The sequence below is a fragment of the Ruegeria sp. ABV3_008 genome (assembly GCF_056161185.1).
Map to the genome: position 1 here is coordinate 1 of NZ_JBSWYP010000012.1, position 111,154 is coordinate 111,154.

At 56.0% G+C, this 111,154-nt stretch carries 122 protein-coding genes, 2 pseudogenes and 1 riboswitch (1 of these 125 cut by a window edge); of the genes and pseudogenes, 77 read left to right on the forward strand and 47 right to left on the reverse strand.

Translation table 11 applies throughout. The features are described 5' to 3' along the window. The first annotated feature begins 174 nt into the window (after positions 1-174). Entirely contained in the window at positions 175-996 is an 822-nt protein-coding gene (locus tag ACXAH8_RS18300; RefSeq protein ID WP_475220170.1) for a type IV toxin-antitoxin system AbiEi family antitoxin domain-containing protein, read from the forward strand. Continuing rightward, a pseudogene (locus tag ACXAH8_RS18305) lies at positions 986-1,915 on the forward strand (nucleotidyl transferase AbiEii/AbiGii toxin family protein). Before ACXAH8_RS18300 ends, ACXAH8_RS18305 begins: the two are co-directional and overlap by 11 nt. 82 nt (positions 1,916-1,997) lie before the next feature. Here the strand turns inward: ACXAH8_RS18305 and ACXAH8_RS18310 are convergent. From ACXAH8_RS18310 to repA, 4 genes are all read right to left on the reverse strand, one after another. Further along, positions 1,998-3,107, reverse strand: coding sequence for a DUF4172 domain-containing protein (locus ACXAH8_RS18310; RefSeq protein WP_475220171.1), 1,110 nt, complete (start codon positions 3,105-3,107; stop codon positions 1,998-2,000). 153 nt (positions 3,108-3,260) lie between these two features. Further along, positions 3,261-4,316: a plasmid replication protein RepC gene (repC, locus tag ACXAH8_RS18315; RefSeq protein ID WP_475220172.1), complete on the reverse strand. Its 1,056-nt coding sequence runs from the start codon at positions 4,314-4,316 to the stop codon at positions 3,261-3,263. A gap of 177 nt (positions 4,317-4,493) precedes the next feature. Continuing rightward, entirely contained in the window at positions 4,494-5,462 is a 969-nt protein-coding gene (gene repB, locus ACXAH8_RS18320) for a plasmid partitioning protein RepB (protein WP_475220173.1), read from the reverse strand. Next, entirely contained in the window at positions 5,462-6,646 is a 1,185-nt protein-coding gene (gene repA, locus ACXAH8_RS18325) for a plasmid partitioning protein RepA (RefSeq protein WP_475220174.1), read from the reverse strand. Before repA ends, repB begins: the two co-directional genes overlap by 1 nt. 837 nt (positions 6,647-7,483) lie before the next feature. Between repA and ACXAH8_RS18330 the strand changes: the two genes are divergently transcribed. Continuing rightward, positions 7,484-7,741 (forward strand): type II toxin-antitoxin system ParD family antitoxin, encoded by a 258-nt coding sequence (locus tag ACXAH8_RS18330; protein WP_475220175.1) that lies wholly within the window; start codon positions 7,484-7,486, stop codon positions 7,739-7,741. Next, positions 7,738-8,082, forward strand: coding sequence for a type II toxin-antitoxin system RelE/ParE family toxin (locus tag ACXAH8_RS18335; RefSeq protein WP_475220176.1), 345 nt, complete (start codon positions 7,738-7,740; stop codon positions 8,080-8,082). Before ACXAH8_RS18330 ends, ACXAH8_RS18335 begins: the two co-directional genes overlap by 4 nt. Before the next feature lie 57 nt (positions 8,083-8,139). Here ACXAH8_RS18335 and ACXAH8_RS18340 read toward each other — a convergent pair whose 3' ends face one another. Next, on the reverse strand, positions 8,140-9,195 hold the full coding sequence (locus ACXAH8_RS18340) for a tyrosine-type recombinase/integrase (protein ID WP_475220177.1): 1,056 nt from the start codon (positions 9,193-9,195) through the stop codon (positions 8,140-8,142). 470 nt (positions 9,196-9,665) lie between these two features. On the opposite strand from ACXAH8_RS18340, the gene ACXAH8_RS18345 reads away from it, so the two are divergent. Continuing rightward, the gene (locus ACXAH8_RS18345) at positions 9,666-10,331 is read left to right on the forward strand and encodes a hypothetical protein (RefSeq protein WP_050605729.1); all 666 of its coding nucleotides are present in this window, start codon (positions 9,666-9,668) and stop codon (positions 10,329-10,331) included. A 4-nt stretch (positions 10,332-10,335) separates the two neighbouring features. On the opposite strand, the gene ACXAH8_RS18350 is transcribed toward ACXAH8_RS18345, so the two are convergent. After that, positions 10,336-11,445, reverse strand: coding sequence for a transporter (locus ACXAH8_RS18350; RefSeq protein WP_170417865.1), 1,110 nt, complete (start codon positions 11,443-11,445; stop codon positions 10,336-10,338). Between the two features lie 236 nt (positions 11,446-11,681). Here ACXAH8_RS18350 and ACXAH8_RS18355 point away from each other — a divergent pair, with 236 nt between their 5' ends. From ACXAH8_RS18355 to ACXAH8_RS18375, 5 genes are all read left to right on the forward strand, one after another. Further along, positions 11,682-13,676, forward strand: a complete 1,995-nt coding sequence (locus ACXAH8_RS18355) for a heme lyase CcmF/NrfE family subunit (protein ID WP_170417870.1) — start codon at positions 11,682-11,684, stop codon at positions 13,674-13,676. A 4-nt stretch (positions 13,677-13,680) separates the two neighbouring features. After that, entirely contained in the window at positions 13,681-14,250 is a 570-nt protein-coding gene (locus ACXAH8_RS18360) for a DsbE family thiol:disulfide interchange protein (protein WP_170417873.1), read from the forward strand. Further along, positions 14,247-14,735, forward strand: coding sequence for a cytochrome c-type biogenesis protein (locus ACXAH8_RS18365; protein ID WP_170417876.1), 489 nt, complete (start codon positions 14,247-14,249; stop codon positions 14,733-14,735). The genes ACXAH8_RS18360 and ACXAH8_RS18365 overlap by 4 nt, the downstream gene beginning before the upstream one ends. After that, a complete protein-coding gene (gene ccmI / locus ACXAH8_RS18370) occupies positions 14,732-15,880 on the forward strand; it encodes a c-type cytochrome biogenesis protein CcmI (protein WP_170417878.1) in 1,149 nt (382 codons plus the stop codon). Before ACXAH8_RS18365 ends, ccmI begins: the two co-directional genes overlap by 4 nt. A gap of 114 nt (positions 15,881-15,994) precedes the next feature. Beyond that, entirely contained in the window at positions 15,995-16,453 is a 459-nt protein-coding gene (locus tag ACXAH8_RS18375) for an ATPase (protein ID WP_170417881.1), read from the forward strand. Between the two features lie 9 nt (positions 16,454-16,462). On the opposite strand, the gene ACXAH8_RS18380 is transcribed toward ACXAH8_RS18375, so the two are convergent. The 3 genes from ACXAH8_RS18380 to ACXAH8_RS18390 form a co-directional block, all read right to left on the reverse strand. Beyond that, positions 16,463-18,559: a protein-disulfide reductase DsbD family protein gene (locus ACXAH8_RS18380; RefSeq protein ID WP_170418009.1), complete on the reverse strand. Its 2,097-nt coding sequence runs from the start codon at positions 18,557-18,559 to the stop codon at positions 16,463-16,465. Between the two features lie 117 nt (positions 18,560-18,676). Then, on the reverse strand, positions 18,677-18,880 hold the full coding sequence (locus ACXAH8_RS18385) for a hypothetical protein (RefSeq protein WP_170602093.1): 204 nt from the start codon (positions 18,878-18,880) through the stop codon (positions 18,677-18,679). Positions 18,881-18,889: 9 nt separating this feature from the next. Continuing rightward, a complete protein-coding gene (locus ACXAH8_RS18390; protein ID WP_255612174.1) occupies positions 18,890-19,201 on the reverse strand; it encodes a DUF2933 domain-containing protein in 312 nt (103 codons plus the stop codon). A gap of 374 nt (positions 19,202-19,575) precedes the next feature. Between ACXAH8_RS18390 and ACXAH8_RS18395 the strand changes: the two genes are divergently transcribed. From ACXAH8_RS18395 to ACXAH8_RS18425, 7 genes and pseudogenes are all read left to right on the forward strand, one after another. Beyond that, positions 19,576-20,229 carry a L,D-transpeptidase gene (locus ACXAH8_RS18395; protein ID WP_050605720.1) on the forward strand — a complete coding sequence of 218 codons (654 nt, stop codon included), beginning with the start codon at positions 19,576-19,578 and terminating at the stop codon, positions 20,227-20,229. Positions 20,230-20,863: 634 nt separating this feature from the next. Continuing rightward, the gene (locus ACXAH8_RS18400; RefSeq protein ID WP_475220178.1) at positions 20,864-21,454 is read left to right on the forward strand and encodes a L,D-transpeptidase; all 591 of its coding nucleotides are present in this window, start codon (positions 20,864-20,866) and stop codon (positions 21,452-21,454) included. 67 nt (positions 21,455-21,521) lie between these two features. Beyond that, positions 21,522-21,971: a c-type cytochrome gene (locus ACXAH8_RS18405; protein WP_170417891.1), complete on the forward strand. Its 450-nt coding sequence runs from the start codon at positions 21,522-21,524 to the stop codon at positions 21,969-21,971. Positions 21,972-22,124: 153 nt separating this feature from the next. Next, positions 22,125-22,307, forward strand: coding sequence for a hypothetical protein (locus ACXAH8_RS18410; protein WP_157054267.1), 183 nt, complete (start codon positions 22,125-22,127; stop codon positions 22,305-22,307). Positions 22,308-22,367: 60 nt separating this feature from the next. Then, on the forward strand, positions 22,368-22,937 hold the full coding sequence (locus ACXAH8_RS18415) for a c-type cytochrome (RefSeq protein WP_170417895.1): 570 nt from the start codon (positions 22,368-22,370) through the stop codon (positions 22,935-22,937). 9 nt (positions 22,938-22,946) lie between these two features. Then, positions 22,947-23,846, forward strand: a complete 900-nt coding sequence (locus ACXAH8_RS18420) for a c-type cytochrome (protein ID WP_170417899.1) — start codon at positions 22,947-22,949, stop codon at positions 23,844-23,846. A gap of 39 nt (positions 23,847-23,885) precedes the next feature. Beyond that, positions 23,886-24,269 (forward strand): annotated as a pseudogene (locus tag ACXAH8_RS18425) (multicopper oxidase domain-containing protein); the annotation flags it as partial. A 9-nt stretch (positions 24,270-24,278) separates the two neighbouring features. Here the strand turns inward: ACXAH8_RS18425 and ACXAH8_RS18430 are convergent. Further along, positions 24,279-24,428 (reverse strand): hypothetical protein, encoded by a 150-nt coding sequence (locus ACXAH8_RS18430; protein WP_475220231.1) that lies wholly within the window; start codon positions 24,426-24,428, stop codon positions 24,279-24,281. A gap of 54 nt (positions 24,429-24,482) precedes the next feature. Here ACXAH8_RS18430 and ACXAH8_RS18435 point away from each other — a divergent pair, with 54 nt between their 5' ends. The 3 genes from ACXAH8_RS18435 to ACXAH8_RS18445 are packed head-to-tail and all read left to right on the forward strand — an operon-like array spanning position 24,483 to position 26,459. Further along, positions 24,483-25,256: a multicopper oxidase domain-containing protein gene (locus ACXAH8_RS18435; RefSeq protein ID WP_475220230.1), complete on the forward strand. Its 774-nt coding sequence runs from the start codon at positions 24,483-24,485 to the stop codon at positions 25,254-25,256. Then, on the forward strand, positions 25,256-25,729 hold the full coding sequence (locus tag ACXAH8_RS18440) for a c-type cytochrome (protein ID WP_475220179.1): 474 nt from the start codon (positions 25,256-25,258) through the stop codon (positions 25,727-25,729). The genes ACXAH8_RS18435 and ACXAH8_RS18440 overlap by 1 nt, the downstream gene beginning before the upstream one ends. Position 25,730: 1 nt before the next feature. Continuing rightward, positions 25,731-26,459: a DsbA family protein gene (locus ACXAH8_RS18445; protein WP_414478956.1), complete on the forward strand. Its 729-nt coding sequence runs from the start codon at positions 25,731-25,733 to the stop codon at positions 26,457-26,459. 37 nt (positions 26,460-26,496) lie between these two features. On the opposite strand, the gene ACXAH8_RS18450 is transcribed toward ACXAH8_RS18445, so the two are convergent. Further along, the gene (locus ACXAH8_RS18450; protein WP_170417905.1) at positions 26,497-26,694 is read right to left on the reverse strand and encodes a heavy-metal-associated domain-containing protein; all 198 of its coding nucleotides are present in this window, start codon (positions 26,692-26,694) and stop codon (positions 26,497-26,499) included. A 173-nt stretch (positions 26,695-26,867) separates the two neighbouring features. On the opposite strand from ACXAH8_RS18450, the gene ACXAH8_RS18455 reads away from it, so the two are divergent. The 7 genes from ACXAH8_RS18455 (at position 26,868) to ACXAH8_RS18485 (ending at position 37,327) form a co-directional block, all read left to right on the forward strand. Continuing rightward, entirely contained in the window at positions 26,868-29,378 is a 2,511-nt protein-coding gene (locus ACXAH8_RS18455) for a heavy metal translocating P-type ATPase (RefSeq protein ID WP_475220180.1), read from the forward strand. Between the two features lie 15 nt (positions 29,379-29,393). Continuing rightward, positions 29,394-29,780, forward strand: a complete 387-nt coding sequence (gene cueR, locus ACXAH8_RS18460) for a Cu(I)-responsive transcriptional regulator (RefSeq protein ID WP_475220181.1) — start codon at positions 29,394-29,396, stop codon at positions 29,778-29,780. Between the two features lie 9 nt (positions 29,781-29,789). Then, positions 29,790-30,323: a hypothetical protein gene (locus ACXAH8_RS18465; protein ID WP_475220182.1), complete on the forward strand. Its 534-nt coding sequence runs from the start codon at positions 29,790-29,792 to the stop codon at positions 30,321-30,323. Between the two features lie 75 nt (positions 30,324-30,398). After that, on the forward strand, positions 30,399-32,594 hold the full coding sequence (locus ACXAH8_RS18470; protein WP_475220183.1) for an efflux RND transporter periplasmic adaptor subunit: 2,196 nt from the start codon (positions 30,399-30,401) through the stop codon (positions 32,592-32,594). After that, positions 32,591-35,770, forward strand: coding sequence for an efflux RND transporter permease subunit (locus ACXAH8_RS18475; protein ID WP_475220184.1), 3,180 nt, complete (start codon positions 32,591-32,593; stop codon positions 35,768-35,770). The genes ACXAH8_RS18470 and ACXAH8_RS18475 overlap by 4 nt, the downstream gene beginning before the upstream one ends. A 29-nt stretch (positions 35,771-35,799) precedes the next feature. Then, positions 35,800-36,141, forward strand: coding sequence for a copper-binding protein (locus ACXAH8_RS18480; protein WP_170417920.1), 342 nt, complete (start codon positions 35,800-35,802; stop codon positions 36,139-36,141). 565 nt (positions 36,142-36,706) lie between these two features. Beyond that, positions 36,707-37,327: a class I SAM-dependent methyltransferase gene (locus ACXAH8_RS18485; protein ID WP_170417923.1), complete on the forward strand. Its 621-nt coding sequence runs from the start codon at positions 36,707-36,709 to the stop codon at positions 37,325-37,327. Between the two features lie 73 nt (positions 37,328-37,400). On the opposite strand, the gene ACXAH8_RS18490 is transcribed toward ACXAH8_RS18485, so the two are convergent. Both ACXAH8_RS18490 and ACXAH8_RS18495 read right to left on the reverse strand, forming a co-directional pair. After that, the gene (locus ACXAH8_RS18490; RefSeq protein WP_237217564.1) at positions 37,401-38,831 is read right to left on the reverse strand and encodes an ATP-binding protein; all 1,431 of its coding nucleotides are present in this window, start codon (positions 38,829-38,831) and stop codon (positions 37,401-37,403) included. Further along, complete coding sequence (locus tag ACXAH8_RS18495) at positions 38,795-39,520, reverse strand: response regulator (RefSeq protein ID WP_475220185.1); 726 nt, start codon at positions 39,518-39,520, stop codon at positions 38,795-38,797. The genes ACXAH8_RS18490 and ACXAH8_RS18495 overlap by 37 nt, the downstream gene beginning before the upstream one ends. Before the next feature lie 172 nt (positions 39,521-39,692). Between ACXAH8_RS18495 and ACXAH8_RS18500 the strand changes: the two genes are divergently transcribed. From ACXAH8_RS18500 to petA, 10 genes are all read left to right on the forward strand, one after another. Further along, entirely contained in the window at positions 39,693-40,208 is a 516-nt protein-coding gene (locus ACXAH8_RS18500; RefSeq protein WP_170417928.1) for an EF-hand domain-containing protein, read from the forward strand. A 251-nt stretch (positions 40,209-40,459) separates the two neighbouring features. Beyond that, complete coding sequence (locus ACXAH8_RS18505; RefSeq protein WP_331252139.1) at positions 40,460-41,182, forward strand: TVP38/TMEM64 family protein; 723 nt, start codon at positions 40,460-40,462, stop codon at positions 41,180-41,182. Next, positions 41,179-41,547 carry a hypothetical protein gene (locus tag ACXAH8_RS18510; RefSeq protein ID WP_157054266.1) on the forward strand — a complete coding sequence of 123 codons (369 nt, stop codon included), beginning with the start codon at positions 41,179-41,181 and terminating at the stop codon, positions 41,545-41,547. Before ACXAH8_RS18505 ends, ACXAH8_RS18510 begins: the two co-directional genes overlap by 4 nt. 84 nt (positions 41,548-41,631) lie before the next feature. Next, positions 41,632-41,991, forward strand: a complete 360-nt coding sequence (locus ACXAH8_RS18515; protein ID WP_152460765.1) for a hypothetical protein — start codon at positions 41,632-41,634, stop codon at positions 41,989-41,991. Positions 41,992-42,123: 132 nt separating this feature from the next. Further along, entirely contained in the window at positions 42,124-42,474 is a 351-nt protein-coding gene (locus tag ACXAH8_RS18520; RefSeq protein ID WP_475220186.1) for a hypothetical protein, read from the forward strand. Further along, positions 42,422-43,174, forward strand: coding sequence for a YncE family protein (locus ACXAH8_RS18525; RefSeq protein ID WP_475220187.1), 753 nt, complete (start codon positions 42,422-42,424; stop codon positions 43,172-43,174). Before ACXAH8_RS18520 ends, ACXAH8_RS18525 begins: the two co-directional genes overlap by 53 nt. Positions 43,175-43,306: 132 nt before the next feature. After that, positions 43,307-45,592, forward strand: coding sequence for a copper-transporting P-type ATPase (locus tag ACXAH8_RS18530; protein ID WP_170418025.1), 2,286 nt, complete (start codon positions 43,307-43,309; stop codon positions 45,590-45,592). Further along, the gene (locus tag ACXAH8_RS18535) at positions 45,589-46,923 is read left to right on the forward strand and encodes an APC family permease (protein WP_255612171.1); all 1,335 of its coding nucleotides are present in this window, start codon (positions 45,589-45,591) and stop codon (positions 46,921-46,923) included. The genes ACXAH8_RS18530 and ACXAH8_RS18535 overlap by 4 nt, the downstream gene beginning before the upstream one ends. Next, positions 46,920-47,198 carry a DUF2933 domain-containing protein gene (locus ACXAH8_RS18540; protein ID WP_170417934.1) on the forward strand — a complete coding sequence of 93 codons (279 nt, stop codon included), beginning with the start codon at positions 46,920-46,922 and terminating at the stop codon, positions 47,196-47,198. Before ACXAH8_RS18535 ends, ACXAH8_RS18540 begins: the two co-directional genes overlap by 4 nt. Before the next feature lie 325 nt (positions 47,199-47,523). Then, on the forward strand, positions 47,524-48,072 hold the full coding sequence (gene petA / locus ACXAH8_RS18545; RefSeq protein WP_050605700.1) for a ubiquinol-cytochrome c reductase iron-sulfur subunit: 549 nt from the start codon (positions 47,524-47,526) through the stop codon (positions 48,070-48,072). A gap of 292 nt (positions 48,073-48,364) precedes the next feature. Here petA and ACXAH8_RS18550 read toward each other — a convergent pair whose 3' ends face one another. Next, complete coding sequence (locus tag ACXAH8_RS18550; protein ID WP_170417937.1) at positions 48,365-49,615, reverse strand: MFS transporter; 1,251 nt, start codon at positions 49,613-49,615, stop codon at positions 48,365-48,367. Next, on the reverse strand, positions 49,602-50,630 hold the full coding sequence (locus ACXAH8_RS18555) for a lysylphosphatidylglycerol synthase domain-containing protein (RefSeq protein WP_475220188.1): 1,029 nt from the start codon (positions 50,628-50,630) through the stop codon (positions 49,602-49,604). Before ACXAH8_RS18555 ends, ACXAH8_RS18550 begins: the two co-directional genes overlap by 14 nt. Before the next feature lie 89 nt (positions 50,631-50,719). Here ACXAH8_RS18555 and ACXAH8_RS18560 point away from each other — a divergent pair, with 89 nt between their 5' ends. Both ACXAH8_RS18560 and ACXAH8_RS18565 read left to right on the forward strand, forming a co-directional pair. After that, positions 50,720-51,133 (forward strand): heavy metal-responsive transcriptional regulator, encoded by a 414-nt coding sequence (locus ACXAH8_RS18560; protein WP_170417943.1) that lies wholly within the window; start codon positions 50,720-50,722, stop codon positions 51,131-51,133. 284 nt (positions 51,134-51,417) lie between these two features. Next, entirely contained in the window at positions 51,418-51,894 is a 477-nt protein-coding gene (locus tag ACXAH8_RS18565) for a DUF411 domain-containing protein (protein ID WP_170417950.1), read from the forward strand. A 211-nt stretch (positions 51,895-52,105) separates the two neighbouring features. Here ACXAH8_RS18565 and ACXAH8_RS18570 read toward each other — a convergent pair whose 3' ends face one another. Next, entirely contained in the window at positions 52,106-52,324 is a 219-nt protein-coding gene (locus ACXAH8_RS18570) for a GDCCVxC domain-containing (seleno)protein (RefSeq protein ID WP_237215937.1), read from the reverse strand. A 4-nt stretch (positions 52,325-52,328) separates the two neighbouring features. After that, positions 52,329-52,760, reverse strand: coding sequence for a hypothetical protein (locus ACXAH8_RS18575; protein ID WP_475220189.1), 432 nt, complete (start codon positions 52,758-52,760; stop codon positions 52,329-52,331). 37 nt (positions 52,761-52,797) lie between these two features. Between ACXAH8_RS18575 and ACXAH8_RS18580 the strand changes: the two genes are divergently transcribed. The 7 genes from ACXAH8_RS18580 (at position 52,798) to ACXAH8_RS18610 (ending at position 58,600) form a co-directional block, all read left to right on the forward strand. Beyond that, entirely contained in the window at positions 52,798-53,214 is a 417-nt protein-coding gene (locus tag ACXAH8_RS18580; RefSeq protein WP_170634682.1) for a MerR family transcriptional regulator, read from the forward strand. Between the two features lie 348 nt (positions 53,215-53,562). Beyond that, positions 53,563-54,186 (forward strand): transglutaminase-like cysteine peptidase, encoded by a 624-nt coding sequence (locus tag ACXAH8_RS18585; protein ID WP_247748073.1) that lies wholly within the window; start codon positions 53,563-53,565, stop codon positions 54,184-54,186. A gap of 1,145 nt (positions 54,187-55,331) precedes the next feature. Continuing rightward, a complete protein-coding gene (locus ACXAH8_RS18590) occupies positions 55,332-55,667 on the forward strand; it encodes a DUF1636 family protein (protein WP_170634680.1) in 336 nt (111 codons plus the stop codon). 181 nt (positions 55,668-55,848) lie between these two features. After that, a riboswitch (cobalamin riboswitch) is annotated at positions 55,849-56,064 on the forward strand. Positions 56,065-56,098: 34 nt separating this feature from the next. Then, the gene (locus ACXAH8_RS18595; RefSeq protein WP_170481539.1) at positions 56,099-56,269 is read left to right on the forward strand and encodes a CbtB domain-containing protein; all 171 of its coding nucleotides are present in this window, start codon (positions 56,099-56,101) and stop codon (positions 56,267-56,269) included. A gap of 4 nt (positions 56,270-56,273) precedes the next feature. Continuing rightward, positions 56,274-56,972, forward strand: a complete 699-nt coding sequence (locus tag ACXAH8_RS18600) for a CbtA family protein (protein ID WP_170634742.1) — start codon at positions 56,274-56,276, stop codon at positions 56,970-56,972. Positions 56,973-57,036: 64 nt separating this feature from the next. After that, the gene (locus ACXAH8_RS18605; RefSeq protein WP_170634678.1) at positions 57,037-57,540 is read left to right on the forward strand and encodes a hypothetical protein; all 504 of its coding nucleotides are present in this window, start codon (positions 57,037-57,039) and stop codon (positions 57,538-57,540) included. A 397-nt stretch (positions 57,541-57,937) separates the two neighbouring features. Beyond that, on the forward strand, positions 57,938-58,600 hold the full coding sequence (locus ACXAH8_RS18610) for a L,D-transpeptidase (protein WP_170634676.1): 663 nt from the start codon (positions 57,938-57,940) through the stop codon (positions 58,598-58,600). A gap of 41 nt (positions 58,601-58,641) precedes the next feature. Here ACXAH8_RS18610 and ACXAH8_RS18615 read toward each other — a convergent pair whose 3' ends face one another. Further along, positions 58,642-58,914: a hypothetical protein gene (locus ACXAH8_RS18615; RefSeq protein WP_209251491.1), complete on the reverse strand. Its 273-nt coding sequence runs from the start codon at positions 58,912-58,914 to the stop codon at positions 58,642-58,644. Positions 58,915-59,103: 189 nt separating this feature from the next. Here ACXAH8_RS18615 and ACXAH8_RS18620 point away from each other — a divergent pair, with 189 nt between their 5' ends. Beyond that, positions 59,104-61,437, forward strand: coding sequence for a heavy metal translocating P-type ATPase (locus ACXAH8_RS18620; protein ID WP_209251492.1), 2,334 nt, complete (start codon positions 59,104-59,106; stop codon positions 61,435-61,437). Between the two features lie 52 nt (positions 61,438-61,489). On the opposite strand, the gene ACXAH8_RS18625 is transcribed toward ACXAH8_RS18620, so the two are convergent. The 7 genes from ACXAH8_RS18625 to ACXAH8_RS18655 all read right to left on the reverse strand — a co-directional run bounded on the left by ACXAH8_RS18625 (position 61,490) and on the right by ACXAH8_RS18655 (position 65,889). Continuing rightward, a complete protein-coding gene (locus ACXAH8_RS18625) occupies positions 61,490-61,654 on the reverse strand; it encodes a hypothetical protein (RefSeq protein ID WP_170481525.1) in 165 nt (54 codons plus the stop codon). A gap of 99 nt (positions 61,655-61,753) precedes the next feature. Continuing rightward, complete coding sequence (locus ACXAH8_RS18630; protein ID WP_209251493.1) at positions 61,754-63,121, reverse strand: M23 family metallopeptidase; 1,368 nt, start codon at positions 63,119-63,121, stop codon at positions 61,754-61,756. Further along, positions 63,118-63,744 carry an SCO family protein gene (locus ACXAH8_RS18635; RefSeq protein WP_209251494.1) on the reverse strand — a complete coding sequence of 209 codons (627 nt, stop codon included), beginning with the start codon at positions 63,742-63,744 and terminating at the stop codon, positions 63,118-63,120. Before ACXAH8_RS18635 ends, ACXAH8_RS18630 begins: the two co-directional genes overlap by 4 nt. Further along, a complete protein-coding gene (locus ACXAH8_RS18640; protein WP_209251495.1) occupies positions 63,744-64,223 on the reverse strand; it encodes a copper chaperone PCu(A)C in 480 nt (159 codons plus the stop codon). Before ACXAH8_RS18640 ends, ACXAH8_RS18635 begins: the two co-directional genes overlap by 1 nt. 18 nt (positions 64,224-64,241) lie before the next feature. After that, on the reverse strand, positions 64,242-64,901 hold the full coding sequence (locus tag ACXAH8_RS18645; protein WP_209251496.1) for a DsbA family protein: 660 nt from the start codon (positions 64,899-64,901) through the stop codon (positions 64,242-64,244). Continuing rightward, positions 64,898-65,320, reverse strand: coding sequence for a disulfide bond formation protein B (locus tag ACXAH8_RS18650; protein WP_209251498.1), 423 nt, complete (start codon positions 65,318-65,320; stop codon positions 64,898-64,900). The genes ACXAH8_RS18645 and ACXAH8_RS18650 overlap by 4 nt, the downstream gene beginning before the upstream one ends. Positions 65,321-65,325: 5 nt before the next feature. Next, positions 65,326-65,889: an SCO family protein gene (locus ACXAH8_RS18655; RefSeq protein ID WP_209251500.1), complete on the reverse strand. Its 564-nt coding sequence runs from the start codon at positions 65,887-65,889 to the stop codon at positions 65,326-65,328. Between the two features lie 213 nt (positions 65,890-66,102). Here ACXAH8_RS18655 and ACXAH8_RS18660 point away from each other — a divergent pair, with 213 nt between their 5' ends. Both ACXAH8_RS18660 and ACXAH8_RS18665 read left to right on the forward strand, forming a co-directional pair. Continuing rightward, positions 66,103-66,531, forward strand: coding sequence for a MerR family transcriptional regulator (locus tag ACXAH8_RS18660; RefSeq protein ID WP_170634659.1), 429 nt, complete (start codon positions 66,103-66,105; stop codon positions 66,529-66,531). A 97-nt stretch (positions 66,532-66,628) separates the two neighbouring features. Further along, a complete protein-coding gene (locus ACXAH8_RS18665; protein WP_170634657.1) occupies positions 66,629-67,390 on the forward strand; it encodes a transglutaminase-like domain-containing protein in 762 nt (253 codons plus the stop codon). Between the two features lie 197 nt (positions 67,391-67,587). On the opposite strand, the gene phnE is transcribed toward ACXAH8_RS18665, so the two are convergent. Genes phnE through ACXAH8_RS18685 form a run of 4 tightly spaced genes read right to left on the reverse strand, consistent with a single transcriptional unit; the run spans position 67,588 to position 71,811 of the window. After that, the gene (phnE, locus tag ACXAH8_RS18670) at positions 67,588-68,331 is read right to left on the reverse strand and encodes a phosphonate ABC transporter, permease protein PhnE (protein WP_209251502.1); all 744 of its coding nucleotides are present in this window, start codon (positions 68,329-68,331) and stop codon (positions 67,588-67,590) included. After that, positions 68,331-69,101: a phosphonate ABC transporter ATP-binding protein gene (locus tag ACXAH8_RS18675; protein ID WP_209251504.1), complete on the reverse strand. Its 771-nt coding sequence runs from the start codon at positions 69,099-69,101 to the stop codon at positions 68,331-68,333. Before ACXAH8_RS18675 ends, phnE begins: the two co-directional genes overlap by 1 nt. Beyond that, positions 69,098-69,958 (reverse strand): phosphate/phosphite/phosphonate ABC transporter substrate-binding protein, encoded by an 861-nt coding sequence (locus tag ACXAH8_RS18680; RefSeq protein WP_170634651.1) that lies wholly within the window; start codon positions 69,956-69,958, stop codon positions 69,098-69,100. The genes ACXAH8_RS18675 and ACXAH8_RS18680 overlap by 4 nt, the downstream gene beginning before the upstream one ends. Then, the gene (locus ACXAH8_RS18685) at positions 69,958-71,811 is read right to left on the reverse strand and encodes a cytochrome c peroxidase (RefSeq protein ID WP_170634649.1); all 1,854 of its coding nucleotides are present in this window, start codon (positions 71,809-71,811) and stop codon (positions 69,958-69,960) included. The genes ACXAH8_RS18680 and ACXAH8_RS18685 overlap by 1 nt, the downstream gene beginning before the upstream one ends. A gap of 116 nt (positions 71,812-71,927) precedes the next feature. Here ACXAH8_RS18685 and mntR point away from each other — a divergent pair, with 116 nt between their 5' ends. Next, complete coding sequence (mntR, locus tag ACXAH8_RS18690) at positions 71,928-72,380, forward strand: manganese-binding transcriptional regulator MntR (RefSeq protein WP_170634647.1); 453 nt, start codon at positions 71,928-71,930, stop codon at positions 72,378-72,380. Between the two features lie 470 nt (positions 72,381-72,850). Continuing rightward, on the forward strand, positions 72,851-73,348 hold the full coding sequence (locus tag ACXAH8_RS18695) for a L,D-transpeptidase family protein (RefSeq protein ID WP_170634645.1): 498 nt from the start codon (positions 72,851-72,853) through the stop codon (positions 73,346-73,348). Between the two features lie 417 nt (positions 73,349-73,765). On the opposite strand, the gene ACXAH8_RS18700 is transcribed toward ACXAH8_RS18695, so the two are convergent. The 3 genes from ACXAH8_RS18700 to ACXAH8_RS18710 all read right to left on the reverse strand — a co-directional run bounded on the left by ACXAH8_RS18700 (position 73,766) and on the right by ACXAH8_RS18710 (position 77,286). Next, positions 73,766-74,719: a LuxR family transcriptional regulator gene (locus ACXAH8_RS18700; protein WP_170417956.1), complete on the reverse strand. Its 954-nt coding sequence runs from the start codon at positions 74,717-74,719 to the stop codon at positions 73,766-73,768. A 187-nt stretch (positions 74,720-74,906) separates the two neighbouring features. Beyond that, positions 74,907-76,196: a helix-turn-helix domain-containing protein gene (locus ACXAH8_RS18705; RefSeq protein ID WP_170417959.1), complete on the reverse strand. Its 1,290-nt coding sequence runs from the start codon at positions 76,194-76,196 to the stop codon at positions 74,907-74,909. Positions 76,197-76,563: 367 nt separating this feature from the next. Beyond that, positions 76,564-77,286 (reverse strand): hypothetical protein, encoded by a 723-nt coding sequence (locus tag ACXAH8_RS18710; protein WP_170602107.1) that lies wholly within the window; start codon positions 77,284-77,286, stop codon positions 76,564-76,566. Positions 77,287-77,441: 155 nt separating this feature from the next. On the opposite strand from ACXAH8_RS18710, the gene ACXAH8_RS18715 reads away from it, so the two are divergent. The 19 genes from ACXAH8_RS18715 to ACXAH8_RS18805 all read left to right on the forward strand — a co-directional run bounded on the left by ACXAH8_RS18715 (position 77,442) and on the right by ACXAH8_RS18805 (position 92,045). Further along, positions 77,442-77,798 carry a hypothetical protein gene (locus ACXAH8_RS18715; RefSeq protein WP_142638830.1) on the forward strand — a complete coding sequence of 119 codons (357 nt, stop codon included), beginning with the start codon at positions 77,442-77,444 and terminating at the stop codon, positions 77,796-77,798. A gap of 48 nt (positions 77,799-77,846) precedes the next feature. Continuing rightward, a complete protein-coding gene (locus ACXAH8_RS18720; protein WP_170417964.1) occupies positions 77,847-78,260 on the forward strand; it encodes a thermonuclease family protein in 414 nt (137 codons plus the stop codon). 464 nt (positions 78,261-78,724) lie between these two features. Beyond that, positions 78,725-79,357 (forward strand): hypothetical protein, encoded by a 633-nt coding sequence (locus tag ACXAH8_RS18725; RefSeq protein WP_170686497.1) that lies wholly within the window; start codon positions 78,725-78,727, stop codon positions 79,355-79,357. Then, the gene (locus ACXAH8_RS18730) at positions 79,354-79,779 is read left to right on the forward strand and encodes a TSCPD domain-containing protein (protein WP_152460687.1); all 426 of its coding nucleotides are present in this window, start codon (positions 79,354-79,356) and stop codon (positions 79,777-79,779) included. The genes ACXAH8_RS18725 and ACXAH8_RS18730 overlap by 4 nt, the downstream gene beginning before the upstream one ends. Next, complete coding sequence (locus tag ACXAH8_RS18735) at positions 79,776-80,420, forward strand: lytic transglycosylase domain-containing protein (RefSeq protein WP_152460686.1); 645 nt, start codon at positions 79,776-79,778, stop codon at positions 80,418-80,420. The genes ACXAH8_RS18730 and ACXAH8_RS18735 overlap by 4 nt, the downstream gene beginning before the upstream one ends. After that, positions 80,417-80,698, forward strand: a complete 282-nt coding sequence (locus ACXAH8_RS18740) for an HAD family hydrolase (protein WP_152460685.1) — start codon at positions 80,417-80,419, stop codon at positions 80,696-80,698. Before ACXAH8_RS18735 ends, ACXAH8_RS18740 begins: the two co-directional genes overlap by 4 nt. 3 nt (positions 80,699-80,701) lie before the next feature. Next, positions 80,702-80,980: a VirB3 family type IV secretion system protein gene (locus tag ACXAH8_RS18745; RefSeq protein ID WP_152460684.1), complete on the forward strand. Its 279-nt coding sequence runs from the start codon at positions 80,702-80,704 to the stop codon at positions 80,978-80,980. Then, a complete protein-coding gene (locus ACXAH8_RS18750; protein ID WP_170797136.1) occupies positions 80,973-83,339 on the forward strand; it encodes a VirB4 family type IV secretion/conjugal transfer ATPase in 2,367 nt (788 codons plus the stop codon). Before ACXAH8_RS18745 ends, ACXAH8_RS18750 begins: the two co-directional genes overlap by 8 nt. After that, complete coding sequence (locus tag ACXAH8_RS18755) at positions 83,336-83,473, forward strand: hypothetical protein (protein ID WP_170425207.1); 138 nt, start codon at positions 83,336-83,338, stop codon at positions 83,471-83,473. The genes ACXAH8_RS18750 and ACXAH8_RS18755 overlap by 4 nt, the downstream gene beginning before the upstream one ends. Next, complete coding sequence (locus ACXAH8_RS18760; protein WP_152460682.1) at positions 83,473-84,219, forward strand: type IV secretion system protein; 747 nt, start codon at positions 83,473-83,475, stop codon at positions 84,217-84,219. The genes ACXAH8_RS18755 and ACXAH8_RS18760 overlap by 1 nt, the downstream gene beginning before the upstream one ends. Further along, complete coding sequence (locus tag ACXAH8_RS18765) at positions 84,216-84,716, forward strand: hypothetical protein (RefSeq protein ID WP_152460681.1); 501 nt, start codon at positions 84,216-84,218, stop codon at positions 84,714-84,716. Before ACXAH8_RS18760 ends, ACXAH8_RS18765 begins: the two co-directional genes overlap by 4 nt. Beyond that, positions 84,713-85,768 carry a TrbL/VirB6 family protein gene (locus ACXAH8_RS18770; RefSeq protein ID WP_152460680.1) on the forward strand — a complete coding sequence of 352 codons (1,056 nt, stop codon included), beginning with the start codon at positions 84,713-84,715 and terminating at the stop codon, positions 85,766-85,768. The genes ACXAH8_RS18765 and ACXAH8_RS18770 overlap by 4 nt, the downstream gene beginning before the upstream one ends. A gap of 17 nt (positions 85,769-85,785) precedes the next feature. Continuing rightward, positions 85,786-86,430 carry a VirB8 family type IV secretion system protein gene (locus ACXAH8_RS18775; RefSeq protein ID WP_152460679.1) on the forward strand — a complete coding sequence of 215 codons (645 nt, stop codon included), beginning with the start codon at positions 85,786-85,788 and terminating at the stop codon, positions 86,428-86,430. Further along, positions 86,430-87,245, forward strand: a complete 816-nt coding sequence (locus ACXAH8_RS18780) for a TrbG/VirB9 family P-type conjugative transfer protein (RefSeq protein ID WP_152460678.1) — start codon at positions 86,430-86,432, stop codon at positions 87,243-87,245. Before ACXAH8_RS18775 ends, ACXAH8_RS18780 begins: the two co-directional genes overlap by 1 nt. Then, positions 87,245-87,925, forward strand: coding sequence for a hypothetical protein (locus ACXAH8_RS18785; protein ID WP_152460677.1), 681 nt, complete (start codon positions 87,245-87,247; stop codon positions 87,923-87,925). Before ACXAH8_RS18780 ends, ACXAH8_RS18785 begins: the two co-directional genes overlap by 1 nt. Positions 87,926-87,936: 11 nt before the next feature. Then, positions 87,937-88,770 (forward strand): TraB/TrbI/VirB10 family type IV secretion system protein, encoded by an 834-nt coding sequence (locus tag ACXAH8_RS18790; RefSeq protein WP_170575215.1) that lies wholly within the window; start codon positions 87,937-87,939, stop codon positions 88,768-88,770. Positions 88,771-88,975: 205 nt separating this feature from the next. After that, positions 88,976-89,989: an ATPase, T2SS/T4P/T4SS family gene (locus ACXAH8_RS18795; RefSeq protein WP_152460675.1), complete on the forward strand. Its 1,014-nt coding sequence runs from the start codon at positions 88,976-88,978 to the stop codon at positions 89,987-89,989. A 12-nt stretch (positions 89,990-90,001) separates the two neighbouring features. Further along, positions 90,002-90,160, forward strand: coding sequence for a DUF4177 domain-containing protein (locus ACXAH8_RS18800; RefSeq protein WP_152460674.1), 159 nt, complete (start codon positions 90,002-90,004; stop codon positions 90,158-90,160). Continuing rightward, the gene (locus ACXAH8_RS18805; RefSeq protein ID WP_475220190.1) at positions 90,153-92,045 is read left to right on the forward strand and encodes a type IV secretory system conjugative DNA transfer family protein; all 1,893 of its coding nucleotides are present in this window, start codon (positions 90,153-90,155) and stop codon (positions 92,043-92,045) included. Before ACXAH8_RS18800 ends, ACXAH8_RS18805 begins: the two co-directional genes overlap by 8 nt. A gap of 105 nt (positions 92,046-92,150) precedes the next feature. On the opposite strand, the gene ACXAH8_RS18810 is transcribed toward ACXAH8_RS18805, so the two are convergent. From ACXAH8_RS18810 to ACXAH8_RS18820, 3 genes are read right to left on the reverse strand one after another with little or no spacing between them, the layout of a single operon-like run. Continuing rightward, the gene (locus ACXAH8_RS18810) at positions 92,151-92,699 is read right to left on the reverse strand and encodes a methyltransferase family protein (protein WP_170574509.1); all 549 of its coding nucleotides are present in this window, start codon (positions 92,697-92,699) and stop codon (positions 92,151-92,153) included. Then, positions 92,699-93,334, reverse strand: a complete 636-nt coding sequence (locus tag ACXAH8_RS18815; RefSeq protein WP_209599655.1) for a cation efflux transmembrane domain-containing protein — start codon at positions 93,332-93,334, stop codon at positions 92,699-92,701. Before ACXAH8_RS18815 ends, ACXAH8_RS18810 begins: the two co-directional genes overlap by 1 nt. Beyond that, positions 93,334-94,104, reverse strand: a complete 771-nt coding sequence (locus ACXAH8_RS18820) for a transglutaminase-like domain-containing protein (RefSeq protein ID WP_209599654.1) — start codon at positions 94,102-94,104, stop codon at positions 93,334-93,336. The genes ACXAH8_RS18815 and ACXAH8_RS18820 overlap by 1 nt, the downstream gene beginning before the upstream one ends. Positions 94,105-94,174: 70 nt before the next feature. Between ACXAH8_RS18820 and ACXAH8_RS18825 the strand changes: the two genes are divergently transcribed. The 3 genes from ACXAH8_RS18825 to ACXAH8_RS18835 all read left to right on the forward strand — a co-directional run bounded on the left by ACXAH8_RS18825 (position 94,175) and on the right by ACXAH8_RS18835 (position 96,088). Beyond that, positions 94,175-94,591 carry a MerR family transcriptional regulator gene (locus ACXAH8_RS18825; protein ID WP_170574518.1) on the forward strand — a complete coding sequence of 139 codons (417 nt, stop codon included), beginning with the start codon at positions 94,175-94,177 and terminating at the stop codon, positions 94,589-94,591. Between the two features lie 309 nt (positions 94,592-94,900). Further along, a complete protein-coding gene (locus tag ACXAH8_RS18830) occupies positions 94,901-95,278 on the forward strand; it encodes a rhodanese-like domain-containing protein (RefSeq protein WP_475220191.1) in 378 nt (125 codons plus the stop codon). Positions 95,279-95,404: 126 nt separating this feature from the next. Beyond that, a complete protein-coding gene (locus tag ACXAH8_RS18835; protein ID WP_475220192.1) occupies positions 95,405-96,088 on the forward strand; it encodes a DsbA family oxidoreductase in 684 nt (227 codons plus the stop codon). Between the two features lie 188 nt (positions 96,089-96,276). On the opposite strand, the gene ACXAH8_RS18840 is transcribed toward ACXAH8_RS18835, so the two are convergent. The 9 genes from ACXAH8_RS18840 to ACXAH8_RS18880 form a co-directional block, all read right to left on the reverse strand. After that, complete coding sequence (locus ACXAH8_RS18840; RefSeq protein ID WP_152460672.1) at positions 96,277-97,314, reverse strand: hypothetical protein; 1,038 nt, start codon at positions 97,312-97,314, stop codon at positions 96,277-96,279. A gap of 87 nt (positions 97,315-97,401) precedes the next feature. Continuing rightward, a complete protein-coding gene (locus tag ACXAH8_RS18845; RefSeq protein WP_299900594.1) occupies positions 97,402-99,237 on the reverse strand; it encodes a relaxase/mobilization nuclease domain-containing protein in 1,836 nt (611 codons plus the stop codon). Further along, the gene (locus ACXAH8_RS18850) at positions 99,234-99,653 is read right to left on the reverse strand and encodes a hypothetical protein (protein ID WP_475220193.1); all 420 of its coding nucleotides are present in this window, start codon (positions 99,651-99,653) and stop codon (positions 99,234-99,236) included. The genes ACXAH8_RS18845 and ACXAH8_RS18850 overlap by 4 nt, the downstream gene beginning before the upstream one ends. Positions 99,654-100,126: 473 nt before the next feature. Then, on the reverse strand, positions 100,127-100,363 hold the full coding sequence (locus tag ACXAH8_RS18855) for a hypothetical protein (protein ID WP_475220194.1): 237 nt from the start codon (positions 100,361-100,363) through the stop codon (positions 100,127-100,129). A gap of 646 nt (positions 100,364-101,009) precedes the next feature. Next, positions 101,010-101,552 carry a hypothetical protein gene (locus ACXAH8_RS18860; protein WP_475220195.1) on the reverse strand — a complete coding sequence of 181 codons (543 nt, stop codon included), beginning with the start codon at positions 101,550-101,552 and terminating at the stop codon, positions 101,010-101,012. Between the two features lie 22 nt (positions 101,553-101,574). After that, entirely contained in the window at positions 101,575-101,865 is a 291-nt protein-coding gene (locus ACXAH8_RS18865) for an addiction module antidote protein (RefSeq protein ID WP_152460667.1), read from the reverse strand. Positions 101,866-101,870: 5 nt separating this feature from the next. Next, positions 101,871-102,164, reverse strand: a complete 294-nt coding sequence (locus ACXAH8_RS18870; protein ID WP_170417791.1) for a type II toxin-antitoxin system RelE/ParE family toxin — start codon at positions 102,162-102,164, stop codon at positions 101,871-101,873. 115 nt (positions 102,165-102,279) lie between these two features. After that, a complete protein-coding gene (locus tag ACXAH8_RS18875; RefSeq protein ID WP_475220196.1) occupies positions 102,280-104,145 on the reverse strand; it encodes a ParB/RepB/Spo0J family partition protein in 1,866 nt (621 codons plus the stop codon). Positions 104,146-104,363: 218 nt separating this feature from the next. After that, the gene (locus tag ACXAH8_RS18880) at positions 104,364-104,768 is read right to left on the reverse strand and encodes a DUF3768 domain-containing protein (protein WP_475220197.1); all 405 of its coding nucleotides are present in this window, start codon (positions 104,766-104,768) and stop codon (positions 104,364-104,366) included. Between the two features lie 325 nt (positions 104,769-105,093). Between ACXAH8_RS18880 and ACXAH8_RS18885 the strand changes: the two genes are divergently transcribed. After that, positions 105,094-105,234, forward strand: a complete 141-nt coding sequence (locus ACXAH8_RS18885) for a hypothetical protein (protein ID WP_475220198.1) — start codon at positions 105,094-105,096, stop codon at positions 105,232-105,234. Here ACXAH8_RS18885 and ACXAH8_RS18890 read toward each other — a convergent pair. Further along, complete coding sequence (locus ACXAH8_RS18890; protein WP_475220199.1) at positions 105,231-105,545, reverse strand: WGR domain-containing protein; 315 nt, start codon at positions 105,543-105,545, stop codon at positions 105,231-105,233. The genes ACXAH8_RS18885 and ACXAH8_RS18890 overlap by 4 nt on opposite strands. An 869-nt stretch (positions 105,546-106,414) precedes the next feature. Between ACXAH8_RS18890 and ACXAH8_RS18895 the strand changes: the two genes are divergently transcribed. Then, complete coding sequence (locus ACXAH8_RS18895) at positions 106,415-106,615, forward strand: DUF6429 family protein (protein ID WP_475220200.1); 201 nt, start codon at positions 106,415-106,417, stop codon at positions 106,613-106,615. Positions 106,616-106,750: 135 nt separating this feature from the next. Then, positions 106,751-108,091, forward strand: a complete 1,341-nt coding sequence (locus tag ACXAH8_RS18900) for a DUF7986 domain-containing protein (protein ID WP_475220201.1) — start codon at positions 106,751-106,753, stop codon at positions 108,089-108,091. Between the two features lie 138 nt (positions 108,092-108,229). Here ACXAH8_RS18900 and ACXAH8_RS18905 read toward each other — a convergent pair whose 3' ends face one another. Beyond that, positions 108,230-108,661 (reverse strand): bactofilin family protein, encoded by a 432-nt coding sequence (locus tag ACXAH8_RS18905; protein ID WP_475220202.1) that lies wholly within the window; start codon positions 108,659-108,661, stop codon positions 108,230-108,232. 159 nt (positions 108,662-108,820) lie between these two features. Here ACXAH8_RS18905 and ACXAH8_RS18910 point away from each other — a divergent pair, with 159 nt between their 5' ends. Then, positions 108,821-109,768: a DMT family transporter gene (locus tag ACXAH8_RS18910; protein ID WP_475220203.1), complete on the forward strand. Its 948-nt coding sequence runs from the start codon at positions 108,821-108,823 to the stop codon at positions 109,766-109,768. 31 nt (positions 109,769-109,799) lie between these two features. On the opposite strand, the gene ACXAH8_RS18915 is transcribed toward ACXAH8_RS18910, so the two are convergent. Beyond that, positions 109,800-111,154, reverse strand: the 3' portion of a protein-coding gene (locus tag ACXAH8_RS18915) for an AMP-binding protein (protein ID WP_475220204.1). 295 nt of this gene lie beyond the right edge of the window; 1,355 of the gene's 1,650 nt are visible here — the last part of the coding sequence; its start codon lies beyond the right edge, outside the window; the stop codon is at positions 109,800-109,802.

Genomic DNA, 111,154 nt, shown 5'->3' on the forward strand with positions numbered 1-111,154 from the left:
ATTTGGGAGCGCGTTTGCCAAGGCGTCGGCCACCCAAGCAATGGACGACTTTTGCTCCGCCCCGTGGCCGACTTTCTCACCGCCGTTGACATTTCAGCGCTATAGACGCTTTAAAGATGCACTTTTCGAAGAGATTTCTTGCCTTTTCTTTGAAATTATATGATTTAGGGCGTCATGAACGCTGGAAGATCGCAAAATCTGAAGAAAGTTCTCGACTCAGTGCCCGCGGGATATCTCGTCGATGCAAAATGGCTCACCGCCCATGGCATAGCCTACGAAACCTTTCGCGACTATGTGAAACGGGGCTGGCTCGAACGCGTTCACCGCGGCGTTTTCCGCCGACCTGTTCCCAATCCACCCGCATCAAACACCGTTGACTGGAAGGCCTGCCTGATCTCGATGCAACATATCATGGGCTATGATATTCACGTCGGTGGCAAAACCGCTCTCTCACAACTGGGCTACGACCACTACTTGCGTTTGGGCAACAACGCCCCCGTCTGGATCTATGGCTTCAAAATACCCAACTGGCTCACGAAGCTGCCACTCAATGCGCCTATAGAAACGCGCAATACGTCGCTGTTCGCTGACCAGGCACTTGGCGTTACAATTGACGACATAAAATCTGAAAACTCCCTCCCGTGGGACTGGCAACTGCGCATGTCGGCCCCCGAACGGGCGGTCATGGAAGCCATGGACGAATTGCCGGACCATGAGAGTTTTCACAACCTCGACATGGTGTTCGAGGGCTTGACGACGCTACGACCTAAGTTGCTCTCAGCGCTCTTGCTGAGCTGTAAGAAAATAAAGGTCAAGCGCCTCTTCTTTGTTTTTGCGGATCGCCACAATCACCCCTGGCGCAAACGACTTGATGCTGACGCCTTCAACCTCGGGACGGGGGATCGAGCATTGGTCGAAGGGGGTCGGATACATCCGCGATATCGCATCATGGTACCCGAAGAGTTCGTCACGACAGGGGCAGAAAATGGCGCGTAGGAATTATGAATCCCAGGTCGCCCTTCTCGTGCGTGTATTGCCTTACGTCGCGAAGGAAGAGATATTCGCGCTCAAGGGCGGGACAGCAATCAACCTCTTCTATCGCGATCTACCGCGACTCTCGGTTGATATCGACCTGACATATCTGCCGATCAAAGAGCGTGAACAGAGCCTCGCCGAGATCAACGAAGCCATGGATCGTATCGCTAATTCGATCGAAAAGGGTATCAGCGGGGCAAAGGCTCAAAGAATAAAAGGAGGTGGGGGCGGCGCCACCCGCGTGCTTGCGCGTCTGGAAGGTGCAGAAGTCAAAATCGAGACCTCGCCTGTCACACGCGGCGTTGTTCATGACCCCGAAACCCGGGCGGTCTCCGACGCCGTAGCAGACGCGTTTGGCTATGCAGAAATGCAGATTGTCTCATTCGAAGATTTGTTCGGCGGTAAGCTCCACGCAGCCGTGGATCGCCAGCATCCACGCGATCTTTATGATGTAAAGCTGCTCTACGAACACGAAGGACTGACGGATGATCTGTTCCGGACTTTCCTGATCTACATCGCCTGTTCGGCACGTCCGGCACACGAATTGTTGAATCCCAACCTGATCGCCCTAGATCAACCTTAGGTGCGTGAGTTCGAGGGCATGACTAAGTCAGCCGTCGGCCTGGATGACCTACTGACGACGCGCAACCAACTGATTGCGGATATCCAATCTCGCTTCGACAAACCCACCAGACAATTCTTGCTCAGTCTGCAGGATGGCGCGCCGGATTTCGCCGTAATAGATCGACCGCAAGCCGCCAATCTTCCCGCCGTGCGTTGGAAGCTTCTCAATCTGGAGCGCCTGATCCGGGACAACCCGGAAAAGCACGTCGAGCAAAGGGAAGAACTCGAGAAACTCCTCGGTCGCCTCTTCGACTGATTTAAATTCAGAGTTCGACCAATTGAAAGCGCGGGCACATTTCCACGCCGCTCACCCGCCCTTCGTGCCGTATTTCAGCCCCCTACCCGTCCCGATCTAGCTTTAACCAATAGCGAGTGTACCGGAGTTCACCTGTTCGGGTCAGAGCCCCCTTCTCTACCAGGTCCTGCAGATCCCGCGTCGCCGTGGCGCGCGATGTTCCCGTGATCGAGATATAGTTCTCAGCACTTAATCCGCCTTTGAACCCTACCGGTCCAGCTTTGAACAAACGTGCGATTACTTTGCTTTGCCGGGCGTTGAACTGATCACGATACCGGTCATAGAAATGCGTCTTGGATATAAAGAAGCCAACGCGCTCTAAGGTCACCTGCTGCGCTGTAAGGACTGTCTCGGCAAACCAAACGAGCCATGGCGCGACGTCCAGCGTTTTTTGATGACACTCAAGCTGATCGTAGTAAGCCTTCCGCTCTCGCTCGATCGTGAAAGCAAGAGCAATCAGACTTGGCTGACCGATACTCTGGGCCAGAGATTTTTCCGCCAGCGCTCTGCCCAACCGGCCATTGCCGTCTTCAAAGGGGTGAATGCTCTCAAAATACAGATGGCTCAATCCGGCCCGGATCAGCGCGCGCAATGGTTCGGGACCATCCGGTGCGGTCCGGTTGAACCAGGTTACGAACTGGTTCATTTCAGCCGGAACCTGATGTGAAGGTGGCGCTTCGAAATGCACCGTTGGGTGGTCGAGCCTGCCTGAGACGATTTGCATCGCATCCTCATGGCTCCGGTATGATCCAATCGTTTCCAGATGCCTGTCATGGGACAGAAGCATGTCATGCCACCGAAACAGTGTGTCGTGTGACAGTGGTTCCGAATAATTGGAATAAACATCCACCATCATTTCAGAAACGCCCTGTTCGCGCGGTTTGGATGGATAGCTGTCGGGAGCCAGTCCAAGATGTCGGCGCAAGGAAGATTGCACGCTGAGACGATCCAGCATCTCACCTTCGATCGCGCTGGTCTTCATCGCTTCTTCGCTTAGCAGGTCGATACGCAATTGATCTCGATCCGATATGTTCACATGATGAACCGCTCCAAGAACTTCCCCTGAGGACATCAGGAACTGCTGCTCGTATGGTTCGAGTCTTGCGGCGTCGTAACGAAAAGTCGGCCAGTCAGGGTTCTGCCAGTTCCACATCGTGAGGTATAAGCTTCCTTTCTATAGCTCATTATTTATGATTACGTGATTTATAGAGGTCAATCCTATTGCTCACCTTTTTCAAACTCTTCAATCCGATCATCGATTGGATGTGTAATCTGAAAACGGTAAACCTCATCCTCTTTCCCAAAGTTACGTAGCATTGGAGGTTCGCGAGAGCATTGCCTTTGGGGACAGCTCTCCCTTTTCGATCTTAGCCAGCAATGAAATTAGGTAAGCCCCTGGAGACTGTATGTTCTCAGCACGTTGGAAGATGTATCCGAGAACGATAAAGCGAATAGCGGGGCCAAACGTTGATTTCATTGCATACCAGGTTTTGCCAAGTCGTAGATACTCGGCGATATCATCCATAAGCTGATCACAGTGGTGCTGATCTTTTGCAAAGCGTAGTTCTGCGCATAGCCGTGGAAAACTGCGCTCCATTTGGTCTGGAGAAACCTGAATCTGAGAAAGTTTTTCTTTCTTAACTTCGGGATTCAAAGAGTCCTCTTTGTGCCCCTCAATTTCACTGTCACTGGCCCTCAAATTTTCTGTATCTGTCTGTGTTATCTCGGAGATTTCCACAGAGATTTCTGCCAGCAGCTCGCTGAGTACATTCGCATCTGGTTTGCGACGCAGAGCATTGCGTACGTTGGTCATCAAATCAGAGATCGCGGTGTCATTTGCTACGAGGTCCCTAAGGCGCACCAGAGCGGCGGAAACCTTGTCGCGGAGTACAGTGAACTCCAGAACTCGATCAGCATGCCTCTGGGCTTCCTGGATGAACTCAGCGTGCCGTTCAGACAAGGGCATCAAGGAGAGACCAGTTGCGGTGACCACCCTGCCCTGTCGATCCCGGCGTGCCCATCGCTTGCCGTTTGCGCTCATAACGCGGCGGATAAGTCCAAGCTCAACCAGCGCTGAGATATGACGCTCAACTGTCTGCACGCTGACGTGAGTTCGTTTGGCGATCGCCGCGTTGGAAGCGAAGCAGATGTGATGATCATCTTGGTCCGCAGCAATCTGATCACCGCCTAAAAAGGAAATCATCGCTCTCAGGACATTGAGAGTTGTGGACTTTAACCCAAGAGGTTCTCTCGCCTCTTCAACGGCGCGAAGAAGTATCCATTTTTTGGGCGTACTACTCCCCTGCCCTGCCGTTCCCGACAAGGTTGCTCCACTTGGAGCCAATGCTGTTAGTGTTTTCATGATTATCTATCGGCAGACAAAAATTACCCGTTCGCTCAAGAGCGTTTTTTCTTGTATGGCGATTCGGGTGCTGCTAGATTCTAGGTGTCTAATCTAAGAATTGCGCTTTGCGCAGCAGCCCTCGAAGCTCCGGTTTCGGGGGTTTTGTTTGTTTGCCTTCCTCCTTTCTGCTCGTCCTCAGTTCTTTTTCTTGGCGTTTACAGCTGTAAACTCAGCGTGTGAGCGCTTAATGATTTCAGCCATGTTTTCGTCCAACCAGCTAGCGAAGCCAGCGTTAGCTCCGGTCCTTTTGACCGATACAGTTAGTGATCCGTTGGTAGATTTGATTGTAACGCCTTCGATTGGGTTGAGTTCTGCTGCACCTTCTCTTTGTCTTGCACCGCGTTTGGCAGCTGCTTTTAGGAGCATTTCCAGCCGATCATCTGACGACATCGATGGCTCAATGGTTGCAAGAAGGTTTGCAGCTTCATCTTCCGCTAGCTTGCCTGCAACGAAGTGCTCTGCAAGCACGGTCCATTTTGGGCGGCCTGATTTTGGGGCTGCGCCGATCATGTCACCAATCTTTGCTGGAACATGTTGCGTAATTTTTGTCAGGTGAGACAGCCCTGATTTCGAAACGTTCAATACTTGCCGCACCGTTGTCGTGTCATGCCCGGAAGTCAGGATCGCCTCGGCGAAACGTGCTTTCTCGTAGAAGGAAAGATTGCGCCTCGCAGCATTCTCAAGCCCTTTGGCGAGAAGCGCTGAAGCATCGTCGATATCCTGAACATTGGCGCGGACTTTAATACCAAGTTCACGACAGGCTTTGAGCCTCCTCCGTCCATAAATTGCCTCGTATCGACCGTCGGATTTCGATCTTCTGACAAGAATGGGAACTTGTTGGCCACCGTCTTGTATACTCGACATCAAGCTTTCAAAACTATCGTCTTCTTCGTCAGTGTTTACAGCTGTAAACTCACCAAGCCTATCGGCTGGCCCCCAGTCGTCGATCAGAGCAGGGTCAATTTCCCTGATTGCGGCAAGAGAGCCCTGAAGCGCACCAAGAGCAGGGGCATTGGGTTTTGGAGTTTTATCGATGGCCTTGGGGCCAGAGCGCGCGATGGTGTTTGCGATCCCCGACATCTCCTGAAGCGACTTTCTAGCCATTAGCTGCGTCCCCATGCTTGATGGATCATTTGCTCTACCTCAGAGCCGATCGCATCCATTGAGTTCTTTGCCCGATCATAAGTTGCGCGTGTCATTTCTGACCGCACGACTTCGTAAATTGATTGTTTGAGCATTGTGGCGTCACTGACCGCGGTGCTTTTGAGGGCTGTAGCTGACATAACGCGATCCTGAAACAGTGCCCGCATGAACGAAGCCAGTTGTTGAGACGGTACGTCTGTTGGTTCGTCACGCGTTATCAGGAATTTGAAGTTGTCGTATTCGAGCGTAGCGCCGGCATCTTCAATGACTGCCATGTAAGCACCAGCGAGTTCGAGAAATTGAGCCGTCGAAGACACGTCCAGCATCGAAGGTGTAAGTGGCACAAGCAATGAACTGGCGGCCGCCATCCCAGCAATTGTCAAGAATCCTAGTTGAGGTGGGCTATCAATCAGAACAAGGTCAAAATCTCCTTCCACCTGGGCCAGGGCATTCCGTATTCTTGTAAAGAACGGATGGTCTGGATTGGAGTGAACGGCAGATTCTGTCTCAAATTCGGAAAGAACAAGCCGTGACGGAGCCACAGAGAGACCGGGGAAGTATGTCGGAAGCACGACGTCCGCCATATCTACCGGATCTTCATATCGAATAGCATCGTAAATCGTCAGCCCGTCAAACTCTATTTCCGGGCTTATGCCACACATGGATGTAAGAGAGCCTTGAGGATCCAGATCAACAGCCAGTACACGGTAACCGCGAAGCGCAAAATAGTGAGCCAAGTGAATTGTTGTGGTGCTCTTACTGCTGCCGCCTTTGAAGTTCATCAACTGCCAGACTTGGAGCTTTTCTCCTTCAGACCGGCGAGGGACATAGCGCCCTTTTTTGCGTGAGGTTTTCTCAAGCGTTTCGCGAGCCTCCCAAAGTTCTTGGGCAGTATAGTAACGCCTACCGCTGCGTACGTCATTCGGTTCAGGAATCGTTCCCTCTGCGTGGACTTTGCGCATGAATTGACCTGATACTCCTAGGAGTTCAGCAGCTTCTGGCGCTGCAAAATTTCGCAGTGATTTGGTGTTGTCGGGGGCAAATGCAGCAAGTAGATGTTCCCGGATAGCCGAGTTTAATCTCTCAGATATTTCCGTGGCGAGTGCCGATGGTCTTTCTGCCGCAAGTGGTGTCACGGGAATCATGTAGTTGCCTCAAATTAAAGAATGTGGTCATTTTTGCGCCACTTGAGATAAACAGCCGTGATTCATTGCACTAAGTCAAGGATTTTCGCCTATATTGTAGGTTTCCCAACGCGGAGGACTACATACGCTTTGTATCAGAGCAGGGTGGTTTACAGTTGTAAACTCGGTTGAGCGGGATCATGGGTTCTTTCAGTCGATGGAGTTCTAACGTAGGCATGCGAAGGTGTTCCTGTAAAACTCCTCCCTATGCTCCGCTTTGAGTAGAACGCCTCTAGCATGGGGTTGGAGTGAAGGCCGAACGGCTTTTGGCGCAAATCGCGCAATTGGGAAGGGCAGGGAGCTAGTTGAGCTGATTGGTAAAATTCTCTCGCCAACAATTTCGTTATCGAGTTTTCTGCGATACCAACTTCGTAACAATACTTCTGCGCCAGTACGGGAGTACGATGCGGTGAGAATGGCATGGCGATCTGGGTCAGATACACCGAGCTCAGCCTGTGCGCAGAGGCAAAACACGCGAACATTCCGGCTAGAGTCAGCCGCTCGCCAATTGCCCAAGAAATGGCATACCGTGAGGGCGGGGTTTCGGGAATTGTGCGCCTATAAGTTGCGACGGAACAGGGAACTGTCTTCGATCCAGTGCAGCTGTGCTTGCGCGGCGCGGCTTTTGGCGCAAGTCTCTACCGTCATTGGATTCATATGGGATCACAGACATGATCCGTGTGTTCACGTCCCATTAGCGTCCATAAAACCAGCTTGCTCGAATTAGTGATTTTGGGCTCCTCAATCGTTGAACCGACGGTCTCGTTGGCATATATTGCCAAAAAGGAGGCTTATGCCATGGTAACCCGCAATGTCGTACTTACAGAATCGCAGGATCAACTGGTGCAGAAGCTGGTTGCGTCCGGTCGATATCAGAACGCCAGTGAAGCGTTGCGTGCCGGCCTTCGGCTTTTGGAGCGGGAAGAAGCGGGCCTAGTGTCTCTCATATCAGGTCTGCAGGAGGGTGTGGCACAGGCTCAGGCTGGAGATCTGGCAGAAGGCAGCGGCCCGGATGCGATCCGTCGTGCCTTTGCGAAGGCACGAACCGAAACGTGACCAGACCCTTTCGACTGACACGCCGCGCTGAAGCCAGCCTGGTGGAAATTGCGCGATGGACCTTCGACAAGTTTGGGCCGCATCAGGCCGATCTTTATGAACAAGAACTAGTAGAGCGCTGCCAGGCCATCACAGAGGGCAGGGCGTCCAGCCGCAGTTGTTCTATATTGGTCGAGGAGGCGGTGGATCTCAGATATGTTCGGGCAGGAGAGCATTTCCTGGTTTACCTGGATCAGCCGGATACGGTGATCATCGTCGATATCCTGCATTCTCGTTGCGATCTGCCGCGACATGTTTCCGCGCTAGCCACGCTAACGGATGGGGTAGGGGACAAGACATAGGCATCGCGGCCATAAAACTCCCTCAAGCTTGGACTTCTTCGAACAATCCGTAAGCGTTCACCCCAATAAATCCGTTGCAGGGTTCTCTGCAATATCGACGTCGTCATAGTACTTTTGTGCCTGGGCCATGGAGCGGTGCAGCGAAAGGCGCATGGCAGCCTGGATTGGAGCGCCGTCCAGCGCGGCCTGGGTCAGGAACCCGGAGCGCAGCCCGTGGGGCGAGGCAAAGCCGTCGGGCAGCCCGGCCAGGGCCAGCCGGTGGCAGACAATCTGATAGATCGCATCCGGGCTGAGGCGGCGTTTCAGAACCCGGTCCGCCTTGGAGATCGGCCGGAACAGCGGCCCGTCGCTGACCTCACCCACCTCGATCCAATGCACCAGCGCCTGCGCCGCCCGGCCCTTGAGGACTAGGCGCGGCGTTTCACCTTTGGTTGTCGTCTTGGTCTGCAGCAGTGAGATCCACACCAGGCCTTTCTCGTCGAATTCCTTCAGTGACACATCCGCGCGCATCAGACCGGTGATCTCCGAGCGCCGTCTGCCACCAGAGGCCCAGCCCAGCATCAGAATTGCCCGGTCGCGGCAATCCCGGCGGCTGCCCCGACAGGTGGCCAGCAGCTGTTCCAGCACGTCACGGGTAATCGGGTGCTGAGACTTTGGGGCAGGGGGCCGGGCCGCAGCGCGACGCGCTTTGGACCGGGCCTGTTTCACCTGCGGCGCATCAAATGGGCTGGCGAGATTCTTCATCCGGTGGAACGCCAGCCAGGAGGCAATGCGCCTGTCCAGCGTTGACGGGGCCGGGCAGGCCAGCGATTTGCGCAGCCCTTGCGCGATCAGTGCCTCTGCCACCTGTCGTGCAGTGTCGTCTTCCGGGGCATCGTTCAAATCGCGGGCGTGATCGAGAATGAAGGCGAGGGCGGTGGCCTCGGATTCCGGCCAGTCCAACGCCGCACCGAACCGCGCAGACTTCCAGGCGGTGACATAGAGCAAGTCGCGCTCATAAGCGCGGAGCGTGTTTTCCGGCGTGCCGCGCACATAGAGATCGGTGAGCGCGTCCTGGTCTGTCTGTGACAGGGCAGGGGAGACAGTGGGGAGGTATGGGGCAGGGGGCTTCATGTGTCGATTTTCCCTAACCTGTAGACTGCTCATGCTTGTTTTCAAAATGTTCCATGGTTGGCCTTATGCTGTGTTGGTTTTTTACGAGTAGACTCGGACTGAATTTGTGCCGGTACATATTTACAAAATTGCAGGTTACGGTGCTGCATCGACAAAGGTTTGCTGCCGGTGCGGGGCAGAGGTCTACGGGTTACGGACCAATGCCGATGCGAGTCCAGTGGTTAAGGAAAACCGACACATGAACTGTATTCTGCGTCCATTTCCCCAGTAAATCAATCATATCTGATAAGGGATACTTATCGAGTGTAACTTGAAACTGATAGCGCAACAAAAGTAACGAGCAAAAGTAACAGATTTTGCGCGTAAAGTAGGTAGAGGGCTTGCGGAATAATAAAATCGGAGGTTCTGTCGCAGGTCTGTAAACCAATTGGCATCGACATTGCGCTGGAACCGTTGGCAAACTAAATGAAATGAACAGATATTTTGCCACTGAATTGCCTTTCTGGAAGTTTGCCAGAAACACGCTGATCGTCAGTTGCCTTGCGTTGTTTCCGCTGTTGGCCATCTTCGTTTTGCGCACGCCGGGCTTTGCGACGCACCTCCTGAACAGTGGTCCCGCGTTTGTTCGGTTTTTGCGTCAGGTGGTGACGAATGGGTTGCCGGTCGTTTTCCTTTTAAATTATCTCAGCTTTTTTCTTTTCGCCGTTGGGGTAAGGGCGCGGGGCAGGGGGGCCATCCCGGCCCGGTATCTGCTAATTGACCTGCTGCTACGGGCCGTCCTGTTCATCGCGCTGCACGCGCTGATCTACGCGCTTTCGGCAGACTGGTTCGGGTCTTTCGGCGGTGATCCCGTAGTGGCGTTGCGGGTAGTCGGTCCGACGCTGGTACGCTCCGCCTACTTCGAGAACATCTCAGGCGTTTACCTGTACGCCACGCTGGTCGGAGCGCTGCCGCTATACCTATCCGTCGTTCAGAGCCAGATCGCCCACGGTACTGGATTTGCAGCCCAACTGGCACGTCGCGTACCTGGGCGCGGCGGACCTGTGACATTGGCCCTGCTACTGATGGCGGTGTCAGTGGTCGTTCTGACCACCGCGGCGGCGCTGATTGTCCGTTTACAGTCGGTTTGGGGCTGAAGGGTCAGAACGCCCTGCGTATCGCGAAGGAGACTGCGTAATCGCGTTCAAGCTGGGGCCCATCCAGATCTTGATACACAGGGATCACGCCCTCGATACCCAGGCGCGTGCCCGCCAAAACGCCCGACCCCGGCACAAGGTAATTCACTCCGATTCCGATACTCAGAAACTGGCCGCCGCGCAGGGTCGGATCAGCGGTGGGCACCATGCCTGGGTTCAGGCGCGCATCCGACCCGTCAATGTTTTCCACGATGTCGCCGACCACCCGCAACGAGGAGCTGAACTGGTCATTCCAGCGCCGTGCACCCCAAACTGTTGCTGAATAGACGTCACCCAAGGTGTAACCGGCATCATTCTCACCCATCCGGATCACGGCGGCCAGCTGGGCGCCCCAAGACCAATCCGCGTTCTGGCCCGTATAGGTGACGCCCGGCAGCAGGTCGTAGGTGCCTGAACCCAGTTGCATGGGGTAGGGCAGCAGCTGGTCCGGCCCAGCTGGCGTGGTGTCGGTCTCGTCTATCGAGCCAGTCGGCAGACTGAGGCCAAGAGATAGTTCCAGCACCTGCCCGTCGGATTTGTAGATATCATATCCGCCGATGATCTTCAGATCGCCAAACCCCTGTGCCCTGGTCTTAAAGGTCTGGCCCATGCGGGTCTGGTGCTTCATCGTCTTGCGGGTATAGGGCAGCATCGCCATCACCGAGATCTCGTCGGTCACACCGTACATCAGGCCGACCATCGCCATGTTCATGCTCATGCTGAGCGGCGCGATCGGATACTGCGACAGAACGTTCGAGGTAGACAGCGACTGCGTTCCGGTACGATTTCCGTCCATCTCCATGTTCATGTAAGAGAACACAGGCATCAAAACACCCTCGGGTGGATGCATACCGCCAACGACACCCGTTGGCGGCACCGCGTCGGGGCGCATCATCCTGGACATGCTTCCCATACCTGACATGTTGCTGGAGGCTTGCGGGTTCATCGCCACGTTGTCAGCCGGACGGGTTTCCGGTTGGGCCATGGCAGTTGACCCAAGGCTCAGCCCCCCAGCCAGTATTACAGCCTGGAGGCGTTGCCAGACGCACGTAATCTTGCTGTTGCTCCGTGTCATGATGCCCTCGTGTTCGTTTGTTTCCTGAGTCCCTGCCCTGAAAACAAAGTGTTCGGTACGTCCATCGGTGAAGTCGAAATGGTGGGGGTCTCCAGCGCTGGAAGGTCAAGGCCGCCGGCCAGATTTGCGCTCGTCAAGCATGCATCAGCCGAAGGGGGTGCGGCAATAATGCGCTTGACCCTCCAGCGCTGGATTGTCGGACAAGGCCGCAAAACCGGAAATCCGGAGGGATTGGAATGATACCGGAAATCGGGCAGTTCGCCCTGGCGCTTGCCCTGGCCGTGTCCTTGGTGCAAAGCGTATTTCCCTTGATTGGAGCAGCACGGAACAATGTCATGTGGATGCGATCGGCATCTGCGACCTCGGTCCTACTGACAGCGCTGGTTGCTATCGCCTTCGCCGCTCTGATGTGGTCCTTCGTGGTCAGCGATTTCACTGTGCTAAATGTGGCCAGCAATTCTCATTCGCTGAAACCGATGCTTTTCAAGGTGGCTGCGACCTGGGGTAGCCACGAAGGGTCGCTGCTGTTGTGGATTCTGATATTGGTGATTTTCGGGCTGGGTGTGTCTCTGTTGGCTCGGAACATCCCACTGAAACTCAAGGCGCGCACTCTGGCAGTGCAGGCCTGGATCAGCGCGGGGTTCCTGTCATTCATGCTGTTCACCTCGAACCCGTTTGACCGGGTGTTTCCGGCACCGCTGGATGGTCAGGATTTAAATCCGCTGTTGCAGGATGTCGGCCTGGCTATGCACCCGCCGTTCCTATACCTGGGTTACGTCGGCTTCTCTATCGTATTTTCTTTCGCCGTGGCTGCCCTGATTGAGGGGCGGGTCGATCCGGCATGGGCGCGGTGGGTCCGACCCTGGACATTGGCGGCCTGGGTGTTTCTGACACTTGGTATCGTTCTGGGCAGCTGGTGGGCCTATTACGAACTGGGTTGGGGCGGCTGGTGGTTCTGGGATCCGGTCGAGAATGTCTCGTTTATGCCCTGGCTTGCTGGCACAGCGCTGTTCCATTCGGCCATTGTGACCGAAAAGCGCGGCAGCTTCAAAAGTTGGACGATCCTACTGGCCGTTTTGACCTTCTCGTTGTCCTTGTTGGGGACATTCATTGTCCGCTCAGGCTTGCTTACATCGGTCCATGCGTTTTCGGTCGATCCCGAACGCGGCATTTACATCTTGGCGCTGTTGGCTGTCGCGATCGGTGGTTCATTGACGCTGTTTGCCATACGCGCACCGGAGATGGAGGGCGGCGGTCTTTTTGCCCCGATCAGCCGCGAGGCCGGTTTGCTTATTAACAACCTGCTGCTGGCCACCGCAACGGCGACGGTTCTATTCGGTACGCTTTATCCGCTTTTGCTTGAGGCTGTGACAGGTGAAAAGATTTCGGTTGGACCACCTTATTACAACGCCAGTTTCGTGCCGATCATGCTGGTTCTAGTCGTTGTAATGGGGATTGGGCCGCTGTTGTCATGGAAGCGGGCGGATTTGCGCGGTGTTCTGTCCCGGCTCAAATGGGTGGCCGGGGTTAGCCTGCTCGTAGCGTTGCTTGTGTGGTATCTGGATACCGGCGGCCCAGCCTTGGCGGTAGTGTCGATCGGCCTTGCGGTTTGGTTGCTGGGCGCTGTGCTGACAGAGTGGGCCAGCCGAATTAAGCTGGGTGAGGCACCGTTGGCCGAGTCCCTGCGTCGGGCCCGCAGCCTACCGCGTTCTCATTACGGCATGGTCGTGGCCCATGCGGGGTTGGCTGTCTGTATGATCGGCTTTATCGGGTCCAGCGCTTGGAAATCCGAGGTCGTGACTTTTGCCGAGCCCGGAACACAGATTGAGATAGCAGGGTTCGACGTGCGTTTTGACGGTGTGGAACAGCTTCGCGGTCCGAACTATCTGTCTCGCGCGGCCACACTGACGGTATTTCGCGATGGCGCTTATGTCACCACGCTTCAACCCGAGCGCAGGGCCTATCTCGTGGCGGGTACCAGTACGACCGAGTCAGCAATTCGAACGACGTTGGCAGGGGACCTTTACGCCTCAATATCGGAACCGGCGGCGGAATCAGAACAGAGCAAATGGACCCTGCGTATCTTGTATGAGCCATTGGTGGTCTGGATCTGGATAGGTTCAGGATTGTTAGCATTTGGTGGTGTCTTGTCACTCTCCGATCGGCGTCTACGCGTCGGTGCACCACGAAAACGGACTGGGCAGAGCTCCGTTGCGGTGGCGGCGGAGTAGGGCAATGAAACGTCTATTTGCACTGTTCCCAATTACGATTGCCGGCATCCTGGGTGCCTTCCTGCTATGGGGACTGAATCCCGATCGCGATCCAAACGAAATCCCGTCTGTTTTGATCTCGCAGCCGGTGCCTGAGTTCGACTTGCCGCCGGTCGAAGGGCTGGATACCCACGGGCTGTCCAGTACCGATCTGGTGGAAAATGACGGGTCAGCTCCGATCGTGGTCAACGTGTTTGCGTCCTGGTGCGTGCCCTGCCGGGCCGAACATGCGGTGCTGACGCGTATGGTACGCGATGAGGGCATTCGCCTGATGGGCATTAACTACAAAGACAAGCCGCAGGACGCGCGGAAATGGCTCGACGATCTGGGCAACCCTTATGAGCGCATCGGTTCCGACCTGGACGGCCGAGCCGGGATCGAATGGGGGATTTCCGGCGTGCCGGAGACCTTTGTGATTGATGGCGCGGGCAAGGTCGTATTCCGTTTTGTCGGCCCGGTGCTGGGCGACGAGGCAATTTCAAAGATGCGCACCGCGCTGGATCAGGCGCGGGCGGCCGGAGGAGAGGCGTCATGATACGTCGCATTGTAATTACCGCGGTCACTCTGGCGATGCTGGTGTCGCAGCCGGCATTCGCGGTTGAGCCCGACGAGATACTTGCAGATCCGGTATTGGAAGAGCGGGCCCGGGCGATTTCGAAACAGGTGCGATGCGTGGTGTGCCAGAACCAAGACATCGACAGTTCTAACGCTGGCGTGGCGCGCGACCTTCGTCTGCTTGTGCGCGAACGGCTGGTGGCAGGCGACACGGACCAGCAGGTTATGGACTTTCTGGTTGCGCGTTATGGCGACTATGTTCTGTTCAACCCGCCATGGAAGCCATCAACTTACATTCTGTGGGTTGCGCCTATCGTCATCCTGGGGCTGGGTGGTATCGCGACTGCAGCGGTATTGACCCAAAATGCGCGCCGATATCGGAAGTCGCGAAAACAAGAGACGGAACGCGGCGCGAGCGAAGAACGGAATCCCGAAAACCATTCACTCACGGAGCCGCACGCATGATCTGGATTATCTTTTCATTCATGGCCGTGGCGGTGTTTCTGACGCTCGCCCTCTCCGGCCTGGGGCGCAAGACCTCGGACTTGTCGAGACGCGAAAGCGCCTCTGCCATCTTTTCCGACCAGATCGGCGAAGTGGAGAAGGACCTGGAACGAGGAATTATCTCAGCCGAAGAGGCCAAGGCCGCCAGAGCCGAGATAGAACGTCGCCTGAAGGCGATTGACCGGCAATCGGACGACAAAGCGATAATGGGCCATTCCGGGCGTGCGCTGATTTTACTTGCCGCGCTGGTAGTTCCAGCGCTCGGAGCCGGTCTTTATTGGCAACTGGGTAGTCCCTACATCCCCAGCCAGCCATTTGCCCAACGCGAGGGGGAGCAGGCCGAAGCCCGTGAAATCGCCGACCTTGCCGTGCGCCTGAAGTCGCGGCTTGAGGCGGATGAAACCGGCGGGCCAACCGAGGGATGGGTGTTGTTGGCTCAGACCTATATGCGTATGGGACGCTTTGGAGATGCCGCAGACGCGTTCGAGGGGTTGCTGGACCGACCCAATGCGAATTCAGCGCTGGTGTCGCAATATGGCGAGGCGTTGGTCTATGCCGATGACGGTGTCGTTACGCCCAAGGCCGATCGGGCGTTTGAACGAGCCTTGGAACTGGACCCATCGAACCCAGCAGCGACATTCTACAAAGCCATTGGTCTGGAGCAGGCTGGATCGCCTGATAAGGCCTATGACCTACTGAAGACGCGGATGGACGCCGAAGAGGAGTTCCGGCCATGGATGGAGAGTTTTGTGGCCCAGCTTAACCGCATCGCCCCGTCGATCGGACGGGCTCCGGTGAATCTGGCGGCTTTTGCCCCTTCCATGCCCGGCCCAACTGCCGATCAGGTGGCGGCGGCCGAGGAGATGTCAGACGAAGACCGGCAGGCCTTCATCCGCTCGATGGTCGAACGGCTTGCGAGCCGGATGCAGGAAAACCCAGGCGATCTGGACGGCTGGATGCGGCTGGGCAACGCCTATTCGGTGCTGGGCGAGACCGACGGCGCCCGGAACGCCTATGGCAGGGCAAGGGATCTGGCGGATGACCTGCCGCAGGGGGATCCGCGCAAGGTGGCAATCGACCGGGCATTGCTGGAACTGGGGGGTTGATTCCCGCAGCCCGGCGTGGATCGGGCCGGCGCCGACTTCGCGCTGATGCCCAGTGAGCCATCTGGAAAATTCCGGTTTAGGCTATCGCATGCCGATCTTTAGGAGGTTGAGACCATGAAAGTTGAAACGTTTTCTGATCTAATTGTCTGGACGCGGGAAATGCATCATTGGCTCGCCGAATGTTTGGCCCACTGTTCGACACAGTCAGAGCAGGAGCTGGCCAGGATGTTGCTTACCTACCTCGCCGATCATGAGGCTGCTCTGGAGAAAATCGTCGATGGTTTCGTGAAACGAGCCGATCCCAAAGCGCTCAACACCTGGGTATATGACTATTTGGGCAATGAGCCGATCGACCCACATCGCGCCTGCGACAGGCCGTTCGCACAGATGAGCGTCGATGAGATCTGCGAAGCGGTCTTCGATCTTCACAATCAGGTGATCGACTTATATCGGTATTTGCACGGGCGTGCCGAGATACCCGAGGCACGCGAACTCTTTCAGGCGATACTGGATATGGAAGAGCACGAGACCATGCGTTTAGCGCAGCAGAGCAACCGCGTCCGGGATATGTGAACTCCGGGGTCAGGATCCGCTTTCCACGGCTCCGCCCGCAATCGGCGCGGCCTGTTCCATCGCGTCGAGAATGGCGTTCGTGGTCAAGATCTCTGGCAGGGCGATGCCTTCGGGGGCCGACGGGCCGTAGACGATGTTGAAGGGGATCCCGAACCGTCCATTGTCCTCAAGGAAACGGGCGATCACATCGTCGGGGCGGGTCCAGTCGGCCTGCATCGGAATTGCTTTGTCCGATTGCAGTGTTGCCAGAACCTCGCCGCGTTCCAGCACCAGCGCTTTGTTGGCCTTGCAGGTCAGACACCAGTCGGCTGTGACATCGACGAAAACCACCTCGCCGCGCGACACAAGGCGGGCGATTTCGGGGCGGCTGAAGGTAATCCAAGGGATCTCTCCGGCTGGTTCAAGCAGCCTGGACCGGTCTTTGCCGGCAATCGCAACCGGTGCGGCAAACGCTGCGGTCAGCGTCAGCAACAGGGCTGTCCAGCGCAAAACGGGTGGCATCATCGTACTTTTCCAGATCAACAGGACCAGAACAGTTGCAGCCAGCACGGTAGCAGTTGCAGCAGTGTCTCCGGCCACCCCGACCATCACCCAGACCAACCAGCCGATCGTGGTCAGCAGTGCCGCCGACAGGGCCCATTTTAATCCCACCATCCAACGCCCCGGTTTAGGCAGAGCGGCGGTAAGTTTCGGGTGCACTGCAACCAGCAGGTAAGGAATGGCCAGCCCGACCCCCATTGCGGTGAAGATCGCCACGATATCCACCGGTCGGCCGGTCAGGGCAAAGGCCACCGCCGTGCCGAGGAAGGGGGCCGAGCAGGGCGTCGCCAGAACTGCTGAGAAGGCTCCGGTCAGGAAATCCCCGACCAGCGACACGCGGCCCTTTTCGACATGGGCAAGCCGGGTGTTCAGCGACTGCGGCAGCGTGATCTCGAACAAGCCCGCGAGGCTGGTTGCAAAAACCGCCAGCACCACGATCATCACCGCAAGGAAAAGCGGATTCTGGAACTGGATGCCCCAGCCGACGGAATAGCCCAGCGACCGCGCCGCAATGGTGATAGCCGCCAACAGCCACATGAATGTCAGGATTCCGGCTGCCGAAGCCAGGAACCCGGCGCGAATCTGAGCCGCAGAGCGGTCGCGAGCCTTTACCGCCGAGGAAAGCTTGATCGAAAGCACTGGCAGTACGCAGGGCATGACATTCAGAATCAACCCGCCGCCCACCGCCAGCAAAATGATCCAGACCAGCGCGCTGGCTGAAGTTTCGGCGGCCGCGATCTCATATGGTGGCGGGGTAGGGGGAGCGTCGGTACGGGGCGAAAACTCGGCCACGCGGTTGGTGTCGGTAACCGTGACGGACAAGGCGGGGGGGTCCTGTGCCAGAGCGAGGACCGGGAACTGCACCCATAGCTGACGCCTGTCGCCAGCGAGCCGGATGTCGGGTGCACCAAACGCGGTGTCACGTCCCATGTCGGGAAAGACATCAGGCGCATCAAAGGGCAGGTCGCTGGTGAAATTCAGCGTCAGCATCTCGGACTCGGTATCCAGGGTCGCGGCGTCGGACTTCATTCCGCTTGTGTTTCCCGTGGTTGGCACCCGCGACAGAAAGGCATTTATAAGCCGGGCCGAGTCCTGATCCCGACCCGTTCCCTGAGTCAGCGACAAGTCCAGCGAAAACTCGACCGGCACACAGATATCGGAACAGATCAGCGTTGTCACAGCGGCCTTCAAGTCAACTGGCGCTCCGGGGTTCTCGAGTGTGACGGTCAGCGGAAAGACCACTTCGTCCTTGTACCCGAAATTCTCGATCCCGAAGGCGCGAAAACGGATCGGCGCGGGCCAGTGAAACTGTACGTCGCTGACGTTTTGCGAGCCGTTCCAAGTGATCTTGGGCGGAATTCCCACCTCACCAGGCGACTTCCAGTAGGTTTTCCAATCTTCGCCCAGTTTCAGATGCAGTCCTGCAGTGATCGTCTTGACGTCAGGCGCGATCCCGTCCTGCGCGGTAATTATGTGTGCGACCAGGGGCTCTGATTCATACGCTTGGGATGTAGCTGCAAGGCTTGTCCCGGCGGAAGTCTGGCCAAAGATTAACCCCAAGATCATAATACATAAATTTAGGAGTGTTCTTGCCATTGCGCGTTGCCATCGGTTGTTTTGCACCCGTCTCTGCCAGATTCCAGCGCTGGAGGGTCAACGAGCCGGAATGTCACATCCCCACGATCAGCTCACGAAACCTTCGCGCCCGTCTTCGCAGATGAAATAGGCCCCGCCATCCGCGCCCTCCCATTGAACCCGGCAACCTTGGGGCAGGGCGTATTCAGGCTGCGGCGGTTGCAGCGGGCATAGTTTAGGGCGTGGTGCGCAAGCCGCCAGCGAAAGAGCGGCCAGCGACATGGCGGCCAACCTTGAGCACCAAAGCTTCATGATTGAAGATTATTGCCGGTGTACTGGGTTCGGTCCGACCGCGGCGTCTGTTGCCTTTGGTCTTTCCGATTCAGATTTGTTCGAATGACAGGATTTTTCCATCGCCTTGTGCATAAAGAAATGGGCTCCGAGGCACAGGATCAACGGTGCGAAAAGACCCAAGGAGTCAGAAAGCCCACCAACCGTCCCGCCGGCGATCAAGTAGAGAGCGATCGGCGTTATCATGGCAATGCAACATACCATCATGCCCCATTTCATTATCTTGCCGCCGCTAACCGGTACTGACGCCTGCGGCGCGTTTGCAGTCTGTTTTTCTTTCACATTCAACTCCAAAATTTGGATTGGAGACCTCTGCTAACGCCTTCCCACGATGGAAGGTCAAGCTGTTTTGGCGCGAAGCGAATTTGACGCTGTCAAACCAGTCCAGCATTTGCTTGGGCCTTACTTGGTGCATAGACACGGCCGGAACAGGGAAGTTTTTAGGGGTATGAACAGCAGGCATTGTCGTCCCGACGCCTGGTGAAGTTTCAGGTTAAACACGAAGCTGCCTAGGTCACTTTAAGCCTTGAAAACTCGCGGGTGGGTCGAAGCGATATCGAACGAATAATTGAATGGACAAATCTTCCCCCGTCGCGGATTGTCTAATCCCCTGGGTACTAACTCCAGACACCAACCAGCCAATAGGAGCGCTATCAATGCTGACCAGACGACATTTTGTTGCAGCCTCGCTCGCCATTTTCTCTCAGCCGGTTTTTGGAGTGACGTCGGCGGCGGCCTCGCAATGGTCGGAGTGGGATGCGCAAGTAACTCCAGCCAATTTTGATCCCGCAACATCCAATCCCTGGGGTTTACACCCACGTTTCCTGCCTCAGCGTGTGCAAACCAATCGACCACTTACTCCGGGTGACATTCATGTCGACGCGGTGGCACGATATCTGTATTTCATCGAAGACGGTGGCACAGCAATGCGTTACGGCGTAGCCATTGCCCGAGGCAATCTTTACGAGCCCGGAGTCTACACGATCAAGCGAAAGGCCAAATGGCCGCGTTGGACTCCTACAGCCGAAATGATTGAGCGCGACCCTGATGAATATGCGCAATTCGCAGATGGTGTGCCCGGTGGGCCGACAAACCCATTGGGATCAAGGGCGTTTTATCTGTTCGAAGGTGGTCGCGACACATACCTGCGAATTCACGGAACGCCTTATCCAAGATCTATCGGAGGTCGCGCAAGTTCTGGCTGCGTAAGGATGGCGATGCCACATATCATCGGGCTTTATGATCGTGTCAGGCCAGGGTCCACGGCTCATCTCTACCCTCCCGAGCGGCTTCTGACCGCGACCAGCTGACAGGCGCTTGTCAGGCGCGCGTACAGATTGGGCGCCCTTCAATAGTCCTAAGTGGTAGGTAGGTTGTTTCAACTGGCCCAACATAGCGATACCAATAGCAACCGTCCTCAGGCATGATTTTCACTGCGTTCAGGTCCTGGCCCGGAGCAGCAATCTGGGCTACGGCGTCAGGAACTTGGGAAAGCGTTCCGGGCTCGCTATCTGCAGATATTGACGTTGTTTCGGTACAAGCGCCGATGAACAAAAGTGCGGCCAGTGCTTGGAAAGCTTTCCTGAAGGACATGGTGTTTAGTCCACTGTGATTGTCATTTGTAGTGCCTGCTACCCTCGCATCGACGGGTGATCACATCAATTCACCAAGAACTAAGCAATTGTTAGCGTTGCTTTTTTGTGTTCGGTTGATTCAAGAAAGTCAGGTTTTGCTTAAAGCAGCCTGGAGTTACGTCCAAGAAAAATTGCTTTTCCACAATGACTTGATGATTTGGGTCCGCCTTCTAAGGAAATATCCCTGCGCCAACGGCAACGACAATTCAGACGAGACATCCCATATGAAATGTCATTTGCGTGTTGACCTTCCAGCGCAGGAACCGGGCATACGAGTTATTTGAGTCGGAAAAAAAGAATAAACTTTGGGATGGCAGGCATGAAACGGAGCAAAGAAGGAAAGGTTGTTACGCGACGTGGAGTGATTGCCGCGTTTGCTGCGACGACGCTTTTTCCAGCACCGGCCGTTTGGGCCCAATCAACGGCAACTGAGGGGACGCGCCGCAATGTTTCCTCATTCCGCGTTGCTAAATGGCAGGACCACTTTGATACGCTTAAGAATGGTGTGATCCTGTCCGATACACAGTCCAAGGTCCTGCAATATTGGTCAGAAGATGAAAGCGTCTACCGGATGTATCCGACCAGCGTACCGCTGACTGAAGATCTTACACGGCTGGGCTACACCACAGTTATTCGCAAGGTCGAAGGGCCGTCTTGGCGACCGACACCAGCAATGAAAAAGCGCAACCCCGCTTGGCCCGATTATGTGGGCCCGGGTCCGGAGAATCCTCTGGGGACACATGCACTTTATTTGAGCTGGCAATACTACCGGATCCACGGCACCAACGACACGCGCAAGATCGGGAGAAGATCCTCCAACGGCTGCATTGGCTTGTACAACGAGCAGATTGCGGAATTGTTCGAACTGGCCACTGTGGGCACTCAGGTAAAACTGATCTGACCTTGGTCAGGCCGATTTTTTTTGCGCGCGTTGAACCTAAGAACTGACAATCATGTGAAGAACAGAGATGGATAAACTTACACTCTTGATCGGCGGAGTAGTGATCGCAGGCGCCGCCGCGTTCGTCTACAACTTAAATCAGCAACCAACAGGTCACTCGATGACGCCGCCCGATACGTCAGCACTGGAGCAAGGAGACCCAATCGAAAACGTCACTCTGCCGGACCAGCTAAGCGAATTTGCGGCCGTCGGCAAAGTGGCATTCGACGCCAAATGCTCGGCGTGCCATGGCGCGAATGCAACAGGTCTGGAAGGCCTTGCACCACCTTTGGTGCATAAAATCTATGAACCAAGCCACCATTCGGACGAGTCATTTTATGTGGCAGTCCAGAATGGAGTTCGGGCACACCATTGGAAGTTCGGCAATATGCCGCCGGTCGATGGCTTGACCCGTGCGGATGTGAAGGGCATCGTGGCGTATATCAGAGAGCTGCAGCAGGAAAACGGGATTTTCTGAAGGTGACGAGCCGAATGGGCAGTGCAATTCGTTACATCATACTGTCAATGGTGCTGACCATTGGCGGGCTGCTTGTGACGGCCGATTCTGCTCATGCACATGGCAGTGGTTCTCAGCACGTGATTGACCAAACGGACTCCGCGGACGTTGAGCATGTCAAGCAGGGTCATCCCGGACATTGTCATGGCGGAACGATTTGCAACGCTGTTGGTCTATTTTCGATGGGTCCACCACCGCCTGGCCCCCAAGATACTGAACAAAGATACTCGATCCCTCGAGCCCAATACCGGGTTCTCGGTATCGCGGCGTTTGACCCACCACCGCCGCGTGTCCTGATCTGACCAGTCGAATTGCGCTCAACCTGGGCGCGTCGAAGCAGACGACAAGGACAAAACAATGAACATTCTGAAAATGACCACAGGCGTTGCCCTGGTTTCTCTGTTTGCAGCCGCCGCCCTGGCGCATGGTGGCGCAACCGGCATCGTCAAAGAACGCATGGATGGTATGTCCGCGATGAAGGACAGCATGAAGATCCTTACGCCGATGATGCAGGGGAAAACGCCCTACAATGCGCAAACGGTACGAAGCGAGGCCAAGAAAATCGGGCGTCACGCTGGCGAGAGCATGACAAAGCTGTTTCCAGAGGGATCTGATGGCAAACCCTCGGAGGCCAAATCGGAGATCTGGCAGGATTGGGGTTCATTTGCAGAGTTAGCCAGGCAGTTGGAATCCTACTCTGAAGGCCTTGTGCTTGCGGCGGACAACGGGTTGATGATGTCCGGGTCGGGCCATGGTTCGGGCATGATGGGCGGCGCATCCATGATGGGTGGCGGTTCTATGATGGGTGCCGGAATGATGGGCGGCAGTCCAAACCAGGCACAACTTTCTGAAATGCCGGCAGATGGTGTGTTCATGATGCTGAGCCAGACATGCTCGGCGTGTCACACGCAATTTCGGTCGGAATAGGAATGCGTCATGAGACCGATATTCCGATTGGGCCTTGCTGCCGCCGTAGCGGCGTCAGCGGGACTTGTTGCTGTGATGGCTTGGCCGATTGGCCAGCCCTTACAAGCTCTCGACATTCAGGGTGACGTTAACCGCGGGGCGTATCTGGCAAGGGCAAGTGGTTGTATCGCTTGCCACACAGATTTTGCCAAAGGGGGCGCGGCCTTGGCCGGTGGGGTGGAGTTGGATACCCCGTTCGGCACGCTCTTTTCGCCGAACCTGACCACAGATCCCGATCACGGGATCGGTGATTGGACAATCGAGGAGTTCGCCCGCGCGGTGCGTCAAGGCGTATCACCCGGCGGACAACCCTATTACCCGGCCTTTCCTTATCCATTCTATGCCAATTTCACGGATCAGGACATCGCCGATCTCTGGGCCGCATGGCAAACAGTTCCACCGGTAGCGGAACCGTCAAAAGAACAGGAAATGGCGTTCCCCTTCAATCAGAGATGGGGCCTGAAGCTGTGGCGCGCGGCTTTTCTGGAACCACCCCGCACTGATCCCGTGCCGGGCAATGACGAAGTGTGGAACCGGGGCCGGCTACTGGTCGAAGGTGCCACACATTGTGCGGCCTGCCACACCGGGAGGAACCTGGCTGGCGCAAGAAATTCGGACACGGAACACTTCAAGGGAAGTGACTCTCTGCCGGGCGGTGACAAGGCACCGGCCATCGACTTTGAGACCCTGCAAAAGCGTGGTTGGACGGTAGATGATTTGGCCTACGCGTTGCGCACCGGCGTCATGCCTGATGGCGATGTCTTCGGCGGCGCCATGGGAGAGGTCGTAAACTATGGCACCAGCTTTCTGACAGACGAAGACCGGAAGGCAATGGCGACCTATCTGCTGGATGTGCACGACGGGGGGTAATCGAGTGAGAGATCAAATTTTCTTTGGAGGGAAGTCCTCATGAAGCTCAATCGCAGGCAATTCGTTGCAGGCACGTCGGCACTAATCGCAGTGCCGACTATCGGGAGGGCGGCTACCGCCCCCCGAATAATCGAGGCGCGTTCAGGATTGGCACGTGTTGCCCCCGACAGCTATCCTGAAACCGAGATATGGGGATATGATGGCGGTGTTCCGGGCCCCGAAATTCGTGCCCGGCAGGGCGAAACGGTTCGCCGGACACTCCTGAACTCACTGCCTCAGCCTACGGCAATCCATTGGCATGGACTGCGGGTACCAAACAACATGGATGGGGTGCCGGGTCTTACACAGGAGGCTGTACCAACAAGCGGCGAGTTTCAGTATGACTTGCCTCTGAAGGATGCAGGAACCTTCTGGTACCACTCTCATAACCAGTCAACGGAACAAGTGGCCAGGGGCCTTTACGGCGCGTTCATCGTCGACGAAATGGACCCGCCGGACACGGATCATGACATTACGATCCTGCTGGATGACTGGAGGTTGGGTCAGGACGCCCAAATCGTCGATGATTTCGGCGCGATGCATGACTGGACGCATGCAGGCCGAATGGGAAACTACGTTCACGCACACATATCGCCCATGACAGAAGTTCTGACAAACCAGCGTTTGCGACTTCGAATGGTCAACGTGGCAACTGATCGGATCATGTATGTCTCAGTAGGTGGCGCAAACGGGAAACTGGTCGCTTATGATGGCATGCCTGTAAGGCAGCCAGAGGATTTTGAAACCCTTGTTTTTGGGCCTGCACAGCGAGCAGACTTAATTGTTGATGTCACAGCGGAATCGAACGAAGCCGTTCAAATAACTCTTCACGAACGCGATGAATCGTTTGTCATTGCTGAAATCCCGGTTTCGGGAAGCGGTGCATCCGCAAACCGCGGTGCAATAGAAGCCCTGCCACCCAACCCTGTTTCCTTTCTCGAAGATGTTTCTGACGCTTTGACAATCCCATTAGTGATGGAAGGCGGGGCGATGGGCGGACTGCGTCAAGGCACTTTTAACGGCCAGGTCATGAGCACCAATGAATTGGTTCAGGAAGGGCAGATCTGGACATTCAACGGTGTCGCCGGGTTACCTGAAAACCCCCTTGCTGCCGTTTCGCGTGGCGACATAGTCCGGATTCAGATGCAGAACGACACCGTCTTTCCGCACGCTATGCACTTGCACGGGACGCACTTTCAGGAAGTTCTGCCAAACGGCAACCTAGGGCCGCTGCGGGACACAATCCTGGTTGACCGGATAGAAAAGCGGGAGATTGCGTTCGTTGCGGATAACCCGGGGGATTGGCTGTTTCATTGCCATATGCTGTCGCATCAGGCCGCTGGTATGAAGACCTGGCTGAGCGTGGCATGATGAACAAGAGTTCGGCGAAATGGGTGTCACTGGCTGCTGTAGTGATCATTGTCGCGGTCGCTGGCTGGGGCCTGAGTGGGCGTGCGCAGAACAGTGCATCAGCGGATTCGGCACGTGGTGCAGTTTTGTACGCCGAAAACTGCGCGTCATGCCACGGGGCAAATTTGGAGGGTCAGCAGGATTGGCAAACACCCGGTGCAGATGGCGTCTTGCGGGCGCCCCCGCATGACCGAACCGGGCATACCTGGCATCACGGCGACAAGCTGTTGTTCGACTATACAAAGTTTGGCGGGGACCAAACTTTGAAACAGATGGGTGTCGCTGACGTCAAAAGCGGCATGCCAGGCTTCGGGGACACTCTGTCGGATCAGGATATCTGGGACATCCTCGCCTTCATCCAGGAGAGTTGGCCGGATCGGGAACGCAAGCTGCAAGAGCAACGCACCGAAGCAGAACAAACGGAAGGAAACTGATGTGAAACGAATACTTGCAGGCTTAGTCGCTATCGCCATGTCGATTGGCATTCCTATGGCACGCGCCGACGAGCTGTCTGACTCCGATGTAAAACGGCTGGCTCTCGAAGCCATTTTGGAAAACCCTGAGATCATCATGCAGGCGATTCAATTGCTTCAACAGCGCGAGGATCAGGCAAAAGCCGAAGCAATTGGAAGCGTCTTGGAAAATCAGCGTGAATTGCTGGAACAGGATCCGAATGCGCCTGTAATCGGAAACCCGGAAGGCGATGTAACCGTGGTCGAGTTTTTCGACTATAACTGCCCATATTGCAAACGCGCTGCCCCGGTCGTGAAGAACGTAATCGCGGGCGATTCCGATGTGCGAATTGTTTATCGAGAATGGCCCATACTTGGAGAAGGTTCCGACTTCGCGGCACGCGCTGCGCTGGCCTCACGAAACCAGGGAAAATACGAAGAATTTCATTGGGCGCTTATGGCTCTGAACGGTCGTGCCACTGAGGCCAGTGTACTGAAAGTTGTTCGGGAACTTGGCCTGGACGAGGATCAATTGCGCGCAGATATGGAAGCGCCGGAAGTCGACGCGCATATTCAGATTTCCATGGAATTGGCCCGACAGCTTGGCTTCAGTGGCACTCCTTCGTTTGTGATTGGAGATGCGCTTGCCCCGGGTCTGATCACCGAAGATGAAATGACCCGGTTAATCGTGGCAGTCAGAGACGCAAGATAGAACCAAGGGGGCGACAGCATGTGCGCTCCTAAGTTTATCATGCGATCGTGGCTTCGTATCCCTCGGACTTCAGCGCTGCAAGGATATGATCAAGTGAATTGGTGCTTAAGACACGTACCCTGCGGTTTTCCATGTCAAAGTCCAACTGTGCGGAGGAATCCACCGTGGCAACGGCTTTTTCGATAGCTGACTTGCAGTGCCCGCAGCTCATATCCGGGATATTTAGGGTCGTCATGGATGTTTGCTCCTGTGTTCCGTCGTCCCGGCTAAAGTATTCCAGCACAGGAAGGTCAAGTCGTGATTATTGGATCGTCAAAATTAGTGGCAAAGAAAGTCAGCCCCATCCCTTGACCTTCCACTTGCTGGAACCCTTATGTTTCCCGTCAGCAGAACATTGGTGGTGACAATATGACTGAAATTTCACATGCAAGGTTTCAAGTTCAGGGTATGAGCTGTGCGTCCTGCGTAGGGCGGGTTGAGCGCGCGTTGAAAGATGTGCCAGGGGTAGATGCCGCTTCGGTTAATCTCGCCAGCGAAAGCGTTCAGGTCGATTTCCGCGATCCAGCCGATAAAGCGGCCATTGCTGATGCGTTAAACAGCGCCGGATATCTGGCACGGACGGAAGAGGTAACGCTGGATATTCAGAACATGTCCTGCGCATCGTGCGTGGGGCGCGTTGAACGGGCATTGCAAGCAGATGATGGCGTCTTGTCCGCGTCGGTCAATCTGGCCACCGAAAGTGCAACTGTACGTTATGCTGAGGGAGTCACAACACCCGAAGCCATCGCGGCGCTTGCGGCATCTGCTGGCTATCCGGCGAGCCTGCGATCCGCGACGCAGACCGAACCACAAGACCGCAAAGCCAAAGAGATTCGCCAATTGGCCCGGCGAACAAGCTTTGCCGCCTTGCTCGCTTTGCCGGTCTTTATCCTTGAAATGGGCTCGCATGTTATTCCGGGCATGCACCACCTGATAGCGAGCACGATCGGCATCCAGAACAGCTATTACCTGCAATTCCTTCTAACCACGATCGTTCTTTTTGGGCCAGGTTTGCAGTTCTATACTAAGGGATTCCCTTCCTTGTTCAAAGGCGCGCCGGACATGAATTCTCTGGTGGCTCTGGGCACTTCGGCGGCTTATGGGTTCTCGCTTGTTTCCACCTTTGCGCCGGGTGTTCTTCCCGCCGGAACCGCAAACGTCTACTACGAGGCCGCAGCGGTGATCGTGGTTCTCATATTGCTGGGGAGGTTCCTCGAGGCGCGCGCCAAGGGGCGAACTGGTGAAGCGATCCGAAAACTGGTCGGTCTGCAGGCAAAAACAGCGCGCGTTGAGCGCGACGGATCGGTTGTCGAGCTACCGATCGAGCAGATCGTTGTAGGGGATATTGTGCACGTTCGACCGGGCGAAAAAATCGCGGTGGATGGTGCCGTAGTGACCGGCGCGTCATATGTCGATGAAAGCATGATCACCGGCGAGCCGGTTCCTGCCGAAAAGACCGAGGGCGCAACTGTGGTCGGCGGAACAGTTAATGGCGCGGGCGCATTGACGTACCGGGCTGAAAAGATCGGCGCAGACACTATGTTGGCCCAGATCATTCAAATGGTCGAACAAGCACAGGGTGCCAAGCTTCCGATTCAAGGCTTGGTTGACCGCATCACGCTGTGGTTCGTGCCGGTAGTGATCGCTGTGGCCGTAATGACTGTGCTGGTTTGGATGTTGTTCGGACCCGATCCTGCGCTCAGCTTGGCGTTGGTAGCCGGGGTTGCGGTACTGATCATTGCTTGCCCCTGCGCCATGGGGTTGGCCACACCCACCTCAATCATGGTCGGCACCGGCCGCGCGGCCGAGATGGGTGTCCTGTTTCGAAAGGGCGACGCCTTGCAAATGCTGCAGGAAACCACCGTTGTTGCGGTGGACAAGACGGGGACCTTGACCGAAGGGCGTCCGGAGCTGACCGACCTGATTGTGGCCGAAGGATTGGCCGAGGATGAGGTTCTGCGCCTTGTTGCTGCCGTTGAGGTCACATCCGAACATCCGATCGCCACGGCCATCGTGCGCGCGGCTGAAACCCGTGGTCTGGAGCTTTCGAAGCCAGAAGACTTCACGTCGATCACCGGTTACGGGGTAAGCGCCTCAGTCGAAGGCCATACAATCCTGATCGGGGCCGACCGCCTGATGAGTCGCGAGGGGGTTGAAATGGGCGCGCTGTCTGATCGGGGCGCTGAACTGGCAATCAACGGAAAGACCCCGCTTTATGCTGCCGTCGACGGGGTTGTCGCGGCCGTAATCGCTGTGGCGGACCCAATCAAAACCACCACGCCCGACGCAATTGAAGCCTTGCACGGGCTGGGCCTGAAAGTTGCTATGATAACAGGCGACAATGCCGCTACTGCCAAATCCATTGCGGCGCAGCTTGGCATTGATCATGTCGTGGCCGAGGTTCTGCCCGAGGGTAAAGTATCCGCGTTGCAAGATTTGCGTTCAAATGGCGGAAAACTGGCGTTTGTGGGTGATGGCATCAACGATGCACCCGCGCTTGCGGCGGCTGAAGTAGGAATTGCGATCGGGACAGGAACTGACATCGCTATCGAAGCGGCTGACGTCGTTCTGATGTCAGGCGACCTTACTGGTGTGGTCAACGCTTTCGATATTAGTCAGAGAACTATGAGTAACATCCGCCAAAACCTGTTCTGGGCGTTCAGCTACAACACTCTTCTCATACCGGTTGCAGCGGGGGTGCTTTATCCGTTTGGTGGCCCGCTGCTGTCGCCGGTATTAGCTGCAGGTGCCATGGCTCTGTCCAGTGTCTTTGTTCTGACCAACGCACTGCGGTTGCGATGGGTGAAGGCGATCAAAGTTGGTCGAGAGCAGATTTCGCAGAATGAAGAGCGGACGCTGCAATCAGCGCCGGCTGAATAATTTAGGAGAGCCGCTGTGAATATCGGAGATGTATCAGAACGTTCGGGTCTGCCTGCCAAAACCATCCGCTATTACGAGGATATCGGATTCATCAAGCCCAGGCGCGGCCTGAATGGGTATCGCCATTTCGACGAAAAGGAACTGCATAAACTGGCCTTCATCGGGCGGGCCCGTTCCTTGGGCTTCACTATTGAGGATTGCCGTTCACTACTGGCGTTGTACGAAGACAAAGAACGCGCAAGCGCAGACGTTAAAGAAATAGCCAAACAGAACTTAAAAGAGATCGACGATAAGATTGCCGATCTGAAAGCCATGCATGAAACGTTGTCTCATTTGATCGATGAATGTGCCGGAGACCACCGTCCCGACTGTCCAATTCTAAAAAACCTGGGCCAAGCATAGTTGCCCTCGTTGTTTGATCTGCCTCCAAGTTGGGCAATCACTTTGTTCAGCCGCGGCAATCCGCCGTTTTCGAATGATTGCGGCATTAGCAAATGTAGTTTTGTTAGCTTCGGGCTTGTACGTTTGCCTCCATTGCACTACGTCCAAGATATGGTAAGTGATTTGATCACTTTTTTGAGAAAAACGCTTTTGTTGTGCGTTTGCATGGCGATTACAGTCGTCGGCACTGTTGCGTATGCAAACAATGATTTTAAGACCGCAGACACACACAACCAACACGACGTTTCGGTCGCGTCAAAAGCAACAAACTTCAAACACGACCATAGCCGTTTACATTCTACAACTGATCAACGTCACGCGGATGACCACGCGAACCATGGTGGGGAATGCCATTCCGGTATCTGTTGTGTTGGTGAATATCCGACCCACGTAGGACTTGCGGTTTTGGCTGAAGCTTTTGGCCAGAATAACCGTAAAATGGATACCGACATCCACAACTCTCAAGCACCTCTGACGCCCGATCGTCCTCCACAAATCTCCTAACATCCACAGGCCCGTCAGCGCGGGTTTTCATGTTGTTTCGGTTCGAGCATGCAATGCGACCGTCAGGAGATTATTATGCGTGGAAGATATGCGGCACTATCAGTACTTGCCTTGGCGTTTGGCCTGGGTGGAGGTGTCTTTCTTGAAAGACTGTACCTGAATCCAATTGATCAGGGCCAGTCGAACGAACCAGAGGTCCTTTATTGGGTAGCACCGATGGATCCGAATTTTCGGCAGCCTGGACCTGGAAAATCGCCGATGGGTATGGACTTGATCCCGGTTTATTCTGGGCAGGAACCTACCGGCGACCCTGAAGAAGTCACCCTGAGCGCTGCGGAAATCAACGCAATTGGTGTGCGAACTGCGGTTGCACGAATGACTGATATCGAACCTCGCATCGAGACGGTGGGTTTCGTCGGCTTTGACGAACACCTGACCAATCACGTTCATACGCGTGTTGAAGGTTGGATTGAGCAACTGAAAGTTCGAGCGGTCGGTGATCGGGTTGAGAAGGGGCAAGTATTATTTGAACTCTTTTCACCACTGATCGCAGCTGCGACCGGCGATCTTGTACGCGCAGTCGAAGCTGGTGACCCGCGGATTTTGGACGCGGCGCGCAATAAGTTGATCAGCCACGGTATGTCCGCTCGTCAGGTTGCTGAGATTGAGGCGGGCGGTGAGTTGGTTCGAAATGTGGAAATTGAGGCGCCTCAAAACGGTGTCGTCATAGCTCTGAATGCCGCCGATGGCATGTACCTGCAGCCAGGCACGCTTGCTTTTTCGGTAACCGATCTTTCTGAAGTATGGCTGATCGTTGATGTCTTTGAACGAGATATTGCACGTTTGTCGGAAGATATGCGCGCGATAGCAAGGTTCGAGCACCTACCCGGTCGCACCTTCGAAGGCGACATCGACTATGTTTACCCTGAGCTTGATCCGCAAACCCGAACCCTTCCCGTAAGGCTTAGTTTCGATAACTCAGAGGGCGTGCTGCGGCCGGGCATGTTTGGCAGTGTTAGCCTTATACCGGATGAAAGCCGAAATGTTCTCACTGTTCCATCAGAGGCGTTAATTCGTACCGGTTCGGCGGAACGTGTAATCTTAAAAACTGGCGATGGTACTTTTCGCCCGAGACTGGTGACCACAGGTCTTCGAGACAGTTTCGGCGAGGGGGGGCGAACAGAAGTTCTGCAAGGGCTTGAACCCGGTGAGGAAGTTGTCGCATCTGCACAGTTTCTAATCGACAGTGAAAGTGCTTTGAGCGCCGGTTTCACCCGAATGGCACCAACGGATACCGAACCAGCACGCGGGGCAGGCACCCTGGTTTCACTCGATGCCGAAAATCGTATGGCAACTGTTCGTCACGATGTTCTCGAAAGCCTCGATTGGCCCGCAATGACTTCGCAGTTTCCGGTGAGGTCTGGTGTGTCGCTCGACCGATTGAGTGCAGGGGACGCAGTCGCTTTCGTGATCGCACGTGGTGCGGATGGGCTTCTAAGCCTGATGGAGCTTGCACCAGACGATGGTATTGCCGGAACTGGTGCCGGAATCGCGCGCGCCGTCACTTCAGACGGCAAATTGACGCTTGAGCACGGACCGATCCCCGAGCTCGGTTGGGCCGCCATGACAATGGATTTGCCTGTTGTAGGAGTAGATCTCACTACCGTGCCAATCGACATGCCAATTGAGTTTGATCTGGCTGAGGGAGAAGGGGGGATGTTCTCGATTGTGGCAATTCGCGAAGAGGGCTCGCCGCCGACGGATTCCGTTGAACCCGAAGAAACCGACACGCCTTCTGCTCCACCGATTGTAGTCACCGGCACGATCAACCTCGTTAATGCTGAGGCGGGAACGGCAACCATCACTCACGGGCCGATGACTGAGATTGGCATGCCCGGAATGACCATGGATTTCCCATTAGAACCTACATTGGACACAAGCATGCTCGAAGTCGGTTCTGAAATGACTCTGACTTTCGCGCGTGCAGATGGCATGACAATGGTGTTGGCTGCGGCAACGCCTATTGCACCGCCACTTCAGGTTTCTGGCCGGATTAACAGTATCGACCCGAACGCGCGTACCGCGAACGTAACACACGGTCCGATGACTGAGATCGGCATGCCGGGCATGACCATGGATTTCCCGGTTGCGGAGGGGATTGAGGTTTCTAACTTGCCTGTAGGGATTGATGTTTCTTTGATCCTTCGCCGCAATCCCGACTTTTCGATGACGCTGTTAGAGGTCGCGCTTGATGGGAGTGTTACGCAGTGATCACGGCCATCATTCGTTCTTCGCTCGCCAACAGGTTCGTCATCTTGGCCCTCGCATTCATGATAGGAGTTGCGGGTATTTGGGCCATTCGTGAGACGCCGGTTGATGCAATCCCGGATCTGTCGGATGTCCAGGTAATTGTTCGCACGCCATATCCCGGGCAAGCGCCTCAAGTTGTCGAAAACCAAATCACATATCCACTTGCGACAGCCCTATTGGCCGTACCCGGTGCAAAAGACGTTCGCGGGTTCTCGTTCTTTGGAGACAGCTTTGTATATGTTGTCTTTGAGGACGGGACGGACCTCTACTGGGCTCGGTCGCGTGTGCTCGAATACTTGGGCCAGATTACCGGCAGCTTACCTGAGGGCGTGTCACCACAACTTGGCCCTGATGCGACTGGGGTCGGGTGGATTTATCAGTATGCGCTGGTTGACAGAACCGGAAATCATGATCTGGCTCAGCTCAGGACCCTGCAGGATTGGTTTCTGAAATACGAATTACAAGCCGTGGAAGGCGTCTCAGAAGTCGCCACCATCGGCGGAATGGTCAAACAGTACCAGGTCGTCGTCGACCCAAACAAACTACGTGCCTATGACATAACACTTGCACAATTGAGGACGGCTATTCAGGCGGCCAACCGCGAGACGGGCGGCAGCGTCATTGAGATGGGGGAAGCCGAATTCATGGTCAGGTCCTCGGGCTACATTGACGAATTGTCAGACCTTGCAAGCGCGCCGTTGATGGTCAACGACCGTGGCGCCGCTCTGACGCTTGGAGACGTCGCTGAAATCCGTCTGGGGCCGGAAATGCGGCGCGGTGTCGGAGAACTCGACGGGCAAGGAGACGCGGTTGGTGGAGTAGTCATTCTGCGATGGGGTGGGAATGCGTTGGCAACGATCAAAGCGGTGGAGGCGCGCATCGAAGAGTTGCGCTCAAACCTGCCGGAGGGGGTCGAAATCATAACGACCTACGACCGATCTGGTGTGATCGAGCGTGCTATCGATAACCTCCAGAAGAAACTGACGCAGGAATTCATTGTCGTTGTTCTTGTGTGCGCGGCTTTTCTACTTCATCTGCGGTCATCCCTCGTAATTCTTCTGTCGCTCCCTCTGGGAATCTTTGCCGCATTTATTCTGATGAAGGCGCAAGGAGTAAACGCAAACATCATGTCGCTCGGCGGCATAGCCATCGCTATTGGTGCGATGGTCGACGCATCGATTGTGATGATCGAGGCGATGCACAGGCGGTTGGAAAAAGAAAAGCTCACAGCAGAGAACCGATGGCGGATTGTGCAAGAGTGCGCTTCTGAGGTGGGACCAGCCCTTTTTTATTCTCTGGCGATTATCACGGTTAGTTTTTTGCCTGTTTTCGTTCTGGAAAATCAGGAAGGTAGGCTCTTCTCGCCACTCGCTTATACCAAAACCTACGCCATGGCTGCAGCCGCCATCCTTTCGATAACGCTGGTTCCGGTCTTGATGGGTTACTTTGTAAGGGGGCGTATTCTACCGGAGCGAAAAAATCCGCTAAATCGCTTGGTCGTGTTCGTGTACCGCCCATTTCTGGACGCGGCAATTGCCTGGCCATGGGCAACAACACTGTTGGCCGGCGTTCTGGTGACGTCCATGTGGTACCCGTACCAGAGAATTGGCTCTGAATTCATGCCCGAGTTGAACGAAGGTGATTTTCTCTACATGCCGAGCTTCTACCCCGGGATCTCGACGGGAAAAGCCCGTGAGGTACTGCAGCAGACCAACCGCCTGATCGCGACCGTGCCTGAAGTCGAAACTGTTCACGGTAAAGTTGGGCGTGCGGAGACTGCAACCGATCCAGCACCTCTAACGATGGTGGAGACCACAATCCAACTCAAGCCGGAAGAAGAATGGCGCCCCGGCATGACAATGGAGAAAATCCGGAATGAGCTCGATCGTATCGTTCAGGTTCCGGGCGTTACAAATGTTTGGATCCAACCTATCAAGAACCGCATCGATATGCTTGCGACAGGTATCCGTACTCCTGTCGGTGTCAAAATATCCGGCACCGACTTGGAGGTCATTACAGATATAGGGATCGAAGTAGAGCGTGCGGTCGCTGATATTGATGGAACGGCTTCCGCCTACGCAGAGCGACCTGTTGGCGGGCGTTTCATCGAAATCGACGTCAAACGAGATGCCGCCTCCCGATACATGATGAGTGTTCGAGAAGTTCAGGACGTAGTGCAGACCGCAATTGGCGGTATGCAAGTGTCGGAATCTGTGGAGGGGCTGGAGAGGTTTCCTATAAACCTTCGGTACCCTCAGGCATGGCGAGACAGCCCGGAACGGCTCGAAAATCTTCCTGTCGTCACACCGTCGGGTGCTCATGTGCCACTGTCCGCTCTCGCCGATATTCGAATAGTTGACGGGCCGGGAATGATACGATCAGAGAACGCTCGACGAACCGGGTTCGTGTTCATCGACATCACGGGGCGCGACCTGGGCGGCTATGTGGCCGAAGCACAAGAGGTGGTTACAGAAAAGGTCGACCTGCCTCCAGGTTACTCGCTGACTTGGTCGGGGCAGTATGAGTACATAGAGAGAATGCAGGACAGGCTGACGATCGTTGCCCCTGCAACCCTGCTAATTATCACGCTCATGCTTTTCTTGGCGTTCAATCGGGTGATTGAGGTCGGGATAATTCTTGCGGCGCTCCCGGTCGCATTGGCAGGTGGGGTTTGGTTCTTATGGTATCTTAACTTCGATATCTCAATTGCTGTGCTCGTGGGCTTCATCGCGCTGGCGGGAGTTGCCGTGGAAACAGCGATTGTCATGTTGTTGTACCTCAATCTTGCTTGGGAGAAACGTCGAGGGCTGGCGCAATCGGAACAGCGAAAGCTGACACGTGACGATATCGAAGACGCGGTGTTCGAAGGAGCCGTTCTTCGGGTTCGGCCGAAGGTAATGACTGTAGCCACGATCTTTGCAGCACTGATACCCATCATGTACGGCACCGGTACAGGCTCTGAAATCATGCAGCGGATCGCTGCGCCGATGATTGGGGGCATGGTGACAGCGACCCTTCTTACGCTTTTTGTCATTCCCGCAATATTCGTGATTTGGAAACGGCTCGCGCTCAATCGCGTGAACCGAGAGATCTCCCACACGATCCAGGAAGTGCCCCCTGCGCTTCCGGCAGAATAATACCCACAACCTTGAAACAGGAGCATCTGATGAAAACTTTGACTGCAATTTTGGCCCTATTGGCCGTGTCTACAACATCCGGCATCGCGCAAACGAACCACGGCATGGACCATTCCAACATGCCCATGTCTTCCGAACAGATGGAAGGTGCGGTCCACGCAAAGGCTTTGGTGAACTCAATTGGCGACGAAACCGCTAACGTCAGCCATGATCCGATCCCCGAGATCGGGTGGCCCGCGATGACGATGGATTTGCAGCTTCTTGAGAATGCCCAGATGATGGGTGAGATCAGCGCAGGTGACGAAGTCACACTGATGTTGGTCAAAAGCGATGATGGTATGTATGCGATCGGCGCGATCATGAAAAACTGAGTCTGTTGATGCGGCAGCTATTCACCAATGATGTGATTGTTCGCCGTTTCAACGACTGTAGGAAATTCTATGAACTAAGAGAAATGGAGTAGGAGCCACTCAAGAACCAAATCGTATTTCAACGATCTGTGGCTCTGCTCATAAGTTATCAGTCCATTGTCGGTTAAAGGCGCTTTAAGCAATTCGTTGACTGATTGAAGCTCCAAAGCTCAGAAAATCTTCCGGCTATACTGATTGAACAGAGCAATCCAGGCAAGCAGTACACAAACTGCCAACGCTTCGGTATCTCCGGCCCGCGCCACTGCAGTTAAACTGCGCAAAATTCTGGAGCTACTTGCGCAGCCCAGTGGAAATCTGACCGACAAGCAAATCCCACCTAAAACATTTCACAATTGGAATGTGTGTACTACATTGTCGCCGAGATGACTTCACGCGGCCATTCAACGGACCAGCGTCGAATTGTCTGGGGCGTTGCCTTGTTGGTTTTTGCTTCAGTCGAAAACGCAGCGCGGAGCGGTCAAAATGAGGATATCTCCAGGGCGACGACTTGGGAAAACGATACGACATGACAGCTAACACAAGAGAGCACTGGGACGATGTCTATGGCGAGAAGTTTGACACCCAATTGAGTTGGCACGAGGATGATCCAGAGATATCGCTTGAACTCATCGAGTTGATCAGAGTGTCTAAGCCTTCATCCGTCATCGACATTGGTGGAGGTACATCTCGTCTTGCTGGAGCGTTGCTTGCGAAGGGGCTCCATGACGTGACAGTTCTCGATCTATCGCAGGTCGCGTTGGACACGGCCCGGGAAAGGTTGGGGCGCGCCGCTGAAACAGTCACTTGGATTTCTGCAGATATAACTTCTTGGGTCCCCGATCGCAGATATGACGTCTGGCATGATAGGGCGGTTTTTCACTTTCTCGTGGATACATCGCAACGCGCGGCCTATCTGGAAAGCGTGAAGAAAGGGGTAAAAATTGGCGGCCATGTGATCATTGCTACGTTTGCACTTGATGGGCCGGAGACTTGCAGTGGTCTCCCTGTCGCCCGCTATAGTCCGAGCGATATCGCCGTGCTTTTTGAGGAACACTTTGAACTCGTCGCGCATCGCCATCACCTGCACCAAACCTCTTGGGGGGAAAGTCAGTCTTTCCAGTTCAGTGTTCTCCGCCGCTGCGTTTGAGCCCACACCTGAAACTGGCCCAAAGCGGTACGCTTCCAATAAGCTTTCGGGGCATGCCGATTGTGTTCACAAGTTACGTTTGGCCCTCAAAAACTGGCAGAACCACCTTAGCGCACAAGCCGCCAGTTTCCCCGTTTAGCAATTCTATCGTGCCACCGTGCGACTGGATGATCGTACGTGCGATCGACAGCCCCAAGCCGGTTCCGCCAGTCTCTCGCGAGCGGGATGTTTCAAGCCGCACGAATGGGTCGAATACCGCATCGAGCATATGCTCGGGGATGCCGGGCCCCTGATCCTGGATCAATATTTTTGCCTCATTCCCCTCTTGCATGACTGAGACGTTGGCCCGGGCACCATACCGGCAGGCGTTTTCAATGATATTGCGCAGAGCTCGCTTCATCAGCATCGGCCGAAGCGTGACGGCCGGATTGTCTGCGACCGATACTTCAACCGTGTCACCGGCTTGCACAATGTCTTCGGTCGTTTTGGTTACGAATTCACCAATTGGGACGGTACTGGAAGGTTCGCGCGTGGCCACGCCCTTGGCAAATGACAGGGTGGAGTCCACCATCTCCTGCATTTCCTCGATGGTCTCGATCAGATGGTCACGGGTCTCCTCTTCCTCCACCAGTTCGGCGCGAACCCGCAATCCCGTCAGTGGCGACCGCAAATCGTGACCCAGCGCCCCCAATAGTCTGGTCCGATCGGCAACATAGCGAGTCAGCCTATCACGCATATGGTTGAACGCCTGCGTCAAATCTCGCACCTCGGTCGGACCAGAAACCGTCAGTTCCTGGACGTCTTCACCGCGACCAAACTGGTCTGCAGCCAGTGACAGGCGGCGCAACGGGCCGGTCAGCCGTGTCAGTAGAAACCAAATGGCTGCTCCAAGAATTAAAGTTGCAGTGAAACCGAAGCTGACGAAGGACTGCAAAGGCCATTGCAGAGGAGGGTTATGGAACCGGGTATCCACGTTGAGCCATTGATCGGTCGTCAGAGCGATCGACAGCTGCATTTCAATTGCGGAAACGTGATCACGCATCATTGCCATGTGCATTTCAGCCATTGTAGACGGAACACCTTCAACCGGCAGCATATCGGGAGAGAACTCATGCAACTCTACCCGGATGGGACGGTTTTCATAGCCTGGCAGAATTCTGCGGATTGTGTTTTCGACCGTCCCACCAGCGCTATGTCCGGTGTGATCGACTGCGGGCGTATCTGTAAGGCTGAAACGCACCAGTGGAGAACTTGCCGCCCGCAGGATCGCGTCGTGCATCTCGGGTGGAGCTTCTTCAATCAGCCGCGCGATGTTTGCGGCGCGTCCGGCGGTTTCCAGGCCAAGGGCCATGTGCACTGCCATTGAGCGTTCGTCGACGAACAGCCACAGGCTGACCAGTTGCGCGGCAGCCAGCGCGGCGATGATCAAAAGGATAAGCTGACCGCGCAGACTTTGGGCAAAGGCTTTCATCCCGTAAGCTCGCTCACGTCGGTCGACAGGCAATAACCGCCACCTCTTATCGTGGTGATGAGCTTCGGCCGCGTTGGGTCAGCTTCGATCTTGCGACGCAAGCGGCTGACCTGGTTGTCGATCGTACGGTCGAACAAGTGCGGGCTGCGGCCGGCGGTCAAATCCAGCAGTTCGTCTCGCGACAGGAGTTTGCGGGGCCGCTGCAGGAATACGGCCAGCAGCCGGACATCGGCGGTGGTCAGACTTTCTTCGGCCCCTTCGGCGGATATCAAGGTGCGACTGTCGGCATCCAGAACCCAGCATCCAAAGGCGATCCGTTTGCCGCTCAGATCGCCAGCCGGGGGGACGGTGGTTTCGGAACGCCGCAGGATCGCCTTGATCCGGGCCAGCAATTCACGTGGGTTGAATGGTTTGGGCAGGTAGTCATCGGCGCCGATCTCTAAACCCACGATACGGTCGGTGTCATCGCTGAGGGCTGTCAGCATCAGGATCGGCGGGCCACCGGCCGCGGACAGGCGGCGACAGACCGACAATCCGTTTTCGCCCGGCATCATGATGTCGAGTACGATAAGATCAATCCGACCGGCCGCCAGTCGTGCGTCCATCTCGGTTGCGTCGCGCGCGGTACTGGCGCGCAACCCATTCTTTTCCAGATAGCGGCTGACAGCATCACGGATTTCGCGGTGGTCGTCGACAATCAAGATATGTGGTGCTTCAGTCATGGCGCAATCATAAGCCCCGGCGCGGTACAAATCCCGGCTTTTTTGTATCCCTTTGTATCAGTTGGGCGGGCTGCGACACAACGATACAAACCGGGTTGAGCAGGGGGGTGGTGGCGCGACCGAGGGCGGCCATATGCTTTGTGTAGAAACAAAAACCCGAGAGGTGAAAGTCATGAAACGTACCTTCACGCTGGCCGCTGGAGCCATTGCCGCGACTTTGATGGCGCTGCCCGCGCTTGCCGCCGGTCAGCATGGCAGCAGCGCGCAGATGCAGGGCCATGAGGGCGGCATGATGCAGGGTGCGCCCGGCGGCATGATGGGCGATCACGCAGGCATGATGCAAATGATGGTGAAAATGCATGGCCAGATGATGGGCGGCAACTGGCTGGCGGTTCTGGACATGGACGAGGACGGTCGCCCGAGCGAATCTGAGATCGCCGAAGGTCTGAAGGCCCGGATGCAGGCGCATGACGTCAATGGAGATGGCAACCTGTCGATTGATGAGTTCGAAGCGCTGCATTCCGGGATGATCCGCGAAACCATGGTGGACCGATTTCAGCATCTTGATGCCAATGGCGATGGCGTTGTGACCACAGGGGAAATCGAGAAAGGCGCAAAGACGATGTCGCCGAAACACGGCATGAAGGCCTCGAAACCTGTGACAAAGGCTTCTGAAACCAACAACTGAAACGCAACCGTGTAGCCGGGTCATCGCACTCGGCACAAACCACTGAGGAACAAAGCGATGATGGGCTATGGCGCTGGAATGGGGTTTGGAATGATCTGGATGTTGCTGATCGCAGTGTTGATCGTTCTGGCGATCGTAGCGCTGATCAAATACATCGCTAAGTGACCTCGGAATCCGTCACTCCCGTTTAGGGGTGGAGGGCTATGTCATAGGAGGAACGAAAGCTGGAGGGCCTGCACAGCAATAGCCGTTTGGTTTTCATCGCGGTTTTGATCGCGTTGCTGATCGCCACCATCTGGTTGTGGCTGTCTGGCGCGTTGGACGCAGGACTATCGCGCGAAGTCATTACTGCGTGGGTGGATTGGGCCGGCCCGTTCGGACCCGTTGTCATCATCGGCTTCATGACAGCCGCAGTGGTTGCCAGCCCAATCCCCAGCGCTCCGATCGCTGTCGCTGCCGGGGTGGCATATGGGCATGGGCTGGGAACCGCATTGGTTGCTATCGGAGCGGAGTTGGGGGCGCTGCTGGCGTTCCTGATAGCCCGTTGGTTGGGGCGCGACGCGCTGCGCCAGTGGTTCGGCGACAAGCTGGACTTGGGGTTGCTTGGATCGCAGAATGCCCTGATGTTGACCGTGTTCACCAGCCGCCTGATGCCTTTCGTTTCTTTCGACATGGTCAGCTATGCCGCCGGTCTGACCCGACTTCAATTTTGGCGGTTCGCACTGGCCACCTTGGCTGGACTCCTGCCGGCCAGTTTCGTTCTGGCCCATCTGGGCAGCCAGATTACCGAAACCGCGACAGGCGGCACCAGCCTTGCGGTTATCGGGCTTGGGCTGTTGACGGGGGCGCCACTTATCTGGTTGGCTTGGAAACGCAAGATGCCTGTTGGCTCTTCAGACCACGAATTGAGCCAGATCAATGCGACCGGTCCAAGCGGCCCTAAACTGTTGGAGAATGGAGGAAACCCTAAGTGATCCGCGCACAATGGATATCAACTGCGACACGGACGGCCCGAGCCATGGGCCGGCTGCAGGTCCTGTTGATCTGTGCGTTGGTGGTTTCGATGCTGATCTCTGTTGTGCCGTCCCATGCCGGGCATGACATCGCGAAGGCCGCCACCCAGGCCGAGCTTGTGATCGATGACAGCGGTGGGTATCCCGCGTCTCATCCATCAGAAGAATTAGACTGCTCAGTGCACCCGGGCTGCTATGCGATGGCAGTTATGGCGGCACCTGAATTGCTCTCGATGCGTATTGCTACGCCCGTGGCGCCAGAACGGTTCCGGCCACGCGCAAGCCTGCCGGTCGCACCACTACCACATCCGCCAAACCTGTCCTGAACGTGACCGGCAATGGCTCCGGAATCGCTCCGGGGTCTTGCCCAAGCCGTTGATTGCGGCCCAACTCAGTTCAGGACACTTACCATGCTTACCATTCTGTACTTTTTCGTCACGGGCGTGGTGCTATTCGCACTGTTGCGCCTGACCTGTGGCCCCTGTGTGATGGGGACACAAGAACATCATCCCGGTGTTCCGGTGACAACCCTTGGCTGGGCGCTCAGCCTGTTTCTGGCCGCAACCTACCTGCTGTGCGTGGCCTTTGACCTGATCTTTCCAAGTTTTGCCATGTACCGGGCTTGGATCGGCCTGATGCCCGGAATGACTTGGCTCAGCCTGCCCTCATTCCTGTTGGGACTGTTATGGGCGTTTCTCTACGGCTGGTACGCCGCGTTGCTGTTCGGCGGACTGTTCAATGTCTTTGCGGCTCGCACAAAACTCAACTGATTGAAAGGACAAAGCCATGAAGGCCATCGCTCTGACCCTGCTTTTGACGCCCTTCCTGATGGCCGTCATCTACCGGATTTTTCTGCACGTGCCCGCCAATGCGCGCGTTTCAGTTGACGAAAGGAAACCTAAATGACCCTGTTCAATCTGGCCGCAGGCCTGTCCGTCGCAGCTTTGACTGCGCCTTCGCTCACGCTGGCGGCAACCGTGTTCATTCCCGAAGGCAGCGCGGACTCGGTTCTGGTGATCGACTCCGAAACCGGCAAGACCGTCGAGCGGCTGCCGAGGCTCGTGGCGGTCCATGGGCTGGCCGGCGCGCCCGGCTTTAAGTACCTGGTCGCGGGCAGCTACGCAGAAACCGAGGCCACAACGCCACCAAAACCCGAAGGTATGTCCAAGGATGAACACGCTGCGCACCACGCCAAGCGCGATGTCACTGCGTTGCCCAAAGATCAAGGGGCGGAGCCTGCTGACGATCCTTGATGCGGAAACACGCGAGGTCGTCCGCCAGATCGAGGTTCCAGGTGCGGTGCATCACACTGCGGTGTCGCCCGACGGGCGGTTCGCGGTGGCGACCCATCCGGGCGGTGACGGTATTTCGATCGTCGATCTCGATAAGCTCAGCTTCCTTGGTTTCGTAGCAACCGGGCCAATGCCCAACTATGCGGTATTCGCGCCTGACGGCGACAGGGTCTATGTCACCAATACCGGCAATGGTACACTTAGCGAAGTGGATGTCGTCAAAGGCTTCGTCGTACGCAACATGCCCGTCGGCGAAGGCCCTGAGCATCTTGTACTTAACGCCACCGGCAGCGCCGCCTTCGTAGCCGACAGTGATGGTGGCAAGGCCTTCCGCGTAGATCTTGCCAGCGGTTCTGTCACCGAAACCTATGACATTGGAGGCGAGTTGCACGGGATCGGCCTGTCCGACCGCGAGGGCGTACTGTTCGTGGCCGCCAAAGGCACCGACCGGTTGTTGTCGATTGATCTTGCTACGGGCAAACAGCGCTCGACCAACCTGTCACCGGCACCTTATCACCTGACGACCATACCGAACTCAGGCAAAGTGATGGTATCAAGCCGAACCGAACCGAAGGTCTGGATCGTCGATCAAGTCAGCCTGACGGCTATTACCGAAATGCCGATACTGGGTGAGGGCCACCAGATGGTTGTTCTGCCCTGAAGGACTGTGCCCGGCATTGCGTAATTAAACGGCTCTACGACCAAAGCTTAAACCAGGGAGCAGAACATGACAGAAGACCACGACATCAGAATCCACGCGAACGGCCCGACCGAGGTCGCTTACGTCTGCCCCATGCATTCTGACGTGCGTCAATCTGGGCCCGGCGACTGTCCCAAATGCGGGATGCACCTTGTGCCCGAGGGCGAGGTGGATGCGCATGCGCATCACCACCATTCCGCGCATCATGGCGCGACGGACGAGAACGGTGAATATGACATCGTTCCGACAGGCTATGACGGACCCGTATATACCTGCCCGATGCATCCGCAGGTGCGGCAAACCCATCCCGGGTCCTGTCCACTCTGCGGCATGGGGTTGGAGCTGGAAAGCGCGGCGATGGTGGACGAGGGGCCGAACCCGGAACTGGTGGATTTCACCCGGCGCCTATGGGTAGGTGCGATTCTGACGCTTCCACTTTTGGTTTTCACGATGGGCCCCTACGTTGGGCTGTCTGGTGTGCGAGAGATTTTTGGTGAGCGAACAACCCTATGGATTGAACTGATACTTGGCACTCCGGTTGTTCTTTGGTGCGGTTGGCCATTTCTGGAACGAGGGTGGAATTCGTTTCGCACCATGAACCTGAACATGTTCTCGTTGATTGCCATGGGGGTTTCGGCCGCGTGGCTGTTCAGCGTTGTCGCCGTATTGATGCCCCACATATTTCCGGACGGTTTTCGAGATTCAGAAGGCCATGTTGGGGTCTATTTCGAAGCGGCCGCAGTTATCGTTACACTTGTTCTGCTCGGGCAGGTGATGGAACTGCGGGCACGCGAAGGCACAGGAAAGGCAATCCGCGCTTTGCTGGACATGGCCGCAAAGACCGCCCGCATTATCCGCCCTGACAGCAGTGAAGAGGAAATTCCGCTTGAAGAAGTACAGGTAGGTGACCGCCTTCGCGTACGCCCCGGCGACAAGGTGCCAGTAGACGGCATTGTACTCGAAGGGCGCTCATCTGTTGACGAAAGCATGATCTCTGGCGAACCGGTTCCGGTCGAAAAGGTACAAGGCGAGCCGGTCACAGGGGCCACAATCAACGGCACCGGTAGCCTTGTGATCGAAGCAACCCGAGTGGGCTCTGACACAATGCTGTCCCAGATTGTCGAAATGGTGGCCAACGCGCAACGCTCGCGCGCACCAATTCAGAAATACGCTGACAAAGTGGCGGGCTGGTTTGTACCGGCGGTCATAAGTATAGCTGCGCTGGCCTTTATTGCATGGGCAATTTGGGGACCGGCTCCGGCGCTCTCCTACGCCTTGATCGCAGCGGTGTCGGTACTGATCATAGCTTGCCCGTGCGCGCTTGGCCTGGCCACTCCGATGTCGATCATGACGGCCACGGGGCGCGGGGCGCAGGCCGGAGTGCTGATCAAAAATGCCGAAGCGCTGGAGCGGTTCGAGAAGATCGATACTTTGATCGTCGACAAAACTGGCACGCTGACCATGGGCAAGCCAAAGCTTGTGGCTGTATTACCCGAACCTGGCCATGACGAGGTCGAGGTGCTGCGGCTGGCCGCAACGCTGGAGAAGGGCTCGGAGCACCCGTTAGCTGAGGCAATCGTCACAGGAGCCGAGGAACGTGGCGTAGCCCTGTCCGACGCCAGTGACTTCGAGGCGGTGACTGGTAAAGGCGTGAAAGGCACGGTGGATGGCCGCCCCGTCGCGCTCGGCAATCTGAAACTGGTCACCGATCTCGGACTCGAGGCGGCCGAACTGACGGCCAAGGCCAATGCGCGTCGGGATGACGGCGAAACGGTGATGTTCGTGATGCTTGATGGTTCAGTGGCGGGGTTGGTCTGCGTCGCCGACCCGGTCAAGGAAACAACACCAGCCGCACTCAAGGCGCTGCACGAACTGGGTTTCCGGATCATCATGGCGACTGGCGACAACGAACGCACTGCAAAGGCGGTGGCCGAACGTCTGGGTATCGATGAGATTCGAGCCGACGTACTGCCCGAGGACAAGGCCCGCATAATTCGCGAACTGCAGGAGAAAGGCGCAAAGGTCGCCATGGCGGGTGACGGAGTGAACGACGCACCCGCGTTAGCGCAGTCCGATGTGGGCATCGCCATGGGGACCGGTGCCGACGTGGCGATCGAAAGTGCAGGCTTCACGCTGGTCAACGGAAGCCTTGATGGCATCGTGCGCGCCCGTAGGCTGGCCCGCGCTACCATGCGCAATATCCGGCAAAACCTATTCTTTGCCCTGATCTACAACGCCTCGGGCGTTCCGGTGGCGGCGGGTCTTCTGTTCCCGCTTTTCGGCATCCTGATCAGCCCGATGTTTGCGGCCTTCGCTATGAGTGCTTCATCGATTTCAGTGGTGTTGAATGCGCTGCGATTGCGGGGGGCGAAGATTTGAGCACGCACGAGCATAGTACCCACGGCGCCAGTGGCGCGCTGAAGCCCGGATCAATCTCGCTGACCGGAGCCGTCGCCATGGGGACCGGCGTGATGATTGGCGCTGGGATCTTTGCACTTACCGGACAGATCGCCGGGCTGGCGGGGCCATGGTTTCCGCTGTCCTTCGTGGTCGGGGCCGTGGTGACGGTTTTCAGCGCCTATACCTATATCGCCATGTCCAACGCCTGGCCCTCATCAGGCGGCATCGCCATGATCCTGACCAAGGCATATGGGCCCGGGGCGGTTGCGGCGGCGGCCTCGCTGCTGATGGCACTGTCGATGGTGATCAACGAAAGCCTCGTCGCGCGTACTTTCGCGACCTATGCGCTCCGCCCGTTCAACATCGAGAGCGGACCGCTGGTGTCTTTGGTCGCTGTTGCGCTGATCGTCTTTGCCTATGCGGTGAACCGGTCGGGCAACCGGTCGGTGGGGTTGTGGTCGATCATCATGTCGGCGCTCAAGATAGGCGGGATCGCAATATTCGGCATCGCCGCACTTTGGGCTGCGGGCGGAACCTGGCAGGTTCAGGGCTCGGAACCGGCCGCGCCGCTGGGGTTCGTCGCCTCGGTAGCCCTGTCGATCCTCGCCTTCAAGGGCTTTACCACCATCACCAACAGCGGGGCCGAGATCGTCGACCCGCACCGCAATGTCGGGCGCACCATCATGATCTCGATCGCGATCTGCGCGGTGGTCTACCTGCTGGTCGCCCTTGCCGTCGGTGTCAGCCTGCCGCCCGAGCAAATCCGCGCGGCGCAGGACTATGCCCTGGCCGAGGCTGCCAGGCCGGTGCTGGGGCAGGGCGGGTTCTACCTGACCGTGGCGCTGGCGATGGTGGCGACGGCCTCGGGGCTGATCGCCAGCGTTTTCGCTGTGTCCCGGATGCTGGCGATGCTGACCGACATGAAGATGATCCCGCACAGCCATTTCGGCATGACGGGCAGCATCCAGTCTCACACGCTGATCTACACGGTCGTGATTGCGGGCCTGCTTGCGGTGTTGTTCGACCTGTCTCGCATCGCCTCGTTGGGGGCGTTCTTTTACCTGGTGATGGACATGGCGGTGCATTGGGGTGTCTGGCGACGCTTGCGCGGTCAGATCAAAGCCCGTGGATGGGTCTTGCTGACCGCCCTGGCGCTGGACTGCGTAGTCCTGACCGCGTTCACAATACTCAAGCTGCGCTCCGACCCGATGATCGTAGTATATGCCGTTGCTGGCATCGGCTTGGTCTTCGTCTATGAGCGCATCTTTCTCAAACAATGGATCATCGAAAAGGAGACAAATCAGCTATGACCCAATCAAATTTCGACGAAACCCGCGCCACACAGGAGACGACCGAAAGGGTCAGCTCTGACGTAACGGCCGAAGCGCCCAAAACCGAAGATCAGACGGCCAACGGTGCCAAGCGTAATTGGCTCCCGGTTGTCATTGCGATCGCGTTGGGCGCCGCTGTTCTGGGCTGGGAATACCGCGAGACACTCTATCCTTTGCTCAGTTCTCCGTTGCTGTTCTTGCTGGTCTGCGTGGGCATGCATTTCTTAATGCATCGCGGCCACGGCAAACACTGAGAACGGCGCCCTGTATGGCTGGCGGCTTTGCGGCAAGAACACTGCGCAACAAGGAGCAGCAACGGCCAACTGATCAGAACAAATTTGTAACCCAATAAGGAAGGGAAATTGCCATGTTAGCAAATCCAATTCGGAGAGCAGCAACTGAACTGCACCTGACGGCCGGTGCACTAACTGTAAAGGCATTGCACGGTGACACCGACGAAGATCACTCTGATGAATAGGGAATGGGGCATCGCGGTGAAGAAGAGGACCAAGGCGACTGATCCACCTCGTCCGAGTCCTATCATTCGATGAACCCGTCCTGACGCACAGGAGGAACAATATGTCTGAATTTTCTGAAAGACAGGCACCTTCAGAGCCTGAAACTCGGCGCGATTTCTTATACTTCGTCACCGGCGGTGCCGCCATCGTGGCCACGGGCGCGGCGGTCTGGCCACTTGTTAACAGCATGAACCCCAGTGCAGACATCTCCGCCCAAGCCGTTGTCGACATAGATCTTGAAGGTGTCGGACCAGGAACGAGGATCACTGTTAAATGGAAAGGCAAGCCGATCTTTATCGACCACCGGACTAAAGAGCGGATCGCGCTGGCGATAGCAGAAGACGATGCACCAATGATCGACCCGCAACCTGACGCCGAGCGCGTACAGCGACCGGAATGGCTGGTAGTTATTGGCGTTTGCACCCATCTGGGATGCATACCACTCGGGCAGGGCGGCAGCGAACCCACCGGAGACTGGGACGGTTGGTTCTGTCCGTGTCACGGTTCACATTACGACACGTCTGGCAGAATTCGGAAAGGCCCCGCGCCCCGCAACCTCGATCTGCCCCCTTACGAGTTCGTCACCGACACACGGGTCAAAATTGGGTGACGGCGCGGTGAACTTTGTTCAGAGGCGCGTGCCTCACCAAGTTCGTTTGTCAGTCCTCGAATATCCCTCGATCAGCGCCGCGATGCTATGTGGCGGAATTCGACATGTACCCCGCTTTCTGGAGTTTTCGAGAAGAGACCTCGCCGTCATGTTCTGAACGGAACAATTCTAATCGCTGCGCTCAACGTTTTCTGCTTCGCCCATGTTTAGACATGCCATCTTGCCTTTTGACAGGATCGCATCTGAATTGCGGGTTGAGAGGAAACGCTTTGGTCCTGAACAAGGTGCTATTTCAACCCCGTGTCAGCCGCGCGGCGATCGCGACCTGTCCCAGCGCGGCCAGGATCGCAGCGATGAACACGGCTTCGATGGCGATCATGCTGACCACCACACCGCCCACAAGCGGCGCCAGCGCCGCCGGGGCCGCAAAGCTGTTGAACCACGCGGAATAGGCCGGGCGGCGGTCGTCGGGCGAGATCTCCAGCAAATAGCCGAGATAGCCGATGGTCACCCCGTTCATCATCGCGCCGATCAGGAAGAACAGCACCGCGAAACCGGTCAGCCCCGAACCCGTGACCACAAGCAGCAAAACCAGCACCGGAGGTCCGAGACGCACCAGTGCCACTATCCCCAGCAGGCGCAATTTGCCCGCCTGGTCTCCGATGTGGCCCCAGAGCGGATTCGAGGCCAGCGCGCCGACAGTCTGCGCCGCCAACAGCGTTCCGACATCCGCCGCCCCGAGGCCGCTGCGGCTGGCGGCAACGACATAGAACGGCAACGCCATCAGCGTCGCTGCACCAAGCCATTGGAAGATCAGGAACAGCCGGAACCGGTGGTCCTGCCGCAGCGTCGAGAAACCTTCGCGCAGAAATCCAGACAGATTGGCAGGACGGTCCCGTGGCGCCCTTGCAGCGGTAGCGGGCTCACCCGCGGAGACAAAAAGCGTCGCAGAGACGATCATCAGCACCGCGCCGAGCCAGAAGATCAGCGCATAGGCCCTGAGCGGCGGCATCACGTCGAGCGCGTGTCGCAGAAAGCCCGCCACCAGAACCGCCAGAACACCGCCGCCGAAAAAGCGCCAGGCCAACATCCGGCTGCGGCGCTCGGACGGGATCGCCCGGCCGACGATGTCGTTGTAGGGCACCGCGACCACGCCGCTGACAAAGGCATAGACCGTCCACAATCCCAGCATCCCGAGCGCCAGCGGAACCGGAGGCCAATCGACCTGAGGCCAGTCGGCCCCCCACCACAGAAGAATACCGATCATCGCGACCGTGATCGCCCGCCCATAGGCACCAAGGGCGTAGAACGGCATCCGCCGATCGGTGCGCTCGGCGAGGTAGCCCACCGCGAACTGGGGCAGCAGCCAGCCAAGACGCAGGACCGTGCTGGCATAGCCCACGGCCAGCGCGCTACCGGTCAGCATATGCACCAGACTGGCCACCACCGTCGCGCTGTCCACCGCCGCCGACCCGCCCTGAAACACCGCACCAGCACCGGCGATGCGCCAAAATCTCGTGTCTTCGGGATTACGCCTTGCCATTCGCCGCCTCTGCCTCCGCCCGGGCGCGGCGGATGTCGATGCCGCTCTGCCACAACACCGTCAGGCCGATCCCGACCACCAGAAGGATCGTCAGCACATAGTTGAACAGGATCATCAGAAGGGCGGTTTCGTCCGGAACGCCAAGCACCTTGAGCGCGAACCCCGCCCCAAAGACAAAGCTCGCCGGGATGCGCACGAAACGACCCAGAACCATGGCGAACCCGGCAAACACCATCAGGAACAGGTAATCCCACGCGCTCAGCACCACGCCAACCGCCAGCCCGGCCCACAGGAAATGGGTTGTCGCCACCAGCTTACCCGCAATGGCTGCGGCAATGGCGGCGACGCGGCGGGCCCGTGCCTGTGGCCAGACGATCCCTTCACCGAGCGCGGTGCGCAGATACGCGCCATCGGCCCCGATGCGGGCGGCAGCCCAGTCGAAGAGTCGGCAGACCAGAGGGTCCTCGCTCAGAAGTGACGCGCGGAACCGGAACAGAACCCAAAGCAGGCTGCCGAAAAGCATCAGGTTCAACAGGCCCGCAACGCTCAATCCCAGCCGCAGGTCACCCTCGATCTGTGGAATCTGGCCGGCGGCGGCCACCGCTCCGGCAAAAAGGGCGAAAACGACGCCGTCGAGGAACCGGGTGATGATCGCGGTTGCAAGCACGGTCGCCATCTTCAAGCGGTCGAGCCGGGCAACCAGCCAGGCCCGGACCAGCGGGCTGATGCCGAGCGGGACAAGGACATTTGCGCCATAACCTGCCAGTAGCGCCCCCGTCAGCCGCAGGGTGCCGACGGGTTTCACGTCGAACAGGATCTGCCGCCACTTCCAGCCGCTCATCAGCTGCTCCAGCAGGATGGTGGCGGCAAGAATCGCGATCCAGAACATGTTGGCTCCGCGCAGGCCCTGCAGAAACAGCGCAAAATCGAGGCTGCCGTAGAGCGCAAACACCAGATAGAGCGCCAGGGCGGAGCCGAATATCGGCAGCAGCCACCGTTTCAGGAAGGTCCGCATTTGACATCCTCGCAACTACCAAGACCTCAATGTTTTAACCTCCGTATCATGATACGGTGTCAAGATGACGGTGACGGAGGGAGACCGCGATGCAACCACTCAAGATCGGCCAGGCCGCGCGCGAGACCGGGATAGGCGTCGAGACGATCAGATTTTATGAAAAGAAGGGCCTTGTCACTCAGCCGCCGCGCCCAATTGACGGCGGCGCGCGGGACTATGGTGGTGACACGCTTTGGCGGCTGAAATTCATATCCGGCGCTAAGAAGCTCGGATTTTCGCTGGCAGAAATCGCGGAAATTTTGGAGTTGCGCACGGCACCAAATACCGAGTGCGTCGCGATGCAGGCCAGAGCGCGCAAAAAGCGGGACGAAATTCAGGAACGGATCGAAGGGCTTGCACGGTTGAGGAACAATCTGGACGAGCTGATCGCGGCGTGTCCGGGGCGTGGTGGAATTCAGAACTGTTCGATCGTGGGCGCCATAGAACGCAGCAGTGAGAAATAGGCGCAATTCCGGCCTTGAACGGAGGGTAGCGGCGTTGCTTGCGAACCGGGTTATTGCCAAGCAGGACCCAGAACGGCAGGTGCAGCGAAAAAAGGAGAGCGAGGGTTCCGCTTCCGAGCAGAGTTTGCGCCAGATCATTGTGAGAAATCCCTGCGTCGCCCAGAAAGCCATATCTGATGAGTGTCGGAGGGTGACGGACAAGTCGGCCCTGTAAATGCGGTCCAGCTTTTATCCTACCGGTGCGATTTTATATCGGTTTAAGACAAGTTTACCCAAGAGGGAACATGACAATGAATAACCTGAGCCGCCGCCGCTTGATGCAAGGAGCCGCGGCAATTGCGTGCAGCGCGGCGCTTCCCGCCTTCGCGAAAACCGGTCCCTCAATCCATGTCCTGAAGGATCCGAATTGTGGGTGCTGCGGATCGTGGATCAAAATCATGCGGGCGGAAGGTTTTGAAGTAGGCGTGGAAAACAGTGCTTGGGAGGCCTTGAACGCTTACAAAACCGCCAATGGGATTCCGGAGGGCATGATGTCATGCCACACGGGTCGCGTGGAGGGCTACATGATCGAAGGACACGTCCCATCCGCTGACATTCGGCGCCTGCTGGGCGAACGCCCGAATGCTGTCGGACTGTCGGTTCCGGGAATGCCTTTCGGCTCACCGGGCATGGGGCCGGAAAGTGAACGCGAAGCCTTCGACGTCTTTCTGATCCGCAAGGATGGAACCACAGAGGTGTTCGCCAGCTACCCGGCCGCATAATTTCCCGATGGCGCTGGCAAGATCCTGACAAACACGGCGCTCGCTTCTGCTGCCTGGTTTACGTGACATTCTTCACGGCAAACCAGTTGATCCGTGACTTCACGCCTGCCTTGTCCTACCGGGCAAGTTCCAGCCTACGGTGAAAAAATACCTGCGTCCGCAAAGCCTGATGACCGGCTTTGCGGACAAAACCGACATCCCGGTCGCCGTATCAACCGCAGCATTTGTCGCCCGCCTGAATTGGCGGGCATGGGGCCGATCCGTAGGAACAGTAGACGCAGCAATCGCCGGGAAGTGGCTTCAGGACTTTTCCGCAAGATGTGCATTCGTAGAACCACTGGCACGCGTCTGTTGGCATCGTTTCAGGCCTTGAATGTCCACATTCCGGGCAGATGATCGTGCTGACAAGGTTCGGGTGCTTTTCACTCATGGCGTCACATCAAGGTTATCAGGAAATCATTTATTCGGATTTCGTTGAGTACGATAACCCAAGCGATGGTCGTTAACGCAAAACTGCCTGTCAGCCACCATTTGAGGCGGTCGAGTGAACCATGGCGGTACGCGACGATGCCAGAGAGAAACAGCAGGGCCGTCGAACCGCCGAGCACGTAATAACTCGCGGCGGCAATCTTGCCAAATACGGCCAGCCAGCCCCCTCCCAAGCCAAGTAAAATCAAGGCCATCGGCAAGATGCAGCAGGTCGCAACGCCAAATGCGGTAAACGATCCAAGAAAACTCGCCCCTACAAACTTGCTCATAGTCTGCTTTCTCCGACTTTGACGATCTTGAGCGGAAGCCGGTTCGGCTTCCTCGATTTTTGCTTCGTGCGGTTTGCGAAATTCGACATCATGACCGACAATATGCATCCTGTAGTGGCTACAGGTTCAAGGGAAAGGTCATCACATGATTGCGATTGGCGAAGTGGCGAGATTGACCGGCCTGTCGGTCGAGACGATCCGCTACTACGAACGGGAAGGCATAGTCGAGAAAACCGGTCGAACCGCCTCGGGGCGCCGCGCTTACACGGAACGGGAAATATCCGAGCTCAGATTCATCAAACGCTGCCGCGATCTTGGCTTCACTATTCAGGATGCATGCGCACTTCGCGAATTGTCCAAAGCGCCGGAGCAAGCCTGTCGTGACGCCGAAGACGTCGCAACAAAACATCTCGACAAGGTCAGGTCAAAGATCGCCGCTCTCCAACGGCTGGAGCAAGCATTGGTAGAACTTGTGCAGACCTGTACTGAAGGAGCAGCATGCCCCCTGCTAACGGCGTTGCTCAACGAGCCTGTCGTCAAAGATGTCATTAGCGGTCACTAATTGCAGCGCCCGGAAAAACCGAAACTGCCTGTCTCAGTTTGGGGAGGAGCGGCTTCATTGTCCCAGTATTTCGTAACCTTAAGCGATGACGGCCGATCTGTGTTGTATTTTTGTTGAATGAGAGAATTGCGATCAGCTTACCCTCTAGTTCGCGCTGTTAGCTATGCCGGACTGGTGATGGCGTGGATGCTCTGATGCTGTCAACTAAGGAAGAAATACCAAAGAATCTGCAAATTTTTGCCGCTTTACCCCTAGAGGCTAAGAAGCAGTTGCAATGCCTCAAGGCACATGAAGGCTTGGAATAAAATACATTGGCCCCGGAAGTTTGGATACCTTCGAGGAACGAGCATGGAGAAGGCAGATATGACAAATCCCACGTTAGTTCAGAGAATGTTATCGAAAAACCTGCTGGGTTATCTCCCAATGATCTGTTTTATATGCAGCTTTTTTGTGTCTGCCGCTACATTACAAGCCTCTGAGCTTCCCTCGATCGGTCTTGACAGAAAGATTGAAGCGCCATCCGGTGCCAAAACACTATGCAAAGATTACTCTTGGGCGTGCGCGAGCGCTCGTAGTTCTGGTCTGTCCGTGGCACAAGAAAATCAGATCGTTAAAACGATCAACACGCGCGTCAATCGGAGAATCCGTGCCGTTTCGGATCAAAGCCAATACGGGACAAAGGAATACTGGACACTGCCGACGCAAGGGTCAGGAGATTGCGAAGACTTCGCTTTGCAAAAGAAGTTTGAACTTGTGCAGAACGGTGTGGATCCTACGAAGCTACTAATCGCGACCGTCTTGGACACCAATCGCAATGGCCATGCTGTTCTAGTCTATCGCTCGAGTGAAGGCGATTTGGTTCTGGACAATGTTACCAACAGGATCAAAACGTGGAAGGAAACAAGGTATCTTTTCCTACGAATACAGGACCCGATTCACCCTGATCGTTGGGTACAGGTTTCTAGCGGCTAAACCATTGGGTAGACATTGGTTGCCTCTCGCAATTGATGTCACGACCTGCATTGTTCTGGGCGCATAGTTGAGTTTCGATGCTCAGTCCGACTCGTCCATCTGCTTGTGTTTGCACCATTGCGTGTGAACGAATTCGATCCGCGCGCCAGATATCTCGGAGGTGTCGTATTGGCCTACTGTTGGGATTCCGCAAGCCATACACGTAGACAATGGGCGCGTTTCCGCAGCGAAACCTTCCATTTGACCCGCTCAGATTGGAGTATCTCCGTCAAGTAAAGGCCACCGGGTCGAGCGCGTTACGGCGAAGATATCGAACGCCTGATTAGGACGACCATGGAGGCCGTTCATCTACTTTAGGGAAGAACGCAATTATCCCCCAAGGATAAGGGGAAATGCGACGGCTCCGGCACTGCGTCGATGACATTGGAGGAGTTCGAAGACTGGCTGCACCCGGAGATATGCCGTTATCACAACACCCATCACACCGGGTTGCGGCGAGAACCGATGGCGGCATGGGCGATCCTCGGTTGTAGTGACGCAGACAGAAAAGTTGTTAATGCCGAGGCGTTTCGCATCAGCGTACTTCCTTTTGAATGTCGTCGGTTGTCGCTACGCATTCAGTCCCATGATCGGTCGTGGTAACCGAAAGGTAACCATCAAGCACGAACCCCGCTATATGTCCCGGATCTAGACTGTAATTGACGATAGAACGAACCTAGTTACGCGCAACAAGAACCTGTCGCGTCTCGGAATTCGCCTTGGGAGGCGCGGTGCGCGCGGACCTGAAAATAGGCGTGTCATGGCGAGCCGATCCCGGAGGCAATGCTGTTTCAGATTATTGAAGAACAAAGATGTTTCGCGTGAGCTGTTTCCACTTCATCGCCTACCACCTGCTTCAGCTCAGTCTCACGTAGAAACTTAAAAATTTTTTCGTCTGATGGTTGCTTCTTCGCCCTGCCAAATCCCCGTCTCGCACTCGGTGTATTTGCAAAGTTTTCGAGGGCTAGGGCTCATGTGTCCTTCCTGCCTGAGTATGGACTCTTTTCCAGACTTAGAGTCAAAACACGTATTGAAACTGAGCTAACAACCGACCAGCAAATATGAAATCTCAGATGGAAGTTCTCGATCAAGGATCAGCCTGACGCATGTGCCTACCTAACCTCACGCTTTGCAGAACCTGCCGCGACGCGGATTCCACCCTTTATGATCAATTAGCCGCAACGCTGGAGGCATCGGGGGTGCAAGCCGAGTTGCAGCAAGTGGATTGCATGTCCGGTTGTCACCGACCACAGACGTTGGCGGTGCGACAAAGCGGCAAGACCGCCTATCTTTTCGGTGAGGTTACGGTTGTCGATCTTCCGGACATAATGATCTTCATGCGGATGTATGAGGACAGTACTGACGGCGACTTCGCTGACGCCAGGAAGCTAGGTAAGCTACGTTTCAAGGCGATTGCACGTATACCGGCACAAAAAAGATAGCCAACATGCAACTTGCCGACCAAAGCTCCGGTGTCGAGTTTTCAGCTTACAGTTTGTGTTTTTCGACTTAGCCTTCTGCACTGAACGGCTAAAATCTAAACCAAGCCTGCCATTACCTAAGATTGACCGCTGCAGAATACTATGATGTCGCTTTCGTACTTGACGGAACAAAGCACTATGGAACAATAAAGGCTTCTACGGTGTCCAAAGGTGCCTACGCACTGGGACTGAAACGGGAATGAGGACGGTGCACCAAACTACCGCACTGAAGCCTTGACCGCCCCCGCGACTGTGAGCGGCGAGCGGCCTTCCAATACCACTGGCGTAATGGCGCTGGGAAGGGGGAAGTCTGCTGTGACCTGCGAGTCAGGAGACCGGCCGTAGGATGGACACAACATATGCCGTCGGGTGTGACGGCGAGGAGGATTAAAATGACGACAAAAACGATCAAGGCATCCGCCGCTGGCGCATCCTTTCTGCCTGCAGTATTCGCCGTGGTTCTGGGTCTAGGGATCATTACCGTGACTGGCCATGTTCAGGCTTCTGGCCTGCATGACGCGGCTCATGATGTGCGCCACGCAACTGGCTTCCCCTGCCACTAAAACAATGTTCAGTCGTATTCTGACCAGCGGCTTGTTCGCTGGTGCAGCAGCGGGGCTGATTGCCGCCCTTCTGCAGTTGTATTTCGTGCAGCCAGTGCTACTTCACGCCGAGCTCTATGAGGGCGGCGACCTGGTGCATTTTGGCGCTGATCCCGTAACTGCGCATCCCGACCTGCCCGGCATGTTCGCCGAGCCGATGCGCGATGGTCTCAGCATTATCTTCACCATGCTTACCTACACCGGCTATGCGCTAGTCCTGGCGGCGCTGATGTCAGTAGCCGAACGTCAGGGGCATGAGATCAACGGCCGCACCGGCCTGCTTTGGGGTCTTGCGGGCTTTGTCGCCTTCCACTTTGCTCCTGGCTTGTCACTGGCTCCAGAAGTTCCCGGCGTAGCGGCAGCAGATGTGGGAGTGCGTCAGATCTGGTGGACGGTCACCGTTGCCGCAGCCGGCGTAGCCATGTGGCTGATTGCCTTTGGAGGTAACCTGGTAAGCTACCTGATTGCGGCCGTGCTGCTAATGGTACCGCATATTATCGGGGCCCCTGAGCCTGAGAGTTTCTCTGGGCCGGTTCCGACCGAGATCGGGGCGCTTTTTGCTGCCCGGGCCTTCGGCATCGGCATGGCCGCCTGGGCACTCTTAGGCAGTTTCACCGGCCACTTCTGGCAGACAGAAGGCAAGCGCGCAGGCGCTGCAGTCTGATCGCGCTCCTCCATTGCTACCCCGCTGGTTACACCGGCGGGTTTTTTTTATTGAGGATGACAAGATGTCCCGTTCTCTTGCTCTCTTTGCCATCGGACTTGTCTTTGGCGGCGGTGCTGGCTTTGTGATTGCCGCCAGCAGCGGTAGCACCTTTGAGAGCCATGACCATACTGACCCGGCCCAACACGGCGGCAACATGGAGATGGCAGCGCACGACCACTCCGCTGCCACTAATCTGCCTGCCGACAGCGACGCCCCCAGTGTGGCGATCCAGATGATTAAGGATCCTATGGCGGGCTGGAATCTGCGTGTGACACCGCAGAACTTTCGCTTTGCTCCGGAAAATGCCTCCACGGCTGACGTTCCAGGCGAAGGTCACGCGCATGTTTATATCAACGGCGAAAAGCTGGGCCGCCTTTATGCCAATTGGTTACACCTTCCGTCGCTCCCCGATGGCGATGTTGAAGTAAAAGTTTCTCTCAATGGCAACAGCCACAGCCCTCTGATGGTTGAGGGTGTGCCCGTGGAGGCCAAAGTGACCGTGCAGCCTGACGGCGATGACTCCTGATTGACATTCCTGGCTGAGAAGACAACTACGCGGATTCAGCGGGTCTAAGCGGCAAGTACAGCGTGCGCGCGGGTTTTTGCCGCTCTGTATCCAAGGACAGATAAGCTGTTGCAAAGCCGCGCCGAATTCCCGTCTTGTTCCTTTGGCTTGCATCGTCGGAAACCGAAAACATGAAGCAACTACAATGGGCATTTCGGTTCTTTCCATTGCTTTTTTGACCCAGTCCAAAGCAAACTCGATCAAATCAGAGTTCACGCCACCGCGCACCTGATCGACTGGATAAACTAAGCGTTACCTGAAACCTCTTGAAGCTCTAGCTGCTAGAGGCTTTAAGACTCGAATTTGATCGTGAAAATGCGATGCAAATACATTGAACTTGTGAACCAGGCTGAGATCTATGCTGACAAGGCGCTATTTCATTCAATCAACCACTGCGCTGTTTTCCGCGTCTGCGGCCAGTCCATTGATCGCCAAAACATGGCCAACCTCGTCGCAAAAGACCTATTGGGACAGCCAGGTCACGCCATTTGATTACGATCCAGCGACCTCAAATCCATGGGGCGTTCATGACCGTTTTTTACCACGACGTGTCGTAGCAAATGATGGTTTGGTTCCTGGTGACATCCATGTCGATGCGGTCGCGCGCTATCTTTACCATATCGAGGAAGGCGGGACCGCAATGCGCTATGGCGTTGCGATCGCGCGAGGGAACCTTTACGAGCCCGGAACCTATGCTATCCGGCGCAAGGTCGAGTGGCCACATTGGACGCCAACGGCTTCAATGATCGAGCGCAACCCCGAATACGCGGAATTTCGGGATGGTATGGAACCCGGGCCAAGTAATGCTCTCGGCTCTCGAGCCCTTTATCTATACGTTGGAAATCGAGATACATATCTCAGAATTCACGGCACGCCTCAGCCTAGAAGCATCGGTGGTCGCGCAAGTTCTGGATGTGTTAGAATGATCATGGCCCATATCAATGATCTCTACCCACATGTAAGAATCGGCTCGACCGCATATTTATACTCGGCCGAAGATAGCGTCACAGCCCGCTCATAAATTTTGGGCAGCGTAGGTGGACGTCGTCGCCCTCTTTTTTATCAGGCGTCTCGCGCGGCGCAGATCGGAGCGCCATTCGTCGCGCGCAATGGTACCAATGTCGTCTCGACAGGTCCGCTGTGCTCATACCAGAAGCAATTGTCTTCTGGCAAAAGGCGTGCCGTGGCCAGATCCTGCCCCGGCCCTGCCAGCGCAACGACTGAATCTGGCACGTTGCCTGGTTCAAGTGCTTTGCTTTTGGCCCCAGTGAACTGGGCTGAGCAACCGGCAGTAATCGAGACTAACGTGATGGTAATTGCGATCCGTTTCTGCATTGACCTGTTCCAGAATTTTTTGCGTCCTCTGCGACTAGATTGCATCCACGCGACCAGCCCGCAAGAAGGAATGGAGTGTCGGTATCACGCGCAAGGAACCCGGATGCTAAAAAATTCAGAAAGGTATTGAAGCTCTAGTTACTGTAGGAACTACTTACAAAGGACCATAGAGATTCTTGAGGTCCGATCATGTCATCCGATACCCATAGCCACGACCATGGCCACGAAAACAAACATGGTCACCACGCATGCAGTAGTGGCGGGTGTGGCGCCATCGCCCCCGCCGGTCCAATTCCTGACGGCGGTAGAAGCTTTCAGGTCTCTGGCCTCGATTGCGCCGAAGAGGTTGTGATCCTGAACCGGGTTATCGGCCCGAAAGTTGGTGGTGAAGAGCATCTCGCTTTTGATGTCATCAACAGTCGAATGACGCTTCTTGAAAGTGCTGCCAAGCTTTCTGACGAAGACGTCATGCTGCTGGTTGCCTGCACCGGTATGAACGCCAAACCTTGGGATGACGGAAATGCCGCCCTGGATCAGGCGGCGCATATTGCGCGTCAGCGACGGTTCACCACACTCAGCGGAGGTTTTTGGGCGGCAGGCTTTGGCTGGCACATCTTCGAAACAGGCATGGGCGGAGCGCTTGGACTGTTTTCGGGACATGGTGAGGTTCCGATGCCTTTGCCCGAGGCCACTTTGTTCGCGGTCGCGATCTTGTTTGGCGTCTGGCTGGTGGCCCCCAAGGCCTGGTCTTCGGCGCAGCGCCTTTCGCCGGATATGAACCTTTTGATGGTTGTTGCCGTCGCTGGTGCCATCGGTCTGGGTGAGTTTTTTGAAGCGGCAACTGTAGCATTTTTCTTTTCGCTCTCTCTTTATCTGGAAAGCTGGAGTGTCGGACGGGCTCGCAACGCAGTATCCGCGCTGCTTGATCTGGCCCCCCCGACGGTTCGGCTGGTTCGTGCTGACGGCTCAGAGGCAACGGTCCCGGCGGCGGATGTCTTTGTCGGCGACAGCTTCATCGTTCGGGGTGGGGATCGCATTCCACTTGACGGGGAAGTCATCGAAGGGGCCGGTGCCGTTGACCAGGCTCCAATCACAGGTGAAAGCGCACTGATCCCCAAAGAGCTGGGTGATGAGGTCTACGCCGGCACAATCAATGGTGAAGGCACCCTCAAAATACGTGCGACGAAAACAGCGTCCGATACCGTGCTTGCCAAGATCATCCGGATGGTCGGTGATGCTCATGCGCGCCGTGCGCCGGTTGAGCAGTGGGTAACAAAATTTGCGCGGATCTATACGCCCATCGTTATGGTCGTTGCAGTGGCCATCGCCCTGATCCCACCGCTTGCATTTGGCGCATCGTGGGGCTTTTGGTTTTACAATGCACTTGTTCTTCTGGTTATCGCCTGCCCCTGTGCACTCGTCATTTCCACGCCGGTTTCAATCGTTGCGGCTTTGACCGCTTCGGCCCGGGCCGGGGTTCTGATTAAGGGCGGTGCATATATCGAAGCCCCCGGGCGCACTACCGCACTGGCCATGGACAAGACCGGCACGATCACCATGGGCGAGCCTGAAGTGGCCAATGTCTATCCGCTGGGCGGCGCATCCGAGCGGGAACTGTTGGCAAGCGCTGCCAGCCTTGAGGTTCGATCTTCACACCCGTTGGCCCGCGCCATTCTCACCAGGGCAGAACAGACCGACATTTCGATATCTGCGGCTGAAGATATCCGAACCGTTCCCGGTCGGGGTCTTGAGGGCCGCACCGAGCGCGGAAATATCTGGCTTGGCTCTGACCGCTTCGCTGTAGAGAAGGGCTTTGGCGCGTCCATTCCTGCCGAATTGAGCAACCAGATCGAGAGCGCGGGAAGCACACTTGTGGTTGTCGGGGATGAGAACGGAGTCACCGGTTTGCTTGAGCTGCGGGACCGCATTCGCCCCGAAGCCAAGAACATCGTTGCCCGGCTTCACGCGCAGGGCGTGAAGTCAATCATCATGCTGACAGGTGACAACGAACAAACCGCGAGAGCGGTAGCAGCCGAAGTCGGCATCGACGAAGTCCGGGCCCAGCTTCTGCCGGAAGACAAGGTCGCTGCGATCGAAGAACTGGCAGAGCAACACGAGATGGTTGCGATGATCGGCGATGGCGTCAACGATGCACCTGCGATGGCTCGGGCACATTATGCGGTCGCGATGGGTGCAGTTGGGTCCGACGCTGCTATTGAGACCGCAGATATTGCTCTAATGACCGACGACATCGGTAAAGTACCCTGGCTGATCGACCATTCACGTCGAACCATGTCGATCATCCGTCAGAACATCGGCTTCTCACTTGCGACCAAAGCATTGTTTGTGACTCTGACGGGTTTTGGGCTGGCATCCATGTGGGGTGCAATCGCCGCGGATGTCGGAGTGTCCTTGCTGGTCGTGGCCAATGCCTTACGGCTTCTGAAAGCTCCGGAAGATCACACCGCCCAGACTGCGGCAAATACCCTTGGCTCGCACGGAACAGGCGCTGCGACCACATAAGAGTGGAAGCCGGACTTCAAGGTGTCCGGCTTTCGCCTCGCTTACTGGCGCGTTACATCAGGCGCACAACTGCGATCGAAAGAAAGAACGCCACCAGGCCAAAAGCGATGGCATATCCTGTAGCGTATTGAAGAATATCAAGGCTGTTGCCATTCCGGCGCTTTGCCAGGACCCCACCCCAAACGGCGCCAACCAAGGCCCCCGCGATTGCCATCATCTTACATCCTCTGATTTGGTTCTTCTGCAGTGCAGTTCGCTTCAGGTGCGCATACCCGCTAACTGATAGCCGCGCACCTGAAGCCGTTTTAAGAAACTCTCACGAACTAGATTCGCTTTTTTTGGCGACGGTATTGCCCAGCTGTTCCTCAAGCTGTGCCCGAGCATTTCTTAAGCGTTTTCGCGCTGCTTCGCTTTCAACCTCGTTGTTCGCAGCGGCAGCAAGTCGGTCGTCAGAAAGCGGGTCCGTTGGGCGCCCGTCAACCAATACTTCATAATGAAGATTGGGGCCGGTCGCGGTGCCGCTCGACCCGACACGGCCAACCATCTCGCCAGCCTCCACGCGCTGACCTTTGGCCAGACCATCGGCGGTTGCGCTAAGATGCGTATATCGCGTGACCGTATCCGATCCATGAGCGATTTCCACCACACGCCCATACCCCCCGCGCCAACCAACATAGGATACCCGGCCCGGAGCTGTCGCATGTACCGGCGTGCCGCGTGCAGCAGCAAAATCGACACCTGTATGCATCCGCACATTGCCGTAGACCGGGTGTTTTCGCCGACCAAAGACTGAACTCAGGCGCGCGCCTTCGACGGGTTGGGCAAAGACACGAAGAAGTTCACCATCAACATAGATCGTGGCGCGACCGTTGTCGTCGTCTGGCCATGCTATTTCGTAAAGCCGATCATCAACTTCCAGCGCCGCAAAAATGAGCTCGGACTGGCCCACCCTCTCGCCATCGATGCTCTTTTCGCGCCAGAGAAGACGGAGAGCTTCACCACCTGTCAGGTCCCTCCGAAAATCCACTGTCCCGCTCAGCATCTGAGCGAGATCCACCGCAAAACGAACCGGGATCTTTGCGCTACTCAGCGCATTTGAAATCGAAGTTTCGATCTCTGTTTTGCGGGCCAGAATGACAGTGTCGGGTTCCGGTGAGACCACGCGCGTGGACAACGTCTCGCTAAGTGTCACTTCAATTCTCACGCCATCTTCCACGGCGAGCTCCACACTCCACAGTTGATCCGCTGCCGTTGCAACGACTGTTATCGAGTGACCCGGCCGCAAGCGCCGCAAGTCGTATTCAGCGCCAAGTGCAAGTGCGATTTCGGCGCGATCGGTTGCGTCGATCCCCGCGTCAGACAGCATACTGTCGAGTGTGTCACCCACTGCAAGCTCGCGCGTCCATGTTCGTGAAGGTGGTTCAACAGGTGGCAAAGGTTCCTCTGCCTGAATGGGTTCCGGCTGAGCAGGTCGAAACGAAACGGGGCTTGGAGCGAGTTCTGCCGATGGTACATTCAGCAACGGAGCCGATGTGATCTGCGGTTCCGCAGGAAGTTTGGGCAGCTGAAAGACCGTGGGCGCAGGCGCCGTCATTTCAGACCTGTTCGAGGCAATGAACATGATCGAAGCAATCGAGACGCTGCTGATCGCGATCGCCGAGGTTGCTAGAAACCGTGCGTTCATGATGTTGTATCCGCTCCACTTTTCAAAGCGCGGCGGATCTTGGGTACAGCGAACTCTCTCTGCTCATGATAGTCGATGGTGCTGACAAATTCGCCTGTGGGGTTAAACAGAAAAACACTTGCGGTGTGGTTCATTGTGTAGTCGCCATCTTCCAGTGGAACTTTTTCATAATTGGCGCGAAAGTCGTCTGCGGCTTGCGCGATTTGGTCCGAAACGCCGACCCAACCGCGAATAGCCGGATGAAAGTAGCTGACATAATCGGCCATGGCATCGACCGTGTCCCTTTCAGAGTCTACGGTTATAAACACGACGTTCAACTCGTCCGCGTCATTGCCCAGATCATCCAGCCAGAGGGAAATATCCGAAAGAGTCGTCGGGCAAACATCCGGGCAGTAGGTAAAGCCGAAGAACACCATTGTTGCACGTCCGACCAGCGATTGCGGGGTGACGGTGATCCCTTCGTGATCAACCATGCGAAAGTTCATGTCCGACAACGCAAGGGGGCGAAGGCGATCGGATTGAGCCGCTCCCGGCCCATCCACTTGCCACCATCCGGCAAAGAGCGTCAGGCCGATTGCTCCAAGTCCAGCAGACCCGAATGTGAGAACGCGTCGCCGCTGCATCAGCTCTCGGGGCCTCGCGCCGCGATGCCAAATATCGGCACGTTGACGGTCTTTTCTGCGCCATCAGCAAAGATAAGAGTCAGCGTAAAGCGCTCGCCTTCGATCATAGGGCGTTGCAGCCGCATGAGCATTGCGTGGAGCCCGCCCGGCTCAAGCGCTACGAAACCACCCGGCGCAATTTCCAGCTCGCCAGCGGGTGCCATGGAACTGACGCCCTCTGCATTGGTCGATGTCTGATGGATCTCGGGCATCCTCGCAAGATCGGTGCGGATAGACGTCAGCGTGACGGCCTCATTGCCGGTGTTGCGGATCGTCATGTAAGCGACCCCAGGTCGGTTGGAGCCAATAGAAGCGCGCGACCAGGCATCTTCAACGACAACATCGTTGCCCCCTGCCAGAACCGGTGCCGAGAGAATGGCCGTCAGACCGAATGCACTCAGTACACCTGCCAGAAGAGTATTTTTTGCAGTGAGTCTCATAGTACCTCTCGCTACTGCTCAGCTTTGCAGTGCTGCAACTTCTGCAGCGACCAGGCGCCTCAATTCAGCCTCACCAAACGGATCCAGAGATTTGCCATTGACGAAGAATGTCGGAGTTTGCCTTATACCGGCCGCTTCGACATCAGCGCGATCCTGATTGAGAACACCAACTGTCTGGGGCGCAAGCATTTGTGCCTGCGCTGCCTCGGCATCCAGTCCCGCCGCTGCTGCAATTCGAATAATAAGACCAGGCTCAGGCGCACCATGCGCGGCCCATTTGGGCTGCTCTCGCAGCACGGCTTCCAGGACCGGTTCAAAGACCCCCTGCATGCGTGCCGCTTCAAGCACGCGGATCGCCTCCTCTGAGCCTTCGCCATGGAAAGGGGTGTACCGGATCACAACACGCACGGCGTCTCCATGCTGAGCCATTATGTCCTTCACGACCGGATGAAAGGCACGGCAGGCTTCACAAGCCGGATCGAAAAATTCGACAATTGTAACCGGTGCGTCTTTAGGGCCGAGAACAGGCGAGTAGGAACGGATAAGTGTTTCGGCGATTTCGGGTGCGACAGGCTCGGTGTTGCCTGAAGCAGTCGTTCGGTTCACGTACCAGGCGGCGGCCCCGAATCCGGCCCCACCGAGCGCGAGAACGGACAAGATCATGCCACGTCTGTTCATACTTGTTTCTCCTTGAGTGAAAGGGCGCACAGAACGCCGATCAGCGCGAATGAAACGAGCGCCATCAGCGGAATCGGGATGCCCAAAACAGATTGATTTGCGTCGGTGCAGGACGGACCACTTGCCGAGCATGGTTGGATTTTTTCCGGGATCAGACCAGCATACAGGCCCATGTGCCACAAGGCGACAACGGCGCCCCCCAATGCCAGTGCTATCCCGTATCGGCCCACGTTCTGGTCCTGCCACCACAGGCCAAGCCCCAGTACGATCGCCAATGGGAACATGAACGCGCGCTGGAACCAGCACAGCACACAGGGCGTCTGCCCCAGGATCTCTCCAATGAACAGAACAGAAAGAGAAGCAACCAAGGCAATCGCCCAGGCCAGGCCGAGAAGTGTATCTTTAGAAAACCGGGACATGGTGCTCAGAGTCTCTGTTTCAGATCCGCAAGAATTTCTTCGGCAGGCGTGCCATAGGACCAGGACTGGACGAATCCAGCGTCCTTGTTGAACAGAAACAGATGAGAGGTATGCCCCATCGTATATCCATCCGGCGCAGGGGTTTGTTCGATCCGTTCGTAGAATATCGGAAAGGTCTTGGACGTTTGCGCAATCTGTTCTGGCGTGCCTGTAAGCCCAATGATCCCCGCATCGAAAAGTGGCACATACTCGGCCAGGACGGCCGGAGTGTCGCGTTCGGGGTCAATTGAAATGAAGATAGGTTGCACTTGGTTTGATTGGTCGCCCAGCCCTTCCTGCACTGCTGCTACCTCAGACAGTGTTGTAGGGCATACGTCCGGGCAGTTGGTGAACCCAAAAAACACCAACATCCATTTGCCCGCAAAGTCGTTCTGAGTACGGACAACACCAGAGTGATCTGTCAGTTCGAACCTGGCTTCGAACGGGACAGACCCCTCCTCAATCCGCGCAGGTCTATATTCTGACCACAGCATCAGATAGGCAAATGCCGCCGTTGCGACACCAGCCATTACCCATAAGATTTTCTGAAACACGGTCAGTTTCAAAGTTAGCCGTCCGCCTGTGATTCTTGGTTCAGAACGGCATGTACACCCTCTACCTGCTAGAGGTTCAAAGGGGTTTTTGAGCCTGCGGCTGGGTGTCACAGGTCCACCGGCTGGAAGGTACTATTGTGCGGTGTCGACGCGAACCTACATAAGCTGTAACTTTGCAAGGAGACCCAGATGCTGACGATCGGAACGCTCGGAAAAAAGACCGGAACCAAGGTTCAGACGATCCGCTACTACGAGCAGATCGGACTTATGCCGGAACCGGGGCGCACCGAAGGTGGCCAGAGGCGTTACGGCCATGCCGAACTGGATCGCCTTGCATTCATCCGTCATTCCCGCCAATTGGGGTTTTCGCTTGAGGCGATACGCGAACTGCTTGATTTGTCCGACGATCCGGATCGCCCATGTCATGAAGCCGACAGTATCGCGCGCCGGCAACTCAAACAGATTGAGCAAAGAATGGCGCGGCTGGAAGCGTTGCGGACCGAGCTGGAGCGCATGGTGCATGAATGCAGTGGCGGCAACACCTCGGACTGTCGTGTTCTCGAAGTTCTGCGCGATCATTCCGAATGTCTTACTGATCACGAAGAAATCGGCGCGTAACCCCGGGCAGCGTTATTGCGAACTGGAATTAGCCTCTTGAAGCTATAGTCACTATAGCAGTTAAAAGTCTTTCTGAGTTGATTCGACGAGAGACCAAATGCTGAACCGAGACCCGTTGCTAACCGCCACACCTCTGCTTGATTTTGAAACACCCGCAATTTTGGGGCTCATAACGGAACGGAGCTGGCCCGATCTGCCTGTATTGGATCGAATTGGCGCTATTTATGATTTCGTGCGTAACGAGATTGCCTTTGGTTACAACCGTGCAGACGATATCCCGGCGTCAGAGGTACTCGCCAATGGCTATGGGCAATGCAATACCAAGGGCACTCTTCTGATGGCACTGTTTCGCGGCAGCGGTATCCGATGCCGTTTGCATGGCTTTACGATCCACAAAGAATTGCAGAGGGGTGTGGTTCCCGAGCTTTTCTATCCGATGGCGCCGATGGAGATTGTGCATTCATGGGTCGAAGTCGAAGCAGAGGGTACGTGGCTAAAGCTGGAAGGCTTTATTCTGGATGAGCTTTTCTTACGCGTGTTGCAGCAGACATTTCCCAAAACAGAAAGCCTGTGTGGGTATGGTGTGGGGACGGATTGCCTGAGCGATCCCCAGGTCGAATGGGAAGGCCGTGACACATACATTCAAAGAAACGGCATCGTGCAGGATTTTGGGGTCTTTGACTCCCCTGACTCCTTCTATGTCCGTCACAGGCAGAACTTTGGCTTTTTCCGTGAACTGATGTACCGAGTCGTCGTGAGGCATTGGATGAACGCACGTGTCAGAGCACTACGCACTGGCAGGCTGGTAGCAAATGTTTCGGCAACACATTCCCATGGAAACAGCGGTGAATCCGTTTGAACGCTAGATTGGCACCAAGAATTTTCCTCAACGCAGGCGACTTTCAATCTAGCAAGCTTGAGGCCTTAACAAACCAGCGTGAGGGGGTGTGTAGCAGACTACACCGGCCCGGTTTCAAGCGAAGCATCCAACCTTCAACCGCGATGGAAGAAAGGAAAGACACGAGCCTTTTCCTTGGAGAATTGGGAGATTCCGGCTTAGTTGAACCGTTTTTGCAAGGCCGTATTCAGCGCCTCTGACAATAAAACCAGAACAATGATTGCCAACGTCACGGTCGCAGCCTTTTCATACTGAAACGACCGTACATAGGTTTGCACATACAGCCCGATGCCACCGGCACCGACAATGCCCAGTATCAGGCTTTCGCGCAGATTTAGTTCAAACCGAAATACGGTATCGCGCATGATCACAGGCGCCATCTGCGGCCAGATCGCCCAACGCAACTGTTGAATTCTGTTGGCTCCCGCGCTTTCAAGCGCCGCCACAGGAGCGGTAGCAACGTTGTCGATGGCTTCCGCATAGAACTTTGCCAACATGCCAGTCGCGTGAAATGTGATTGCCAGAATACCGGGAAGTGGTCCCAACCCAACAGCGCCCACCATTAGCATGGCGACCAGGATCAGCGGGATCGACCGGATAACCGCCAGCAAGGCGCGGACGGGGCGCCAAATTGTTGGTGACACCATAGTTTCAGAGGCCAGAAGGGCCAGTCCCGAGGACAGGATTACAGCGAACAATGTTCCCAGAATGGCGATCCTCAGTGTCTCCGCCAGCCCTGTCAGAACCTCGCGCCAAACGGACAGGTCAGGTGGGATCATGCGCCCCATAAACTCTGCCAGACGGGGCCCTGCGCCTGGCAGCTTGCCCAATCCCATATCCCCGCTGGTCAGCGACCACAGGATCGCCAGAGCCAGCATGACCCAAATGACAGATCGGCCCATCAACTGACTACACGCAGCCCCGATGTGACACTGGCGCCGTGATACAGCTCGTCGATGTCCCCGCTGGTAAATTGAGCCGACGGTTTGTCGAACAATACCACGCCATCTCGCAGGCCTATGATGCGCTCGGCAAAGCGGCGCGACAGATCCGGCTGATGCGAGCTGAAAATGACGCCGATACCACGGCTACGTGCAGAGCTTGTGATCAGGCTCAGAATTCGTTCGGCGTGAGCAGGGTCCAAATTGCTGACGGGCTCATCCGCAAGGATCAACTCGGGTTCTTGTGCCAGACATCTGGCAATCGCAACGCGCTGCCGTTGCCCACCCGACAACTGATCGGCACGGCGGCTTGCCAGGTCTGACAGCCCCGTATCCTGAAGCGCCCGTGTCACGCACATGTGGTCCTCTTCCCGGAACCGCCCCCAAAGCGAAGACCAGATATTCATCCGGCCCATCCGACCGTTCATTACATTCTGATAAACACTCTGCCGATCAACCAGTGCGAATTCCTGAAAGATAAAGCCGGTATTGGCACGGTCCTCGCGGGATGGAACCCCAGTTGCCAAAAGTGGCTTGCCAAGCACCTGGGCTTCGCCGTGCCAACCACGCAAACGACCGTCCAACAAAGCCAGCATCGTTGATTTGCCCGCACCCGAAGGACCGAGTAGCGCGACGCTTTCACCGGGCTGCACTGATAGTGAAACTTCTGTAAGCGCCGCTGCACTGGCAAAGTGTTGCGATATCGCGTTGAGTGAAACTACAGGATTCATTTCAGAAACCCATACCGCCGCGCAGTCTCGCGCACGCCCTCGTAAACCGATGGATCAGCAGGAAGATAGCCATCCGGGCCATAGAGGTAGGCCAACAGATGACGGTTCTCACTCTCGTTGAGGCGCAGCATGGTTTCAATGAACTTTGCCTGCAGCCCGGCGTCCAGATCAGGGCGGGCAATGATTGCGTGGCTGGGAATTTGTTCTGATTCCGCCAGCACCTTGACCTCGGCCTGCTGATCCGGGGTCAGATAGAGATCGGCATACTGGCTTGCGCCTGCCGCATCGACCAGTCCGTTGGCCATGGCCTGCATCGCTTGCTGATATCCGCCAGCAAAGAATTTCTGCCCGAAAAAGCTGTCGGCATCGCCCGTGCCCGCGAACAGCCCGGCGCGCACAAACAGATCAAGCGGATAGATGTAACCGGATTCCGAGACCGGATCGGAAAAGGCGATGTCACGTCCCCGGAGATCGGCCAGCGCTTCGATTCCGCTGTCACGCCGCACGAAGACCCGGCCCGAATAGCTGGGTTGCCCGCGATAAACCTCGGACAATAGCGGTACGGCGCCGATCTGGTCTTCGGCCAACACAAAGGGCAACGCTCCCATGAACGAGATATCGGCATCACCGTTGCGCAGCGCCTCAACGGCAGCAGCGTGGTCGAACGTGACAAACCCCGTGACCGGGACGCCCATCTGCTCTGAAAGCCAGCCGGTGATGACGTTGATGTCACCCAACAGCTTTTCGGGGTTCTCCTGCGGGATGAAGGCCAGCTTCAGCCCCTGGTCAGTTGCAGCCATTACGGGCATGGCTGCAGATGCGGCTGCAGCGACCAGAAAATTGCGGCGCGACAACATCAGAACATCCTCTCGTCAATTTCGGCCTGCATGGACTTGAACAGTTCCCACTGGCGGATGGCTTCGGTCCAGTTTCCTTCGGCGCTGGCATCGCCAACCGCTCGCAGGATCGCGGCGAATTCGTAGATTTCGGGCTTGGCGTTCTGATTGACCATGACACTGGCATCCGCGGCCAGATCAGGAGCTACCGTGTCGATCAGAACCGCTATGTTTTCGGCATCCTGCATCGGCAGCAGGGTATCGAGCGTACTGGCGAATGTCGTCAGCTCTTCCCAGGACAAGCGGAATACGCTGTTGCGACCTTCGAATACTTGATAGGGGTCTTCACCGTCTCCAACAGCTTCGACGTAGGCCGTCAGATCTGCGCGCTGTGCTTCGTCCAAACCCAAATTTTTGGTATCATTGAACCAGTCAACAACGCTGGCCAGCGTCGGCAGCGATCCGTCATGCATGTAAGGTGCAGTGAAATTGACGTTGCGCAGCGTCGGGGTTTCGAACGCAGAAGCCGTGCCGCCGGGGAATGGTGGTTCAGCGCTGCCGATGTCGTAGGTCAGACCATCGCGGAACTGACGGTCAGGCGTGTGACACGAAGCGCAGGATTTGTCACCAAGTCCGGCAAATTTGGTGTTGAACAGCAACTCCCCGCGCTTGGCGGCATCTGACGCCAGATCGGTCAGCTTGCCGGACCGGTCGATCTTTGGGTTGGGAAGAAAGTCGAACTGTTTGACATAGGCTTCCAGCGCGTCCAGTTGGAACGGCGTTGGTTCCTTTCCCGCGAATTCGGTCACAATCACATTTCGGATGAACCGGCGCAGGCTGGGTTCGCGCCCGTCGCGGCCATAAGGTGCGGTAAAGCGGATGCCACGCATAGAAGGCGTGTCCAAGTGATCATCGGTCCGGTCATTGAACATTGGATTGAAAAACGATCCGTCCACATCCATCCCACCCGGATGGGATGAAAGGCCCGGAATGAAGAAATCCCGGTTCACGTCGGAGCGGTTGTGGCAGGTCGAGCAGGCGATGCCCAACTCACGCGCCGGGCCGCCGAAGATTTCGGGGCTGTCGAACAGCATGTCACCGTAGGCCACCAGCGGTAGATTAGCTTCATCCTCACCCGCCTCCTCAAACTGAAGAACCAGCCGCGGCAGCTGCGCCTGATCTCCGATGTTTGACCCTGGCGGCAGCGTGGCGGGCATTGTGATTTGTTCGCCGGAAAGCACAACTGTTTCAGGCAGCGGTGTTAACTTGTCGCGTTGGGCATACTCGGATGGCAGATAGTTGGCACGAATATAGGCAGCGACAATGGCCTGAGCTTCTGCAAATTGGTCGGCATCCACCGTTTGGGCGCCGTTGCCCAGTACTCCTGCGCTGCCAAGGGTGGAGTTCAGAACCAGCCATGCCCGGCCCAGGTCGCGAGCCGCCGACGTGTCCGCAGCCTTGATACCATCTTCGAATGCGCGGAACAGAGCAGCCGCTTGCGCGACCTCGCGGGCCGCCTCAGGCTGACCCAGCGCGGTCTTTGCGACATCCAGATGGCGCAGGATTCCCTCCGCAATGGCAGTTGTGCTTGCTTCGAACAGCGCCTGCCGATCTTCGGCTTGCATAGCTTGGTTGATCGCAAGCGCTTCGTTGTCGGAGACGCGTGATAGGGGAGCGACCTGAATGTCACTGCCAGGTGCGGGCGAAGTCCAACTCCTCTCAATTTCATCCCAGGGAACCGGGGTTAGATTTCCCATGAACAAGGTCAGTCGATACGCGGCAGCGCGCGGGGCCCAAGGAGATTCTTCAATCGCCGTGGCATCCGCGATCACTGGCAGTGCGCAAAGAAGTGTGGACGCTATCAGATGTTTCATAGCACTGTCTATTTAAGTTAGCCTTGTCTAATTTAAGGATGAAGGCATGCTCATTGTCAAGCTCGGCTTTCAGGTGCATACACTGGAGACTAGACCAGCGACGTAATCATGAGCCGATGACCGAAACAAAACCGGTAAATTCAGATCGTAGTATTGATACCCAGGCGAGCGGGTTTGAGGCTGTGCGACAGGCTCACCAAAGCGAAATGGTTGAAGACTACGTTGAACTTATCGCGGAGCTGATCCATCAGAATGGTGCAGCGCGCCCGGTCGAAATAGCCGAGCGATTGGGCGTGACCCAACCTACGGTTTCCAAAAATTTGACTCGTTTGAAACGAGAGGGTTTCATTGAGCAAATACCTTACCGCTCACTTCAGTTGACCGATGCCGGGCGTCAATTGGCGGAAGCTTGTAGAAGGCGTCACCGGATTGTCGTGGAGTTCCTGATCGCCTTGGGCGTTTCACCGGAAGTGGCAGAGCATGACGCTGAAGGTATTGAGCATCATGTAAGTGACGAAACTCTTGCAGTGTTTGAACGGTTCGTTGGGCGGGCCGATGAAGCAAAGTAGAAACAAATAGAGCCTCAAATATGTTTGCGAAATTTGGTAGATCTAATTTCAGATAGACAGAGATTGTCCTAAGTTGCAGCTAGACAGTGACGCTATCTGAGGGTGGGTGGCCCGGCGCGAAACTACGTGGTACCTGAAAATCGATACAGGTGCAGCGTAGTGAACGAACCCTTAGAACAAGAATCCAATTCGGTAGACGATCTGGCTCGCTTAATAATCGGCGTCAAGATTTCCAGCGGCAAAAAACCTGACTACAGCAGCGATCTCGATACTGAATAGGCGAAAACTGAAAGGTTGCGTAAGAATAACAAATGTCGAAATCAAAGTGTCACTCATTGCACTGCTGACGAGGTGGCCACAACTGATCACTTGGTTTTCGGTTCCTGTCCTAGTGAGATCCAATACACCTTTGTTCAACTGGCCTTTAGTGATATTCTTTTGAAAAAATCAAAATGAGCCGGGCAGTTCCTATGAAAAGACGTTTGTTTCTCTCTGGCTTCATAGCCGCCTTTTTGTCTGGCTGTGCAAACAAGTTCCGTACTTACAATGGGCCGGTTGTGACTCGGCTTCGGCTATACAAAGGGCAGCGCCTACTTATCCTCGATGGTAGTGAGCGTGTCTTGCGGACTTTTCCGATTGGACTCGGATTTGCCCCCGAAGGTCACAAGCAATTCGAAGGAGACGGGCGAACACCTGAAGGCTCCTATGTAATTGACCGTCGCAATCCCGAAAGCCTTTTCCATCTTTCAATCGGAATCTCTTATCCGAACGAGGCGGATTCTGCGTTTGCCCGAGCTCGGGGTCGTTCTCCGGGCGGTGATATTTTTATCCATGGCGGCCCTCGCCCTGGAATTGATCCCACGAACAAGCGTGACTGGACCGCAGGGTGCGTCGCTGTCACAGATCAGGAGATTGAAGAGATCTACGCTATGGTCAAAGACGGAACGCCAATTGAAATCTATTCATAGAGGGACAGGTTCCAAATAGACAACGATTGCGGATTTGCCTTAGCGCTACGTTGACGGCGTCAGAAGCTATTACTGGAGCTTTCACGGCCAACGCCAGACTCGCTGTTTCGGCGAACGGGTCAGCACCTCCTGTGAAACCACGCTGGGCAAGATCCTCCAGTATACCAGGGCATTGCAGAGATAAGGCCTCAATCTCCAATTTTTGGCTGTTCGAACGAAGGTGACAGCATCTGCTGCCCTCGCGTCTAAGGGCTCTGTAGCCAAGCTTTGAACGTGACGCGTTTTCAGCAGAATAGGAGATTTAGAAACCAGAGTTAGAGTGGGCTCTACTACGGTGGCACAGCGGCGTAAGCGAAATTACGTGAAACTTGCCCCTGCTCACAATTTTGCAAATCAAGCGGTGCACGTGGGCCGAACTCAGAGATGCCTGATCCACACGCATTGATCCCGGTTGGGTCCAAGTTCTTCGAGGATCCTTTCAGCATCCAGATTGAAGTCTTTGGCAATTTCCTGGACCTGAACCGCCTGAAAGCTATCCAAGTTCCGCACCGTTCGACCATCTTCAAAGGTGATCAACTCGTGTGATCTTCCAGACCAACGCACGATCCCGCCGCAAAGGGTCTGTCCTTCAACATCCGCAAGTTCGGCGACCGGGTCGGCAAAGAAATCGGTCCATTTAAGAATACCTGTGCTGACAGCTCTCGCCACTGCTTGTTCCGTTGTCCGGCACTTGAGTTTTGTGACGATCGAAGACGTCAAAGCATGCACCATCCTGGAGGAGAGCCCCGTCTGGCCAGCAACTACGGATGGGATCAATCCTGATGCGAGCATCTTCAGAACATCCATCTCCTGATCGGACAACGCATCCGTAGGAAAGTTGAAAACTGTATCAATCACATCGAGCGCGAGTAGATGCAGGACCTGCGCTTCGTGGCGAAGGGCAGGGAGCATACTCCCGACCAAGGCGTCCCAGTCGGATCGGCGCAGGTTGGAGGTAACCGTAAAGACACCACGCTCCCCAAACGGATTGATAACCGGAATGGATAGTCCGTGCTGACCCACACCAAATTTTCTCGCTGCATCGAATAGCGGTGCGTGTTCACGCTGATCATCAAACACAGCCCAATCAATTGGTGCGATCATTGCGGCGCCAAACCGGATGAGGGGATCGACCAGGACCATGTCGTTGTCGACGTAGTGCCTGACCCATTCGGCCGGGAACGTGGTGCAGCCGTGGACAACGTTGTGATGCTTGTCGATATGGGCGTAGGACGCATTCTCCAGTCCGAACCTCGAACAAATTTCCTGAAGGCGCGCCTCCCCGGTCTGCCTGAAATCCAGTTCAGAATTGCCAATGTCCGCGATTTTCATAGATCGTCTTTCTGTTCCGCGTTGCCGTCGAGGCCGCTTAGCAACCTAAAGCTGAACAAACCACTCGGGAATTCCCGTAGCCAATCATGCATTTGAATACAGTTCTGTTCTGGAGGCGGAAACGGAGCGAAAACCTGCCGATGAGACACATGAATTGGAGAAGCTGGCGGCTCATAACCCGGCACGGCTAAAACCCGCTGCAGTGATCTTGCGGAAGCCCGTCTTCCTCCTCTCGGGCTCTACGCGCCAAAAGCCCCATGAAACTGGAAATCAGGTTCAGTTCACCGCGCTCATCTGCGTGCACCATACCGCGCAGATATCCGCCCGGATTAACCACTGGCGGCAACCGTGGATCGCTCAGCCTCGCGTCTGTGATCAACCCGGCCAGGATTGCACCCATCACGGTCAATCGGTCAATCGCCGTACGCCAAGCCGAGGCATTGGCGCCGATCTCCGACAATCGCGACCAAACGCCGGTCTCAATCGCGTAGAGCGACGGGCTGGAATTCTGATCTCCGCCACCCGCGATATCGATATGCATGCGCAGCTCGGGTGAGGCCAGTTCATATAGGATGCGGTTATTCACCCGCGGTAGTTTTTGGGCCTTGCGCGATGCCGTATCTGTCGGATGATTGCTTTCTAAGCAATGCGGAGGGCCGTCAGGCCCGGAGCCGGAACAATCTGGTTCCGAGGCTTTTGCCGAGGACATTGAACTCTCGCCATCGGCGTTACAGGACAGAATTGTTTCTTCAATTTGGTCTTGTATATGGCACCCGAAACAAGCTTCGGGTTCACCCGAAATTTCACCGGGTTTTGCGACATGCTCTTCGATCCGGCTCCAAAGGTCGTAAGCCGCCTGAACATGTAGCTTGAGCGCCTCCAGCGTCATGTATTTCAACTTGTCGGCGCGCGGCCAGGATCGAAGTTCCTCCTTCATGCCTTCCAGACTTTCAGGAGGGCAGGGGAGTAAGAGAAGCACGGCCAGACTATGTTTCACATATCGGTAAAGCCGTGATCGATCCCCGCGCAGCTCGTCCTGTTCTTTCTTCTCGGCCTTGCTGCGCACGTCCGCGTCGCGCATCTCGGGAATGAGGTTCAGGGCAGGGGTCAGGAAGAGTCCAAGCTTCTTGCGCTTACAGCGCGCGCCATTTGCGCCAAGCCTGCGTTCGATCAGACCAATCCTTTCCAGCTCACGTTCGTGATTGTGGATTGTCCGATCTGTCACGCCTCGCCCGGCAATGAGGGTTTCCTGGCGCGCGTAGCAAAAGGGTTCCTGAGACGGGTCTCGAAAAGCACATGGCGTAATCATATCGATGATGATCTCTAAGGTGCGAATACACTGGGCTGATGCGCCTCTGATCTGCGCATATCCCACGCAGAGCTGACGTAACCTGTCACGGTTCCAGCCCTCAGGAAGGCCGTTGTGAAAGCGAATATTATCGTGGTGATGGGCGGATGCGATCTGCCGAAAGCTCATGGATTTGGCCTCATTTGGCAAAGGTCAGTGTTGATATCGCGGCTTCGCGGGGCAGGGTGTTCGGAATGGTTCAACGGTCTCATGGTCTGCTTCTCATTGGGGAAGCAAGGCGGCTCGAACCTCAGCAAAAAGACACAGAAAAACCGTTCGCACAGATGCGTTTGTCCTTGTCAGTAATTTTGGAGTTTCCTATAAATCAGGTGATCAAACGTGACTTAAGAAGATCCCCGCTGAGGCCCCGCCTTGCGGGGGTTTTTGTTTCTGGGATTAAGTTTTTCCTCCGGGCCAATCGGCCTGGTTTAAAAATGCAGCTGGCGATTTTTGGTGGCATAGCCAGGAGCAACGCGTTGTACCGCAGGTCAGCACCTCAATATCGGATGAGTTCGTAGTCGCTGAACCCGAATGTGTCGGTCCACTCGACGCCAACGCCGCGGAAGTAGCTGGGAGGTTCACAGCGATTGCCCAGTGGCAGCCAGTAAGGGATTGGGGCAGGAGCGCGCTCGGACCAGCGAAAATTCGTATTATCGTCGTAGGTGCCAACCACAAGATCAAGCGAACGCTCGCAATCTCCCTCCCTTGAACGACGGCGATAGCTGTAGTGGCGCACATCCCAAACCCTGATGGATCTCACAACGTCGAAATCGGAAGAAGAAAGATCGACGCTGATCGGGGTGGCTTGGAAACCGTCACCGTATTGGCCGTGATGTGCATCGATCCTTCCTATCGAGATCGCTGCGTCTACCAGTATTGGCTTAGCGGTGTCATCCGATGGAAGCTCTGGAACTGGGCTAGCACTGGTGCGCTTGATGGCTTCCAACCGTTCCATAGGACCCAAGTCCGAGGGGCTGTGTGACGTATTCATCGGACAGCGCCAGAGTTGAAGCGGCGGTTCGACCGGGTAGGGTGTGATGCGCCGAATGAACTCCGCCTTGGCTGCGACGCAATCAGCCGAACTTGGCCAACCCCCGGCGAGGCAAAGGAATATGGCACAGTCAATTGGATAGGCACGAGCCTGCGTGGCTGGCAGTGCAGCGAGTGCAACTGCAAGGGCCTTCGCGCGAGTTCGATTTCCGGATTTTGAGTGTTTCAAGATGGTCTCTCCTGCTTGCGAATCGCCTAAGCAATATCCGGCCAATATATTTCTGACAATCCAATATCGTATATTGGCGGGTTTTCTTATATTGACGTAGATTGTGTTTTAGTCCACAACTTTTGGATGTAGAAGACGGCCCATAGGGGGTCGTCATGGCGGACAACAAGAGACAATACACTGTGGTAACCATCGAGATGGTCCGGGGCCTGAAAGAGGATCAGGTTCCCTTTACATGCCGCTACGAATTTATCGGACTCGCTTCCCTTGGACGACCTAAGTACCACTGCATTTACAGCTCGCCGAACTATGTCGGGGCCTTGTGCAAGTCGAAGATCTCTCGAGCGGGCGCTGAGCCCAGAGAGTTCGATCTTTGGCCGGGCCTCTTCAAGCATCATCAGGAATTTGGTGATGGGCGCATTCTCTGCGTCAAATCAGACTATACGATCGAGTCGATTACCCCAGAGGGTCTCGAAGCAGCTCAGGCCCTGGACGCGAAATCCAAAACCTGATCGGTCACGTTCGAGAACCCGGCTCATCAAAATGCTGGGGCAGGGCGCATGAAACGGCTCTTGTTTCTCAGCGCTGCACTCGCGTCCTTGTTCATTGCTGCAGTTTGGATTGAACCAGCTAGGAAAACAAAGACTCTCGGCGCATCCGAGGTGATTGCCGTTGACGGTGACACGATCGACCATGGTGACGACCGATACCGGCTTATTGGGTTTGATACGCCTGAGACATTCCGGGCTCAGTGCGATGCTGAGAGAGCTTTGGGTCTACGAGCCAAGGACCGGCTGACGGAGCTCATCAACTTCGCGGGCGTAATTGAACTTGAGATTGAGCTGCACTTTGACGTCCACGATCGCTTCTTGGCGCTTGGGCGCGTGTCTGGACAGAACGTCGGGGCCATCCTGATTTCTGAAGGTCTGGCGCGCCCGTACTCGGGTGGCAAGCGCCAGTCCTGGTGCGGCTGAAAGAAAGGATAAAACAACGATTTATGACAGCAGAGAGAAACGACTAAGCAATAAGCAGTCCTGCCGATTGCGCCAACAATCGACAGGACAAGAAACGCCCTTAATCCATCCGGGCATTCCTCCAACATCAAGAGAGAACTGTACTATGGTAAAAACAGTAGTCCGAGATGCCGGTCCTAGATTGGGCAGCACCGCGACAGAGTCAATGGGTGCAAACCTAGACAACGCGTCTGCACCTCCGATCCCTTAGCGCTGTCTGACGATTGAGGCGCGCGGGACATCCGAACGTTCCAGCCAAAACATCTGACTAAGAGATCCGAACCAGACATTGGTCTTTTGCGGCGCCACTGAAGGTTCAGTGCTGTGTCCCAGCACCCGATTCCCCACCGCTCAGATGACCTGAAGTCGACCCCATAATAGTAATTATGTAAAAACTACTGACCTATTTTTTGAAAGGCGGAAAGGTGATCACAGTGGCCTTCGACACTATCGAAAGCAAGATTGATCGGCGCTGGGTGCCTGCCGCCCAGAGCTTCGAGCAAGCCCGTAAGGACATTCTCACCGTTATCCGCCACCTTGCCGGAGAACGGTCAACCATCAAGCGCGGAATGCGCGAATACTGGCTGGAAAGCGATGCCCGCGCCACGGCTTTCGGAATCGCGCTCGAAATGTTCCATGTCCTCAATGATCTTGAGTATGTCCGTGCAAATCGGCTCTACAAAGCCTTGAAGTTGCACGCAGACGTTAACAAGGCGTTGGGTCCGAAAGAGCTGTTCCGCTTTGCTTCACCGGAAAAGGCCGCTGCGCTCATCCAAAGCAGCAGCCGAGCAAACTATGCCAACTCATACGCAACCCTGAAATTCGGTTGCGACCTGTCAGGCACAATCGACGCCGACACCGCGCGCGACGTTCTGAACCGGCATGAAGCCCTTTGGTTCGTTTACCCAAACGCCACCTATCACGTTCACCTGATCCGTGAGGGTGTCTGGCTGGACATCGTTATGCCGCTTGAAGTGGTCGTTGAGCTGCGCCTTGAAGTGGATTTCGCAATGCAAATCCGACAAGCGGAACTTGATGCGCAGGGAGCTTTGTCATGAACAAGCCTGCGCGCAAAGTTCTTCCTGATCGTCGGCTGGCTGAAACACGCCGCGTTGAAACTCCGCAAGGGCACACTGCCTTTGTCACCATCGGGTATGATCCGGCGTCGCCAATCAAACCCCGTGAAGTGTTCTATAGCGGCGGTTTTCGCTCTGGCAGCGACCTCGAATACCATCTGCATGATCTGTGCGTTCTGATTTCGCTGTTGCTGCAGCACGGCGTAGCAGCTTCGTTTCTGTCGCGCTCTATCGCTCGCAAGACTTCGGCCCTTGGTGGCGAAGAATACGCAAGTCTCGCAGGCTGGTTGGTGGATGCTGTCAGCATTCCGCCGTCCTGGACTGATGAGTACGTGGCCGCGACCGGCGACGAACAGAACCCCTCCAATTCCTCGCCAACTCAAGCAAAGGAGAAATCCGAATGATCGCAGCAATGCGGCCCCTTCTGCTCGTCTCCACGGCATTTGTGGCGACCGGCGCAAGCGCCCAGGTCATCGAATACGAGCCGGATGGCAGCGTGTTTCTGAACGGTGCGCGGGCAGAAATCGTCAATGGCGTCGTTCGGCCAATCCGGATGCGTGAGTACACGCTTGACGAAAAACCGGAAGCGCCGAAGGCCAAGCCACAGGAAAAGATCGAGATTGCGGGCAAGGCACCGCGGCCTCGCAGATCCTCGGGCGGCTGGTCGCAGGAGCGGATCGTCAAAGAAATCCACGCAGCGGCGGAACGCCATGACATTCCGGCCGAGTTGTTCATGGCGCTGGTCTGGCAGGAAAGCCGGTATCGGGCTGACGCTCTGTCACCCAAGGGTGCCTATGGCTTCGCACAGCTCATGCCCGGAACGGCGAAAGACCTGGGCGTGAACCCAAAGAACCCTGCAGAAAATCTCGACGGTGGTGCCCGCTATTTGGCGGCGCAGTACCGCGAGTTCGGAACCTGGAAGCTGGCGCTTGCCGCCTACAACGCCGGGCCTCACCGCGTCGTCGAATACGGCGGCGTCCCCCCCTTCACCGAAACCCGCAATTACGTGCGGATCATCCTAAGCAAAGTGAGCACTTCCTCATGAAAAGAACCCACTTCTACCAGCAGATGGCGTTTTTCGCGATCACTGCGTTCATCATCACAGCAGCGCCCGCCTCCGCTGGCTGGCTGCAAGATGCCATTGGCGATTTCATCAACGAAACGCTGGCCGACTCGAAGGTCGTTGGCGTCAGCCTTGCCGCTGTCGGCTTCATCTGGGGCTGTCTCGCCTACGTGTTCGGCTGGGGTTCGCTGAAAGGCCCGGTAATCGCTATCGTCGTCGGCGCTGTTATCGGCCTCGCTGATACATTCATCGGAGGCTGATTGATGCCGCGCCGCAATACGGTCTTTCGCGGCCTGAGCCGCCCCGCAGAATGGGGCGGCTTACCCGTGATCTATCTGCTGGTGATCCTCGGGATGACCATGCTTTCGTTCTTCATGTTCGGGATAGCGCCAGCAATCATTGCGGGTTTTGTTTTCTACACCGGGCTTCGCCTCTTTTACGAATGGGAACCGGCTTTCTTCCGCGTCCTGTCCGTAACCCTTTCCAAAACTCCGCGCACCAAAAACCGCCAGCATCATGGGGGAGATTACTATAGTGCCTAAGCCTGCTGCACAGGATTTGTGGACCCTTGCCCGCTCGTTGATCGAGCCGAGCTGGCGCAAGGATGAAATGAGCCTCTTTCAGATGTTGCCGTATGGCTATGTCGTGGACGATGAGGTCATTTCTACACGCAACGGTGGCCTCATCGCCGCTGCAGAAATCACCGGAATCAACGCAAACACGCTGGACGAAAACGAGTTCGAGTTCCTGGCCGAACGGTTTGAGCGTGTATTGCGCACGACACCCAATGAGGTGGCCTTTTATGTTCATCGACTGACCGTCCCAGCTGAGACTGGTCATGTCATCACAGATCCAACCGGCTTTGCCGGTGCAGTGGCGCAGGCCATGCGCTCAGCGTCCGTCGATGCAGAGCTGAAAGAACGCAAGATCATCATCAGCGCCATTCTGCAAAAGCGGCAGGATGAGCGGGCAAAACAGATGTTCGGCATGTCGTCTGGAACGATAGACGAGGAACGCCGCGAAATGATGGAACAGCTCGACGGTGTGTTCACAACACTGGCGGGCACGCTGGGCGAGGCCCGTATGCGCCGGCTGAAGCTCAGCGAGGGGCGTTGGCTCGGCTATTATGGAATGCTGTTGAACGGTCGGTATCAGCCGATCATTCACACGAACATTGCAGAACCCATCGCCTTCAACATGCCGCAAGAGGATGTGCTGTTTCAGGGCAAGCGCGGCAAACTGGTCACGGGCGACGATCAGGAACGCTCCATCCGTGTCTATTCCCTGAAGAATTACCCGATGGCTTCGTTCCCCGGCATTTTCGACGGGCTAGACCTGCCGGTTGATGTCGTGATTTCGCAATCCTTCCTGCCGATCAGCCGCGCCCAGGCGCAGGAAATGGAACGCCGCAAGTCGGGACAAATGCGCTCGGCAGGCGACAAGGCAAAGTCGCTTGAAGAGGATTTGTCCATTCTGGCGGACGGCATTGCCTCCGGCACCATGTCACTCGGCAAGCACCACCTGTCGATCTGCGTGTTTGGGAACGAGGAAGATCTGAAAACCGCCGAAAAACACATCATCGGTGAAATCCAGATTTCGGGTGGCACGGTGAAGCGCGAAGCGATGTCGGCCCGTGCCGTGTACTTCGCACAGCACCCCGGCAATTTCGCGTTCCGCGCCCGTGAAGAACTGATCACGGACCAGAACTTTGCGGATATGGTTGCGTTCCACATGCGCCCCAAAGGGTTGGATGCGGAAAAGCTACCTTGGCCGGGGCCATTGGCGACTTTCCCGACGACACACGGGGACAGCTACGATGTTTCGCTGCACCTTCCCAAGACCAGTAACGACCCTGAAAACCTGCCCTCCGGGCATACGATCGTTCTTGGACCGAACGGCTCGGGTAAAACTGTGATCGCGATGCTGCTGGCAACAATGGCGGTTGCACAGGGCGCGCGGATCATCGCTTTTGACAAAGACCGGGCAATGGAGGCTCCAATGCGGGCGCTCGGTGCGCAGTACATCCGCGTCCGAGTTGGTGAGCCAACCGGCATGAACCCTTTTCAGACCGAGACGGATGAGGCTGGGCAAAGCTGGCTCGCCAATTGGGTCATTGCCCTGTTGAGCTATGACGAACCACTGACCACCGATCAGAAGGATGAAATCACAAGGGCTTGCCAAGCCAATGCCACTTTGCCGCCTGCGCTTCAGAACTTCGATTCACTGGTGGAACGGTTCAGAGCCTTTGACGATGACAAGAACCTGTACAAGCGTGCAAGTGAATGGGCGGGCGAAGGCCGCTTGTCCTGGATGTTTGGCGAGGGTGGCTCAGATCCGTTTGCTGCTGGCGACCGTCATCTTGTGTTCGATATTTCTGAGGTTCTGGATGACGAATTGGTGCGGCTGGCATGGATCAGCTACGTCATGCGCCAGATTGAACGCCGCTGCGCCACCAAGATACCCACTGTCTTTGTGATTGATGAAGCATGGGTAATTGCTGGCAACCCTTATGGCGCTGGCATCCTCATAAATGCCTACACCACGTATCGGAAGCTGAACGTCATGATGATGATGATGACGCAGATCCCCGATCACCTCCTGTCGTCAGCGGCAAGTAAGTCGATCCTGGAAAACACCAGCACGCAACTCTTGTTCCCCTCTCGATCCGGCAATGAAGCAGACTACCGGGCAATCGGCTTGAACGATTCAGAGCTGGGCGCGCTGAGGGCGCATTTTGGCGACCGCGTAATGCTCATGAAGAAAGGTGATGAGAGTGTTTGGCTCGATGTCGATGTCGGCGCGCTCGGCCCGCTTCTTCGTGTTCTGAGCGGATCAGACGGAAAATCGTTCCCTGATCCTGACTGGCGAAAAAACCCCAACTTCTGGAAGGAAATCACATGAAAGCCCGCCTTGTCATCACCCTTGTAGTTCTGGCCGCTGTCTCGGCCTGCACCAGCACCTATTCGGGCTATCGCAGCAAATGCGCCTGTGACTTTGAGCGCATGACCTCCCCTGAAAACTTGGAGTTTGTCTGATGGATATTTCAAAGAAATTCCGCACAACCATTGCTGTTTCGGTTCTGGCCGCCCTGCCAGTTATGACGGCAGCCCAAGGTGTTCCGACCATCGACGCCACGGCCATTGCACAGGACGCAGCCAATTCGGCCCGCGAAGTCGCGGAAATGGTCCGCCAATACGAACAGCTGATGCAACAATATGAGAAGCTCGAGCAGCAGAGGGCACTGCTCGAAAACTCCCTCAAAACCATCAGTGGTCTGACGGATCTGGACCAGTTCAACAGCCGCAGCTTTCTGAAACTGGCAACGGCAGCTGACACGCTTGGATACGCCTTGAACGCGACCGAAGATACGATTGGCGATCTTCCAGGCGTCGCCGGACTCGCGATGGAACGCCGATCAATCAGCCTGGGGCTGAACAATGGAATCCTTAAAGAATTCAGTACGTCAGACGTGCCAGCCCGGCGCATTCTCTCGGAGCGAGGTGGCGCTGGCTTGATGGCATCGGCCTTGGGTGAGAATGGCTATGACATGGCCGGTCAGCTCTCCGAAGATGCAGAAAAGCTGCGCGGTGAAATCGGTCAGCAAGAAGATCTGAAGGATGCAATCGACTACAACACGGCGGTTCTCCTTAAACTCCTTCAGGTTGAAATTGAAATCTTACGCGCAACCTCGGCTAATGCTCTGGCGTCGGGCACGGATCTGGCTGCAACCGCTGCCGATCTTTCGACACTCAGCAACTATGTACGAGGAACCTCACAATGAAACTCCGCTCAACTCTCATCCTGACCATTGCAGCCGCCGCCGTTATGTCGGGGGCTGCATCGGCACAGGTGAAGCTGCGCCCATCACCCAAGGTCGATATGCCGTTCGGTGAATATCGTAAGTGCCTTGGGTACTCGGGTGCGCGTGAGTACGGTCGTCAATTCGTCAAAAACGATCAAGCGCGCATGGCCGAAGCGGGCCAATCCGCAGACAAGCAGCCTCTTGTGACCAACTGGTCGGTGGTGATCCTGAATGAACAGGTCATCGCTGCGCACGAGGCCACCATCGAGCAATGCATTCTGCGCAAATCTGGCGAGACCTTCAGCACCGAATGTCCGCTGGGCGGTTTAAGCCGTGAGGACGCCGCCCAAAAGGTCGGAGCTGACCAAGACGAGTTTTGGACCCAACCGTCCGACAATCTTGCCGCGCTGAAAAAAGAGCAACGGACCCGTCTGGAAGCTCTGCGCCCTGCAATTGAGGAGGCTTGTGGGCCGTGATCCAAGATTTCGTCAGCTCGATTGAGGCTGCGCTAAATAACTTCTCGCAGCAAGCATACAACAGCCTGGCGGCGGATCTAGCATCCGCCCTCTGGGCAATAGCCGCGCTGATCTTCGTGGCAATGCTGATCAACGGTGTGCTTCAAATCCGAGAAATCGGGTTTGGTGGCTATGTCGGCTGGATCATTCGGGCGACGATCATCATTGGTATGGCTTCTAGCTGGAGCTTCTTTCAACCCATTTATCAGGGCATTTCGAGCCTCCCAGACACGATTGCCGGAGAACTGACCGGCACAACAAATGTCTGGGAAGCACTCGATGACATTGCGCTTCAGTGTTTCTTGATGGGCCAGCAGGCTATTGAAAACGCAACCTGGGGTCTGAGCATCACCGGGGCTATTCTCTGGGTTGTTGGGGCTGTCATCGTTGCTTTTGGCACCGGCATGGCGCTGATCGCAAAAGGCGGTCTAGCGGTCCTGCTGGGTCTAGCGCCTGTTTTCATCGCAACGCTGCTCAGCTCGGCAACAGCCAATATCTTCGCAGCCTGGGCGAAAACGACTGTTGGCCTGATCATGGTCATCGTCGTTCTGACAGGCATCGTTTCTCTTATTCAGGCCCTTTTCAGCTCCGAACTGACCGCTGTTGAGGATGTGAACAATATGGAGGCCAGTGGCCGGTTTTTGGCGATCTGCATTGTTTCAATCGTGATGCTCACGCAGATCCCGTCGCTCGCGGGCGGGATGTCGGGTGCAATCGTTTCGGCATCCTCGGGTCTTGCCGTGGCAACTGGTGCTGCAGCAGCCGCAAGAAGTGCATTGGGCACTGCAAGCGACGGCGCAAGGGGTGCAGTAGCCGGTGGGAAAACTGCCGCTGCTATGGCTTCCGCAGCACGTGACGGGACTGGCGTTCGTGACAGCGCGTCTCGCGCAATGCAAGCGCGTCGGGACATAGCGCACAGAGCCCGAAATCAGGATGGGGCAGCTCGTCAGAGCTACGCCGCTGACCGTTACCGGCAGAGCATTCGACAAGCTCGCGCCAATAAATCTTCATAAATCGAGGTACAGAGCAAATGTCACACGTGACAGATCACGAAAAAGAACTCTTTCTGGGCGCACGCCGCGATGCCTTCAAATGGCAGGTATTCGGCATGGTCGGCATGGCAATGGGCGTGGCCTCTATGATTGGCTGGGCGATGCTCCTTCCCCTGAAGGAAATCCGCGCGGTGCCATTCTCCATTGATCCGGACACGAAACTGCCGGTCCTGCTGACTGAAAAAGTCGAAGAACTGGAACCTTCTGAGGCGATGGCCTTCCGTGAAGTCGCAAATTATGTGCGCGACCGGGAAACCTATGATGTCCAGGACAACAACGAGCGCCTGAAATCGGTGCTGCGTCGTTCTGATGAGCTGGCCGAAACGTCCTACCGCGAACTGTGGGACGGTTCGAACGACAACCATCCTGACGAAATCTATACGCCCAAGACAAAGGTGCAGACCGAAATTCTGGGCGTCTCGCCGGTCAACGATGAGACGGTGCAGGTCGAGATCCGCAAGTCCCTGATCGTGCCAAACCAAGCAACGGCCTCAGCCCGCTACGTGGTCACTGTGACCTACGGGTTTGAGGAAAAAATCGTGACGTCGATGGATGAGCTTCTGGAAAATCCGTTCGGCTTCGTCGTCACCAACTACCGCGTAGACGCCATAGGGAAGGTCTGATGCAGCGTTCTTTCAAAACACTCACCGCCACCGCCGCAGCAGTTTTGGCATTCTCTACGCCTCTGCTCGCTGAAATCACACCGACGCCAGACGGAAAGAATGCGGATCATCGCATCACGCATTTCCATTACGTCGAGAACCAGGTGTACCGCATCACTGTAGGTGAACGCCTGATTACCTATGTTCACTTTCCGCAGGGCGAGACCGTCCGCAGCATTGGCGCGGGCGACACTGAGAGTTTTCAGATCACCCGCCTGCAGGAAGGTCGCGTTATTGCGTTCAAGCCAGAAATCCTGAACTCGGATTCAAACCTGACCGTCCTGACCAATCGCGGGACATACAACTTCTATCTGGTTCCGGCCGAGAGCGCCGCCGAACGCAAACGTGTTCCATTTCGGGTCACGTTCTACAACAAAAACAACAGCGGCGGGACCACAACGCGTCGCGGCACAGTCGCTCGGAGCGAGCCGAAGCCAACTGGCCGGTTTGTGAACCAGAACTATTCGCGCTCGGGCAAAGCGGACTTTGCGCCCACCGCCGTGTGGGATGATGGCGTTCACACCTATATGCAAATCCCGCAGGATGCGGAGTTGCCGGGGATTTTCCGTGTCCTGCCTGATGGCCGCGAGCTGATGGTGAACACCACAGTCAAAGAGCGCGGCATTATCCAGGTGCAGGGCCTTTCCGACCTTTGGACACTGCGCATCGAAGACACTTCGATCTGTGTACGAAACGATGGCGACGCGTTTCAGCAGGCGAGTGCAACGGGCAGGCCCGTTACTTCACAGACAGTTAAACCGGGGGGCAGCAAGTAATGGATCGCAATCAGACAATTGCGGCACGGGCGGCGGCTGAACAGCCGTCGCAACGTGTCCGGAAGAAGTTCGACCCAAAGAAGCTGATAACCGTTGCGATCGCAGGAGCGGTGTTCCTGGGCTTTGTATGGTTTGTCATGGGCCATGAAAACAAAAGCACGAACACGGGTGTCCGCGTTGACGCTTTGCAACAAGGTGGTGGCGAGCGATACGGGCTTTTGACCGCACGGGGACCAGAGGCCGATGAGCCGGAACCAGAGGCTTTGCCCGAGGAAATTGAGGTGGCAACACCGGCAACAGTGCCGCAGGTCGATTCCGAAGGGCTGAAACAAGCCTTGAAAACTATCGAGCAACAGAACGGTCGGATTTCCGATCTGCAAGACGAGCTGACGGACGCCAAAGTTTCGCTGTCCGAAAAAGACGGTGAAATCGCAACGCTGAACCTGACCAATGAACGCCTTCAGGTCAGATATGATGAGCGAGAGAAGAAGTTCCAGACGGAACTTGCCCAGGCCATCGCAGATGCGGAGGCCCGGGCACTTGCCAGCGTAAGCCACCTTCAGGCGCAAGGTCTGACCGATGACGAGCGGCGCAGACTCGAAGAACTGAAGAAGATGCGCCAGCGGCAGAACCAGTCGGACGGCATTGTGTTCGATGAAAACCCATACGGCAGAAACTGATGGAGCTGACGATGAACAGAACAGCACTCACCCTCGCCCTGGTCACGTTGGCCTCAAGCGCGATGGCACAGGACGCACCCGGTCAAAACTACCAGCCGATCAATGGTGGATCGCAGCCGGTCATTTTCCAACCCTTCCCTGCAGCGCCGCAGCCGGTTCAAGTCCAGCCAGACGACACCCGCCTGCCTGAAGATCAACGCGGCTATCAGGAAAACCAAAACACGACATGGCAAAACAATCTGGTCGAAGAATATCCCCCCATCGTCGGGGCCTCGATCATTGACGATCCGTCGCGCACCCTGACGCAAGGCACGGTTTTGTCGGCTGTGTTCGGTGGCGCGGTCAGCTCGGAGTTGCCCGGCAGTGTCGTGGCGACGATTACACGTGGCGTCTACTCGATGGACGGCACGCGTTTGCTTCTGCCGCGCGGATCGAAGCTCTTTGGCGAGTATCGAGCGGACACGACATTGGCGCAAACGCGCATCATGATCGTTTGGAGCCGTGTCATCACGCCTGACGGCCTGTCAACTCAGGTCGGATCGGCTGGTACGGACGGTCAAGGCCGGACTGGTGCGACCGGCAGGGTGAACACACACTTTGGGAAACGGTTCGGAACTGCAGCGCTGTTGTCCATCATCGGCATTGCGCCGGTGGCACTGGTCTCTGACAACGATAGCAACAACTCGGTTCGCACTGATCTGGCAACGCAAGTGGGGTCTAACCTGCAGAACGCTACGGCAGCGGCGCTTGATGAATACCTGCGCATTACTCCGACAGTCTTTGTCGATCAGGGCAGTCGCATCAACGCCATCCTGCAGCGCGACGTTGTGTTCGATAGCTTCTGAGCGCGAGCCAATGAGCCGACCGCCTCAGCAGTCTTTCCGGCCGCTGCCAGCATGATCGAGTGCGGTAGCGGCCTTTTTTGAAGCAAATTCAGCGCTTTTTGGAAGCAATGAATCTTATGTGGATGCCTTCGTGTTCGAGGCAAAGCCGAGATGCAGCGAAGGCAACCTCCAGTGTTCAAAAAAGTGCTCTACCAAGGACAAGAACATGAGCGGGCGGAACGGCAATAGCCTTCTGGAATACTATACAGGCAAGATCGAGCATCTGTTGCACGATGAAAGCCTGAGCGAAATTTCTGTGAATCCTGACGGATCGGTCTGGGTCGAAGAAATGGGCACAACACACATGACCAGGACAGACATTACTCTGAACAGAGATGATGTGGAAAACATCGGGCGCTGCGTGGCCGGATTCAGCGATGTGACATTCGGAGAAAAGAAGCCGATTGCGACGGCCAACGTGCCGACACAGCAGGGTAAAGCGCGGGTGCAGGTTGTGATTCCGCCAGCAACAACCGGCGTGGGGTCCGTGGCGATCCGCCTGCTCCGCGTGAAAACCGTCGATCTGGGCGCGTTCAGCTTCGCCAGCAAAGAGGCGGCGTTGGCAGAAAACAATGATCACAGCGCGCTTGAAAAGGCTCGGGCTGCTCTCGCTGCCGGAACAATGAACTTTGACGAGCTGGCCGACCTTGCGATGCTAAGCAAATGGAACGTGATCATTGCCGGGGGCACCTCGTCTGGCAAAACCACTGTTCTCAATGCAATGCTGAAGCGCGTCGATCCTGGCGAACGGATCGTGACGATTGAAGAAGTGGCCGAGCTGGACATCGAGCAACCCAATTCTGTCGATCTACTTGCTGACCGTTCCGAAGAAGATGGCCCTCGATCACCAACAAAGCTGCTGGAATCGGCGCTGAGGTTACGGCCTGACCGCCTCGTCTGCGGTGAAATTCGGGGCGACGACGCAAATATGTTCCTGGAACTGGTGAACACCGGCCACGATGGTTCTGTTTGTACCATGCACGCCAACTCACCAGTAGATGCCATTGGACGTATGAGCAAGATGGTGCGTCGCGGATCTCCGACCGTTCAAAAGTCAGAAGTGGTCGATGACATCCGGGCCACCATTCACATGATCGTTCACATGAAGAAAATCGGTGACGAACGGAAGGTCAACGGAGTGATCTTCCCACCCCTGATGACCGCTGATCAACTTATCTGAAGGAGAAATAGAATGAAAAAATTTGAGTATCGTAATGTCTTGATGCGGGTAGAGGAAAATGCAGGCGAGAAGTTTGCGAAGCTCGGGCAAGACGGTTGGGAAATGGTCGGCGTCGTACCTGCCGAGTTTGGCATCGTGTGCTTCTTCAAACGCGAGCTGACCGATGGCTGAGTTTCAGGATCTACCCAAAGGCAAGAAGGTCGCGATAGCCGGTACTATGGGCTTTATCGCTACCTCGGCTTGCGCGGTGTTGGTGGTCGGGCTGGCTCTCGAATACATCAACACCAGAGGCTTTCGCGGGCTGGACATCTGGGCGATCCCAGAGAAGTTCATGGCACAGCCTGCAGAGACGCAGCAGATCATGGGTCTGGTGGCGGTGGTCGCAGTGGGTGTTTTGACCTTTGCATTTGTGGCGGCTGCGCTGCGTGGTCCCTCAACGAAATACGGTGATGCGACCTTTGCAAAGGCCCCTCAGCTCGTCCAGGAGGGCTATGCTTCGGTGCTGAAGCTCAAAGACCAATTGGATAGTGAAATCGTGTTTGCCAAATTTGGTGAGCCAAAGGACAAAAACGCAATCTACTATAAGCCCGGTCCCGGCGTTCAAAAGCCACACGCGATGTTCATTGCCCCGTCTGGTTCGGGTAAAACCAGCGGTTTTGTGATCCCAAATGTTCTGCGTTTCAATGGTTCTTGCGTCGTCCTGGACATCAAGGGTGAGATTTTCCAGACCACGGGTGCGCGTCGGGCAGCAATGGGCGACGAGGTGTTTGTGTTCGACCCCGAGAACCCCGACAAAAGCCACAGCTACAACCCTCTGCGCCGTGCAGCACGTGCCGACAATCTGGATCGGCGATGGGAAGAAGTGATTCAGGTTGCAACCCAGATGTTCGACACGCCTAGCTCGTCCGCACAGGGCTTTATGGGTGGTGTCGAGGGCATGTTCTGCGCAATGGCGATGTTGGCGATCAAAAGAAAGCGGCCATACATTTCCGAAGTCCTGCGCCTGGTCAAAACGACCAAGCAAAAGGACTATGAGAAAATGGCTGAAGAAGTTGGGTATGCGCGAGCTGCAGATGAGTTTCTGAATCTTGCAGCCGAAGAATCCAAAATCTTGCGGTCAACGATTTCGGTTATGAACAACTCCGGCCTTCAGCTCTGGCGTAACCCGTCAGTGGCAAGAGCCACGCAGGGCAATGACATCAACTTTGAGGATCTGCGTCGGCGCCCTACCTCGATCTACTTTTCTGTACCAGGGAAGAAGGTCAAAGAGTTCCGGACGCTCATTCGCCTGTTCTTCCTCGATCTGGTGAACACCATCGAAACCGTTGAGCCGGGCGAAGATGAGCCGTTCAAGGTTTTGATGCTGCTCGATGAGTTTCAGCGCCTCGGCCATCTTGAGCGCGTCGTTGAAGCGTATGACACCATGCGATCGTTCGGTGGCCGGATCATCGTGATTTCGCAAACGCTGTCGCGCCTGCAGGACATTTATGGGCATGAAGGTGTGCGGGCGATGCTGGCAAACGCCGGGACGCAGATGTTCGCAGCCTCTGAGGATTCAGAGGTACGCGAACACGTGTCCAGGTCCATCGGTGACAAAACCGTATTGAGCAAATCGAAGTCTCGGGCGCTCGGCAAAATGGAAATGGGCAGCATATCGGAACGCGAGGAAGGCATTCGCCTGCTCCGGCCGGAACACGTTGGCCGATTGCCTGAAAATGAGGTTGTGCTTATCCGCGAAGGCAAGATGCCGGTGATTGCAAACAAGATCCGATACTTCGAAGATCCTTATTTCATGCAGTTCCTTGGTGGCGACACGCCAAAGATCAAAGGGACACACCTGGATCTTGCTGAAGAGCAGGCCAAGGATACGGCAAAGGCAGTGGCTGATGCGAAACCGGCCCCTGCCCCGGTGAAAGAGGTTTCTGAAAAAGACCAGGAACTTCAGGCGGCATTTGATGCGCAGCGCACGGTCGCAAAGCGGAAAAGTCGGTCAGCGAAAGATATGGCGATGGAGAAAATGAAAGCCAAACGGGCTGAAAGTAGCGCCTTCACTTGACGGGGGTAACAGGACGCGGCCGAACCGGACCTTACTTCAATATGCAGAGAACGGCAGGAGAGAGCCCATACCTCCCAAGTTTCTGCGTTGTGGCGAATGACCGCTTCAGAGAAAACGCCGAACGCGGGAGGCGTATTCCTCGAAGTCCGCGCCGTAGCGCGCGCGCAGCCATGGCTCTTCCGCGAATGGTGCAGCCAACAGCACGAGGACCGCGGCACTTCCGACCGGAAAGACCAGCGGTGCCGCCGTCAGCAGCATCCATCCGATGACCATGAAGATATCTGCGACATACTGGGGATTGCGGGAGTAGCGATAAAGACCGTCGGTTCGCAGATGCCCAACGGCACCGCCGGTTTGGGCGATGCCAAAGCGTACAACTTCAAACCAGACGGCTGCGTTTCCGGTGAGGATTAAAGGCACCCCGATCCAGAACCGCATCCAGTCTGGAAATGGCAGGGTCGCCCATCCAAGAATGCCAAGCAGAACAAGCACGCCGAACAAAGTGAATGTTGGAACCCAGACAAGGAAAGGCGTTCTGATCGTGTATTCTTCCGGGGGCCAGAGCCGCCGCGATGGACGCGCAAACGACCAAACGAGCGCGGCCAAGGTTCCTGCGGCAATCCCCAAGCCAAGAAGAGCAAGAAAGGCCTCCATCAGACTTCGGCATGATTGTGTGAATTGAACTCACGGCGTTCAGCGAGCGCCTGGCGCACGATCTGGAACGCTGAGGACAGAAACAAGCTGGCCATGATCGCAGCGACGATCAGGTCGGGCCAGCCGGTGGCCGTGCCCCATACGCCCAAAGCTGCTAACATCACGGCGACGTTGCCGATGGCGTCGTTTCGCGAGCAGAGCCAGACAGAGCGCACATTGGCATCCCCGTCCTTGTAGCTGACCAGCAGCAGGACGCTTGCAAGGTTTGTCGCCAGAGCCAGAGCGCCGACAACGCCCATGATTTCCGCTTCCGGTACGCCGACATAGAAAACCCGGTAGACTGTCGAGCCGAAGACCCACAGGCCCATCAGAAGAAGACTGATGCCCTTGGCGAGCGCTGCATTCGTCCGCGCGCGGATCGAAGCACCGATGACAGCAAGTGAGATGCCATAGGTCAGAGCATCGCCCAAGAAGTCGAGGGCGTCAGCCTTCAGAGCTTGCGACTGTGCGACCTGGCCTGCTGTCATCTCGACGGCAAACATCGTCGCGTTCAGCGCGATGACGATCCACAGCCGCCGTTTGTAGTCGTCCGATACGCCATCGAACTTAGCGTCATGTCCACAACACCCTGACATCACACGGCCTCCTTTAGAATGATTGGTGCCTGTTTAGGAAGAAGGTTCTCTGCGCCGCCGGGGATGATTGGCACATAGCCTTGCCTGATCCGCGCCACGCGCCGGTTCATCCAGTGCCGTATGACAAGACGATAGAGCAACCCGCGAAAACCGGACAGCTGGTGGTGGTCCTTGTAGAAATCATCCGGACTGTCAAAGACATCGAAGTCGTGGTTGATCCCGGTCTTCTGGATGTATGTGCTTTGGCCAGACCACTCGACGGGCGGGGCCTGAAGGCAATCTGTCCCCGCGCCATAGGCACAGAGCGACGTGCGATCCGGAAAGGTCTCCTGAAGCGCTCCCAGAACGCCTTGATCGAGGATAAACCCTTCGAGATTGATCCACTTGCCGTCGATCAGAACTTCCACCCAGGAATGGATGATGCTTCGGGGGGCCAGCGGGAAAACCAACTCTGGCACAACGCCACGCTGCAAGCCCTTGTCGATGGTGAAACCATGAAACCGGCAAGGGATATTCAACGCCCTGAGCAGTGCCATCAGAAGCGTGCCCTTGGTGTTGCACTGCCCATAGCCGTCCGCCAGCACTCGGGAGGCAGGCAGCGCATCGTCGCTGTTGTATCCGAACAGGATTTCGTTCCGCACGAAATCATAGGCCGTGCCGATGCGTGCGGTGGGGTCAAGAGAAGACCACCCGCGCTCGGCGATCAATGCCTGGATCGCATCGGATCGAAAATCGAGTATGGGGGTTTCGGCGAGGTATTTCTGGGACATGGTTCACTCTGGTTTCAGCGTCCCAACTGATATACGATCTCTAGTGACTAGAGGTTCAAGAGGTATTTTCATGTTTTCCATTGGCGAGCTATCGCGGCGCACGAACGTCAAGGTTCCAACAATCCGCTACTACGAAGAGTCTGGGCTTCTCGACGCACCGGAACGGACTGAAGGCAATCAGCGTCGGTATGATGCGGCGGGGCTGGAGCGCCTGAGCTTCATCAAGCACGCCCGCGACCTCGGCTTCTCGATTGAAGCTATTGCTGCCTTGATCGAGCTACAGGGCCACCCGGACCGGTCGTGTGCAGAGGCCAATGATATTGCGACGGCTCAGCTCTCGGACGTGCGCGCAAAGATCAAACGCCTCCGCGCGCTTGAGAAAGAACTGGTGCGGATTTCCAACGGCTGCGATGGCGGCGGAGTGACCGAAGACTGCTATGTCCTGGCTTCTTTGTCGGATCATGGCCTTTGCGAGCGCGATCACTGAAAAGGTAAAGCAGACTATCACATCGTATAGCCAAACGTCGGCAAAGTCCGCTTGTAAGACCTTCGCCGGTTGTTCACAAACGTCCGCACTTATTGCAAACAGTTGTTCGCGTCGGAAAATTCTAAACTTCACTGTGCAAGAACTGCTTACCGGGGCACTGCAGACGCCCGTTTAAATATAGTAAAGGTCTGCAGCGAGCCTAGAGCGAACGTGTTTTTTCGTAGCCTTACTTCAGACAGATCGCATGCTTGCTATTTCCGTAAGCAAACATGAAAGTCGGCGCATCTTATTTTTGCACGGGATACCAAAATGAAATCTGCCAATGACTACCTAGCCGAAGCAAATGCCGTCGTGCCCAGAATCTCTACGGAGGCAGGCATCAAAAAGCACAAAGACGGGCAATCAGTTTTCGTTGATGTACGAGACAGTGCTGATGTTGCAAAGACTGGCACCATAGCCGGTGCTGTTTGGGTTGCACGCGGCATGCTCGAGTTTAGAGCCGACGACACTCATCAACTCCACAACCCTGCATTGAAGAAAAACGCAGATATCGTTTTGGTGTGCGGCGCAGGAGGTCAAGCAGCGCTCAGCGGTAAGACGCTTGTGGATATGGGCTTTGAGACCGTGTCGAATGTTGGTGGGATATCTGCGTGGAAAGAAGCCGGCGGCCCAATGGAGCCAGCTTGACGCGTTCAGGTTTCATAACTCAGGATGTAAATTGATGTTTTTTCTTGGGACTGAAGCGGTGAATTTTATACAGTTTCGGAAACATCGTACCTTGTTTCTCGAGACTGAAAGCAAGGACGATCACTTATGAGCACACTGAAACTAGTTCATTTCTCTGACGTGTTATGTATTTGGGCTTATATTGGGCAGGGGCCATTGTCTCGACTTGCAGAACGGTTCGGTGACCAGATTGAAATCGAAGTGCACTATTGTTCAGTTTTTCCTGATACCACGGCAAAAATCTCCAAACTGTGGAAGAATAAAGGTGGTTTTGACGGGTATGCACGCCACGTGCAGGACGTAGCACGCGAGTTTGACGGCATATCAGTTCATGAGAAAGTTTGGTCAGAAACCAGGCCGCTTTCCTCGGCCAGCCCTCATCTATTCCTAAAGGCGGTTGAATTGGTGGCGCAGGAGGAGGGTGCGACTGCCGATCAGTTGCAATTGCCAGCAAGAGCTGCAAGGGCGCTTCGCTCCGCATTCTTCCAAGAGGCAAGGAACATCTCTGACTGGTCGGTTCAAAGTGAGGTCAGCGACCAAATTGGCCTGAAGTTTTCCGACGTAAGCAAGAGAATCGAAACTGGTGAAGCGATGGCGATGCTGTCTCGAGACTACGAGTTGGCTCAGTCGCGCGGAGTTAAAGGCAGCCCGACATACGTGCTTAACAATGGGCGACAAGTGCTATTTGGCAACATTAGCTATCCCATTCTTGAAGCTAACTTTGAGGAAGTGCTAAAGGAGCAAAACCAATTGAACGCCAGTCTTTGTTGAAAACTGACGAACGGCAGCTCCGTCCCGCTTCTTGCCTATTCAAACGTGGTGCAGCGAATGCCCGGAATGTCCAAGGACAAGAGTCCGTCCCAATCGGAACAGACCCCACATTACTCCAACCCGGTGGTCTCGCTGTTCCCGGCAACACATTCACCGGCGCGAACAATCATCTATCATGTCCTCCGTGGTTAAAGACTGTGTCCATCATACTCATGGACGTGGGTAGCCTGTTCGCGGGTATGGGCAATCTCTTGCACCACGGCGGCAATCTTGCTGGATGAAACTTGGTGCAGCTCACCAACAACGGCCTCCGCGCGCTCGTAGCTGTCCGGAACGCCTTGGCTGTTGAAATGGGCGGCAGCGGTGGAAATGTCCGCGTCTCGCCAAGTCGCAGTGGTGCCGACTGAAACGCTGTCATGATCGTTGTAGCGGGCCAGGAACTTGTTTCCATCGAGTCCGAAGCTGTTGGCGGTTGCAACAATGTCGTCACGCACTGCCAGCCATTTTTCGGCCTCGGAGGGGTCCAGGTTATCCAACTCGGCCGCATTCATGGATGTGGTGTAGCTGTCGTCGACAACAGTGTATGCCTGCAGGTCGGTGTCGTATGGGCGTAGCTCGGCAACATCGCCCTTCAGCTCTCCGATCTGCACGTCCATTGCAGCACGCAGATGCGGATCTTCGACCTCTCGTGCAAGTGCCTCCATGTTTTCGATGGAGTTCACAATGTCCTTGGTCTGCTGTTCGTAGTTCTCGAAACCGGCCTGCCCCAGAGCGGATTGCATATACTGAACATAGCGATCACCGGGCGACTGGTAGTCGTCGGAATCCTGAAAGCCTTTGTCGCCGGACAGATCCGCAAGGGACGAATAGTAAGGGTGATACAAGTCGTATTCCTGAGCGTCGTTCATGTGCTGAGAAACCAAAGCCTGCATGTCGTTCAGATCAACCGGCTCCCCTGACCGCTCCGCAGCCTCCAATTCGATTTTCAGTTCTTCGACCAGATCTTTTTGCGCCGTGTGTTCGTCAACACGGCGGTTGGCCTGGTCCTCGATGTCGAAGCTCTTTGAAGCAATGGCTGCACGATCATAGCCCATCGCCTGCTGCTCTTTCATGATGATGTCGATCTGCTCTGAAACGCGATCCTCGCGCGGGGCAGATTGATCGAATTGGGAATAGGGTGCGAAGTGTTCGACTTCGTTCAAAAGATAGTCTGTACGCGAAACCATAGTTTTTCCTTTGCGAGTTGATGGAAAACTCTTTGATGGATCTACCTACGGCGTTGGCGCGCTCATCAGGCAGACCGGGTGAACTCCTTATAGGCTGTGTCCGTCATCGTCGCCCCGCCCTTGCAAGAGCGGTTGCGTTGCGTGGGCGTGAACGTCTGAAAGTTCTTCTGAGATTGCGATGATCTTGGAAGAAGCAAGCTGGTGCAGCTCGTCAACAACGGCCTCTGCGCGGTCGCGGCTGTCCGACAATCCTTGAGCCTGGAAGTGGGCAGCGGCGGTCGAAATGTCGTCGCTGCGCCATCCCATTGTTGTGCCCAAAGTGACGTTCTGATGATCGCCAAAGCGGGCAACGAACGCCTCGCCATCAAGGCCGTAGCTGCTGGCCGTGTCGGTGACTTCCTTGCGGATCGCCGCCCACTGTTCGGCCTCCGGATAATCCAAGACATCCATTTCGGCAGTGCCCATTTCCATCATCGTTGAATAGCGGCGGTCCTCGATGATGAAGGCTTGAAGGTCAGGATCGTTGGTGCGCAGATCCGCAACGTCGCCCTTCAGCTCGCCAATCTGAATATCCATAGCGACACGCAGATGAGGGTCGTCAACCTCACGGGCAAGCCCTTCCATCTTGTCGATGGATTGCAACAAATCTTTAGTCTGAGTCTGGAAGTCCTCATAGGCCCCCTCGCCCAAGGTGTCCTGCATATAGACCTCGTATCGGCGTGCTGCCGGGGCGTAATCTGCGGACGCCTGGAACTCCTTGTCATCGACAATATCAGCAAGGGCAGACAGATAAGGATGGCTCTGTTCGTTGTCCCGAACGTCGCTGATATGGGCAACAACCTGAGCCTTCAGCTCGGGCGCGATTGTCTCCTCAGAACCGCCTAATTCGATGTGACGTCGCAAGTTGCTCATGACTTCGGGCGACACATAAGACGGGTCTCCCGGCTCGCCGTAATCATCAAAATGATGGGCCTGATCCAGCAGATGTTCCATTCTCGAAACCATAGGTTCGTCCCCTTCTACGAGTTGGATGGCAAACTCTTCGATCCGGTCTTTGACGGCGTTGGCGCGCTCATCAAACAGGTCCGACATTCTTGCGATGGAGAGAGTCATCACATCGGCGGCCATGTCGCGGGCTGTAACTTCGACGTCCGGAGTGGTTTCAACAACCGACATTCCGGCTTGAACTTTCCACGTGTCGGTCTCGACTTCCTGCCGCAAACCGCGCTCAAGGCGGGTCGTCGCGGTCAGCTCAATTCCGTATTCCTCAGCAACCTCGACCTGGATGGCGCGCTGAACGTCGATGTTCATTTCGCTGCTCATACCCATAGCCAACCACTGCCCATGCTCGACGCCTCGGTTGTTCACAACGATGTGGACATGGGGGTTGTCAGTGTCGTTGTGGAACACGGTAAGATAGTCCCAGGTATCGCCGAAATCACCGCTCCCAAATAGACGATCTGCGAACTCCAAACCGGCCTCGTGAGCGGCGTCGGGATAGGTGCCTTCGGGGAAAGATACGATCATGTGACGGGTGTAACCGTAGTTGGTTTTCCCGTTGAAATCCTCGGCCCAAGTCTCGATCAAATCATTGACCTGATCCGCATCGAGCGGTGTCACGCCATTGTCTCGAATGTCCAACACACCCTCTGCCCTGACGGTCAGATAATTGATCTGGCGGCGCAACTCATGCGCGTTTTTCACCCCACCTTTGCGGACGTGTTTCACAACCGCCTCAGGCTTTCCAACCACAGCACCTAGCCGAGCCTTGATGGATGAGGCCCGCGAGATCATGAACTTCATGCGCTTGGCGGTCTGCAGCTGCTGAGTGATCTGCTTAGAACGATCGACACCTTTCTGAGCCTCGCGGAAGGCAAGCTCCAGGAAGTCGCCTGCTGTCATATCGTGAGCCGCAGCGGTCACTCTTCAGGCCTCCAATTGTCGTCGCGCAAGATTCGGCGAATGGCGGAGTCTGGCTCTCGGTTTCGGCGGGCCGCGGTGATCAGCGCCTTCAGGTCTTGCCGGTGCTGGATGATCGCACGATGGAGGTTTTCGACATCGCGCCGGTCGTCATCGGTCCAGATCACCGAACCGCGTTTGGCCGATTTTGCGAGCTGATTGAGGTTGGTGTATCCACCCTGAACCTGCCGCAAGTGCGTCTGCCAGAGATCGACAACGGCCGGGTCAGGATCGAGATACCCGATCAGACGATAGATCAGTCGTTGGATGATCTGGTTGCGGCTCTTGGCCCCAAGCGACTGCACGGCCTCCTCCAAACGCACCAACGCATCTGACGGCAATCGAACGGAAAAGACAGTGGTGTCGCCGGGCTTGCTCAATGTATACCTCTGGTTGTTTTTATGACTTGTAACACAACTACCTTATCCTGTCATACTCTCCAAGAGGAAACCGGGGGTGATTTTGGAAATCCGTTTTTTCTCAAATTGCCCCCGGAACAGTTTTGCTCTTGGAGGCAATCTCCACGCCGGGAAAAGGGTCCCGCCCCTTTTCCAGCCAGCAGGCGTGGGTGCCGGTGGACCGGCGCAGGGCAATCACGCAAAGCGGGAGCTGCCCGAACAGCGCCCGTCACATACCGGCACGTTCAAGGTCAGTATGGCATTTTCCGCGCGCCTCAACGCGCTCAATTTCCCGCCGCTTTCGCGGCGGGTGGGGCAGGGTCTGAGAACTGCTGCATTGGGGCAGGTCGACACCGCTGCCCAGCCGTTAGGCCGCGCGCCACCTGTGGCGCATCTGTGGTCCGGGTTTTGGCCGGAGCAGAAGAAAGGGCGGCTTGCGCCGCCCTGCCCTCTCGTCATTCGGTGACGGGATCGTCATCGGTCCGCTTCGGGAAGGCTACCATCTCGACGCCGGGGAACATGCTGTGCTTGACCTGGATCGAAGTGATGTTGCCGCTCTCATCAGTATTGACGAAGAGCACCCCGCATCGATCCCAGAATGTCTTGCCTTCTTTTTCACCGGTCTTGACGTTCAGTTTCAGAGTTTGAGTAGCCATTGTTTGATCCTCGCTTTGGCGTGTTTCGATGAACATGGGAAAAGCGGGCATCAAGGGGACGTCAGCAGGGAATTTGATCCGCGCGGAATGCGCCGCAGGCGCAGGGGACATTCCCTGTTTAAGCGCGGCGCCCGGGCCGGGCACCGCGCGTCTTCCCCGACTGCCCGATTATGTTCATCACCTCAGAAACACGAGCAGCCGAGGATCTTCTCAGGCAACGGGCCAGAAACTGTCAAATCCGAGGAAGGGCAATGCTTTCTGGGATCGCTGCGCGGGGCATTTGAACAAAGCGATTTGGTTGGTGGAAGCAACATCCCCTCGATCCGACACAAGCGTAGTGCTCAGTTCCAAGTGCGGGTGGCCTTTCTGGGTCGGCATGGCCGTCGTCACAAAGGATGAAGAATGACGGACGGTGCAAACCGCCCTATCCAACTGGCGGAGGTCAATGACCGGACGGTCCGGCCCTGGTCCGTGCCTGCGCGGAACAGGTTAACAGCCGGACTCAATTTGGCGGGGTGGGTTTTTCTGCGATATCACGACGACCCGCGCGACCTATCTCGCGCGCGCATGACCGAAGAACCAGTGCAAGGGCTGAAGCCGCGCACCGCCGTGCCAAGAAAGAGGCCCACCGAAGCAGGCCACAAGTATAACCAAAGGAAAGTCTGGAGGTATTGAATAAAGGCTAACGCTTGCGCGCCCGATCGACAACACCGTCGGCCGTGATCGTGGCAATGCGATCCTCTGTGCGGCGGGTCATTTCCACCCCGTCACCCGTCATATGCGCCTCGGCAAACTCCGTGAACTTGAAGATGCTGCCATCGGCTTCGACATGGGTTTCGTCCTCTGCCGAGCGCCGCTTCACCGATCCGTCATGGCGGATTTCGATGATCGTGTTGTCGGCCATTCGGACCGTCACGGTATGCTCATCTACAGCGACACCCTGCCACCAGGCATCTGCATCGCGGCGCACAACAATGCGGTTTGGATGCAGCTTGATCTGCACATCTTGCGTGGCTTCCGGATCAGCAGCTTTGACAACAACAATGGCCTCTTGCGCGCTGGGGTCGCTATGGATCGACGCACTCCCGTTCTTTGGCGGCCATAGCTTTGGCTGTTCGCGCGGCTTGCCCTTCTGGTCTGTATGAAACCCGACGAACATCTGCGCGGATTTCCAGACGCGGCGGGCGGCTTTTTCAACCGTAGACGGAGCTGCATCGGTGGACATGGTGGATAGCCTTTAAAGTGGGTTAATTCACGTGCATTTTCGGGGTGAGCGTCACACCCACAGCGCTCAGCACTTTCAGCACCGTGCCAAACTCGGGATTGCCATTTTCGCTAAGTGCGCGGTAGAGGCTTTCCCGAGACAGACCAGATTTGTCGGCCACACTCGACATACCTTTGGCCTTGGCAACATCGCCAAGTGCCGACGCGATCAGCGCCGTGTCGCTGGTTTCAAAAGCCGCTTCAAGATAGGCTTGAATGGCTTCCGGGCTGTCCAGATAGTCAGCCGCTTCAAACTTCGTTGTTTTGACACCCATGTTTTTCACTCCAACTCTCTTGCCATCGCCTTGGCGGTTTTGATGTCGGCTTGCTGGGATGACTTGTCTCCCCCGCACAGCAAAACGATCAAAACGTCACCGCGCGACACATAGTAAACGCGATACCCCTTCCCTTCGGAGATACGCAGTTCACTCACACCTTCACCAACCGGTTTCACATCACCGGGATTGCCCAGGCTCAACCGCGTGATGCGAACCAAGATCCTGGCTCTCGCCCTTTGGTCCTTCAGGCCCTTGAGCCACTTGTCGAACAGGTCCGTCTTACGAATTTCTATCATACCTATATGTAGCCTACAGGCTACAACCTTTCAAGTCAAAACAACCTATACCATTGAACTAAAATCAAAAATCATTGCTGAAAAGCAGGGCGCGTTGCGCCCTGCCCTGCCAGTTTCAGAAGCAATCCGGCACCCATGCATCGATCCGGGCTTTCTGTGCCTCGGTCACGCCCAGTGCCTTTTGATGCTCTGGATCATTGAAGAGCTTGTGCAGCGCCTCGTTCTTGGCACCCTTTTTGGATTTCGCGAAGGCTTTGAACATGTCGGCGTCGATGTGCAGGTCCAGCAGGTCTTTGTAGAGATCATCCAGCTGCCAGCCCTTCAGGCGTTTGAAGCAATTCTCAGCCGACGGTGTCCAGATCGAACGGATGTCAGCACCAATTTCAGCCTCGATCTCTGCCATGAACTCCGGGCGCTGGGTCAGGAACCGCCGGGCCAGAAAGGCTGTGATTGCTCCATTGCGGGCCTTCTTGCCCAGATCGCGAAACGCTTTGAACGCCGCGACGCTGCCTTGTGCGGCCACCTCTTGGAACTGGTCGTACGCTGCCTCTGCCGCCTCGTCCCGCTCCCCGCCAAGGCGAGGGTCGAGACTGAACTGGTCATCGATCTCCGGCGTGTTCCGTTCAGCGCCGCCATAACCAAACCCGAACAGGTTGCTGCTCAGACCGGAGGCCGGGGTGGCAAAGAAAGCAAACAGGCTCAACACATAATCAGGCTTGTCCAGCAGGGCCGTTTGAACCGCTGCCAGCCGGATCGCCACCATGTCGTCGATGAACTTCTGCGAATAAACTGGTTTTGGTTCTTCCTTGATCTCCGGTTCTTTGACCGGGGCCAGAACACCAGCCTCAATGGCAGCCTGAACATGTTCCGCCGCGACATAGGCCGGGGATGTTTTGATCTCGCCATTGTTGCCGACATAGACAAACACGCCGGACAGTTTGCGTTGATTGTCAGAATAGAACGGCGCGGCGTAGTCTTCGAGCGCGGCTAACTCTTTTTCGCCATCCGCGTCCAGAGCTTCACCCTCATGGAGTTCAGCAAGTTCGTCATAGCGTTCGGCCTGCTCTTCTGAGAAGTCCCGGCTCTCCATGTCCAGACGGTGCATGCCTTCGGTTCCCGAGAACCCATAGGGAATGTAGCTTTCATCATGGGTGTCCACCCAGTCCCAGCCTTCCGCGTCGCGCAGTTTTTCCGCTTCTACTGCCAGTTTCTCGGCAAACAGGCGGTCCAATAGCTCGCCGTCATTGAACAGGGTTTCATCAGCAAAGAGATCAGCAGTGACCGTGCCACCGGCTTCAACATAGGCCTCCTGCCCCACAAACACCGCCTTGCGGTTGGTGCTGCGGACAGCCTCTGATGTCAGGGCCTGTTTGACATCATGCTCACTGAACCACCGGCAGTCTTTGGCCCGTTCCAGAACCTCCAGAATTTTCTCTTCTTCGGTGCTGACGGTCATGGCCTTGGCCAGCCCCATGCTGATCTCACCGGCTTTGAGCGCGTCCAGAACGGCGGCGGGCAGACTGGCCAGTGCGAGGCGGCGGCGCACATGGGCTTCGGTCACGCCGAACGCATTGCTGATCTTGGCAACAGACAGGGATTTTGCAGCCATTTTCCCATAAGCGCGGACCTCGTCCACCGGTTCCAGTTCCTCACGCGCGGTGTTTTCTGCATTGGCCCATTGCTCGGCCACAAAGGGATTGTCTGTGATCTTGACCGGCACGTGAGAGAGATCAGCACGCTCTGTCACGGCGATGTTCAAGGCGCGCAAGCGGCGGCCACCTGCGACGATGGCGATTTTGCCATCCGCATCACGCAACCCGCTCAGGTTTTGGATTAGGCCGCACATGACCAGACTATCGGCCAGCAGGGTGATACCCTCCTCGGCAACCTCCTGTCGCGGGTTCAAATCGGACAGGTAGAGATCGGACAGGGATACGGTTTCGACGGTTTCCGGTGCGGTGAATGTTTCAAGTTTGCTCATAGGACAAATCCTTGTTTGAGTGTTTCGCTTCGTGTTAAGGATGCCCTACCCCTTCCGGGGTAGAGCGGAGCCGTTTAGATGGCTGCGTGTTGGATCAGGAAGCGGCGCGCGATGTGGAAATTGTCGCCCTTCCTGATTAGCGCCCACGCTTCTGCGATACGCTGCTGCAAGATTTCATTGTTCATGGTGTTCACCTCCTTTCTGGTTGGCGGTTAAGATCAGTATTCGCTGGGGCACATGATGGTCAGAACACGTTGGGTCACTGCGGGATCAAACGGGCGATCAGACCCGTATTTGTAATCCGCGTCGTAAAGATCGATCTTCCAGAACAGCTTCTGGCCGTTGATCGTCACCGTGCCGAATGTGTGATCGCCATAAGGGTCATTGCCCTCATCGAACTGGTCGTCCGACGCCACCGCCGCAAAAGCCGCAGTCTGGAAACCCATCCCTTCGCCTGACACGCCGGGCGTGACGAAAACCTGACCCTGAATACCTTTGGAGTGCATCTCGATTGCTGCGTTCGGATCAATCAGGGCTTTCCGAAACAGGTCATTCTGGGCCGCAATCTCTGCCGCCTGCAGGCTGGTGTCAGTCTCAATTTCTTTTGTCGTCTCAATGTTCAAAACCGTCTCTCCTTAGTGGTGCGACCTCCGGGGCTGATCCCCTTTGGTGCTGGTTTTGAGCCGAGCCCTGAAAGGGCGTCGTCTCTAAAACCTGCCACGTGGCGAACGCGGAGAGGGGCGAGACAGGACAAATCGACAAGAGTGGTGCGGCCCGCAGCGCAGGCGCGCGAGGACACGGTCTGGTCTATTTGTCTTGTCCGAGGGGGGAGGCTGCGCCTTCCCCCTGACGTCGGGTGGCGTTTGGCTTGTCCAAATCCCGCCTGACCCACAAAAGAAGCCAAGGGTTCTTTGATTCTGCGGAAACGCAAAAGGGATCGTCACCCGCATGGGCAGATCACTACGGCATGAACCGACCATGACCCAAAGCCCCTGCCCCGGCTCGCATGAGACGGATCAGGGGCTATTGCGTCAGGGAGATCATGCTGGGGTGTTCTGGGTGGAAGCCGGCATGCCGGCTGGAACCTAGAGCCCGGTCACGAGCCGACAGGCTTGGGATTTGCAACAGAAACTGACTGCAACCCGAAGCCACTCACCGACCGGAACATACCCTCGCCGGCGTTTTTGCTTTTCGAGATTTTGGAGCGCTTCATTGGCCTGGGCTTCGTCATCATACGTCACCATCATGGCTTGCCCGTATGTGCCAATACGTCCCCAGGTACGAAGGACGGACACTTCCCCAAACAGCGTCGGCTGCAATTCTATGCCATAGAACCGCGCCATGTTAACGTCCGGGTCAACATGGATCAGGTGGACAGGTGTGGTGTCTGTCAGCTCCATGATCCGATTGTCGGTCAATTCAGACCGCCTGTCCAATGACTTTGCGAGATCCATTCGTCAGAATGGATTCTAATCCTCAATGGGACCTACATCTAGTGAACGAACATTCGCACAGTTTTCTACTTTGAAAGACTGTGCTCACGCAGAAAAGAGCTTCCCGGAAGCACCGGCCTGCTCAAAGATCGAGGAATTGGACAAGCAATCAAAACGGTGGAGCCGAGAATTCAAGTTTCCTGTTTTGCACAATGCTTGTCGCTCTACTCGGCCAGAATGAGTGAAGGTCAACCCAATTCTTCGCGACTCCGCCGTGCGGAAATATGACATGGGTTGTGTTGTTGGTTCGCATCCAGATGGTTGGCTGCATGACAGGTAGGGCACAATGCAACGGGCGTCTCGACACTCTCACGCGTCTCGTAGTCAAAACAATGTTCTTCCCCGCAGATTTCGAGGGTTTCCCCAACGCGCGACAATTCCGACGCCGTTACGCCACAGTGATCGCAATATCCATCGGAAAGCACTGCCTCTAAACCCGGCAATTCAGCTTTTCCTTGGAAATTGCAGTCTCGACTTTTCATACTTGTACCGTGCACCTTAACGCTATTCTTATGCATAAGTTCATGCAATTAATATTCAATTATCTGTGATGTCTCTTGTACGTTTAAGCGCTCAGCGCCGCGTGCACGTGATACCCGACCAAGCGCCAAACAGGTGGCTTTTGCAGAACGCACTGCGCGGATCAAGCGCAGCGCTGTTCAGGATGAGTGCTTTCGGGATCGCTCATTGATGTCCCGCTGGATCGACAGCAATAAACCTTGACGGACCCGGCCCTGATTTCGTCCGCTGAGATCATGGACGTTGATGAAGACTAGGTGGATGATGCGGTTCTGGCATTGCTTTGGCTGACGCTGCATGACGGGCGGCGTGCCTGGAAGGGTTTTGACTGGGGCACGCTTGACCGTCTGCACCACAAAGGACTGATCCTGGACCCCAAAGGGAAGGTGAAGTTAGTTGTACTGAGCGAGGATGGGCTGCGCCGATCAGAAGCGTTCTTCACAGAGCTCTTTGTTTAGAAGACCAGACAATAGCTATTCCACTGCGGGGCCACCAAGGCAATCTACGCCAGTGTAGGTCTGACCTCTGGCTGATGGCAGTAATCTGCGCTAAGTCGCACATGTTTGGTCATTGATGAAGAAAGGCGCAGGTCGATGGGACATGATCTTGACAGGCTCATAAGGTTCATCACCCGCGACGATGTCTGGCACGAGCGGCTAGCGGATGTCCTGAAAGAGCATTTTCTGCCAGCCCTCGAAGCATTTGATCTCGACTTCGAAGACCTGGGCGATTTGCTTGGTGACGATTGGCCAATGGTTCTGTGGGGCGGCGGGCTGGAGGATCTGCTGGGCAGACGCTTCGGGCCTGACAAGGAAAACGCCGCAGATGCCTATCTCGAACAGCAAGGATCGAAGGAGGGTGCCCAGACCCGAATTTACATCGAGGGATTGCGGGATACTCCCGCCAGCCTCTACGAGGTCAGCGCAATCGTACCCGGCAAATCCATGGTGCTGACGGACATGCTTTCGAATGCTGAACCTGTCACTGTTCGGGAGCAAAGCGCCACGCAGATGTTGCAGCAATGGGATCGTATTGTTGTTCGGGTGGTCAGGCAGGGCGATCACAATGTGATCTCGGGTGCTCTTCTGCCGTTCGATTCGGACGCCGTCGCGATGCTTGAAGATGGGCTTCGGACCGTCCTGAAACTGAGCGCCGAAGATGACCTGCGCCTGACGCAGGACCAGTTACGGCGCTCGGCCCCACTGTTCGCCAATGCCTGGCTCTTCGCACATCTGCCAAACCTGTTGAATCCCGAACCGCCGCAGATCAGCAATAGCGATGGCGACGATCTGGTTTTCCACGAACTGCGCTTCCCTTTCGCCACCGGGGTTACTCAAAACCGAGTTTCAGAGAGATTGTTACAGGCCGCTGACCTCGTGGTCTCAGATCAGAAAGAATGGACATGGCTGGCTTTGGACAACGCACGCGGCCCGCGACGCGCGACCGGGCTGGTTCTGGACAAGTCGATGTCTGGCACTGCTGTCCTCGGATCTCTGTCGCTAAAAGGCAGAGCGCTGACACTGTCTGTAGATTCCGTCGCACGTGCGAGACGCGGCGAAGCATATATCCTCGAGCTGCTTGGAGATCTGGTGAAGCCGCGGCTGACGGCGACCCAGACCGTTGAACAGATGATGGCAAAGGATAATCCCGAGACGGGACCCGCTGTGGACGAAGACAACCCTCCTGCGCTAGCCCAGCAGCTCGCACAGGAATATCTAGATCGGCATTACCGTGAGACGCTTGATCAGCCGATCCCGGCCCTGGATGACAAGACCCCCCGCCAGGCCGTTCGCGGTGCCAAGGGCAAGAAGGCGGTAATTGACTGGCTCAAGACAGTCGAAAACCGCAGTGCCCGGCAGACAGGCTCGCCCGTTGCAGACTATGATTTCAGCTGGATGTGGGAAGAGCTCGGTCTGTCAGAGTACCGGAAATGATCCGACTTACCTTAGGGAAATCGGTTTTCCAAATTATGGTGATCACAGCGTGGTCCAGGCCGACCAAGGGGTCTTCAAGTGCCGGGCGATCGCAAAGACTCATGTCCTCCCTTGCGGCAGAAGCCTGCCAGAACGGCCCTATTGTTCGCCGGTGATTTCAACCTTGCCCACAACCCTGGCACCACTCTCGGTTTCCATCGTCCTGGCCACAACATCAGCCTGAACCCTTGAAGTCGATGAAAGTTTGAGATCGTCGCAACTCAAGCTGCCTTTGTGCTTGCCTTCTATCGTGATCTTTTTGGCTGACAACGCGCCATCAACAGATCCGCTCAATTGAACAGTAATCGAGCCAGCACTGACATCCCCAACCACATTGCCTTTGACGTCAACACCTCCTCCGTTTGACTTGACGTTGCCTTCGATTGTCAGGTCTTCTTCAACTATTGAGTTGGCCACATTGAGATCCTTTGCTTGAGACAACGGCAACTCTAAGACGGAAGCCGGGTATTGACCGCCTGTGTCGATGGTGACTTGATCCCAAGGCGAAGATCCGCCTCTGGCTTTCGACACACATGACCATTTGGTCGATTTACTGCGACGCGGCCCGTTGAACCCGCAACTCACTGCGGACTCGAATTCAAATCCAACCCGAACGCGCAAACTGCGGGACTTTTGCCCGGCGTCGCATAGAGGATAGACACGTATTTGACGACATCTCAACATGATGAGATGACCAACGCGGAATCCATACCTCAATCTACGGATCGAACCCTTGTTGGCGTTGCGCTGATGCTTGGGTTTTGCCTGACAGCTCCTTTGCTGGATGTGGCGGCAAAACTCGCATCGGCCAGTGTGCCAGTTGGGCAGATTACGGCTGCTCGCTTCATCGTGCAGTGCGCGTTGATGGCACCGTTCATTTGGGCAATGGGGCTGTCATTGCGTGTGGCACCTGGCCAATTGAAGGTTCTTGTATTCCGCTCATTACTTTTGCTCTTTGCAACTTTCTGCTTCATTTCAGCAATCCGAGTAATGCCACTTGCTGATGCGCTGGCAATCGTGTTTGTGGCCCCGTTCATTGTCCTGTTGGTGGGAAAATTTCATCTTGGTGAAGACGTCGGGCCCCGTCGTGTCGGCGCGGCTCTTGTAGGGTTTGTTGGGGTATTATTCGTTATCCAACCCAGTTTCGCGACTTTCGGCGCAGTTGCCATAATTCCGCTTGGTACCGCAGTTGCATTCGCTTTATACATTCTTGTGACGCGGGGGTTGTCGCGTCGGATGCACCCCGTGGCCCTACAATTCCACACCGGCCTGATTGCCAGTTTGTTTTGCATTCCAACCTTAATAGTTGCGCAAGGATCTGGTTCCGAGCTGTTCGATCCCGTTTGGCCGACAGACATCGCGATACTATGGCTTCTGGGAGCCGGTTTTTTTGCGACTGTGAGCCACATGATGATGACCTATGCGCTTTCGTTTGCCCCTTCGGCAACATTGGCTCCGCTGCAGTACTTTGAGCTGCCAGTAGCAACTTTGTTCGGCTATCTTGTTTTCAGTGATTTCCCAAACGCGCTTAGCCTGCTTGGTATTGCCATCATCATCAGTGCAGGGCTTTACATGATACATCGCGAAAGGGTCGTTGCCAGACAGTTGGTTACCGAGCGTGCAGCACCCCCAATATAAGGCTAAACGCTCAGGGCCGCTTTCCAGTCATTCATCGTATCGTTTGTCGAAGCAGGAACCTTTGAATTTTGCCGCTGGGTGTCTTTGGCAGTTCTTTGACAAATTCGATAAGCCGAGGATAGGCGTGCGCAGAAAGGCGCTGTTTGACATACTCCTTCAGCTCTTCAGCCAACTGGTCAGTACCTTCTTTGCCCTCCGCCAGTACGACCACCGCTTTCACTATTTCGGTCCGCTCCTTGTCAGGAACGCCTACGACCGCCGTTTCCGTCACAGAGGGATGTTCAATCAGAGCGCTTTCAACGTCAAACGGTCCGATGCGATAACCCGAAGAGGTGATAACGTCGTCGTTCCGACCAACAAACGTGATACAGCCGTCTTCATCCCGCTCCACCGTGTCCCCAGTAAGATAGTATCCGTTTTCGATCGACTTGTTGCCCTTGTTCAGGTAGCCGCCAAAGAACAAGAGAGGTGACTCCGCAATGTTGACGGCCAATTGACCTGGCTCATTGAGATCGGCAATGCTGCCATCCTCAGCCAAAACCTCGACCCTGTATCCCGGCATCACATAGCCTGCCGATCCCGGACGAACCGGATGTTCGAGCCCGTGATGGTTATTCACCAGCATACCCGTTTCGGTCTGCCCATAATGATCTTTGATCGGCGCATTCAGTTCGGACTTGAACCAGCGGATGACTTCGGGGTTCAATGGCTCGCCTGCGCTGCTGATGCACCGGATCTGATCGCGCAGCTGTGACGCGCGTTCGGTTCCGGCGGCGATGATTAGTCGAAACGCAGTGGGCGCGCCTGCAAAGTTGGTCACGCCCAATTTCGAAATCACGTCATATGTACTGTCCACTGTAAATGGCCCTTCGACCAAAGTGGTTGCATGTCCCAATTGTAGCGGGCCGATCAATGCATAGTAGAGACCATAGGCCCAGCCTGGATCGGCAATGTTCCAGAAAACATCCTCATGCTGCAGGCCGATCCCTTCGACCATGTAAGATCGAAAGGCAGTCAGAGCCTTTAGGGGCACGGGCACTCCTTTGGCGGGACCAGTCGTTCCAGAGGTCGCCATCATGAACATCAGATCATCGCCGTTCCGCAAAACTGGAACCAACTCAGGCGATTGCGCGGCCATTGTCCGGCGGAAATCAATGTCTCCGGCAACAAGCTCTTGCGAGGTGTCCGCAATCGTCGCGACTGGCGGGCAATTTTCCACTCCTGCAAGCTTTTCGCGGTTTGCGGCGTCGGTCACAACCAGCTTCGCACCGCTCATGGTCAAACGGTCCTGAATAGCCTTGGGCCCAAAGGCTGTGAACAATGGCTGATAGGCCGCGCCAGCCCGGAGGGCGCCGAGAACAACTGTCACGAGATCCGGGGTGCGTG

Bases quoted from the DNA above. Each gene is read 5' to 3' on its own strand.
- ACXAH8_RS18580 (WP_170634682.1), top strand. From the start codon at position 52,798: ATGATTGCGATTGGCGAAGTGGCGAGATTGACCGGCCTGTCGGTCGAG.
- ACXAH8_RS18695 (WP_170634645.1), top strand. From the start codon at position 72,851: ATGAAAAGACGTTTGTTTCTCTCTGGCTTCATAGCCGCCTTTTTGTCT.
- ACXAH8_RS18730 (WP_152460687.1), top strand. From the start codon at position 79,354: ATGAACAAGCCTGCGCGCAAAGTTCTTCCTGATCGTCGGCTGGCTGAA.
- ACXAH8_RS18630 (WP_209251493.1), bottom strand. From the start codon at position 63,121: ATGAACGCACGGTTTCTAGCAACCTCGGCGATCGCGATCAGCAGCGTC.
- ACXAH8_RS18640 (WP_209251495.1), bottom strand. From the start codon at position 64,223: ATGAGACTCACTGCAAAAAATACTCTTCTGGCAGGTGTACTGAGTGCA.
- ACXAH8_RS18340 (WP_475220177.1), bottom strand. From the start codon at position 9,195: ATGAAGCCCCCTGCCCCATACCTCCCCACTGTCTCCCCTGCCCTGTCA.
- ACXAH8_RS18470 (WP_475220183.1), top strand. From the start codon at position 30,399: ATGCGTGGAAGATATGCGGCACTATCAGTACTTGCCTTGGCGTTTGGC.
- ACXAH8_RS18435 (WP_475220230.1), top strand. From the start codon at position 24,483: ATGACAGAAGTTCTGACAAACCAGCGTTTGCGACTTCGAATGGTCAAC.
- ACXAH8_RS18485 (WP_170417923.1), top strand. From the start codon at position 36,707: ATGACAGCTAACACAAGAGAGCACTGGGACGATGTCTATGGCGAGAAG.
- repB (WP_475220173.1), bottom strand. From the start codon at position 5,462: ATGGCTAGAAAGTCGCTTCAGGAGATGTCGGGGATCGCAAACACCATC.
- ACXAH8_RS18495 (WP_475220185.1), bottom strand. From the start codon at position 39,520: ATGACTGAAGCACCACATATCTTGATTGTCGACGACCACCGCGAAATC.
- ACXAH8_RS18500 (WP_170417928.1), top strand. From the start codon at position 39,693: ATGAAACGTACCTTCACGCTGGCCGCTGGAGCCATTGCCGCGACTTTG.
- ACXAH8_RS18605 (WP_170634678.1), top strand. From the start codon at position 57,037: ATGTCCCGTTCTCTTGCTCTCTTTGCCATCGGACTTGTCTTTGGCGGC.
- petA (WP_050605700.1), top strand. From the start codon at position 47,524: ATGTCTGAATTTTCTGAAAGACAGGCACCTTCAGAGCCTGAAACTCGG.
- ACXAH8_RS18890 (WP_475220199.1), bottom strand. From the start codon at position 105,545: ATGGAGCTGACAGACACCACACCTGTCCACCTGATCCATGTTGACCCG.
- ACXAH8_RS18830 (WP_475220191.1), top strand. From the start codon at position 94,901: ATGAAATCTGCCAATGACTACCTAGCCGAAGCAAATGCCGTCGTGCCC.
- ACXAH8_RS18555 (WP_475220188.1), bottom strand. From the start codon at position 50,630: ATGCGGACCTTCCTGAAACGGTGGCTGCTGCCGATATTCGGCTCCGCC.
- ACXAH8_RS18775 (WP_152460679.1), top strand. From the start codon at position 85,786: ATGTCACACGTGACAGATCACGAAAAAGAACTCTTTCTGGGCGCACGC.
- ACXAH8_RS18350 (WP_170417865.1), bottom strand. From the start codon at position 11,445: ATGACACGGAGCAACAGCAAGATTACGTGCGTCTGGCAACGCCTCCAG.
- ACXAH8_RS18810 (WP_170574509.1), bottom strand. From the start codon at position 92,699: ATGGAGGCCTTTCTTGCTCTTCTTGGCTTGGGGATTGCCGCAGGAACC.
- ACXAH8_RS18705 (WP_170417959.1), bottom strand. From the start codon at position 76,196: ATGAGCTTTCGGCAGATCGCATCCGCCCATCACCACGATAATATTCGC.
- ACXAH8_RS18585 (WP_247748073.1), top strand. From the start codon at position 53,563: ATGGAGAAGGCAGATATGACAAATCCCACGTTAGTTCAGAGAATGTTA.
- ACXAH8_RS18740 (WP_152460685.1), top strand. From the start codon at position 80,417: ATGAAAAGAACCCACTTCTACCAGCAGATGGCGTTTTTCGCGATCACT.
- ACXAH8_RS18785 (WP_152460677.1), top strand. From the start codon at position 87,245: ATGGATCGCAATCAGACAATTGCGGCACGGGCGGCGGCTGAACAGCCG.
- ACXAH8_RS18635 (WP_209251494.1), bottom strand. From the start codon at position 63,744: ATGCAGCGGCGACGCGTTCTCACATTCGGGTCTGCTGGACTTGGAGCA.
- ACXAH8_RS18855 (WP_475220194.1), bottom strand. From the start codon at position 100,363: ATGTTCATCGAAACACGCCAAAGCGAGGATCAAACAATGGCTACTCAA.
- ACXAH8_RS18455 (WP_475220180.1), top strand. From the start codon at position 26,868: ATGACTGAAATTTCACATGCAAGGTTTCAAGTTCAGGGTATGAGCTGT.
- ACXAH8_RS18400 (WP_475220178.1), top strand. From the start codon at position 20,864: ATGGCAGGCATGAAACGGAGCAAAGAAGGAAAGGTTGTTACGCGACGT.
- ACXAH8_RS18570 (WP_237215937.1), bottom strand. From the start codon at position 52,324: ATGAGTGAAAAGCACCCGAACCTTGTCAGCACGATCATCTGCCCGGAA.
- ACXAH8_RS18575 (WP_475220189.1), bottom strand. From the start codon at position 52,760: ATGCATATTGTCGGTCATGATGTCGAATTTCGCAAACCGCACGAAGCA.
- ACXAH8_RS18755 (WP_170425207.1), top strand. From the start codon at position 83,336: ATGAAAGCCCGCCTTGTCATCACCCTTGTAGTTCTGGCCGCTGTCTCG.
- ACXAH8_RS18450 (WP_170417905.1), bottom strand. From the start codon at position 26,694: ATGACGACCCTAAATATCCCGGATATGAGCTGCGGGCACTGCAAGTCA.
- ACXAH8_RS18840 (WP_152460672.1), bottom strand. From the start codon at position 97,314: ATGGTTTCGCGTACAGACTATCTTTTGAACGAAGTCGAACACTTCGCA.
- ACXAH8_RS18375 (WP_170417881.1), top strand. From the start codon at position 15,995: ATGAAAGTTGAAACGTTTTCTGATCTAATTGTCTGGACGCGGGAAATG.
- ACXAH8_RS18910 (WP_475220203.1), top strand. From the start codon at position 108,821: ATGACCAACGCGGAATCCATACCTCAATCTACGGATCGAACCCTTGTT.
- repC (WP_475220172.1), bottom strand. From the start codon at position 4,316: ATGAAAACACTAACAGCATTGGCTCCAAGTGGAGCAACCTTGTCGGGA.
- ACXAH8_RS18685 (WP_170634649.1), bottom strand. From the start codon at position 71,811: ATGAAACATCTGATAGCGTCCACACTTCTTTGCGCACTGCCAGTGATC.
- ACXAH8_RS18600 (WP_170634742.1), top strand. From the start codon at position 56,274: ATGTTCAGTCGTATTCTGACCAGCGGCTTGTTCGCTGGTGCAGCAGCG.
- ACXAH8_RS18365 (WP_170417876.1), top strand. From the start codon at position 14,247: ATGATACGTCGCATTGTAATTACCGCGGTCACTCTGGCGATGCTGGTG.
- ACXAH8_RS18780 (WP_152460678.1), top strand. From the start codon at position 86,430: ATGCAGCGTTCTTTCAAAACACTCACCGCCACCGCCGCAGCAGTTTTG.
- ACXAH8_RS18410 (WP_157054267.1), top strand. From the start codon at position 22,125: ATGTCAAGCAGGGTCATCCCGGACATTGTCATGGCGGAACGATTTGCA.
- ccmI (WP_170417878.1), top strand. From the start codon at position 14,732: ATGATCTGGATTATCTTTTCATTCATGGCCGTGGCGGTGTTTCTGACG.
- ACXAH8_RS18820 (WP_209599654.1), bottom strand. From the start codon at position 94,104: ATGTCCCAGAAATACCTCGCCGAAACCCCCATACTCGATTTTCGATCC.
- ACXAH8_RS18590 (WP_170634680.1), top strand. From the start codon at position 55,332: ATGTGCCTACCTAACCTCACGCTTTGCAGAACCTGCCGCGACGCGGAT.
- ACXAH8_RS18885 (WP_475220198.1), top strand. From the start codon at position 105,094: ATGGGCAGATCACTACGGCATGAACCGACCATGACCCAAAGCCCCTGC.
- ACXAH8_RS18345 (WP_050605729.1), top strand. From the start codon at position 9,666: ATGAACAGATATTTTGCCACTGAATTGCCTTTCTGGAAGTTTGCCAGA.
- ACXAH8_RS18515 (WP_152460765.1), top strand. From the start codon at position 41,632: ATGCTTACCATTCTGTACTTTTTCGTCACGGGCGTGGTGCTATTCGCA.
- phnE (WP_209251502.1), bottom strand. From the start codon at position 68,331: ATGGGCCGATCTGTCATTTGGGTCATGCTGGCTCTGGCGATCCTGTGG.
- mntR (WP_170634647.1), top strand. From the start codon at position 71,928: ATGACCGAAACAAAACCGGTAAATTCAGATCGTAGTATTGATACCCAG.
- ACXAH8_RS18525 (WP_475220187.1), top strand. From the start codon at position 42,422: ATGTCACTGCGTTGCCCAAAGATCAAGGGGCGGAGCCTGCTGACGATC.
- ACXAH8_RS18715 (WP_142638830.1), top strand. From the start codon at position 77,442: ATGGCGGACAACAAGAGACAATACACTGTGGTAACCATCGAGATGGTC.
- ACXAH8_RS18430 (WP_475220231.1), bottom strand. From the start codon at position 24,428: ATGCATCGCGCCGAAATCATCGACGATTTGGGCGTCCTGACCCAACCT.
- ACXAH8_RS18380 (WP_170418009.1), bottom strand. From the start codon at position 18,559: ATGATCTTGGGGTTAATCTTTGGCCAGACTTCCGCCGGGACAAGCCTT.
- ACXAH8_RS18540 (WP_170417934.1), top strand. From the start codon at position 46,920: ATGACCCAATCAAATTTCGACGAAACCCGCGCCACACAGGAGACGACC.
- ACXAH8_RS18645 (WP_209251496.1), bottom strand. From the start codon at position 64,901: ATGAACAGACGTGGCATGATCTTGTCCGTTCTCGCGCTCGGTGGGGCC.
- ACXAH8_RS18595 (WP_170481539.1), top strand. From the start codon at position 56,099: ATGACGACAAAAACGATCAAGGCATCCGCCGCTGGCGCATCCTTTCTG.
- ACXAH8_RS18550 (WP_170417937.1), bottom strand. From the start codon at position 49,615: ATGGCAAGGCGTAATCCCGAAGACACGAGATTTTGGCGCATCGCCGGT.
- ACXAH8_RS18765 (WP_152460681.1), top strand. From the start codon at position 84,216: ATGAAACTCCGCTCAACTCTCATCCTGACCATTGCAGCCGCCGCCGTT.
- ACXAH8_RS18615 (WP_209251491.1), bottom strand. From the start codon at position 58,914: ATGCAGAAACGGATCGCAATTACCATCACGTTAGTCTCGATTACTGCC.
- ACXAH8_RS18420 (WP_170417899.1), top strand. From the start codon at position 22,947: ATGAGACCGATATTCCGATTGGGCCTTGCTGCCGCCGTAGCGGCGTCA.
- ACXAH8_RS18520 (WP_475220186.1), top strand. From the start codon at position 42,124: ATGACCCTGTTCAATCTGGCCGCAGGCCTGTCCGTCGCAGCTTTGACT.
- ACXAH8_RS18680 (WP_170634651.1), bottom strand. From the start codon at position 69,958: ATGTTGTCGCGCCGCAATTTTCTGGTCGCTGCAGCCGCATCTGCAGCC.
- ACXAH8_RS18355 (WP_170417870.1), top strand. From the start codon at position 11,682: ATGATACCGGAAATCGGGCAGTTCGCCCTGGCGCTTGCCCTGGCCGTG.
- ACXAH8_RS18665 (WP_170634657.1), top strand. From the start codon at position 66,629: ATGCTGAACCGAGACCCGTTGCTAACCGCCACACCTCTGCTTGATTTT.
- ACXAH8_RS18415 (WP_170417895.1), top strand. From the start codon at position 22,368: ATGAACATTCTGAAAATGACCACAGGCGTTGCCCTGGTTTCTCTGTTT.
- ACXAH8_RS18745 (WP_152460684.1), top strand. From the start codon at position 80,702: ATGCCGCGCCGCAATACGGTCTTTCGCGGCCTGAGCCGCCCCGCAGAA.
- ACXAH8_RS18735 (WP_152460686.1), top strand. From the start codon at position 79,776: ATGATCGCAGCAATGCGGCCCCTTCTGCTCGTCTCCACGGCATTTGTG.
- ACXAH8_RS18395 (WP_050605720.1), top strand. From the start codon at position 19,576: ATGCTGACCAGACGACATTTTGTTGCAGCCTCGCTCGCCATTTTCTCT.
- ACXAH8_RS18610 (WP_170634676.1), top strand. From the start codon at position 57,938: ATGCTGACAAGGCGCTATTTCATTCAATCAACCACTGCGCTGTTTTCC.
- ACXAH8_RS18620 (WP_209251492.1), top strand. From the start codon at position 59,104: ATGTCATCCGATACCCATAGCCACGACCATGGCCACGAAAACAAACAT.
- ACXAH8_RS18655 (WP_209251500.1), bottom strand. From the start codon at position 65,889: ATGGCTGGTGTCGCAACGGCGGCATTTGCCTATCTGATGCTGTGGTCA.
- ACXAH8_RS18700 (WP_170417956.1), bottom strand. From the start codon at position 74,719: ATGAAAATCGCGGACATTGGCAATTCTGAACTGGATTTCAGGCAGACC.
- ACXAH8_RS18360 (WP_170417873.1), top strand. From the start codon at position 13,681: ATGAAACGTCTATTTGCACTGTTCCCAATTACGATTGCCGGCATCCTG.
- repA (WP_475220174.1), bottom strand. From the start codon at position 6,646: ATGATTCCCGTGACACCACTTGCGGCAGAAAGACCATCGGCACTCGCC.
- ACXAH8_RS18330 (WP_475220175.1), top strand. From the start codon at position 7,484: ATGGTAACCCGCAATGTCGTACTTACAGAATCGCAGGATCAACTGGTG.
- ACXAH8_RS18865 (WP_152460667.1), bottom strand. From the start codon at position 101,865: ATGGGTGTCAAAACAACGAAGTTTGAAGCGGCTGACTATCTGGACAGC.
- ACXAH8_RS18660 (WP_170634659.1), top strand. From the start codon at position 66,103: ATGCTGACGATCGGAACGCTCGGAAAAAAGACCGGAACCAAGGTTCAG.
- ACXAH8_RS18530 (WP_170418025.1), top strand. From the start codon at position 43,307: ATGCATTCTGACGTGCGTCAATCTGGGCCCGGCGACTGTCCCAAATGC.
- ACXAH8_RS18405 (WP_170417891.1), top strand. From the start codon at position 21,522: ATGGATAAACTTACACTCTTGATCGGCGGAGTAGTGATCGCAGGCGCC.
- ACXAH8_RS18480 (WP_170417920.1), top strand. From the start codon at position 35,800: ATGAAAACTTTGACTGCAATTTTGGCCCTATTGGCCGTGTCTACAACA.
- ACXAH8_RS18790 (WP_170575215.1), top strand. From the start codon at position 87,937: ATGAACAGAACAGCACTCACCCTCGCCCTGGTCACGTTGGCCTCAAGC.
- ACXAH8_RS18720 (WP_170417964.1), top strand. From the start codon at position 77,847: ATGAAACGGCTCTTGTTTCTCAGCGCTGCACTCGCGTCCTTGTTCATT.
- ACXAH8_RS18860 (WP_475220195.1), bottom strand. From the start codon at position 101,552: ATGTCCACCGATGCAGCTCCGTCTACGGTTGAAAAAGCCGCCCGCCGC.
- ACXAH8_RS18800 (WP_152460674.1), top strand. From the start codon at position 90,002: ATGAAAAAATTTGAGTATCGTAATGTCTTGATGCGGGTAGAGGAAAAT.
- ACXAH8_RS18300 (WP_475220170.1), top strand. From the start codon at position 175: ATGAACGCTGGAAGATCGCAAAATCTGAAGAAAGTTCTCGACTCAGTG.
- ACXAH8_RS18675 (WP_209251504.1), bottom strand. From the start codon at position 69,101: ATGAATCCTGTAGTTTCACTCAACGCGATATCGCAACACTTTGCCAGT.
- ACXAH8_RS18440 (WP_475220179.1), top strand. From the start codon at position 25,256: ATGAACAAGAGTTCGGCGAAATGGGTGTCACTGGCTGCTGTAGTGATC.
- ACXAH8_RS18310 (WP_475220171.1), bottom strand. From the start codon at position 3,107: ATGTGGAACTGGCAGAACCCTGACTGGCCGACTTTTCGTTACGACGCC.
- ACXAH8_RS18560 (WP_170417943.1), top strand. From the start codon at position 50,720: ATGCAACCACTCAAGATCGGCCAGGCCGCGCGCGAGACCGGGATAGGC.
- ACXAH8_RS18870 (WP_170417791.1), bottom strand. From the start codon at position 102,164: ATGATAGAAATTCGTAAGACGGACCTGTTCGACAAGTGGCTCAAGGGC.
- ACXAH8_RS18815 (WP_209599655.1), bottom strand. From the start codon at position 93,334: ATGTCAGGGTGTTGTGGACATGACGCTAAGTTCGATGGCGTATCGGAC.
- ACXAH8_RS18565 (WP_170417950.1), top strand. From the start codon at position 51,418: ATGACAATGAATAACCTGAGCCGCCGCCGCTTGATGCAAGGAGCCGCG.
- ACXAH8_RS18650 (WP_209251498.1), bottom strand. From the start codon at position 65,320: ATGTCCCGGTTTTCTAAAGATACACTTCTCGGCCTGGCCTGGGCGATT.
- ACXAH8_RS18760 (WP_152460682.1), top strand. From the start codon at position 83,473: ATGGATATTTCAAAGAAATTCCGCACAACCATTGCTGTTTCGGTTCTG.
- ACXAH8_RS18900 (WP_475220201.1), top strand. From the start codon at position 106,751: ATGGGACATGATCTTGACAGGCTCATAAGGTTCATCACCCGCGACGAT.
- ACXAH8_RS18805 (WP_475220190.1), top strand. From the start codon at position 90,153: ATGGCTGAGTTTCAGGATCTACCCAAAGGCAAGAAGGTCGCGATAGCC.
- ACXAH8_RS18875 (WP_475220196.1), bottom strand. From the start codon at position 104,145: ATGAGCAAACTTGAAACATTCACCGCACCGGAAACCGTCGAAACCGTA.
- ACXAH8_RS18825 (WP_170574518.1), top strand. From the start codon at position 94,175: ATGTTTTCCATTGGCGAGCTATCGCGGCGCACGAACGTCAAGGTTCCA.
- ACXAH8_RS18625 (WP_170481525.1), bottom strand. From the start codon at position 61,654: ATGATGGCAATCGCGGGGGCCTTGGTTGGCGCCGTTTGGGGTGGGGTC.
- ACXAH8_RS18795 (WP_152460675.1), top strand. From the start codon at position 88,976: ATGAGCGGGCGGAACGGCAATAGCCTTCTGGAATACTATACAGGCAAG.
- ACXAH8_RS18835 (WP_475220192.1), top strand. From the start codon at position 95,405: ATGAGCACACTGAAACTAGTTCATTTCTCTGACGTGTTATGTATTTGG.
- ACXAH8_RS18385 (WP_170602093.1), bottom strand. From the start codon at position 18,880: ATGAAGCTTTGGTGCTCAAGGTTGGCCGCCATGTCGCTGGCCGCTCTT.